Annotated in this window: 109 protein-coding genes, 2 pseudogenes and 1 other annotated feature (2 of these 112 cut by a window edge); of the genes and pseudogenes, 50 read left to right on the top strand and 61 right to left on the bottom strand. The window is 39.8% G+C overall.

What is annotated here, in order from left to right; genetic code table 11:
• The 3 genes from ACYSNU_RS04230 to ACYSNU_RS04240 all read left to right on the top strand — a co-directional run.
• Positions 1-1,092: the 3' portion of a dihydrolipoyl dehydrogenase family protein gene (locus ACYSNU_RS04230; protein WP_461735960.1), read on the top strand. It extends 258 nt beyond the left edge of the window; only the last 1,092 of its 1,350 coding nucleotides appear in the window; the start codon falls outside the window, past its left edge; its stop codon occupies positions 1,090-1,092.
• Positions 1,093-1,133: 41 nt separating this feature from the next.
• Complete coding sequence (locus ACYSNU_RS04235) at positions 1,134-2,387, top strand: cupin domain-containing protein (RefSeq protein ID WP_461735961.1); 1,254 nt, start codon at positions 1,134-1,136, stop codon at positions 2,385-2,387.
• Between the two features lie 82 nt (positions 2,388-2,469).
• Positions 2,470-3,150 (top strand): YoaK family protein, encoded by a 681-nt coding sequence (locus ACYSNU_RS04240; RefSeq protein ID WP_461735962.1) that lies wholly within the window; start codon positions 2,470-2,472, stop codon positions 3,148-3,150.
• Between the two features lie 130 nt (positions 3,151-3,280).
• Here ACYSNU_RS04240 and ACYSNU_RS04245 read toward each other — a convergent pair whose 3' ends face one another.
• Entirely contained in the window at positions 3,281-3,823 is a 543-nt protein-coding gene (locus ACYSNU_RS04245; protein WP_461735963.1) for a hypothetical protein, read from the bottom strand.
• 357 nt (positions 3,824-4,180) lie between these two features.
• Here ACYSNU_RS04245 and ACYSNU_RS04250 point away from each other — a divergent pair, with 357 nt between their 5' ends.
• Positions 4,181-5,281 carry a threonine aldolase family protein gene (locus ACYSNU_RS04250; RefSeq protein ID WP_461735964.1) on the top strand — a complete coding sequence of 367 codons (1,101 nt, stop codon included), beginning with the start codon at positions 4,181-4,183 and terminating at the stop codon, positions 5,279-5,281.
• Positions 5,268-6,065 (top strand): alpha/beta fold hydrolase, encoded by a 798-nt coding sequence (locus ACYSNU_RS04255; protein WP_461735965.1) that lies wholly within the window; start codon positions 5,268-5,270, stop codon positions 6,063-6,065. The genes ACYSNU_RS04250 and ACYSNU_RS04255 overlap by 14 nt, the downstream gene beginning before the upstream one ends.
• A 75-nt stretch (positions 6,066-6,140) precedes the next feature.
• On the opposite strand, the gene cshA is transcribed toward ACYSNU_RS04255, so the two are convergent.
• The 9 genes from cshA to ACYSNU_RS04300 form a co-directional block, all read right to left on the bottom strand.
• On the bottom strand, positions 6,141-7,703 hold the full coding sequence (gene cshA, locus ACYSNU_RS04260; RefSeq protein ID WP_461735966.1) for a degradosome RNA helicase CshA: 1,563 nt from the start codon (positions 7,701-7,703) through the stop codon (positions 6,141-6,143).
• 394 nt (positions 7,704-8,097) lie between these two features.
• On the bottom strand, positions 8,098-9,474 hold the full coding sequence (locus tag ACYSNU_RS04265) for a UDP-N-acetylmuramoyl-tripeptide--D-alanyl-D-alanine ligase (protein WP_461735967.1): 1,377 nt from the start codon (positions 9,472-9,474) through the stop codon (positions 8,098-8,100).
• A gap of 562 nt (positions 9,475-10,036) precedes the next feature.
• The gene (locus ACYSNU_RS04270; protein ID WP_461735968.1) at positions 10,037-11,080 is read right to left on the bottom strand and encodes a D-alanine--D-alanine ligase; all 1,044 of its coding nucleotides are present in this window, start codon (positions 11,078-11,080) and stop codon (positions 10,037-10,039) included.
• Positions 11,081-11,175: 95 nt separating this feature from the next.
• Positions 11,176-11,622, bottom strand: coding sequence for a YaiI/YqxD family protein (locus tag ACYSNU_RS04275; RefSeq protein WP_461735969.1), 447 nt, complete (start codon positions 11,620-11,622; stop codon positions 11,176-11,178).
• A gap of 527 nt (positions 11,623-12,149) precedes the next feature.
• Positions 12,150-12,644: a GNAT family N-acetyltransferase gene (locus tag ACYSNU_RS04280; protein ID WP_461735970.1), complete on the bottom strand. Its 495-nt coding sequence runs from the start codon at positions 12,642-12,644 to the stop codon at positions 12,150-12,152.
• 11 nt (positions 12,645-12,655) lie between these two features.
• A complete protein-coding gene (locus tag ACYSNU_RS04285; protein WP_461735971.1) occupies positions 12,656-13,612 on the bottom strand; it encodes a Gfo/Idh/MocA family protein in 957 nt (318 codons plus the stop codon).
• Positions 13,613-14,260 carry a uridine kinase gene (udk, locus tag ACYSNU_RS04290; RefSeq protein ID WP_461735972.1) on the bottom strand — a complete coding sequence of 216 codons (648 nt, stop codon included), beginning with the start codon at positions 14,258-14,260 and terminating at the stop codon, positions 13,613-13,615.
• Positions 14,261-14,340: 80 nt separating this feature from the next.
• Positions 14,341-15,027: a YjjG family noncanonical pyrimidine nucleotidase gene (locus tag ACYSNU_RS04295; protein ID WP_461735973.1), complete on the bottom strand. Its 687-nt coding sequence runs from the start codon at positions 15,025-15,027 to the stop codon at positions 14,341-14,343.
• 31 nt (positions 15,028-15,058) lie between these two features.
• Entirely contained in the window at positions 15,059-15,772 is a 714-nt protein-coding gene (locus tag ACYSNU_RS04300) for a 16S rRNA pseudouridine(516) synthase (protein ID WP_461735974.1), read from the bottom strand.
• A gap of 296 nt (positions 15,773-16,068) precedes the next feature.
• Here ACYSNU_RS04300 and ACYSNU_RS04305 point away from each other — a divergent pair, with 296 nt between their 5' ends.
• The 3 genes from ACYSNU_RS04305 to ACYSNU_RS04315 all read left to right on the top strand — a co-directional run bounded on the left by ACYSNU_RS04305 (position 16,069) and on the right by ACYSNU_RS04315 (position 18,780).
• Positions 16,069-16,683 carry a 50S ribosomal protein L25/general stress protein Ctc gene (locus tag ACYSNU_RS04305; RefSeq protein ID WP_461735975.1) on the top strand — a complete coding sequence of 205 codons (615 nt, stop codon included), beginning with the start codon at positions 16,069-16,071 and terminating at the stop codon, positions 16,681-16,683.
• Between the two features lie 176 nt (positions 16,684-16,859).
• Positions 16,860-17,183 (top strand): DUF960 domain-containing protein, encoded by a 324-nt coding sequence (locus ACYSNU_RS04310; RefSeq protein ID WP_265459344.1) that lies wholly within the window; start codon positions 16,860-16,862, stop codon positions 17,181-17,183.
• A 229-nt stretch (positions 17,184-17,412) separates the two neighbouring features.
• The gene (locus tag ACYSNU_RS04315; protein ID WP_461735976.1) at positions 17,413-18,780 is read left to right on the top strand and encodes an MATE family efflux transporter; all 1,368 of its coding nucleotides are present in this window, start codon (positions 17,413-17,415) and stop codon (positions 18,778-18,780) included.
• Positions 18,781-18,863: 83 nt separating this feature from the next.
• Here ACYSNU_RS04315 and ACYSNU_RS04320 read toward each other — a convergent pair whose 3' ends face one another.
• The 3 genes from ACYSNU_RS04320 to ACYSNU_RS04330 form a co-directional block, all read right to left on the bottom strand.
• Complete coding sequence (locus tag ACYSNU_RS04320) at positions 18,864-20,822, bottom strand: KUP/HAK/KT family potassium transporter (protein ID WP_461736166.1); 1,959 nt, start codon at positions 20,820-20,822, stop codon at positions 18,864-18,866.
• Positions 20,823-21,162: 340 nt separating this feature from the next.
• Positions 21,163-22,404, bottom strand: coding sequence for a hypothetical protein (locus ACYSNU_RS04325; protein WP_461735977.1), 1,242 nt, complete (start codon positions 22,402-22,404; stop codon positions 21,163-21,165).
• Between the two features lie 237 nt (positions 22,405-22,641).
• Positions 22,642-23,370 (bottom strand): pseudouridine synthase, encoded by a 729-nt coding sequence (locus tag ACYSNU_RS04330; RefSeq protein WP_461735978.1) that lies wholly within the window; start codon positions 23,368-23,370, stop codon positions 22,642-22,644.
• 214 nt (positions 23,371-23,584) lie between these two features.
• Between ACYSNU_RS04330 and ACYSNU_RS04335 the strand changes: the two genes are divergently transcribed.
• Together ACYSNU_RS04335 and ACYSNU_RS04340 are read left to right on the top strand one after the other, a co-directional pair.
• Positions 23,585-23,794: a GNAT family N-acetyltransferase gene (locus tag ACYSNU_RS04335; protein WP_461735979.1), complete on the top strand. Its 210-nt coding sequence runs from the start codon at positions 23,585-23,587 to the stop codon at positions 23,792-23,794.
• The gene (locus ACYSNU_RS04340; protein WP_461735980.1) at positions 23,779-24,165 is read left to right on the top strand and encodes a GNAT family N-acetyltransferase; all 387 of its coding nucleotides are present in this window, start codon (positions 23,779-23,781) and stop codon (positions 24,163-24,165) included. The genes ACYSNU_RS04335 and ACYSNU_RS04340 overlap by 16 nt, the downstream gene beginning before the upstream one ends.
• Before the next feature lie 110 nt (positions 24,166-24,275).
• On the opposite strand, the gene ACYSNU_RS04345 is transcribed toward ACYSNU_RS04340, so the two are convergent.
• Positions 24,276-24,494 carry a hypothetical protein gene (locus ACYSNU_RS04345; protein WP_461735981.1) on the bottom strand — a complete coding sequence of 73 codons (219 nt, stop codon included), beginning with the start codon at positions 24,492-24,494 and terminating at the stop codon, positions 24,276-24,278.
• Between the two features lie 167 nt (positions 24,495-24,661).
• Positions 24,662-26,299: a putative polysaccharide biosynthesis protein gene (locus ACYSNU_RS04350; RefSeq protein WP_461735982.1), complete on the bottom strand. Its 1,638-nt coding sequence runs from the start codon at positions 26,297-26,299 to the stop codon at positions 24,662-24,664.
• Positions 26,300-26,674: 375 nt separating this feature from the next.
• Between ACYSNU_RS04350 and ACYSNU_RS04355 the strand changes: the two genes are divergently transcribed.
• Complete coding sequence (locus ACYSNU_RS04355) at positions 26,675-27,628, top strand: hypothetical protein (protein WP_461735983.1); 954 nt, start codon at positions 26,675-26,677, stop codon at positions 27,626-27,628.
• A 111-nt stretch (positions 27,629-27,739) separates the two neighbouring features.
• On the opposite strand, the gene leuS is transcribed toward ACYSNU_RS04355, so the two are convergent.
• Both leuS and ACYSNU_RS04365 read right to left on the bottom strand, forming a co-directional pair.
• The gene (gene leuS, locus ACYSNU_RS04360; protein WP_461735984.1) at positions 27,740-30,253 is read right to left on the bottom strand and encodes a leucine--tRNA ligase; all 2,514 of its coding nucleotides are present in this window, start codon (positions 30,251-30,253) and stop codon (positions 27,740-27,742) included.
• Between the two features lie 466 nt (positions 30,254-30,719).
• Positions 30,720-30,935 (bottom strand) — a binding site (T-box leader).
• 54 nt (positions 30,936-30,989) lie between these two features.
• On the bottom strand, positions 30,990-32,978 hold the full coding sequence (locus ACYSNU_RS04365) for a LysM peptidoglycan-binding domain-containing protein (RefSeq protein ID WP_461735985.1): 1,989 nt from the start codon (positions 32,976-32,978) through the stop codon (positions 30,990-30,992).
• A gap of 205 nt (positions 32,979-33,183) precedes the next feature.
• Between ACYSNU_RS04365 and ACYSNU_RS04370 the strand changes: the two genes are divergently transcribed.
• The 4 genes from ACYSNU_RS04370 (at position 33,184) to ACYSNU_RS04385 (ending at position 36,989) form a co-directional block, all read left to right on the top strand.
• Positions 33,184-33,834, top strand: a complete 651-nt coding sequence (locus ACYSNU_RS04370; RefSeq protein WP_461735986.1) for a phosphatase PAP2 family protein — start codon at positions 33,184-33,186, stop codon at positions 33,832-33,834.
• A 12-nt stretch (positions 33,835-33,846) separates the two neighbouring features.
• On the top strand, positions 33,847-34,788 hold the full coding sequence (gene mnmL, locus ACYSNU_RS04375; RefSeq protein WP_461735987.1) for a tRNA modification radical SAM protein MnmL/YtqA: 942 nt from the start codon (positions 33,847-33,849) through the stop codon (positions 34,786-34,788).
• A gap of 13 nt (positions 34,789-34,801) precedes the next feature.
• Positions 34,802-35,365, top strand: coding sequence for a tRNA 5-(aminomethyl)-2-thiouridylate-methyltransferase MnmM (mnmM, locus tag ACYSNU_RS04380; protein ID WP_461735988.1), 564 nt, complete (start codon positions 34,802-34,804; stop codon positions 35,363-35,365).
• A gap of 307 nt (positions 35,366-35,672) precedes the next feature.
• Positions 35,673-36,989: a CitMHS family transporter gene (locus ACYSNU_RS04385; protein ID WP_461735989.1), complete on the top strand. Its 1,317-nt coding sequence runs from the start codon at positions 35,673-35,675 to the stop codon at positions 36,987-36,989.
• Positions 36,990-37,075: 86 nt separating this feature from the next.
• On the opposite strand, the gene icd is transcribed toward ACYSNU_RS04385, so the two are convergent.
• Together icd and ACYSNU_RS04395 are read right to left on the bottom strand one after the other, a co-directional pair.
• The gene (gene icd / locus ACYSNU_RS04390) at positions 37,076-38,344 is read right to left on the bottom strand and encodes an NADP-dependent isocitrate dehydrogenase (protein WP_461735990.1); all 1,269 of its coding nucleotides are present in this window, start codon (positions 38,342-38,344) and stop codon (positions 37,076-37,078) included.
• 223 nt (positions 38,345-38,567) lie between these two features.
• Entirely contained in the window at positions 38,568-39,563 is a 996-nt protein-coding gene (locus ACYSNU_RS04395; RefSeq protein ID WP_461735991.1) for a zinc-dependent alcohol dehydrogenase family protein, read from the bottom strand.
• A 256-nt stretch (positions 39,564-39,819) separates the two neighbouring features.
• Between ACYSNU_RS04395 and ACYSNU_RS04400 the strand changes: the two genes are divergently transcribed.
• Positions 39,820-40,260: a hypothetical protein gene (locus ACYSNU_RS04400; RefSeq protein WP_461735992.1), complete on the top strand. Its 441-nt coding sequence runs from the start codon at positions 39,820-39,822 to the stop codon at positions 40,258-40,260.
• Positions 40,261-40,360: 100 nt separating this feature from the next.
• Here the strand turns inward: ACYSNU_RS04400 and ACYSNU_RS04405 are convergent, their stop codons facing one another.
• The gene (locus ACYSNU_RS04405; RefSeq protein WP_461735993.1) at positions 40,361-41,248 is read right to left on the bottom strand and encodes a hypothetical protein; all 888 of its coding nucleotides are present in this window, start codon (positions 41,246-41,248) and stop codon (positions 40,361-40,363) included.
• Between the two features lie 260 nt (positions 41,249-41,508).
• Here ACYSNU_RS04405 and ACYSNU_RS04410 point away from each other — a divergent pair, with 260 nt between their 5' ends.
• Positions 41,509-42,081, top strand: coding sequence for a dTDP-4-dehydrorhamnose 3,5-epimerase family protein (locus tag ACYSNU_RS04410; protein WP_461735994.1), 573 nt, complete (start codon positions 41,509-41,511; stop codon positions 42,079-42,081).
• Positions 42,082-42,452: 371 nt separating this feature from the next.
• On the opposite strand, the gene ACYSNU_RS04415 is transcribed toward ACYSNU_RS04410, so the two are convergent.
• The gene (locus tag ACYSNU_RS04415; protein WP_461735995.1) at positions 42,453-42,872 is read right to left on the bottom strand and encodes a GNAT family N-acetyltransferase; all 420 of its coding nucleotides are present in this window, start codon (positions 42,870-42,872) and stop codon (positions 42,453-42,455) included.
• Positions 42,873-43,226: 354 nt separating this feature from the next.
• Here ACYSNU_RS04415 and ACYSNU_RS04420 point away from each other — a divergent pair, with 354 nt between their 5' ends.
• Both ACYSNU_RS04420 and ACYSNU_RS04425 read left to right on the top strand, forming a co-directional pair.
• The gene (locus ACYSNU_RS04420; RefSeq protein ID WP_461735996.1) at positions 43,227-44,531 is read left to right on the top strand and encodes an MATE family efflux transporter; all 1,305 of its coding nucleotides are present in this window, start codon (positions 43,227-43,229) and stop codon (positions 44,529-44,531) included.
• Between the two features lie 17 nt (positions 44,532-44,548).
• The gene (locus tag ACYSNU_RS04425; RefSeq protein WP_461735997.1) at positions 44,549-44,869 is read left to right on the top strand and encodes a GrpB family protein; all 321 of its coding nucleotides are present in this window, start codon (positions 44,549-44,551) and stop codon (positions 44,867-44,869) included.
• A gap of 87 nt (positions 44,870-44,956) precedes the next feature.
• Here ACYSNU_RS04425 and ACYSNU_RS04430 read toward each other — a convergent pair whose 3' ends face one another.
• The gene (locus ACYSNU_RS04430) at positions 44,957-45,799 is read right to left on the bottom strand and encodes an aldo/keto reductase (protein ID WP_461735998.1); all 843 of its coding nucleotides are present in this window, start codon (positions 45,797-45,799) and stop codon (positions 44,957-44,959) included.
• 87 nt (positions 45,800-45,886) lie between these two features.
• Here ACYSNU_RS04430 and ACYSNU_RS04435 point away from each other — a divergent pair, with 87 nt between their 5' ends.
• Positions 45,887-46,288, top strand: coding sequence for a MerR family transcriptional regulator (locus ACYSNU_RS04435; RefSeq protein ID WP_461735999.1), 402 nt, complete (start codon positions 45,887-45,889; stop codon positions 46,286-46,288).
• A 76-nt stretch (positions 46,289-46,364) separates the two neighbouring features.
• Here the strand turns inward: ACYSNU_RS04435 and ACYSNU_RS04440 are convergent, their stop codons facing one another.
• Positions 46,365-47,213, bottom strand: a complete 849-nt coding sequence (locus ACYSNU_RS04440; protein WP_461736000.1) for an aldo/keto reductase — start codon at positions 47,211-47,213, stop codon at positions 46,365-46,367.
• 229 nt (positions 47,214-47,442) lie between these two features.
• Between ACYSNU_RS04440 and ACYSNU_RS04445 the strand changes: the two genes are divergently transcribed.
• The 3 genes from ACYSNU_RS04445 (at position 47,443) to ACYSNU_RS04455 (ending at position 48,377) form a co-directional block, all read left to right on the top strand.
• Positions 47,443-47,703 carry a heavy metal-binding domain-containing protein gene (locus tag ACYSNU_RS04445; protein ID WP_265459368.1) on the top strand — a complete coding sequence of 87 codons (261 nt, stop codon included), beginning with the start codon at positions 47,443-47,445 and terminating at the stop codon, positions 47,701-47,703.
• A 135-nt stretch (positions 47,704-47,838) separates the two neighbouring features.
• On the top strand, positions 47,839-48,171 hold the full coding sequence (locus ACYSNU_RS04450) for a DUF6442 family protein (RefSeq protein WP_461736001.1): 333 nt from the start codon (positions 47,839-47,841) through the stop codon (positions 48,169-48,171).
• Positions 48,168-48,377, top strand: a complete 210-nt coding sequence (locus ACYSNU_RS04455; protein WP_265459370.1) for a helix-turn-helix transcriptional regulator — start codon at positions 48,168-48,170, stop codon at positions 48,375-48,377. The genes ACYSNU_RS04450 and ACYSNU_RS04455 overlap by 4 nt, the downstream gene beginning before the upstream one ends.
• Before the next feature lie 82 nt (positions 48,378-48,459).
• On the opposite strand, the pseudogene ACYSNU_RS04460 reads toward ACYSNU_RS04455, so the two are convergent.
• The 4 genes and pseudogenes from ACYSNU_RS04460 to ACYSNU_RS04475 all read right to left on the bottom strand — a co-directional run.
• Positions 48,460-48,561: pseudogene (locus ACYSNU_RS04460) on the bottom strand (rhodanese-like domain-containing protein); the annotation flags it as partial.
• 141 nt (positions 48,562-48,702) lie between these two features.
• A complete protein-coding gene (gene fosX / locus ACYSNU_RS04465; RefSeq protein ID WP_461736002.1) occupies positions 48,703-49,122 on the bottom strand; it encodes a FosX/FosE/FosI family fosfomycin resistance hydrolase in 420 nt (139 codons plus the stop codon).
• Positions 49,123-49,191: 69 nt separating this feature from the next.
• Positions 49,192-49,668 (bottom strand): hypothetical protein, encoded by a 477-nt coding sequence (locus ACYSNU_RS04470; RefSeq protein ID WP_461736003.1) that lies wholly within the window; start codon positions 49,666-49,668, stop codon positions 49,192-49,194.
• A gap of 106 nt (positions 49,669-49,774) precedes the next feature.
• Positions 49,775-50,197: a hypothetical protein gene (locus tag ACYSNU_RS04475; RefSeq protein WP_461736004.1), complete on the bottom strand. Its 423-nt coding sequence runs from the start codon at positions 50,195-50,197 to the stop codon at positions 49,775-49,777.
• A 212-nt stretch (positions 50,198-50,409) separates the two neighbouring features.
• Between ACYSNU_RS04475 and ACYSNU_RS04480 the strand changes: the two genes are divergently transcribed.
• Both ACYSNU_RS04480 and ACYSNU_RS04485 read left to right on the top strand, forming a co-directional pair.
• Positions 50,410-50,559, top strand: coding sequence for a hypothetical protein (locus tag ACYSNU_RS04480; protein ID WP_461736005.1), 150 nt, complete (start codon positions 50,410-50,412; stop codon positions 50,557-50,559).
• A 348-nt stretch (positions 50,560-50,907) separates the two neighbouring features.
• Entirely contained in the window at positions 50,908-51,132 is a 225-nt protein-coding gene (locus ACYSNU_RS04485) for a hypothetical protein (RefSeq protein ID WP_461736006.1), read from the top strand.
• 432 nt (positions 51,133-51,564) lie between these two features.
• Here the strand turns inward: ACYSNU_RS04485 and ACYSNU_RS04490 are convergent, their stop codons facing one another.
• Positions 51,565-52,572 carry a serine hydrolase domain-containing protein gene (locus tag ACYSNU_RS04490; protein WP_461736007.1) on the bottom strand — a complete coding sequence of 336 codons (1,008 nt, stop codon included), beginning with the start codon at positions 52,570-52,572 and terminating at the stop codon, positions 51,565-51,567.
• 677 nt (positions 52,573-53,249) lie between these two features.
• Entirely contained in the window at positions 53,250-53,720 is a 471-nt protein-coding gene (locus tag ACYSNU_RS04495) for a GNAT family N-acetyltransferase (RefSeq protein WP_461736008.1), read from the bottom strand.
• A 593-nt stretch (positions 53,721-54,313) separates the two neighbouring features.
• Between ACYSNU_RS04495 and ACYSNU_RS04500 the strand changes: the two genes are divergently transcribed.
• On the top strand, positions 54,314-54,538 hold the full coding sequence (locus ACYSNU_RS04500) for a hypothetical protein (protein ID WP_461736009.1): 225 nt from the start codon (positions 54,314-54,316) through the stop codon (positions 54,536-54,538).
• A gap of 76 nt (positions 54,539-54,614) precedes the next feature.
• Here ACYSNU_RS04500 and ACYSNU_RS04505 read toward each other — a convergent pair whose 3' ends face one another.
• On the bottom strand, positions 54,615-55,517 hold the full coding sequence (locus ACYSNU_RS04505) for a prenyltransferase/squalene oxidase repeat-containing protein (protein WP_461736010.1): 903 nt from the start codon (positions 55,515-55,517) through the stop codon (positions 54,615-54,617).
• A gap of 297 nt (positions 55,518-55,814) precedes the next feature.
• Here ACYSNU_RS04505 and ACYSNU_RS04510 point away from each other — a divergent pair, with 297 nt between their 5' ends.
• Positions 55,815-56,438 (top strand): alpha/beta fold hydrolase, encoded by a 624-nt coding sequence (locus tag ACYSNU_RS04510; RefSeq protein WP_461736011.1) that lies wholly within the window; start codon positions 55,815-55,817, stop codon positions 56,436-56,438.
• A gap of 21 nt (positions 56,439-56,459) precedes the next feature.
• Positions 56,460-56,705 carry a CPBP family glutamic-type intramembrane protease gene (locus ACYSNU_RS04515; protein ID WP_461736012.1) on the top strand — a complete coding sequence of 82 codons (246 nt, stop codon included), beginning with the start codon at positions 56,460-56,462 and terminating at the stop codon, positions 56,703-56,705.
• Between the two features lie 215 nt (positions 56,706-56,920).
• Here the strand turns inward: ACYSNU_RS04515 and ACYSNU_RS04520 are convergent, their stop codons facing one another.
• Positions 56,921-57,337, bottom strand: a complete 417-nt coding sequence (locus ACYSNU_RS04520) for a MarR family winged helix-turn-helix transcriptional regulator (RefSeq protein ID WP_461736013.1) — start codon at positions 57,335-57,337, stop codon at positions 56,921-56,923.
• A gap of 69 nt (positions 57,338-57,406) precedes the next feature.
• Between ACYSNU_RS04520 and ACYSNU_RS04525 the strand changes: the two genes are divergently transcribed.
• Positions 57,407-57,859: a GNAT family N-acetyltransferase gene (locus tag ACYSNU_RS04525; protein ID WP_461736014.1), complete on the top strand. Its 453-nt coding sequence runs from the start codon at positions 57,407-57,409 to the stop codon at positions 57,857-57,859.
• 109 nt (positions 57,860-57,968) lie between these two features.
• Here ACYSNU_RS04525 and ACYSNU_RS04530 read toward each other — a convergent pair whose 3' ends face one another.
• The 7 genes from ACYSNU_RS04530 to ACYSNU_RS04560 all read right to left on the bottom strand — a co-directional run bounded on the left by ACYSNU_RS04530 (position 57,969) and on the right by ACYSNU_RS04560 (position 66,470).
• Positions 57,969-59,237 (bottom strand): ABC transporter permease, encoded by a 1,269-nt coding sequence (locus ACYSNU_RS04530; protein WP_461736015.1) that lies wholly within the window; start codon positions 59,235-59,237, stop codon positions 57,969-57,971.
• A gap of 1 nt (position 59,238) precedes the next feature.
• Positions 59,239-59,916, bottom strand: coding sequence for an ABC transporter ATP-binding protein (locus ACYSNU_RS04535; protein WP_265459392.1), 678 nt, complete (start codon positions 59,914-59,916; stop codon positions 59,239-59,241).
• Between the two features lie 406 nt (positions 59,917-60,322).
• Positions 60,323-60,811, bottom strand: coding sequence for a DUF4362 domain-containing protein (locus ACYSNU_RS04540; RefSeq protein ID WP_461736016.1), 489 nt, complete (start codon positions 60,809-60,811; stop codon positions 60,323-60,325).
• Positions 60,812-61,818: 1,007 nt separating this feature from the next.
• A complete protein-coding gene (locus ACYSNU_RS04545) occupies positions 61,819-64,071 on the bottom strand; it encodes an ATP-binding cassette domain-containing protein (protein WP_461736017.1) in 2,253 nt (750 codons plus the stop codon).
• On the bottom strand, positions 64,064-64,495 hold the full coding sequence (locus tag ACYSNU_RS04550) for a MarR family winged helix-turn-helix transcriptional regulator (protein WP_461736018.1): 432 nt from the start codon (positions 64,493-64,495) through the stop codon (positions 64,064-64,066). Before ACYSNU_RS04550 ends, ACYSNU_RS04545 begins: the two co-directional genes overlap by 8 nt.
• A 633-nt stretch (positions 64,496-65,128) precedes the next feature.
• A complete protein-coding gene (locus ACYSNU_RS04555; protein ID WP_461736019.1) occupies positions 65,129-65,698 on the bottom strand; it encodes a helix-turn-helix domain-containing protein in 570 nt (189 codons plus the stop codon).
• Between the two features lie 211 nt (positions 65,699-65,909).
• Entirely contained in the window at positions 65,910-66,470 is a 561-nt protein-coding gene (locus ACYSNU_RS04560) for an LOG family protein (RefSeq protein ID WP_461736020.1), read from the bottom strand.
• Positions 66,471-66,541: 71 nt separating this feature from the next.
• Here ACYSNU_RS04560 and ACYSNU_RS04565 point away from each other — a divergent pair, with 71 nt between their 5' ends.
• Positions 66,542-66,856 (top strand): MazG nucleotide pyrophosphohydrolase domain-containing protein, encoded by a 315-nt coding sequence (locus ACYSNU_RS04565; RefSeq protein WP_461736021.1) that lies wholly within the window; start codon positions 66,542-66,544, stop codon positions 66,854-66,856.
• A gap of 253 nt (positions 66,857-67,109) precedes the next feature.
• Here the strand turns inward: ACYSNU_RS04565 and ACYSNU_RS04570 are convergent, their stop codons facing one another.
• The 3 genes from ACYSNU_RS04570 to ACYSNU_RS04580 form a co-directional block, all read right to left on the bottom strand.
• Positions 67,110-68,711, bottom strand: a complete 1,602-nt coding sequence (locus tag ACYSNU_RS04570) for a hypothetical protein (RefSeq protein WP_461736022.1) — start codon at positions 68,709-68,711, stop codon at positions 67,110-67,112.
• A gap of 214 nt (positions 68,712-68,925) precedes the next feature.
• Positions 68,926-70,281 (bottom strand): dihydrolipoyl dehydrogenase family protein, encoded by a 1,356-nt coding sequence (locus ACYSNU_RS04575; RefSeq protein WP_461736023.1) that lies wholly within the window; start codon positions 70,279-70,281, stop codon positions 68,926-68,928.
• A gap of 141 nt (positions 70,282-70,422) precedes the next feature.
• Complete coding sequence (locus tag ACYSNU_RS04580) at positions 70,423-71,145, bottom strand: hypothetical protein (RefSeq protein WP_461736024.1); 723 nt, start codon at positions 71,143-71,145, stop codon at positions 70,423-70,425.
• A gap of 608 nt (positions 71,146-71,753) precedes the next feature.
• Here ACYSNU_RS04580 and ACYSNU_RS04585 point away from each other — a divergent pair.
• A complete protein-coding gene (locus ACYSNU_RS04585) occupies positions 71,754-73,121 on the top strand; it encodes a glycoside hydrolase family 1 protein (protein WP_461736025.1) in 1,368 nt (455 codons plus the stop codon).
• 72 nt (positions 73,122-73,193) lie between these two features.
• Here ACYSNU_RS04585 and ACYSNU_RS04590 read toward each other — a convergent pair whose 3' ends face one another.
• Positions 73,194-73,784 carry a TMEM175 family protein gene (locus ACYSNU_RS04590; RefSeq protein WP_461736026.1) on the bottom strand — a complete coding sequence of 197 codons (591 nt, stop codon included), beginning with the start codon at positions 73,782-73,784 and terminating at the stop codon, positions 73,194-73,196.
• Positions 73,785-73,966: 182 nt separating this feature from the next.
• Between ACYSNU_RS04590 and ACYSNU_RS04595 the strand changes: the two genes are divergently transcribed.
• The 6 genes from ACYSNU_RS04595 to ACYSNU_RS04620 all read left to right on the top strand — a co-directional run bounded on the left by ACYSNU_RS04595 (position 73,967) and on the right by ACYSNU_RS04620 (position 79,614).
• Complete coding sequence (locus ACYSNU_RS04595; protein ID WP_265459409.1) at positions 73,967-74,167, top strand: hypothetical protein; 201 nt, start codon at positions 73,967-73,969, stop codon at positions 74,165-74,167.
• Between the two features lie 335 nt (positions 74,168-74,502).
• Entirely contained in the window at positions 74,503-76,365 is a 1,863-nt protein-coding gene (locus ACYSNU_RS04600; RefSeq protein WP_461736027.1) for a beta-glucoside-specific PTS transporter subunit IIABC, read from the top strand.
• A gap of 41 nt (positions 76,366-76,406) precedes the next feature.
• Positions 76,407-77,870: a glycoside hydrolase family 1 protein gene (locus ACYSNU_RS04605; RefSeq protein WP_461736028.1), complete on the top strand. Its 1,464-nt coding sequence runs from the start codon at positions 76,407-76,409 to the stop codon at positions 77,868-77,870.
• 21 nt (positions 77,871-77,891) lie between these two features.
• Positions 77,892-78,731: a PRD domain-containing protein gene (locus ACYSNU_RS04610; RefSeq protein ID WP_461736029.1), complete on the top strand. Its 840-nt coding sequence runs from the start codon at positions 77,892-77,894 to the stop codon at positions 78,729-78,731.
• Positions 78,732-79,129: 398 nt separating this feature from the next.
• Complete coding sequence (gene relB, locus ACYSNU_RS04615) at positions 79,130-79,342, top strand: type II toxin-antitoxin system RelB family antitoxin (protein ID WP_461736030.1); 213 nt, start codon at positions 79,130-79,132, stop codon at positions 79,340-79,342.
• Positions 79,342-79,614 carry a type II toxin-antitoxin system RelE family toxin gene (locus tag ACYSNU_RS04620; protein WP_461736031.1) on the top strand — a complete coding sequence of 91 codons (273 nt, stop codon included), beginning with the start codon at positions 79,342-79,344 and terminating at the stop codon, positions 79,612-79,614. Before relB ends, ACYSNU_RS04620 begins: the two co-directional genes overlap by 1 nt.
• Before the next feature lie 333 nt (positions 79,615-79,947).
• Here the strand turns inward: ACYSNU_RS04620 and ACYSNU_RS04625 are convergent, their stop codons facing one another.
• Positions 79,948-80,748: a TraX family protein gene (locus tag ACYSNU_RS04625; RefSeq protein ID WP_461736032.1), complete on the bottom strand. Its 801-nt coding sequence runs from the start codon at positions 80,746-80,748 to the stop codon at positions 79,948-79,950.
• A 205-nt stretch (positions 80,749-80,953) separates the two neighbouring features.
• Positions 80,954-81,772, bottom strand: coding sequence for a ZIP family metal transporter (locus ACYSNU_RS04630; protein ID WP_461736033.1), 819 nt, complete (start codon positions 81,770-81,772; stop codon positions 80,954-80,956).
• Positions 81,773-81,962: 190 nt separating this feature from the next.
• Between ACYSNU_RS04630 and spxB the strand changes: the two genes are divergently transcribed.
• Positions 81,963-83,687 carry a pyruvate oxidase gene (spxB, locus tag ACYSNU_RS04635; RefSeq protein ID WP_461736034.1) on the top strand — a complete coding sequence of 575 codons (1,725 nt, stop codon included), beginning with the start codon at positions 81,963-81,965 and terminating at the stop codon, positions 83,685-83,687.
• 54 nt (positions 83,688-83,741) lie between these two features.
• On the opposite strand, the gene ACYSNU_RS04640 is transcribed toward spxB, so the two are convergent.
• Both ACYSNU_RS04640 and ACYSNU_RS04645 read right to left on the bottom strand, forming a co-directional pair.
• Entirely contained in the window at positions 83,742-83,909 is a 168-nt protein-coding gene (locus ACYSNU_RS04640) for a Dabb family protein (RefSeq protein ID WP_461736035.1), read from the bottom strand.
• Positions 83,910-84,075: 166 nt separating this feature from the next.
• Entirely contained in the window at positions 84,076-84,822 is a 747-nt protein-coding gene (locus ACYSNU_RS04645) for a hypothetical protein (RefSeq protein ID WP_461736036.1), read from the bottom strand.
• Positions 84,823-85,072: 250 nt separating this feature from the next.
• Here ACYSNU_RS04645 and ACYSNU_RS04650 point away from each other — a divergent pair, with 250 nt between their 5' ends.
• From ACYSNU_RS04650 to ACYSNU_RS04685, 8 genes and pseudogenes are all read left to right on the top strand, one after another.
• Entirely contained in the window at positions 85,073-85,549 is a 477-nt protein-coding gene (locus ACYSNU_RS04650; protein WP_461736037.1) for a PTS system mannose/fructose/N-acetylgalactosamine-transporter subunit IIB, read from the top strand.
• Between the two features lie 20 nt (positions 85,550-85,569).
• Positions 85,570-86,370, top strand: coding sequence for a PTS mannose/fructose/sorbose/N-acetylgalactosamine transporter subunit IIC (locus ACYSNU_RS04655; RefSeq protein WP_461736038.1), 801 nt, complete (start codon positions 85,570-85,572; stop codon positions 86,368-86,370).
• Positions 86,363-87,172, top strand: a pseudogene (locus ACYSNU_RS04660) (PTS system mannose/fructose/sorbose family transporter subunit IID). Before ACYSNU_RS04655 ends, ACYSNU_RS04660 begins: the two are co-directional and overlap by 8 nt.
• A gap of 231 nt (positions 87,173-87,403) precedes the next feature.
• Positions 87,404-87,823 carry a PTS sugar transporter subunit IIA gene (locus ACYSNU_RS04665; RefSeq protein ID WP_461736039.1) on the top strand — a complete coding sequence of 140 codons (420 nt, stop codon included), beginning with the start codon at positions 87,404-87,406 and terminating at the stop codon, positions 87,821-87,823.
• Positions 87,823-89,499: a glycoside hydrolase family 13 protein gene (locus ACYSNU_RS04670; RefSeq protein WP_461736040.1), complete on the top strand. Its 1,677-nt coding sequence runs from the start codon at positions 87,823-87,825 to the stop codon at positions 89,497-89,499. The genes ACYSNU_RS04665 and ACYSNU_RS04670 overlap by 1 nt, the downstream gene beginning before the upstream one ends.
• Positions 89,500-89,580: 81 nt before the next feature.
• Positions 89,581-90,336: a MurR/RpiR family transcriptional regulator gene (locus ACYSNU_RS04675; RefSeq protein WP_461736041.1), complete on the top strand. Its 756-nt coding sequence runs from the start codon at positions 89,581-89,583 to the stop codon at positions 90,334-90,336.
• 229 nt (positions 90,337-90,565) lie between these two features.
• Positions 90,566-90,805 carry a DUF2922 domain-containing protein gene (locus ACYSNU_RS04680; protein WP_461736042.1) on the top strand — a complete coding sequence of 80 codons (240 nt, stop codon included), beginning with the start codon at positions 90,566-90,568 and terminating at the stop codon, positions 90,803-90,805.
• An 89-nt stretch (positions 90,806-90,894) separates the two neighbouring features.
• Positions 90,895-92,514 (top strand): ABC-F family ATP-binding cassette domain-containing protein, encoded by a 1,620-nt coding sequence (locus ACYSNU_RS04685; RefSeq protein WP_461736167.1) that lies wholly within the window; start codon positions 90,895-90,897, stop codon positions 92,512-92,514.
• A gap of 59 nt (positions 92,515-92,573) precedes the next feature.
• Here ACYSNU_RS04685 and ACYSNU_RS04690 read toward each other — a convergent pair whose 3' ends face one another.
• Together ACYSNU_RS04690 and ACYSNU_RS04695 are read right to left on the bottom strand one after the other, a co-directional pair.
• Positions 92,574-93,443 (bottom strand): DegV family protein, encoded by an 870-nt coding sequence (locus tag ACYSNU_RS04690; RefSeq protein ID WP_461736043.1) that lies wholly within the window; start codon positions 93,441-93,443, stop codon positions 92,574-92,576.
• 159 nt (positions 93,444-93,602) lie between these two features.
• Complete coding sequence (locus ACYSNU_RS04695; protein WP_461736044.1) at positions 93,603-94,895, bottom strand: adenylosuccinate synthase; 1,293 nt, start codon at positions 94,893-94,895, stop codon at positions 93,603-93,605.
• A gap of 282 nt (positions 94,896-95,177) precedes the next feature.
• Between ACYSNU_RS04695 and ACYSNU_RS04700 the strand changes: the two genes are divergently transcribed.
• The gene (locus ACYSNU_RS04700) at positions 95,178-95,927 is read left to right on the top strand and encodes a class A sortase (protein ID WP_461736045.1); all 750 of its coding nucleotides are present in this window, start codon (positions 95,178-95,180) and stop codon (positions 95,925-95,927) included.
• Positions 95,928-95,997: 70 nt separating this feature from the next.
• Here the strand turns inward: ACYSNU_RS04700 and dnaB are convergent, their stop codons facing one another.
• The 12 genes from dnaB to dnaA all read right to left on the bottom strand — a co-directional run bounded on the left by dnaB (position 95,998) and on the right by dnaA (position 111,584).
• Positions 95,998-97,371, bottom strand: a complete 1,374-nt coding sequence (gene dnaB, locus ACYSNU_RS04705; protein WP_461736046.1) for a replicative DNA helicase — start codon at positions 97,369-97,371, stop codon at positions 95,998-96,000.
• 115 nt (positions 97,372-97,486) lie between these two features.
• Positions 97,487-97,939 (bottom strand): 50S ribosomal protein L9, encoded by a 453-nt coding sequence (gene rplI, locus ACYSNU_RS04710; RefSeq protein ID WP_265459425.1) that lies wholly within the window; start codon positions 97,937-97,939, stop codon positions 97,487-97,489.
• Positions 97,940-97,945: 6 nt separating this feature from the next.
• Positions 97,946-99,922 (bottom strand): DHH family phosphoesterase, encoded by a 1,977-nt coding sequence (locus ACYSNU_RS04715; RefSeq protein WP_461736047.1) that lies wholly within the window; start codon positions 99,920-99,922, stop codon positions 97,946-97,948.
• Between the two features lie 1,206 nt (positions 99,923-101,128).
• Positions 101,129-101,365 (bottom strand): 30S ribosomal protein S18, encoded by a 237-nt coding sequence (rpsR, locus tag ACYSNU_RS04720; protein ID WP_265459427.1) that lies wholly within the window; start codon positions 101,363-101,365, stop codon positions 101,129-101,131.
• Positions 101,366-101,390: 25 nt separating this feature from the next.
• Entirely contained in the window at positions 101,391-101,945 is a 555-nt protein-coding gene (gene ssb / locus ACYSNU_RS04725; protein WP_461736048.1) for a single-stranded DNA-binding protein, read from the bottom strand.
• A gap of 45 nt (positions 101,946-101,990) precedes the next feature.
• Positions 101,991-102,293 carry a 30S ribosomal protein S6 gene (gene rpsF / locus ACYSNU_RS04730; protein ID WP_265459429.1) on the bottom strand — a complete coding sequence of 101 codons (303 nt, stop codon included), beginning with the start codon at positions 102,291-102,293 and terminating at the stop codon, positions 101,991-101,993.
• A gap of 335 nt (positions 102,294-102,628) precedes the next feature.
• Positions 102,629-105,139, bottom strand: a complete 2,511-nt coding sequence (gyrA, locus tag ACYSNU_RS04735) for a DNA gyrase subunit A (RefSeq protein WP_461736049.1) — start codon at positions 105,137-105,139, stop codon at positions 102,629-102,631.
• A 183-nt stretch (positions 105,140-105,322) separates the two neighbouring features.
• Positions 105,323-107,272 (bottom strand): DNA topoisomerase (ATP-hydrolyzing) subunit B, encoded by a 1,950-nt coding sequence (gyrB, locus tag ACYSNU_RS04740; RefSeq protein WP_461736050.1) that lies wholly within the window; start codon positions 107,270-107,272, stop codon positions 105,323-105,325.
• Positions 107,269-108,393 (bottom strand): DNA replication/repair protein RecF, encoded by a 1,125-nt coding sequence (gene recF, locus ACYSNU_RS04745; protein ID WP_461736051.1) that lies wholly within the window; start codon positions 108,391-108,393, stop codon positions 107,269-107,271. Before recF ends, gyrB begins: the two co-directional genes overlap by 4 nt.
• Positions 108,380-108,622 carry a S4 domain-containing protein YaaA gene (yaaA, locus tag ACYSNU_RS04750; RefSeq protein WP_265459433.1) on the bottom strand — a complete coding sequence of 81 codons (243 nt, stop codon included), beginning with the start codon at positions 108,620-108,622 and terminating at the stop codon, positions 108,380-108,382. Before yaaA ends, recF begins: the two co-directional genes overlap by 14 nt.
• A gap of 180 nt (positions 108,623-108,802) precedes the next feature.
• Positions 108,803-109,930 (bottom strand): DNA polymerase III subunit beta, encoded by a 1,128-nt coding sequence (gene dnaN, locus ACYSNU_RS04755; protein ID WP_461736052.1) that lies wholly within the window; start codon positions 109,928-109,930, stop codon positions 108,803-108,805.
• 319 nt (positions 109,931-110,249) lie between these two features.
• On the bottom strand, positions 110,250-111,584 hold the full coding sequence (dnaA, locus tag ACYSNU_RS04760) for a chromosomal replication initiator protein DnaA (protein WP_461736053.1): 1,335 nt from the start codon (positions 111,582-111,584) through the stop codon (positions 110,250-110,252).
• 549 nt (positions 111,585-112,133) lie between these two features.
• Between dnaA and rpmH the strand changes: the two genes are divergently transcribed.
• Entirely contained in the window at positions 112,134-112,268 is a 135-nt protein-coding gene (gene rpmH, locus ACYSNU_RS04765; RefSeq protein WP_006703104.1) for a 50S ribosomal protein L34, read from the top strand.
• Between the two features lie 101 nt (positions 112,269-112,369).
• Here rpmH and ACYSNU_RS04770 read toward each other — a convergent pair whose 3' ends face one another.
• Complete coding sequence (locus ACYSNU_RS04770) at positions 112,370-113,206, bottom strand: MurR/RpiR family transcriptional regulator (RefSeq protein ID WP_461736054.1); 837 nt, start codon at positions 113,204-113,206, stop codon at positions 112,370-112,372.
• 121 nt (positions 113,207-113,327) lie between these two features.
• Here ACYSNU_RS04770 and murQ point away from each other — a divergent pair, with 121 nt between their 5' ends.
• Both murQ and anmK read left to right on the top strand, forming a co-directional pair.
• On the top strand, positions 113,328-114,227 hold the full coding sequence (gene murQ / locus ACYSNU_RS04775) for an N-acetylmuramic acid 6-phosphate etherase (protein WP_461736055.1): 900 nt from the start codon (positions 113,328-113,330) through the stop codon (positions 114,225-114,227).
• A gap of 19 nt (positions 114,228-114,246) precedes the next feature.
• Positions 114,247-115,343, top strand: partial view of an anhydro-N-acetylmuramic acid kinase AnmK gene (gene anmK / locus ACYSNU_RS04780; protein WP_461736056.1) — the 5' portion only. 49 nt of this gene lie beyond the right edge of the window; 1,097 of the gene's 1,146 nt are visible here — the first part of the coding sequence; the start codon lies at positions 114,247-114,249; its stop codon lies off the right edge, out of view.

The raw sequence follows: 115,343 nt of genomic DNA on the forward strand, positions 1-115,343 counted from the left end.
AACAAACAAATTGCCGCAACCTCAACTGTTTTACAGGCCAGCTTAGAAGACGCTGGCATCACCACTATTTTCGGTTCCGCAAAATTTAAAAATTCCCATATCCTAACTGTCGATGGCGTTGACTACCAAGGTAAAAAAATTATTTTGGCAACAGGAGCCAGACCCCGGGTATTGGATTTTGAAGGAAACGAGCATGTCCATTACAGTTCGCATTTTCTCAATGCCGAAAGTTTACCCCCATCTATCACCATTATCGGCGCAGGTATCATCGCCTTTGCGATTACCAATATCGCCAGTGCCATCGGCGATCACGTTCATGTTTTACAACATAATCAGCGGGCTTTAGGAGCTTTTGATCCTGAATTAGTCGGCGATTTAGTCGCTTTATTAAAGGAACGGGGCGTTGACTACCATTTTGATAATACTGTTGCAAAAATTATTCAACTGAAAGCTGATTTGTATCAAGTTACGACGGAAGAAGGCCTCGTTTTTGAAACAAATGTCGTTTATTCGGTAGCTGGCCGCATTCCCAATGTTGAAAATTTGGGCTTGGAAGAGGCGGGTATCACCTTTTCAAGTAAAGGTGTGGCAGTCAATGCCTATCTGCAAACTAGCAATGCCGATATTTATGCCATTGGTGATTGCAATGATGCGCCAGCACCAAAATTAACTAACTACGCAGAGTTTCAAGCAAATTATCTGGCGGATTTTTTAACCGCAGCAACTTTAAAGCCCATCGACTATCCGATTCCTTCGATGTCAGTCTTTAGCAATCCGAAAATTGCTCAGACGGGAATCTTTGTCAATGACGCCGTTAAGCAGCCAGAACTTTATGAAATTATTGAAATCGACATGGCCCATTGGCTGAATTATCATCGGGGCAATGAACCAATTGCCCGCACAAAATTAGTAATTCGTAAAGCCGACCAGCAAATCGTCGGCATCACCAGTCTCAGCAATGAAGCCGATTTATTAATTAATTATTTTACGCTTCTATTAAAGATGAAGATTACACTCACGCAATTGCGGGAAATGGTTTTCGCTTATCCTTCCCTCGCTAGTGATTTTTCAAAATTTTTTGATGTTCATTAATTTGGTACCAAATCTAACCTATGGAAAAGGAGATTTTTAATATGAATCATGAAGAAAAAGAACCACAACCCATTCGCAAATCTGACGGCAAAGGCTATTACAACCGAGGTCCTCATGATACGTTAAGAGATATTGAAGGTCCCGATTTTTTAGTTCCGCCCGCAACTGACCACGGTACTTTACCAAACATGCGTTTCAGCTATGATGACGTCCGCAATCGTTTAGAAGAAGGCGGCTGGGCTCGGGAAGTTACCAACCGAGAAATTCCGGCTTCTGACCAAGTCGCTGGTGTCGACATGAACTTAGGACCTGGCGTGTATCGGGAAATGCATTGGCACAAAGAAGCTGAGTGGGGCTTGATGCTTTACGGCAACGCCCGTGTTACAGCGATTGATGAAAATGGCAAATCTTTTATCGATGATGTCAAAGCCGGAGATATTTGGAATTTTGAAGCAGGTGTCGCCCACTCCATCCAAGGCTTAGATCAAGGCTGTGAATTTTTACTTATCTTCAGCGAACCTGATTTCTCTGAAAATAATACTATGTTGATTACTGATTGGCTGGCCCATACACCACCAGAAATCGTGGCTGCCAACTTTAAAAAGAAAGTTTCTGAGCTGCAAAGTTTACCAACTAAAGAAAAATACATTTTTAAAGCGGCTGTGCCAGAAGCCATCGATGTGGTCAAACGCCCTAACAGTAATGGCGAAACTCCACTACCTTTGACCTTCCACATGGATTCTTTAAAACCAATTGAGTCTGAAGCTGGTCGTGTTTGGATTATTGATCAAAAAGTTTTCCCAGCTGCTAAGACGATTTCAGCAGCCATTGTTGAAGTTGAGCCCGGCGGTATGCGGGAATTGCATTGGCATCCAAAAGGCGCTGAATGGCAATATTACATTCAAGGCCAAGCCCGCATGACTGTTTTTAACTCGAATGGTTTAGCTAGAACTTTTGATTATCGTGCAGGAGATGTCGGTTATGTGCCAACAGTTGCTGGTCATTATGTCCAAAATACTGGTACGGAAAAATTAATTTTTGTCGAAGTCTTCAAAAATCCTGATTACTCAGATATTTCTTTGAACAAATGGATGGCAACCACACCGTCACAAATTGTTGCTGACCATTTGAATTTAACCAAAGAATTTGTTGAAAGCCTGCCACAAGAAGAAGCGGCTTCACCAGTTATTTGGTTTGACCAAGATAAAATCAATCAAGCTGCTGCCAAACACATTAGCATCAATCCCTTCGACCAAGAAGAAAGCGATGGCTTGAACGTCAAGGATGTTTTTTAATTAAATAAACAGCTGCAGAGGTGCAAACTTTAGGAATCTGCCTAAATTTTAACCTCTGTTTTTGCTAGAAAAGAGGAAGCCTATGGAACAGGCCAAACAAAAAATCAATTCCCTCAGCTCCTTGACCGTCTTAACCTTATTTGCAACTTTTTTGATGGGCTTCATTGACGCTTATACCTTTATGGAAAAGGGCGGCGTCTTTGTCAGCGCCCAAACTGGCAACATGGTGGCCTTCAGCAGTAAATTATTTACCGGCCAATTCAGTCAAGCCTTCGGTCATATAGCCGTCTTTGCTGGTTTTGCCTTAGGAGCTTTTGGTGGAGAGTGGCTGGTGGAAAAAGTCAGCGGCACCACCCGCAAAAAATATCAAATCATGCTTTTATTACAAAGTCTGGTACTCTTAGTATTTGCTTTATTCCAACAACAAATTTTTGATGCGCTTATGGTCTTTTTACTAGGTGGTCTAGCTGGCTTTGAGCTGACCATTTTTAGAAAGGTCGGCATCGCCACTGTTAATGATGGCATTATGACCGGCAATACTAAAAACCTGATGAACAATCTTTATAAATGGCTGATTGATAAAGATCAAACCGCCCGTAAAGAATTCTCCGAAATCGGTTTTGCCATTTTAATTTTTATTCTCGGCGTCGGTGCCGGCAGTTTAATTAATTTACTGCAGGCTTCACTGACACTGTGGCTCAGCTTTATTTTGACATTACTCTTTTTTATCTGGATTACCATTACCAAAGTCGAAATGGATTGAAACTAAAACAATCGCTGAAATTCCCTTGCAGCAGAAACTGTGAAGCTAGTCTTTGAACTAGGTTTCAGAGTTTGCATCATCTGCAGGAATCTCAGCGATTGTTTTTATATTTTCTAATCTTCTCTGTCGCTTAATCATCATAACCAAAAATATCTTTGCTGATAATCATGCCATCTTCTTCAAGATAGGTGATATCAATCGAGATATATTCATTGCCAGAACTATATTCCCAAGTGGCCGTGATGGTATCAAAGCCTGTCCAATCGTCCCGATAGGTGGAGCGGGGGCGACCGACTTGCTCTTCTAATGTTTCAAAGTCATCACCACCGTAATAACTCTCTACTTCATAATCCACATCGTATCTGGTAGTTGCAATTTCAACGTCATCATAAATTTCCCGTGTCCAATTTCCGACTGAATCGATATTTTCCAAAGCAAATGCTTCATAGTCATAATCATAGTCTTCATCATAATCATAGTCGTCTGAGTAGTAGCCACTATCGCCGGCTAAAGCCGTGAAAACATTATGGTTCCAGCCGTATCCCGGATAAATTAACCAGACAAAGGTTAACAAGACCAAGGCGACCAACCAGCCAACCTGCGCCTTATTCAATGGCAGGAAATGTTTATCTGGCAATTCTTCTTGTGGCTCACGTTTTTTTCCTTTTTTCATCCTCACTCCCCCTTTAGCTAATCCCAACCTAATTATAGCAAATTCCCAAGTATTTTAGCTGAGAATCAGCAAATTTTAAACTATTTCAATAATATTAGCGAAAAGCTTAAGGTGCTGGTACGCTAACCTTCTGCTGAAAACCGGTCATGTCTAAACAAACTTTTCATTATTTCCATTGGGAAGTCTTTTTAAGGCACTACATTATTTTGCGGTTACCTTTATAATTTAAAAATAGTTGCTATAATATTTTTAAGCGAAATTTTCTATGCTTACTAGAATCCAATTAAGTATCCATATTTTTGTCAGCCACTTTACGATAAATAACATAAGTTTTTATAACAAGGAAGGAAGAATTAAATGACATCTACTTTATCTGAAAGCTATCAACAAACCGCCTATAAAATTCGCGGCAGCGGTGAGCGAACGGTCGGCTTATTGAAGGAGGCATTAGCCAAAATTCCTGATGATACTCCCAGTGATATTTATGGCACAGGAGCAGTTATCGAAGATTTTCAAACAAAAATGGCCCAAGTCTTAGGCAAGCCTGCTGCGGTATTCTTTCCTAGCGGCACGATGGCCCAGCAGATCGGCCTGCGCTATTGGAGTGATCAAAAGCAAATTAAAAAAGTTGCTTATCATCCACTAGCTCATTTAGAAATCCATGAGCAAGATGGCATTAAAGAGCTGATGGGAATTGAAACAATTCTATTAGGGGAAAAAGATCGACTCTTTACGCTATCTGATTTAAAGGCGCTTAATCAAGAATTTGCTTGTCTCTTGATTGAATTGCCCCAAAGAGAAATTGGCGGTCAATTACCAAGTTTTTCTCAGCTTAAGGAAATCACCGATTACTGTCATGAAAATGGCATCTATGTTCACTTAGATGGCGCTCGTTTATGGGAATGCCTACCCTATTATCAAAAAACAGCTGCTGAAATTTGCGTTTTATTTGACAGTGTCTATGTCTCTTTTTATAAAGGATTAAACGGGATTGCCGGCGCAATTTTAGCGGGACCGACAGAACTGACAGAGGCCAGCAAAATTTGGAAGCGCCGCTACGGCGGAGATTTAATCAGTCTCTATCCCTATATTCTTTCAGCCGATTATTTTTATGAGAAACATATACAGCGCATGCCCCATTACTATCAGCAGGCCAAGCTTTTAGCAGAAAAATTTAATGCCACAGCTAAAATTTCCACCCTACCGCAAGTCCCAGTGACCAATATGTTCCATCTGCATTTTGCAAAAAACTCTGATGAAACAGCAGCTTTTCTGGCAAAATTGCAAAATGAAACTGGCATTGGCATCACTGGAAATTTGACAGTTATCAGCGAAAGCGAATGCGCCTGTGAAATTTCAATTGGCGAAGCTTTGGACTTGATTCCGGCGGCGACCTTAGCAGAAATGTTTAAGCTATTACAGGACTTTACAGGAGATCAAACAAATGCCAAAATTTGAAAATTTTCTGCATTATGAAATCATCGGCAGTGGTCCGACCATTTATTTTCTTCACGGCTTAGGTGTCGACTTAACTAGCATGAAGGTGATTTATGAGCCTTTTTTCAAGGGGCGGACCTTTCGGCGGGTGTACCTGGATTTACCGGGCATGGGCCAATCTGAAATGCCAGCCGACCTTGAATCCTCTGATGATGTGTTGGCCATACTATTGGCCTTTATTAAACAAGACAGTTCACAGGAAAAATTTCAGCTCTGCGGCCATTCTTATGGCGGCTATCTCTGTTTGGCAGTTGCCCAAGTAATGTCACAACAGGTTGATCAGCTTTTCTTGACGGCACCAGTTGTTGTCGCTAATAATCACAACAGACAGACAACACCAATCAAAACGATTTTATTGGACAATTATATTGATCCCCATCCAGCTTGGGAAAACTTTGCGACAATGAATGTTAACATCAGCCAGCAGCATTGGCTCACCTATCAACGGGCAATTTTACCGGGAGTCAGCCGCTTTAAAAGTGCGGCCTGGCATCAGATTCAATTTTCGCCGGAAAACAAATACACTTTAAGCATTGAAGCAGCCATCCAAAAAAAATCGCAAGATTACCGTGGCACAATCCTCTTAGGGAAAAATGATGACGTCGTCGGTTTTCAACAGCAGCTGGCTTTAATCACTCCTACTAATCAATTGGAGGTTGCTGTTCTCAATGACACCGGCCATAATGTTTTTATTGATAGCCCTGAAATGACTGCCTTTTATTTTGAACGATTTTTAACGCTGTGAAAATAAAAAAAGCTCTAGCAAGCTCTTGACTTCAGTAATGAAATCTAAGCTTGCTGGAGCTTTTTATCTTGTTAATTAATCGTTGTTTTTACGAATGGTAAAACTGGAATTTTTCTTTTCGCCACGGGGAGCATTACTACGGCGTTGTCCGCCCTTGTAATTATCCTTGTTGCCTTTGTAGCCATCTTTGCTCTTGCCGCCGCCACGATAATTATTTTCCCGACGATCGCCGCCACCACCGCTGCGACGATTGCGATTGTTTTTGCCGCCATAATTGCCGGAGCGTTTACCACCTCCGCCGCCACCACGTTTTTGTGAAGGTAATGGCCGTTCTGGAGTAATTTTAACCGGTACAGCGTCACTTGGATCCTTCGCTAAGGTTTTAATCAGCAAAGCTGCCAAGTCTTGGGCAGAATATTTTTCTAACAAACTATCAGCCGCTGGCAAGTAACGATCCAATCCGTTTTCGTCAAGCTTGGTTTCAATCGTCTCTAAGGCATTGCCTAATTGACCTTTGAAGGCTTCTTTTTCGGTTGGCGGACGCATTGGTGACATCCGTTTTTTCGTTAATTCTTCAATCACATGCAAGTAGCCCATTTCGTTTGGTGTCACAAACGTCACGGAGATACCATCTTTACCGGCACGACCTGTCCGACCAATCCGGTGAACATAGCTTTCAGGGTCTTGAGGAATATCATAGTTATACACATGAGTTACGCCAGAAATATCCAAACCACGAGCTGCCACATCTGTTGCAACTAAGATATCTAAATTACCACTCTTAAATGAACGCAACACGCTCATCCGTTTTTGTTGTGACAAGTCGCCGTGAATTCCTTCGGCTTTAAAGCCTCGTGCTTCTAAACCACGAGCTAACTCGTCCACCCGACGTTTTGTCCGACCAAAGACAATTGTTAACTCAGGTGATTGGATATCCAACAAGCGAGTCATAATATCAAATTTTTCATAATCTTTAGCCCGCACATAGTATTGGTCAATCAAATCAGCAGTCATTTCTTTGGCTTTGATTTGAACGTGCTCAGGGTTTTTCATGAATTTAACGCCGATGTTTTTGATTGCTGGCGGCATTGTTGCTGAGAACAGCAATGTTTGGCGCTCAGTCGGTACTTTTGAGATAATTTTTTCAATATCTTCTAAAAAGCCCATGTTCAACATTTCATCTGCTTCATCTAAAACTAAGGTTTGGACAGTATCCAATTTTAAAGTGTGACGGTTGATGTGATCCAACATCCGGCCAGGTGTTCCCACAACGATATGTGGACGATCCTTCAAGCCGCGGATTTGGCGACCGATATCAGCCCCACCATAAACTGCTTGAACGCGAATTTTTTTATCCCGGCCTAAGCGGAACAATTCTTCTTGGGTTTGAATCGCTAACTCACGAGTTGGTGCAATCACTAAACCTTGTAAGATTTGATTTTTGGCATCGATTTTTTCTAACATTGGCAAACCAAATGCGGCAGTTTTACCAGTACCTGTTTGGGCTTGACCGATAACGTCTTTACCTTCTAATGCTAAGGGAATTGTTGCTTCTTGGATGGGGGTTGCTTCTTCAAAGCCTGAGCGTTCTACTGCGGTTAATAGTTCTGGGGATAAATTTAAATCTTTGAATTTCAAATATAAAGCCTCCTAGTTTTTCTTTGTTCATGGAAATTAAGGCCAACGAAAGCTCGTCTCCACCCCTTAGCTGCTGCTAAGTCAGGCGCCTCTTTTCATGATGAATTTTTTCCAGAAAAAGATATAAACAAAGGAAAGGACCTGGAACAAAAGCCAAGGGCCGTTGCATCAGGTCTCTCTTCCGAACAAAGGATGAGCTTAAAAGTAGTTTATGGCAAGAACAGCATCATCTGTCCTCTGTCTCAACTAGCAAATCGACTACTTCGAGCTGTTTGAAGCTTGAGCATGGACTGCTTATCTCAACCTATCATTTATCATTTATCAAAAAGATTTAAACTTTTGCTATCATTTCTTTTTCTGCAATGCCACATTATAACACAGGAAAGCTTGTTTTTCAATCTATTTCCTTTTTATTTTCAGAAACTTTCAATGCATCAACGACTTGATTCAAGTGCATGCCATTGCTAGCCTTCAATAACAGGCTGTCCGTTGGCTGCAAATTCTCCTGCAGCACTTGAATTAATTGCGCCATATCTTCCGCAATATACGTCAGCGCTAAATTAGGATAGACAGCGGTCAATTTTTCCGCCAAGACCTGCATTTCAGGACCAAATAAAAAGACTTCTTGAATTTTTTCTGGGTTAATATGCTCTGCCATTGCTGCATGCATCGCCGGCGAATCTTTGCCTAAAGACAGCATGTCCCCCAACAAAACTTTTTTGGCACCTGCTTGAGGTAACTCAGCAAAAGTATCTAAGACTAAGGCCATCGCCGTTGGATTGGCATTGTAGACATCGCTCAATAAATCCGCACCATTTTCCGCCTTCAGCCACTGCGTGCGATTTTGCGTCAATTGAAAGTCAGCTAAACCTTGGCGGATTTCTTCATCACTTAAACCAAACCACTGCCCGATGCCATAAGCAATCAGTGCATTGGTGACATTGTAAGCTCCCAGAACAGGTATTTCAAAAATTTCTTCATTGATACTAAAAATTGTTTTATGGGCCTGCTCCGCTAAAATTTTACCGGCAATCACCCCTTCTTCAATTCCAAAAGTGGTGACCGTCTGCATAATTTTACGAGTCAAAGGCGTCAACAGCGGTTCATTGAATGGAATCAACAGCAAACCATCTTCAGTTAAATTCTCAGCAATTTCCATTTTCGCTTGAGCGATACCCTCCCGGGAGCCGAGATTTTCAATGTGAGCTTCCCCAATCATGGTGATTGCCGCCACATCTGGCTCAGCAATTTCGGAAAGCAAAGCAATTTCACCTGCATGATCCATGCCCATTTCCAAAATAATTTTTTCCGTTATTTCCGGCATTTGTAAAATCGTGTAAGGCAGCCCAATATTATTATTATAATTTCCTTGGGTTTTATAGGTTTGATATTTTTTAGCCAGAACAGCTTCAGTCATATCCTTGGTGGTGGTTTTGCCGTTGCTGCCGGTAATGGCAATCACGTCAGGATTAATCACCGCTAAATAATAAGTCGCCAAAATTTGCAGTGCTTGGAGAACGTCCGCAACTTGAATAATCGCTAATCCGCTAGGAGCCTCCGTGAGCTCACGACTCCAAAAAGTTGCGGTTGCACCATTTGCTTTGGCCATCTCAACAAATTCATGACCGTCCCGTTGACCAGCCAACGGGACAAACAGTCCCCCTGGTTTAATTTTGCGACTGTCAAATTCAAGACTAGTTACGGTAGCTGTTTCCTCATTCACCGCAACGCCATTCACCGCCTGGGCAATTTCCTGAACTGTAAATTTCATGTAACTCGCTCCTTACTCGTATTAAGGTAATAATTTTCTTTCCGAAAATTAGTTTGATGCTCGTGCCGTATATGATTCCGTTAAACTATGGTCCTTGTTGCCTTGTATAAAAGACAAAAGATGATTTCTATTTGCTGAAAAACTGCTAAAAACGGAACTCGCATCCTTACTCGTATTAAGGTAATAATTTTCGTGCCGAAAATTATTTTGATGCTCCTGCTCATTCCGCATACGATGCACTAGTTGGTATTCGTCTTAGAAGAACTTTAAACGGCAATTTTAATTTCATATGAGAGCAACCGTAACCGATTCCTCTGTATTTTGTCAAAGTGTTGGTCCGCTTAACTTAGTTGAAAAATTTCAGCTAACTTAACCCGCCATCAGTTGAACAAAAGACAAGGTTTGTAGCATAAGCCCAGGGCCTTATGTCACAAACCTTGATTGCATCTGAATTGAAAAATTCAGTTACGGTTGGCATTAAAGCTCAAGAAAACATTACAGCTCTTTACTTATAAATGCAAATTTGCTGAGATATTTTTTGTCTTTCGCACTTTCCCGTTACTTATTCAAAGAAATTCTGGCGCTGTTTAAAACGATTTAAGCCTAATTGAATCAGCTCTTCAATTAAATCGCTGTATTTGATTCCCATATTTTCCCACAGCAAAGGATACATGCTGAATTGGGTGAAGCCGGGCATCGTATTTAATTCATTTAAAAATAATTCGTTTTGAGCCGTCAAGAAAAAGTCGCAGCGGCTTAAACCAGCGCCACCTAGCATCACATAAGCTTTTTCAGCATATGAGCGGGCTTTAGCAGCAACCTCCGGCGGCACCTGAGCGGGAATCGCCATCTCAATTTTATTATCGATGTATTTTGAATCATAATCATAAAAGGCTACATCTTTTACAATTTCCCCCGGCAAAGTGGTGCGCACATCTTCATTACCTAAAATAGCCACTTCAATTTCACGGGCTTCAATCCCCTGCTCGACGATAACGCGGGAATCGTATCGATAAGCCTCCAATAAACCTTTTTGCAATTCTTGACGATTTTCCGCCTTTGAAATGCCGACGCTAGAGCCTAGATTGGCTGGCTTAATAAACATTGGGTACAACAAAGCCCCTTCACATTCATCAAAAACCTGCTTAGGATTTTCCTTCCATTGAGAGGCCAACACTGAGACATAAGGAACTTGAGGAATTCCCGCTGCCTGCAGAACATATTTGGTCATAATTTTATCCATCGCTGTGGCGCTCGTCATCACACCGGCGCCAATATACGGCATGTTCAAGGTTTCCAAAAAGCCTTGAATCGTTCCGTCTTCGCCGTTTGGACCGTGAAGAACTGGAAAAACAATTCCATTCTCATCTTTAATCATTCCAGGATTTATTTCTTCGCCGTTATTCAATGCAACCAAGTCCAATTCAGCTGCCGTTTCAGGTGCTTCTGTTAATAAAGGGCCCTTCAACCATTGGCCCTGCTTGGTAATCATCACCAGTTGCACTTGATAATAATTGAAATAAATTGCATTGAGTACTGAAAAAGCGGACATGATTGAGACATCATGCTCGGCACTTTTGCCTCCATATAATAAATAAATTTTCAAAACGAGATTTCCTCCAGTCTCGATTCAATTTTTAACTTTGAATCTGCTTAAGTTCACCATATTCTACCATAAAAGTTTTTCTGCTTCAGAGAAATTTATTGCTCTGAGAGTAAAATATTTGACAGAGCTTGGCGGAAGTGTTGGCGGTCTTCTTTACTGTAAGGCTTGGAGCCTTTTGTGCGACCGCCTGCTTGACGGACCTTTGCACCATAATAGCGGGCCTCTAACATATTCTCAATATTTTGCTGGGTGAATTCCAAACCGGTTTGGTGTAAGACACGAACTCCTTTACCTAAAACTAACGAAGCCAAGCCATAATCTTGAGTGATTAAGAGATCGCCTTTTTGAATCAAGCCGACAATTTTGAAATCCGCTGAATCCAAACCTTTGTCAACATAGACGAGCGAGACAAAAGTCGGATATTTTTTTTCAGTATAGTGATCAACGCTGGTGACAATCGTCACTAAAAAGCCTGACTGCCCCGCCAGCTCAATCGCATCATCTTTGACCGGCGATCCATCGCCATCGATAAAAATTTGCATATGTCACCTCTTATAAGTAGTAATTTTCTCAAATAAAAAACATAGCTATAATAAATTAAATAACACACAATAATTATTTTTAATTTTGATACTCAATTTTTTCAATTGAATTTTGAATATTTTTGATAATCTAAAAACTGATGATTCAAGTAAATTTCATTTTTGGGAGATAAAAAAAGTGCTAAACAAAAATCACTTTCTGTAAAAAATCATAAAAAATCGACAGACCCATCAAAAATTTTTGCAGTCAATAATTTAGCTGAAACAAAAAAACACAACCACCGAAAAAGGCAGTTGTGTTCCCGCAATAAAATTTTCCTGAAATTAATCAGCAAAACTTTAGACAGTTCTTTCTCCACAAAATTCCCTGTCCAGTACGGCTGCAATCCGACAGCTGTCAAAAGACTTGTACTCCTGCTGTCAATTCGCTATTTTGGGACAAATTAAACAAGACTAATGTCTTACAAAAATTTGCCATAGCTTACTCGACTCGTCGCATAAGATAGACTGTAACACAAATAGCCCTACTAATCTAGGTTTTTTTCGAAAATATAATCTTCCATTACAAAACCGGCGCCAATTTCATCCACCTGCGTCTTGATTAATTGAAAACCTTTATGCTGATAGACCGCAACAGCTTGCTGGTTGTGCTGGTTGACCCGCAAGTATAATTTTTTAATACCGGCTTTTCTGGCCACCTCTTCATACCATGCGAATAATTCAGAGGATAAGCCTTGTCCCCGAGAAGCCGCCTTCAAATAAATCTTGCTGAGATACAATTGCTCCCCTTGAAAATCAAAAGCTGTGTAGCCAACGACTTGTTCTTGGTTGAATAATAAGTAATATTCAACACCTCTGGCAATTTCAGCTAAAATATTTTCTTTGGACTGATAAGTTTGCAACATATAAGTTACCTGCTCAGCTCCGATAATCGGCGTAAAGACTTCTTGCCAAATTTCCTGCAATTCCGGCAGCAACTGCGCTACCTCCGCCGGCGTTTGAATTCTTTTTTTCACTAGCATAATCCTGCCTCCTACTTAGATAACCACTGATGGTACAAGCTTTCCACCATTTTAACTGTCGTTAAGGTGATGTCTTTGGTCATCAGTGGGCTCGTCAAATAACCTTCTGTCAAACAGTGGTTGACATGGGCCACTTCAAAGGCAAATTCGCTGGTGAAGTCACTGGTGAGCAGTGCTGTCTCGCCAGAATTATAAATTATTTTCGCCGTTTTCGTTTTCCAAAAATCACTTATTTCTATCCGGCCTAAATCGCCGTGAATGACCATTTGATTATCTGTCGCAAAATCGACTGTGATAAAAATATTTGCCAGCAGCTGCTCGCCAAAGGTCAGCGTCAAATTAAACTGGCTGTCAGATTGCTCTTTAGGGAAAACGGCGTTGCCGCTAAAGGCCGTAATCGGCTGGTCCAAAATATATTGCAGATACTCCAATGGATAAAAACCCGCACCGTGTAAGGCTCCACCACCGGCTGCCAACGAACGAAACCAGCTGACATGGTCGATATTAGGATAGGCGGTTTTGGATTGAATCCAGTGCAGCCTTCCTAATTTTCCAGAGGCGATAAATTCTTTGATTAATTTTGCGGTCGGCAAAAAGACCGCCTTCTGGGCTTCCATTAAAAATAAGTTTTTTTCTTCAGCCAAAGCAAAGAGTTCCTCTGCTTCAGCACTTGTCAAAGTAAAAGGCTTCTCTAATAAAACCGGCTTATTATTTTCTAAAGCCAGTTTTGCTGCGGGATAATGCCCTTGATTGTAAGTAGCGATGTAAACGATATCGACTTGCTCGTCTTGGCAAAGAGCTTGATAGCTGCCATAGGCGTGGGGAATCTCTAATTCCTGGGCCATTTTTTCAGCTGGCGCCAAGCTTCTTGAGGCGATGGCGTAGACCTCGCAATCCGGCACCTCTTTGACCCCCGCCACAAAGCGTGGAACCACTTGAGCAGTGCTTAAAATGCCGTAGCGAATCATTTATTTCGCTCCTTCCCGGAGATGTTCATTTAAAACTTTTTCTACTTTGGTATTGATTAAATCAATCGCCACCGCATTTTCGCCGCCTTCGGGCACAATCACGTCGGCGTAGCGTTTGGTTGGCTCAATAAACATGTGATACATCGGCTTCACAACGGAGAGATATTGCTCGATAACCGAGTCTAACGTCCGGCCCCGCTCATCCATATCTCGTTTAATCCGGCGAATAATCCGAATGTCATCGTCCGTGTCCACGTATAATTTAATATCCATCAAATCCCGCAGGCGTTCATCTTCTAAAATTAAAATACCTTCTAAAATAATAACTTCCTTCGGCTCTTGAATAATTACCTCGTGACTGCGGGTGTGGTTCACATAGTCATAGACCGGCTTTTCAATCGTTTGATAGTTTAGCAGTTTGCTTAAATGCTCAATTAATAAATCTGTATCAAAGGCAAAAGGATGGTCGTAATTGGTTTTCAAACGTTCCTCAAACGCCAAGTGACTCTGATCTTTATAATAGGAATCCTGCTCCAACATCATAATCGAATGGTCGGGAAAATTATTATAAATCGAGCGGCTGACGCTGGTTTTGCCGCTACCTGAGCCGCCGGTGACGCCAATAATAATCGGTTTGGACTTTGCCATTTATTTCAATACCTCTTTCGCTGAATTTTTCGCTAGATTTATTATAGCGAAAATCTTCAGAAATACTACTTGCTATAGCATTAATTTTCTAAAATTCGGTAAATACTTTCAAGCTGGTTAATCGTGTAGGTTGGGTGAATTTCATTGCCGGCCTGTTCGGATTTGCTGTTGAGCCAAATCGTGTCAATGCCCGCCACAATGCCCCCTTTGATATCAGAACTCAAGGAGTCGCCGATAATCACGGTGTCGCTTTTATCTAAATTAGGAATTCTGGCAAAGACGTAATCAAAGTATTCCTTCATGGGTTTTTGATAGCCTGTATCCTCTGAAACAAAAATCTCTTTAAAAAATGGTAATAATTTCGCATCGGTTAAGCGGCGGTACTGGGTTTGTGACACGCCGTTAGTCACCACATAAAGGTCCGCTTTTGTACTTAAATCCGCCACAATTTGATAGCTGTTGCCTAATAAATCATGACCTTCTTCTAAAAATTTTCGGTAACGATTTTCTAAATCAATGCTGTCGACTCTTACCCCTAAGGCTTCAAAAAAGATGCCGAAGCGTTGATTAACGACTTCATCACGAGTCTTTTCACCCCGTTCAAAGGCCGCCCACAATCCGTGGTTCATAGTTTTATATTGTTCTTCTAAATCCGGAGACAAGGTCAGTCCCTCGGTTGCAAATAATTTTGTCAGTGCTTGCTTTTCAGTTGCTTGGAAATCTAATAAAGTATCATCTACGTCGAATAGTAATGTATTATAGCGCATATTTGGTGGTCTCCTTTAGGAATTCGTAAGTTTAAAAGAAAGACCGCAAATGTTGTAATTCTAGTAAGGTTAGGCTGCGATATTCGCCTGGCGCTAAATTGTTATCTAAGAGTAAAGGGCCTAGTTGAAGCCGCTTCAAATAAGTGACTTTTTTGCCACGGGCTAAAAACATTTTCTTTACTTGATGGTACTTGCCTTCATCAATGGTTAAGCGAATTCGGCTTTCCCCCAAGGCTGCACTTAAAATTTCTAATTGGGCAGGACGACATCTGGTGCCGTCTAAAAAAATAATCCCTTCAAAAAAGGCGGTGACATCTGCCTGTGTCACTTCTTCGTTTATTACAGCTTCATAGACTTTAGCTACTTGAAATTTTGCTTGAGCTAAAGCATAGCCTAAAGGACCGTTGTCGGTTAAAAAAACCAATCCTTCAGTATCACGATCTAAGCGTCCTACTGGGAAAATCTCCCGTCGATAATCATCTGGCGCAAGCAAATCTATGACCGTTTTTTTATTTATATCAGAAACTGCCGTGACAATCCCGGCAGGCTTATTCATTAAATAGTAAACATGATTGGTCCACACAGGTTTCCCCGCCACTTCAATTCGATGAAGTTGGCTATCAACATTGCGGTTGCCATTTAGTTCAGGCTTCCCATCGATTAACACCTGACGACTTTTTAGCAGTCGTTTAATCTCGGTGCGGGAAGCTCTCTCAACTATCTCAATTAATTTATCTAAACGCATTAGTAAAACCTATTTCTTTTGAAAATCTTTAATAATTAGCGTATCCCTTGACTGTTTGCTAAATAAGGGGTACGGTTAAATACGTAAAGTGAATATAGTTTCTCAACACAGCGTAATGACCTGGTGGAGAAAAGTTGAACTCAAACTTTCAAGGGGCAGTTGTGTATTTTACACAATTGCCTCTTTGCGTAATTGTACGCCAACCACACTTCACGTGCAAGAGAATAACTGAAACAATTCACTTAAATAAAATCTGTCAAAAACTAGACAGTCAATTTTTAAGGAGGAAGTAAGTTATGTCAGTATCATTGGAAGTTCAAGAAAGAGCAGTTCGTCCCCGTTCAGAAAGAAACAGATTACGTCATGAAGGCCGCATTCCTGCAGTTGTTTATGGCTATCAAATCGAAAGCACACCTATCTCTGTTGACTCAGCAAACTTAGAAAAATTGTTGCGTCAAAATGGTGCTAATGCCGTTTTTGAAATGAATGTCAAAGGTCAAAAAGTTAATTCACTCGTTCACAGCACACAATTAGATACCTTCAACGGCAAAATCAAACACATTGAATTTTTAGCCGTAAACATGAAAGAAGAAACAGAAGTTGAAGCTGAAGTTTCCTTAGTCGGCGAAGCAGCTGGTGTGAAAGCTGGCGGTACTTTAGCTCAAAACTTATACACTGTTGTCGTTTCTGCAACTCCGGATAAATTACCTGAACGTGTTGAAGTCGATGTCACTGCTTTAGAAATCGGCGACTCTATCTCAGTAGCTGATCTACCTAAACATGCTGACTACACTGTTGTCACTCCTGCTGAAGAACAAATTGCAGCAGTCGTGGAAACAATTGTCAACGACGAACCAGAAACAACTGAAGCAGCCGCTGAACCAGAAGTAATTGGTGAAGATGCTGAATAATTTTTAAAGACTAAACAACTTTGCGAAAATGCAAAGTTGTTTTTTTTTGAAATAATTATTTTTGTCAGCGGTTTCGCCAAAGCGCTTTGATTGCAATTTCAAAGGCCATTGATTATGATTAACACATCTAATTGAGGAACCTTCTCAATACTTTTCAAACGAGGGAGGAATTGACTATGTTTGAAGCCTTTGACAATAACCGCAGCCGCTATGCCTCTGTTGGAGTTGTCTCTAGTATGCCCGGAGAACTGATTGATAGTGTCTGGTATATTATTGATTTTAATTTAAAAGGAGTTTTTCCTTTAAACAACTTATTATCCTTTACCATTATGGACAATAAAGGCTCGGTGACAATGGGTTACACCGAAGCAGAAACTGATGTAGATATGACTGTCGACTTACCTTTTAGATATGTAGATGGTTTGCCTTCAGAAGTGCAGGCCTATGACGATGGCACTCGGGAAACAATTCTGCTGCCAAGAGAAATTAAACAGCGCTAAATCAAAACTAAATAGCAACTGATAAACCAATGAGCGGCGGAAAATATTTCCCCGCTTTTTTTGGTTTTTCCCAACATTTTTATTTTGCTGGGAATTTTTGACAATATTTCTAAAAAAATTTTTTGGTTATTTTTTGAAAATTCTTTCAAAAAGTTTGGATTACTGTCTTGAAATGTTTAGCTATTATGCTAGTATTCTAGTTGCAAAAATAAAAATTACGGGGAAAAAGATGCGGGACTTAACGACGGGAACACCGATTAAATTAATTTTTCTATTTACGATTCCTTTATTGATTGGAAATATTTTTCAGCAATTTTACAATATGGTGGACATGATTATCGTGGGCCAGACTTTGGGAACCAATTCTTTAGCTGCTGTTGGGGCCACCGGCAGTATCAGTTTTCTGATTATCGGCTTTGCCCAAGGGATGACTTCTGGGCTAGCGATTATTACGGCCCAGCGATACGGCGCCCAAGATTTGCGGGGGGTGAAGCGCAGCTTTGCCACTAGCATTATCATCAGCTTAATTGTTACGATAATTTTGACCGCTTTAAGTCTGATTTTTCTCAGGCCATTATTAATTTTGATGCAAACACCAGCGGAAATTATCGACCAGTCGCAAGAATTTATTCAAGTGATTCTCGGCGGAATTTTTGCAGCGATGGCCTACAATCTACTATCAAATATGCTGCGGGCTTTAGGCGACAGCCGCACGCCCCTGGTTTTCTTGATTGTGGCGGTGATTATCAACGTCGTGTTGGACATCGTCTTTATCACGACTTTTCACATGGGGGTTGCCGGTGCCGGTTACGCGACGGTGATTGCACAGCTAGCCGCTAGTCTCGGCTGTTTGATTTATATCAAACGAAAAATTCCTAACCTGCAATTGCGACGTAAAGATTTTCAGTTGAGCAAACAGGATTTCCGGGAACACTTAAATGTCGCTTTGCCGATGGGCTTTCAGTCTTCAATTATTGCCATTGGCGCAGTAATTTTGCAAAGTGCGCTTAATAGTTTAGGCACTAAAGAAGTAGCGGCTCAAGCGGCCGCTAGTCGAATTGATCAAATTTCGATGCAACCGATGATGTCCTTCGGGGTAGCCATGGCAACTTTCACTGCCCAAAATTATGGTGCCAAAAAATACGGCCGCATCTTAACCGGCGCCAAACAAACGTTAATTCTCAGCGGCAGTTTCAGCATTTTAGCTGGTGCTTTGATTATTATTTTCGGACGAACCTTAGTCGGACTCTTTGTTCCTCAAACAGATACCGAAGTGTTTGATTTAGCGCAAATTTATTTTATCATCAACGGTTCACTGTATTGGGTATTGGCAACTTTATTTATTGTCCGTTACACGCTACAAGGCTTAGGTCAAAGTGTTGTGCCAACGATTGCCGGCATTATGGAGTTGATTATGCGCTCTTTGGCAGCCTTGGTACTAACTTCTCTCTTTGGTTACGCCGGAGCAGCTGCGGCCTCCCCATTAGCTTGGATTGGCTCCGTAGTCATTTTGCTCTTCTCCTTCTTCAAAGCAATTAAGAAGCTGCGACAATTGGATGCTCAGCAGCAATTGTCATTAGAACAAGAAATAAAATAAAAAAAGGCGCCTCTACCGCTAAACTGACTACTCAGTTTAGCGGCAGAGGCGCCTTTTAGTTTTAAAAAATTGGTGCGAGCAAATTATTCTTTTTCAGATTTGCCATCCTTCCGCTCCAATAAAATCGAACGGCGGGTGGTGCCGATGGACAGCGGCACTGTTTCATAAGTTACATCGGAATAAACTAAACCAAACCAGCTCTCCGGTGTCATCGTGTGGCGCTTGATAAAGAGTTTTGCTTGGATAATTTGGCGGGACCAAGTGTCGATATTGGTCATGTTGGAGAGTTCCTCTGTAATTAAAATAAAACGGAAATCTCCGACGATGCGTCCTGGCGTTATCGTATATTTTTGCGGCTGCATCGGCAGACGTCCTTGAGCCATTAATTCTGTGATAACTTGTCGTAGATAGAGATTAATATTTTGCGAAATGCGGAAGCCCAGATAGAGTTTCAATTTAACAATATAATCTGTCCCCATCATATCTACAGAATATTCCTTCGTATAAGGCTCGTCTGTTACCTCGACATTCACAAACCAATATACCTTCGCTCGTTTTGGCCGTTTATCTAAAATCGAATACATGTAGCGCTTGTCGATATTATCGCCCTCCAACTGCGGCACTAAAAAGACAACATTGGTTTGATATAAATCTAAATCATGGTCTTCCCGCAAACTTTTAATCTGCGGCAAATAATCTTTAATATCGACTTCATCAACTGCATTCTGCTGAATAATATTACTGCGTTCCCAAATAAACATGATCGAAAGAATCACCAAAGCCATCGCCACCGCCACATAACCACCGTGGAAAAATTTCGTTACACTGGAAATGAAAAAAACACTCTCAATCAAGCCGAAGAACAAGGTCACCAAATGGGCAAAAATCGGATTGGTGCCCTTTTGAATCAAGTAGAAATACAAGAGAATCGTCGTCATTAACATCGTCACGGTAATCGATAGTCCATATGCCGCTTCCATATGGGTCGAGGTTCTAAAGGTAATGACAATTAGCGAACAGGCTACCCATAAAATTAAATTGACCGCAGGAATATACATTTGACCGATGCTATTGCCGGGATATAAAATTTTCAAGCGGGGCAATAATTTTAATTTAATTGCCTCAGAAACCAATGTAAAGGAACCGGAAATCAGTGCTTGTGATGCGATGATGGCAGCGATTGTCGCAAAGACCACCCCGACGACCCGCAAAGCTCCGGGCATCATTTGGAAAAAAGGATTCAAGCTTTCAATACTTTGTAGGCTGGTATCATTTTGCATATTAATCAGCCACGCCGCTTGCCCAAAATAACTCAACAGCAGACAAATTTTTACATAGGGCCAGCTGATGCGGATATTGGTTTTACCAACATGCCCCAAATCAGAATAGAGCGCCTCCGCTCCGGTTGTTGCCAAGAACACATTGCCGAGAATAAAAATCCCCATTTTATTTTCCGGACTAAAGAGCAAACGAAAGGCGTAATAAGGATTTAGCGCCCGAATCAAGGTAAAGTCTTGGCTGAAATACATCAGCCCCACCACACCGATAAAGGTAAACCACAAAAACATTATCGGCCCAAACGCCTTGCCGACAAATTCTGTCCCGAAACGCTGAATTGAAAATAAAATCAAAATAATAACTAGGGTAATAATCACAATAATATTTTGGTCATAACCAAATTTATCTAGAAATGGCTGCAAACCCCGCAGCCCTTCAATCGCTGTGGTAATCGTTACGGCCGGTGTCAACACACCGTCAGCCAGCAGGGCAGCGCCACCAATCATCGCAGGTATAATTAAATATTTGCTTTTTTTCCGCACCAAGGTATACAGGGAAAAAATCCCACCCTCGCCATGATTATCCGCATTTAAGGCAATCATCACATATTTGACGGTAGTCAGCAGGGTCAGTGTCCAAAAAACCAACGACACGCAACCGATAATATAATCGGAATCAATATTGGCAATGCCGCCATTGTCCTCTACCAACGCCTTCATTACATAGAGGGGACTGGTTCCGATATCGCCATAAACAACCCCCATCGCCACCAACAAACCGGCCAGCGATAATTTCTTTTTCACAGTAGACAAGATGTCAACCTCCTAAAATAACTCCTTTTATGTAAGTGTAGCAAATTCTTCCACGTTATTGGAAATAATATCCTATTCGCTGCAGAAAAACAAAAAAACCTAAGTCGAATCAAATCGGTGATTAGACCTAGGTCTGTTCATTCAGCTTTGGCTATCAAAATTTCCAATCAACTCAAACTACAAAATGACTTTCTAAACGATGCATTCATTATAGCGAAGGCACATTGAAAGTCAATCAAATCAAAAAATTTTGCGGCTTTTATAAAGGCCATTCAATCACAGCAACTTACTATTAAAACATTCTTGAAAGCAACCGGATAATAATCACAGCCAAAACAATCCCCCAGGTCCAATTACTTTTATTTGATGAAGTTTCCGCTGCATTATTGGTATTTGCTACAGCATTTTTCGTAGCAACTGGCTTAATAAATTCCCGCTCCCGTGGATTTAAACATAAGCGGTAGGTATTTTCATAGGCGTACCAGCATTTGCGGGCTGCTTCATGATTAGAGAGCAGAAAAGCCACGTAGCCACTCGTTAAGCGATAAACTGCTAACGGTACTTCCTTTGGCGGTGTTTGATAAAAAAAGTCGGCTTTTTCTAAAAGACTGGCTCGGGCTGCTGTTCCCTGCGCGCGGGCTTCCATCACAAAGAGCAAATAATCTTTCAAATAACGCCACTGATGGTCGTCATTACCTTTAGAAAGCAATAATTGCAGCTGATTTAAGTTTGCGCCATTTTGCAGGCGGAAATCATCCAGCACAAAAAGATAAGCAGCTAAAAGATACACCAGCGAGTCACCTTCATAAATATCTAGACAGGACTGAACCCGGGCTGACAAAGCCGCCAGCGGCACTTTAGAAGAGATCAATTGAAAAACTTGATCCCGTTGAGAGAAATAAGTTTCTCGATACTCTGGCGCAATCTCCTGCCAAAAATCAAAACCAAAATCTGGATAGTCTTTGATGAAGGTCAGCATCCCTTGAGGAATCGTTGACAGGCTATTTTGATCCTCCGCTTGACAATAATCAATCAGATAAAGCCGAATCTCATGGGACAGCAGCATAAAATTTTGACCCAAAAAATTTAATAGCATTTCCTGCTTGGCCATCATGTCTTCAATGGTGGCCGCATCGTTTATCTCTAACAACTCTCTCCAAGCAGCTAAATCTGCAAAATAGGCTTTTTGATTTAACAAAGCTAAAAAGCGCTGGGAAAACGGCGGATGTAATTCTGACTTTTCGCCATAACTCTCATGAGAAATTTCAGGCTCCTCTGCCTCGCCAGTGGTCTCAGAAATCACCAAGTCGTCAAAAAAATTTTCCGCCGTTGATTCCGTTACTTCATCGTCACTAGCGACTGCCTTTGCCAAGACAAGAGCTTCATCTAACGCTCTTTTTAATTTCTGAAACTCGCTAACCTGACTTTCCAAATCAAGACTTTTTAATAATTTAGCATAAGCTTTTTTTATTGCCCGCTGATTGCTTGTTTCACTGATTCCCAAAACTTCCCAACAACTTACTTCACCACTCATCACGCCACCCCTTTTTTAACTTTTCTTCAGAATTTTTCATTAAATTAATGATAACATAATTTGAAATTCGGAAAAATAGTCCCGTAAGAGAAACAAAATTTTATATTTAGGATTGTCATTGCTGGATACACGTTTTAAGAAAATTATCGAAAAAAGTAGCTAATGGTAACGGCTCTTTTACCAAAAATCACCACTAGCCAAATAGAATTTTTCCATCTGCTTGGTTCTCAATAAAACCTAGTTTGACCCTTTAGTAAAGTTTTGTAGCTCTGCTAATTCTTTGTCCGTTAATTCACGAAATTCGCCGAGAGCTAGGCTTGGGTCCAAAACCAAACAGCCCATTCTGGTTCTCTGTAAATAAGTCACTTCTTTGCCAACAGCGTGAACCATCCGTTTGACCTGATGAAATTTCCCCTCATGAATGACCAAAGAAATTTCGGAAGTGTCCGCCTTTTGATTGACAGCCAAGATTTTTAAATCCGCCGGCTGCAGCTGTCCTTCATTTTTCAGAGTAATTCCCGCTTGAAAACTTGCAACATCCGCCGCTGTCATCTGACCGGCTACCTTAGCAAAATATTCTTTCTCCACATGTTTTTTCGGTGACAAAAGCTCGTGGCTCAGTTGACCATCATTGGTAATCAGCAACAGCCCCTCGGTGTCTTTGTCCAGACGCCCAACCGGAAATAAATCTTTGCGCCGCTGACTGCCTAATAAATCCAAAACCGTTTTATGGATCGGGTCCTCCGTGGCCGAAATTACGCCGGCAGGTTTATTCAATAGATAATAATAATATTCTTGGTAATGGACCGATTCGCCGGAAACAGTAATTTGATTTTCCTCAGAGACCTGTAGCTTGTCGCTGGTCACTACTTTGCCGTCAACAGCTACCTGCTTTTGTTTTATCAGCTGCTTGACTTCTTTGCGGCTGCCAAAATTCGCCGCAGCCAAAAATTTATCTAAACGCATCCATCTAAATCCTTTCTTGCTGTGTTTCAGCAGCCAGCATTTACCGGCAAAAGAAACTGTCTGTATAAATTTGCAGTATACCACAATTTAATCTGCTGAAACTTTTTATTCCGCCTCAATTGTTTTCACGTGAAACATTTTGCAAAAAAACAACCGTCAACACAAGGTTTTTTTGGTAAACTAAAGGAAATTATTTTGAAACGAGGACCAGATTATGTTGGAAACTGAAAGATTAATTCTCCGCAATTTTTCTGCTGACCCGACCGATTTACAGGCTTTATTACAAATCATGGAAGATCCGGTAGTGAATCGTTTTCTCCCTTGGTTTCCTTTGCAGGATTTGACGGAAGCAGAAAATTTTTATCAAGAAAAAATTTTGCCCCAGATGCAACAGCCTATGGGAATTTATTGGCAATTTGCTTGAAGGAGAACAATTTGCCTATCGGTTATCTCACTTTGAGTGCTGAGGACGCCCACGATTTTGGTTACGGATTACGCCGTGAGTTTTGGAATCAAGGAATCGTCACTGAGGCTGCGCAAAAGGCTGTCGCTTATCTTCAAGAAAGTAAGCTTCCGTTTATTACTGCGACTCATGATGTTGAAAATCCCGCCAGCGGCAAAGTTATGCAAAAGCTGGGGATGAGCTATCAATATTCCTATCAAGAACTGTGTCAGCCTAAAAATACTTTAGTGATATTTCGTCTGTATCAATTGAATTTTTCAGATAGCAGCCAAACCTATCAAGGCTATTGGGAGAAGTACCCCACTCATTTTATTGAAGACTTATCGGAATAAATAAAAAAATCGTGGAGCAATTGGCTGATTCCAGTGCCTTGCAAAAGTTAGATTTTCGTCTAATTTTGCAAGGCGCTTTAACTTTCGCCAGATTACCCCACGAGTTTTAATTAATTTTCTTGAACCTTAGCCTTTGGTAGTTGACCACTGACCATTTTAAATTGAATCATCGCTAAGCCGGATACAATGAGAAATAGAAAGGCTAAAGCAATTTCCGTCATCGCTACATTCCCTAAGTTTTGTAAAATCCGCCAAAACAATAAAATTGTAAAACCGCCGCAACCAATCCCCGCAATAAAATAAAAACTCATAATCCCTTTTGTATTCATAACTTTCTTCCTCCATTTTTTAGCTCCCTTAACCAATTCAAAGGAAACAACTTTTCTTTGTTACAAGAAATAGTATGACAAAGAAAACTGTTGCAGAAAAAAAGCGAAACTATTTGTTCCTTTTTCCGTGAAAAAACCAGCCTTAAATTCAAGGCTGGTTCAAACATTTATTTAATGTGCAGGCGTCGTTTCAAACCAGAAACGGTGTTGCGGCCTAATAATTTTTCTGCTAAACCGCTGGCGAGAGCCATATAACCATATAGGGCGGCACCAACCGCTGCTACGATTAAAATAATGACTAAGCTTTGCATCTTGCTGCTTGGGTCGAGCACCAAATACGTCAGGTGCTTAACAATCATCACGGCAATTGTCATGATAGCAGTGAAAATCGTAATCAAGGTCATCCGCCGGAGCGTCAGTAGGCGATTGAAGCGGGTCACTTCATGAATTTTTTTAACAATAAAGTAACAGGTGACAGCAAAGCCGGCAAACGTCGCAATTAGCGGACCGTAAACTTCAAAGAGCCAAATCATTGGGATTTGTAAAATCACTTTGACCAGCAAACCATAGAGTAAATATTTAACCGTCAATTTGTTTTCATACAAACCCTGGAGCATTGAAGAAACCATCGTGTACAAACCTAAAACCAAGCCGACGATGCTGGCTTCAATTAAAACATTGCTGCCTAACGGGTCTGGTGAATAAAATAATGTATTTAACGGATATGCTAGGGCAATCATTCCTAATGTTGAAGGGAACATCACAAAGGCAAAGAGCTGGAAATTATTACTCACTAATTTGGCCAACTCATGATGACTTTTTAAAGTAAAGGATTCGGTAATCAGTGGCAGGCTCGCTAAAGCCAGCGAAGTCGCCAAAGCAATTACCACCATCGTCAGCTTATCAGGATTGGCACTGAAGATAGAAAAAAGACTAATTAATTCCTTTTGGCTGTAATCTGTTAGCATCCCCATAAAACGAATAAAGGTCCCTTGGTCCACCAATTTAAAAATTGTAATCCCAGAACCGGCGACAATAAACGGCACCGCCTGTTTAATTGTTTGCACCAACAGTGAGTTCTCAGAAATTGAAAGCTGATTTTCACTGTGTTCAACGTAAACATCCAAAGTAATTTTTTGCCGTTGTAAAAAATACAACAGCACAGCAAAGCTCCCAATCATGCCGACAAAAGCGGCAAAGGTTGATTGCGTCACCGCATCTAAATAATTACCATTCATCACCTGCATAATGATGAATGTTGCCAGCAGCATGTAAAACACGCGGGCAATTTGTTCAACAATTTGCGAAAGGGCGAAAGGAAACATATCTTGATTTCCTTGGAAAAAGCCCCGGATAACCGCCATCACCGGAAAAATAATCACAGCTGCACTTAAGGAATGCAGCGCCGGAATTAATTCCTCACCGCCGCCTGATAAATCGGCTAACAAAGGAGAGGCCAGATACATCAAGCCACCAGCAACGACTCCGAAAATCGCCATCACCTTCAAGGCTTTATAAAAAAGCCGGCGACTGACTCCGTATTCATTTAGGGAATTATAATGGGCGGTCTGCTTGGCAATCGCCGAAGGAATCCCCGCTGAAGAAATCATTAAAAATAAAGCGTAAAAATTATAGCCCATATTGAAAAGGCCATTGGCAGCATTGCCATTTTCCCCCATCATGGCAATCCAAGGGATAATATAAATGGCGCCTAGCAACCGCGAAGTAATATTACTAATGGTCATCCAGGCAGAGCCGCGGGCCATCTTCTCCTGGTTAGTTAGGGGTCGGTTTGAAGTTTCCATAGATTCAGGTACCAACTTTCTTGATTAACTGCAGCATTCGTGTAAAAACTCACACGCTTATCAAGTCTCTACTATACTAAAAATAAAGGAAAAATAAAAGACTTCCTCAACTTTGTTAAAAGTCTTTTATAAAAGCTAGCTTGACCGTTTTATAAAGTAGATTCTCTCCATGAAAACGATAAACAGGCTGTTTCATTCTAGCAAAATAAGATTTTAATCCGGATTTTAACTTTATATCAAGCTTATTTTCAGATGTGATTTTCACAATCAGTAAAAAAATAATTCAAATTCACAAAAAACTTATTACAATTACCTTGCATAAGGATTTTACTTCCGCTAACATTTTAGGCAAAGAATGAAAAAGGGGCGTTTAAAATGAAAAAAAGAGTCATGGTATCAGCAATCGGTTTGTTAGCGGTGGGGGTCTTGACTGCTTGCGAGACGACATCAACGGCTGAAACAACTTCAAAAATCAGTGAGGAGCCATCAACTGTTTTGATTCCCTCAACTGACGAGGGAGGCTTAAACAGTTTTGACAGCACTGGACGGCTGCAATTGGAGTCCTATCAGAAAGCACAAAGAACTAGTGAGTCCGGCGAGCCGGCTCATTTTGGCGAAGTCATTCGCATTGATTTAAAAGATTCGCAAGCAAAAGGCGCAATTGCTTTTCGGGAGGATTATTTAGGAGATGACCTGTCGCCACGGACAACTTTTTGGATGGTCAGTCACGGGGAGGCTAATGACAGCACTGAGGAAAATCCTTCTTGGCACAACCATACTTCCTTTGAAATTCCTGATGAAACTGGTCAGCTGCAAACTGTTTTAGAAATGCCTTACGGAACCTTTAATGAACCGAATGCTTACGGTGTTCCGCTAGACGAAATGTATGTCCGCACAACTGAAAAATTTGTCGCCTCCAACAAAGGCATTTATGTCGAAGGCGAAACTGGCAGCGACCGGACCGTCAAATTCAGCTCTGGAACCCATTCAACAAATGCTGACCGCAGATTTGCGGTGGGCATTGACGGCAGTGAGGAGACCGGTAATGATGCCGGTTCAAATTTCCGGGTAATTAATTATACAGATGCTGGGGAATATAAAAGTACGCCGCTATTCGCAGAGCGTTCGACTAGCAATGTCGGCATCAACACTTCTTCCCCGACGAGCCCGTTGCACGTCGAAGGCGATACTATTCGTTTGGCCGAAAAAAGAACCATTGCTTCCTCAACAGAAGCTGGTCAACAGGGGGAATTTTGTTGGGATGACAATTATTGGTATGTCTGTATCGCTGAAAATACTTGGAAAAAATTCCCGCTAGAAAGCTGGTAAACTTTTTAAAAATAAATAAAAATACCCATGCTATCCACAATCTGAACTGCTGCATTTAAAACACAGCGGCTTTCAGATTTCCTCGGATAGCTGGGTATTTTTTAATTTACACTAGTTAGCTACAATATTAACCAATTTATTTGGCACGACAATAATTTTACGCACTGTTTTACCTTCAATATATTCTTGAATCACAGCATCTGCCAAAGCAATTTCTTCAAGGGCCGCCTGCTCCATGTCTCGGGAAACTTCAGCTTTTGAACGAACTTTACCGTTGACTTGGAAGACAACTTCAACTTGGTCTTCAACCAGTTCAGCGGGATTATAAGTTGGCCACGGCACATAAGAAATGCCTTCTGTATTGCCTAAGATGGCCCACAATTCTTCACTGATGTGGGGAGCAATCGGCGCTAATAATTGAACAAAGCCTTCGACATATTCAAAAGGCAAGACATCCGTTTTATAGGCTTCATTTACAAAAACCATCAATTGTGAAATCGCAGTGTTAAAATGCAGATTTTCAAAATCTTCAGTAACTTTTTTTACCGTTTGATGATAGACCTTTGTTAATTTTCCATCATTAAAGGTGGTGATGCGGTCCCGCATTTTATTGTTTTCATCGACTAATAAACGCCAAATTCGGTCCAAGAATTTGCGGCTGCCTTCTAAACCATTTTCACTCCAAGCAATTGAAGCATCCAAAGGTCCCATGAACATTTCGTACATTCGCAAAGTATCGGCGCCGTATGTTTCAATCACATCATCAGGATTGACAACATTCTTCAATGATTTACTCATTTTAGCAGGCGCTTCCTCCAATGCTTCACCGGTTTCAATATTAACCCAGTCATTGCCGCGTTTTTCCACCATATTGGTTGGCACTAGCGCCCCACGGCTATCACGGAAACTTTGACCGAGAATCATTCCTTGATTGTATAATTTTTGGAAGGGCTCGTTCGTTGGCACTACACCGATATCATATAAGAATTTATGCCAGAAGCGCACATACAGCAAATGCAAAACAGCATGTTCAGCCCCGCCGATATAAATATCGACTGGCAACCAGCGTTCTAATTTATCATAATCAGCCAAAACATATTTATTATGGGGATCGATAAAGCGCAGGTAATACCACGAGCTGCCCGCCCATTGCGGCATCGTGTTAGTTTCCCGGCGACCTTTTTTACCAGTTTCCGGATCAACTACATTAATCCATTCGCTAATATTAGCTAACGGTGATTCACCTGTACCGCTGGGTTGAATATTATCAGTCTTTGGTAATTTCAACGGCAATTCTTCTTCCGGTAAAGCAGTAGTCGTGCCGTCTTCCCAATGAATAATCGGAATTGGTTCACCCCAATAGCGTTGGCGGGAGAACAACCAGTCCCGCAGACGGTAACTGATTTCTTTTTTGCCGACATTTCTTTCTTCCAGCCATTGATTAATTGTTTCAATGGCATCTTCTTTATTTAAGCCATCTAGAAAATCAGAATTAATATGCGGGCCATCGCCGACAAAGGCTTCCTTCGTTACATCGCCGCCTTCAAGCACTGGCACAATATCCAAACCAAATTCTTTGGCGAATTCATAATCTCGTTCGTCATGGGCAGGTACCGCCATAATGGCCCCTGTTCCATAAGAAGCCAACACATAATCCGCAATCCAAATTGGAATTTCTTTGCCGTTAACTGGATTGATGGCATAAGCTCCCGTGAAGACACCAGTTTTTTCTTTAGCCAAATCAGTACGATTTAAATCTGATTTTTTTGAAGCTTCATCAATATATGCATCGACAGCCGCTTTTTGTTCTGGCGTGGTAATTTCTTGCACCAAGCTCAGCTCAGGCGCTAACACAGCATAAGTGGCACCAAATAAAGTATCCGGTCTTGTAGTGAACACCGTAAAGTCATGCTCGCTGTTAGCAACTTTAAAAGTCATATTGGCGCCGACTGAACGGCCAATCCAGTTGCGTTGCATTTCTTTAATACTTTCTGGCCAGTCAACTGTTTCTAAATCATCTAGTAAACGGTCCGCATAAGCCGTAATTTTCAGCATCCATTGACGCATTGGTTTGCGGATAACATCGTAGCCGCCCCGCTCACTTTTGCCATCAATCACTTCTTCATTGGCAATCACGGTACCTAATTCCGGCACCCAGTTCACCGCAACTTCAGCTTCATAGGCTAAGCCTTTTTCATACATTTTGGTAAAAATCCATTGGGTCCATTTATAATATTCTGGATCAGTGGTGTTAATTTCCCGATTCCAATCATAGCTAAAGCCTAAGGAATTAATTTGACGACGGAAGGTTTCAATATTTTTTTTCGTAAATTCAGCGGGATCATTACCAGTATCTAGCGCATATTGCTCCGCTGGCAGACCAAAAGCATCCCACCCCATTGGATGTAAAACACTATATCCTTGAGCCCGTTTCATCCGTGACAAAATATCTGTCGCTGTGTAGCCCTCTGGATGCCCAACGTGTAACCCTTGCCCAGATGGATAAGGAAACATATCCAATGCATAAAACTTCGGCATATCGCTCTCGTCGTGGGTGTTAAAAACATTGTGCTTCGCCCAATATTTTTGCCATTTCTTTTCAATCTGCTTGTGATCGTAACTCATGAAACTTCCTCCTAGTTCGTTTTGATGTAATAAATTTCTTTACAGAAATTTAGTCTTATTTTCATGCGTATATCATTCTGCTATACTGCTAGCAGTTAAATTCTGCAAAAAGCAGAACTGACATCCTAATTCGTTTTAATGTAATAAATTTCTTTACAGAAATTTAGTTTGATTTTCGAATTCGACTTCACCAAATAATTCCGATTAGTCGAATCGTATGCGTGCTGACAATCTGAGATTTCAAACAAAGACCACCAAGGAAATCTTTCCTTAATTTTGTCAGTAGCCTCATACGTATATCATTCTGCTATACAGCTAGCAGTTAAATTCTGCAAAAAGCAGAACTGACATCCTAGCTCATTAAAAAAACATACTCCAGCTACCTTAAAATTAAATGAAACGATGTCTAAGCCCAATTCCCAGCGCAAAATAAAAAAAATCCTATAAAAAGAGCCACTGACTCTTTTTATAGGACGTAATAGTTTACGTGGTACCACCTAATTTTGATTGAGATTGCTCTCAATTCTCGATGGCATAACGGACCAGACCGTTTTTTCTTACTGAAGAGCTTCAGAAAAAATGCTAAAAGGTGAGTTCAAAAATTCCGTCTGTGCATTTTCACCAGCCATGCACTCTCTAAAAAGTCCGAGATTTTTTACTAATCCTTCATAGATGCGTATCAATTAATTGATAGTATCTTATCAAATAAATTTCTACTTGGCAATTGAAAAATAGTTTAAGCAATTTTCAAAACTTGTCCCACTGTAATGTTCTCGTTGGACAAATTATTCAGCTCTTGTAATTCTGCAACTGATAAATTATTGTTTTTGGCGATGGAATACATCGTGTCGCCAGCTTTAACTGTATAAGTTTCAGCTACAATTAAAGTTTGACCAACAGTGATTGCTTCGCTGCTCAAGTCATTTAACTCCATCAGTTTAGCAACGGTTGTTTTATTGCTCAATGCAATCCGGTATAGATTGTCACCAGCTTTAACTGTGTAAGTTGTATCTGTCTTGGTATCATCAGTGCTTGTACTAGCCGCTGCTGTGCTGGAAGCTGTTGCTGCCGTTGTCGCACTTGCACTAGCTGCTGCTGTGCCGGAAACTTTTAGGACCTGACCAACGTAAATATTATCGCTAGTTAAGTTGTTCAAGCTCTTCAAATTCGCCACCGTCGTGCCGTTGTTTAATGCAATCCGGTATAAATTGTCGCCAGCTTTGACTGTATAAGAACCAGTTGCCGCAGCGCTGCCGGAATTGGCTGTACTGGAGCTGCTATTGCTAGAAGAAGCAGAACTTGAATTTGAAGTGGAGCCTGAGCTGTTTGTTGACCCGGAACCACTAGTTGAAACAACTAAACTTTGGCCAACGTAAATCATATCGCTGGTTAAATTATTCCAGCTCTTTAAATTCGCTACCGTCGTATTATTGCTTAAGGCAATCCGATATAAATTATCACCGGATTTTACTGTGTAGGTCGTGCCGGAAACTGTCGAGCTGCCGCCCGTTGACGGTGTGCTTGAAGATGAACCATTTGTCGAGCCAGTTGAACCGCTCGAATTATTTGAACTGCCGGAGCTGGTTGTCGAAACAATCAAACTTTGACCGACATAAATCATGTCGCTCGTTAAATTATTCCAGCTCTTCAGATTTGCTACTGTCGTATTATTATTTAAAGCAATGCGGTATAAAGTATCACCGGATTTTACAGAGTAGCTAGTTCCTGTAACTGTCGAACCGCCACTGTTATTATCCGTTTCAGTGCCGATAGCAGAACTATAATCTGAGTTGTTCGAGCTTGAAGAACCATTGTTTGAAGATGATTCGTTAGACGAGCCCGTATTGCCGACAACTAAACTTTGACCGACGTAAATCATATCGCTGCTTAGATTATTCCAACTCTTTAAGTTGGTTACTGTTGTGCCGTAACTCAAAGCGATGCGGTATAAAGTATCGCCAGATTTTACTATATAAGTCGGGCCAGTAACAGTTGAGCCTGATGAAGAACCTGAACCAGAAGAACTTGAACCGCCGGAGCTAGCGCCGCCTCCTAATGAGCCGCCGGTGCTGCCACCAGAACCGCCCGTATCATATTGAGTTAGATTGTATAACTCAATCAAACGATTTAATTTGCTGGCATAAGTTGGATCAGTTGCGTAACGTCCAGTCAAATAAGCCGTCGCTTCTTGATAAGAAGAAGTATTGCTCTTCCAAGCTCCCGAATAGAAATAAACGCCGGAAGTAAAAGATGTATTCTTCAAGACATAGGCATTGTCTTGGAAAGATTCTGCATAGGATGGATAACGACGGAATTGTGCGTTAATCGTCACCCAAGTATTATTCAAATATTCTGATGTCGACATGGTCACGCTTTGACCATTATAGGAACCTTTGATCCCAAATAAATTGTAATTCGGCGCGCTCGCTAAAGCGCTATTACCCCAACTGCTCTCCAAAATTGCTTGCGCCATCATAACAGACGCATATAAATCATTCGCCGCGGCAACTGATTTCGCATGAGGTGCGATTGAGTTGATAAAATTTGTTGTGCTAGAAGTTGCTGTAACCCCAGTAGCTTCTGCTGTTTCCGCTGGCATTACTAGCGGTACTGCAACCGAGCAAGAAATGACAGCCGTTCCTAAAATGGCGGCACTTCTTTTAACTGGGCCGAAGCCTTTTTTCTTCGTTGCTACAGATAATGATTTTCTAGATATGTAAGCCAATGTGTCAAACCCCCTTTTAAGTTATATGAATTAAAGTGCTTATAAATAATAAACAGTCTCCATATTCATTATATAAAATTTAGAAATCTTCTAAAACAGTTAGTCGACGAGTAATACAAGTTTAATCTAGGCGTAACATTTGTCATTTTATTTTGAAATCGTCGAGCTGTGCTATAATGATGCGGTAGAAAAGCGAGGGAAAGAAATGAAAAATAAAATGTATTACCAACTGGCAGGCAGTTTTGCGCTGCTGATTTTCGCCTTTTTAGGCTATGTTGTTCGATTTTACCCCACTTGGCTGACTGGCTTTGACGATGCGGTGACGGCCATCGTTCGCAGCAACTATCCCAATCTGAATTCCTTTTTTCTATGGATAACCCAATTTGGAAACGCCATTACCGTCATCATTTTAGCATTGGCAATTGTTTTTGTCCTTGTTCGTGGAAAAAAATATATGCAGACGCTTTGGCTGGCCGCCAATCTCATTTTAATTTCCGGCATCGCCAACCCGCTGCTGAAATTATTTTTTAACCGCCAACGCCCAACCCTAGAGCATTTGGTAACTGAAAACAGCTTAAGCTTTCCCAGCGGCCATGCTGTAACGAGCGTTATTCTTTATGGCACCATAATTTTCATTTTGCCGACCATTCTTGAAGGAAAAAAAATCACTCGCCTATTGCAGATTCTTTTAGGCATTCTAATTTTGCTAATTGGCGCTAGTCGGATTTATTTAGGGGTTCATTTCCCGAGCGATATTCTTGGTGGTTACACGCTAGGTTTAGCTTGGCTCTTTTTCACCTATCCCCTGTATGATCATCAGCGTTTTGTCTGGCAATTTTCAGGCAAACAAAAGTAAGGAAGGATACTCATGAAGACTGCTAATTTTGTAGAAAACAAACGTTACTACACTTGGAATCATGCTTTGCATCAAGAATTCGGTGGAAAAATTTTTAAAGTCCCTATCGACGCTGGTTTTGATTGTCCGAATCGAGACGGCACCGTAGCTCACGGCGGCTGCACCTTTTGCAGTGTCTCAGGCTCCGGTGATATGATTGTCGCACCGGAAGCACCATTGCCGCTGCAATTTGAAAAAGAAGTGGCACAGATGCATCTAAAATGGCCGGAGGTACAACAGTATATCGTTTATTTTCAAAATTTTACGAACACCCATGCGCCAGTCGCCGTCTTGCGGGAACGCTTTGAACAAGTCGTAAATTTGCCGGGGGTTGTCGGGATTGCCATCGGTACCCGACCTGATTGTCTGCCTGAAGAAACCGTCGAATACTTGGCGGAATTAAATCAACGCCTTTATCTGTGGGTGGAGCTAGGCCTGCAAACCACTTTTGAACACACCAGCACTTTGATTAATCGGGCCCATGATTACCAAACTTATTTAGATGGTGTCGCTCGTCTGCGGCAACACAACATCCGAGTTTGCACTCATTTAATTAATGGCTTGCCCGGCGAAACTAAAGAAATGATGGTTGAAAATCTCAAGCGGACTATTTTAGATTCTGATATTCAAGGAATTAAACTGCACTTGATGCATCTAATGAAAAAGACCCGCATGATTCGTGATTATCATGAAGGCCGGCTGCAATTAATGTCAAAGGCCGAATATGTTGAAGTTATTTGCGATCAGCTGGAACTGATTCCCCAAGACATTATCATTCACCGTTTGACCGGTGATGCTCCGTGGGATTCAATCATTGGACCGATGTGGAGTTTAAAAAAATGGGAAGTCCTCAACGCAATTGATGATGAGCTGGAGCGCAGAGATTCTTATCAAGGAAAATTTGCCCTGCGCTAATGGGAGTGAAAAAATGTTATTAACTGCAATGCGTTACAGCCACCTTTTATTGAAGGAAATTTTACAACCGGGCGATTCAGCCTTAGATGCCACGATGGGAAACGGCAATGATACTGCTTTATTGGCTGAATTAGTCGGCGCAAGTGGTCACGTATACGGCTTTGACCTGCAGGCTCTGGCTGTCGAAAATACTAAAAAACGTTTGGCAGAAAAAGAGCTGTTGCCTCAAAGTCAATTATATTTAAAAGGTCATGAAACGATTGACCAAACTTTAGCGGAGGATGTTCAACTGACTGCCGCAATTTTTAACCTCGGCTACTTACCTAAGAGCGATAAAAACATTATCACCCTGCCAGAGACTACTGAAATTGCGTTAACCAGTTGTCTCCGGCGTTTAAAAAGCAAGGGTCGTCTAATTATTGTCGCCTATTACGGACATCCCGGTGGACCAGAGGAATTAGCCACCGTTGAAAATTTCTGCGAAAATCTGCCGCAGGAACAATTCAATGTTTTAAAATACCAGTTTATCAATCAAAAAAATTCGCCACCGATTTTGTTTTGTGTGGAAAAAAAATAAAAAGTCAGCTGCGGCTGGCTTTTTTTCTGCCCTCAAAAAACTGGCAGACAAACTGATGGACTACCTTGAAAAAATTTAGCTTAGTAAGCTAAACATTTTAACAATTTTAATAAGATTAACTTAATAAGCAAAATTAGTAATTTTCCATTCCAACTGCCAAAATTCTTGCTGAAAGCCACTCCTGACATCCTTTGTTAAAAACGAAAAAATATTTTTCTGGCCCTTCCTTTTGCCATTTACCCTCCAATACTTATCATGCTATAATTTTTCTAATTCTTTTCTAATAAAACAAAAAGGAGTGTTGCTAATGGTCGCTTTGATGGCCTACGCCCTAGTGGCGGTTTTTTTAATTTTAATTATGACGAAAAAGTTAAGTCCCTTTGCGGCTCTTGCGGTCGTTCCCATCGTTTTTGGCGTGATTGGGCAACTGGTCGGACTGTGGGATGTTAATTTAGGAGAGGCGGCCTTGGAAGGCTTGCAGACAACTAGCACGACTGCCATAATGCTGTTGTTTGCGGTCTTGTTTTTCACGCTGATGATTGATGCGGGATTATTTGATCCTTTATCCAATGCCATGATTCGTTATGCTAAAGGCGATCCTTTAAAGGTGATGATGGCAACTGTTGCCCTTTCAGCGGGAGTTTCGTTAAACGGTGACGGCACAACCACTATGATTATTGTCTGTTCCGCCTTTGTACCCATCTATAAAAAATTAAACATGAGCATGTTGGACTTGGCCGTCTTAACCATTTTATCCCATTCCGTTTTAAATTTATTACCTTGGGGTGGACCGACTGCTCGCGTAATCACCGTTTTAAATTTAAATGAGTCTGAGGTTTTACAAGGCCTAGTCCCGATGATTATTGCGGCAACCATTTATATGCTAGTCGTAGCCTACATCATGGGGCGCAAGGAGCGCAAACGCTTAGGCATTTTAGAATTTACCGATGAGCATCTGTTTGAAATGACGACCATCACCGACCCAGAAATTTTAGCTATGCGCCGGCCGAAACTACTCTGGATTAATTTTATTTTGACAGCTCTGGTGATTATCCTATTAATTTGGGGAATCATTCCTTCGGCAATTTTATTTATTGCCGGCACCGCTCTTGGTTTGATGATTAATTATCCCGACTTAAAGGATCAGCGGGCTCGGATTGAAGCCAATTTACCTGACGCTGGTCAAGTGGCGATGGTAGTTATTTCAGCGGGAATTTTTATGGGAATTTTATCTGGTACTGGTATGAATTCGGCGATTGCCACCAGCATGACAGCAATTATTCCAGAAAGCTTAAGCCATTATTGGGGATTAATTGTCGCCTTGTTATCTGCGCCAGGGACCTTTTTCCTATCCAACGACGCCTTTTATTACGGCGTCTTACCGGTCTTAGCAGAATCAGGGATTGAATATGGTTTTACGCCATTGCAATTAGGTTTCGCTTCTTTAATGGGCCAAGCCTTCCATTTATTAAGTCCACTCGTTCCTTTCATTTATGTACTATTGCGAATGACCAACGTTGACATGGGCCAATGGCAGCGAAAAAGCGCCGTGATTGCCATCGGAATTTTCGTCGTCTATGTCCTGATTGGCATTGTTTTCGGCTTAATGCCACTTTCTGTTTAAATGCTTCAATAAAAAAACCAAACTGCTAAGAATTTCCCTTCTTATTAGAGGGGGAATTCTCAAAAGCGGTTTGGTTTTTTATTATTTTAAGAGTCCATGGCTGCGATAATTCTTGCGCCAAACTCAGCGGTACTAACTTCATGGGCATCAACCATCAAGTCAGCAAAATCCTTCGTCACATATTTTTCAGCAATTGTTTGTTCCAGTGCCACTTCAACCAGCTGAGCTGCTTCCCGCCAGCCAATATATTCCAACAATAGAACTCCAGAAAGAATCACCGAAGATGGATTCGCTTCATTTAAGCCGGCAATATTAGGCGCCGTCCCATGGGTGGCCTCAAAGATGGCATGACCATTTTGGTAATTAATATTGCCGCCAGGGGAAATTCCGATGCCCCCTACTGTGGCAGCTAAAGCATCCGAAATATAATCGCCATTCAAATTCAAAGTGGCAACCACTTGATAATCCTGCGGTGCCAACAGCATCTGCTGTAAAAAATTATCGGTAATAATGTCATTGATTAAAATCTTGCCACTCTCTAAGGCCGCTGCTTTTTCTTTCTCAGCCTCCGCTTTGCCAGCCGCTTTTTTGATTTTTTCGTACTCCCGCATGGAAAAAGTTTTATCACCGTATTCTGCCGCAATTAATTCATAGCCCCATTTACGAAAGCCGCCTTCGGTAAACTTCATGATATTGCCTTTGTGGACGAGGGTCACCACTTTTTTATTGTGACTGACAGCATACTCCATCGCACTTCTAACTAAACGCTGCGTGCCTTCAATCGACACCGGTTTGATGCCTACTGCGCTCGTTTTAGGAAAGCGAATTTTATCGACAGCAAAACTTTCTTTTAAAAAGGCAATCAACTCATTAGCTTCTGGAGATTCAGCAGCAAATTCAATACCGGCGTAAATATCTTCCGTATTTTCCCGAAAAACCGTCACAGCAACTCGTTCTGGGTGGCGCAAAGGCGAAGGAACTCCCGGAAAATAACGGACCGGCCGCACACAGGCATATAAATCCAATGCCTGTCTCAACGCAACATTTAATGAACGAATGCCTTCACCAATCGGCGTTGCCAACGGACCCTTGATGGCCACTAAACAGTCGTCAATAATTTCAACCGTCTCTGGTGGCAGCCACTGACCGGTTTCAACAAAGGCTGCTTCTCCAGCTAATAATTTTTGCCAGCTGATTTTTCTTTCTCCTTGGTAAGCAATGGCTACCGCCTGATCTAAAACCTTTTGGGCCTGTTGCCAAATTTCCGGCCCCACACCATCACCTTCAATGTAGGGAATAATTGGTTCTTGGGGAGTCACTAGCTGACCCGCCACCATTTGAATTTTCTCTGCCATATGCCCCTCCTTGAATTTTTATAAATAAGTATACCTCGTTTAATTCTCACTGTAAATTTAATTTTCTAATTTTATTCTCATATAGAAAAATCAAACAGGCCACCTTGATTCAGGTGGCCTGGCAAATAAATTATTTTAATTGCCAACAAGGCTGTAACTGTTAGCTTAACTTGCCCTCGAAAATAGAACAAGTAAAGCAACACTCTCCATGAAGACCAGTTTTTTATAAACGGATAATCGCTTTAGTCACGCCGTACTTTCCGTAGTCCGCCAGTAAATCCGGTACTTCCGCTAGTGTCAGTTGATGAGACAGCAGCGATTTTACATCAATCGCGCCACTGTTTAATAAGTCAACTGCCTCATTCAATGTGAAAGGATTGATAAAGGAGCCGACAATTTTTAATTCTTTTTGGAAAATTGCATGGGCAGAGATTTCAATTTTTGTTCCCGGTGACGGCACGCCGAAGAATAATAATTCTGCACCTTTATTCGCCAGCTCAACAGCCTTTTCACAGGTTTGCTTTTTACCGACGCATTCGATAATCAAATCATAGCTGTCTGTAATATCCCCCAGGTCCGCAAAAATATTTTTCACGCCCATCTCAGTTAACAATTGATGCTTTTGCTGATTCGGTTCACAGGCATCCACCCAGATAGCACCTTTTTGCTGTACCATCTGTAAAAAGAGGGAGCCGATGAAGCCGGCCCCAATCACCAATACTTTTTTGTCTGCAGTGATTGGTGCAATCTGATCAAATCCATGCAGCACACAGCTTAAAGGTTCAACCATTGCCCCGATTTCAAATGGTAGTTCTTGGGAAATTTTCAAACAAGCAGTCTCCGGGACATTACAAAATTCCGCCATCCCGCCGTTTCTCGTCACGCCGACAGCCGACAAATTATCACACAATTGTACGCGGCCATCCCGACAATAACGACATTTTCCGCAATAAATATTCGGATCAACTGCCACATGGTCCCCCACTGCCAAGGTGGTAACTTCGGCCCCAACTTCAATGACTTCGCCAGAAAATTCATGTCCCAAAACAATCGGCGGTGTGACCTCAGCTGACCCCGGCTCCCCGTGGAAAATATGCACGTCCGTTCCACAGACACCACAGTATTTTACTTTTAGCAGTACCTCTTGATCAGTAATTGTTGGAGTTGGTAATTCTTGAAGGCTCATGTTTTCTTTTGCTGTTAAAACTAATGCTTTCATGCGCTAGACTCCTTTTTTCTTTTAATTATAATCAAACATCAAATAAATAGAAACGCTTTCCTGAAAAAAAGCGAAAACTTTCCAAATTCCAACTTTCTTCCTATTTTTCCTTTGCAAAATCAACAACAGCTATACCAATCTCACAGTTATGTCAGATGAATCCATCAAAGATGCAAGAAAATCGTTAGCCGAATCGATTTTATTTCTGATTAGGTCCCAGTAAACTGAAATTAAGCAATAGAAGGGAAGAAACCTGATGATAAACATTCAAATAAAACCTTCAACAAACTCTTTTGTCGCCAAAGAAATCTGCAAATTTGTTAACTGGCTAAAAGCTAATTATGATTTCCCTAGAGTGATTTATCTCAATGTGACTGGTGCAAATTTTATCAGAAACAAAGAAGACGGCACCAAAAATGCCGCAACCATCTTTCTACCATTTTCACCCTTTGAACATGCGCAAATGAACATTTCCACTGGAGATTTTTTTTCATTGGTAAAAAAGCAGGGCAAAGATAATGCAATTTACACTACTTTAGAAAGCATCAGTCATGAAGTGCAGCATTATTATCAGTGGCTAGACAACCTAAAACTTGATGAAACGGAGGCTGAGGAAGGCGCAGAAGAATTGACTTATGAATACGTCGATGAACGTGGCTTTATTTTCCCCATTAAAAAGAGATGCTGGCATAATTAAAAAAGTGCAGCTGCCTCATCAGCAACTGCACAAAATTTCCAACTTTATTCTGCCCTTTTCTGCAGCTTATTTCGGGAAAAATCACTTGAACTCAGCAATTTCATTTTTCAAACGGCTGGGCCCCTAACCAGCTTTTAAACAAATTCGTGAGCCATTCTGAATCTTTTCGTTTAGTATCAAAGGACACATAGCCTGCATAAGTATAACTATAATCAATTTTCCACCCGCCAGTTTTCGTTTGTTTTTCCATTAATAATTTTCTGACTGGCAAAACCTCAGGCCGGTGCCAACTGTTGGTTTTGCCAAGAATATAAATAATATCTGTAAATGATAGCACATAGCTTTGGGGAAACATCAAGTCTGTGATATGGCTGCTAATCGGCTTTTGATTACTTAAACGCTGAAACATGTGATGCTCCAACATGTATGCTAATCCCTGCTGAATCAATTGAGTGACCTCTGCCTCTTCTCCAGCAAAATTTTGATAAGTGATTAAGGCTCGCACAGTTTTACCGATGCCGATAAAACACGGCACCTTTTTCATGCAACCGCCATGTTTGCAAATTCCATCGTAAGGCCAAGTCGTTTTACTGCTACGGTCAAACACTTGATAGTTTTTAATCCATTGAAAAGCTGCCTGTGCTTCTTTTGTTTGAGCCAAGCCTAGACGACAATAGGCTTCAAAGAGCATCGCATTGTAACAAGGAACAATGTCAGCGACTTTTCCTGTATAGGAAAACCCCGCTTCTGTAGCTATCTGTTTATTGATAAAATGAAGCAATTCCTTCGTATAATCCAGTTCAAAGGTGCCGGGAATTTCAGCTAAACCAAGCAGCGTCCAAATGCGACTCAAAAAATTTTTCTGCTCAATGCTAGTCAACTTCGCAACTAACTTAGATTCATTTAATAAATCCATAATTTCTGATTGAGAAAAACTTTTTAAGCTGTCATTTTCTTCAGCCAAACGTAATCTCAATGCACTGTCCATCTTCAACACCTGCCTTCAAGGTTATTATAGCAGGTTTTTAGTTGCTAAAGTTTAACAAACAAAAGTGCTGGGCTGCCTCTTCAGTTATCAAAAATCTTGCAGCTGACTTTCTGACATCCCATCAAAAGAAAATTTTGGTACAATATTTTTAAGGGCCTGTCAGCTTGGCTTATAACAAGAGAATTTCCAGTCAGAATAATTCGACCAAAGCTTACAGGCTGCCCTAACGATTAATCAAAATGAAAAATAGAGGTGTCCAAATGGTATTTCACATTGACGAATTAGCAAACTCAGGTTCTCAAATCGAGGGTCTACAAATTATTAACGCAAAAATGGTGACAGATGACCGCGGTACTGTCCGAGAATTATACCGCCAAAGCAGCTACTCAGCCTTCTTACCAGATTCCGTCGCTGCTTGGAAACAAGTAAATTTAACCCGAACAAAACGTGGTGCTGTCCGCGGTCTCCACGGCGAAGCAATGGCGAAACTGGTAACTGTCGCCCACGGTTCAGCCTTTGGCGCCTATGTAGACACTCGTCCCAATAGCAAAACCCTCGGCGCTGTCGTCACCGCTCAATTAACACCCGGCCTGCAAGTTTTTGTTCCTCAAGGAGTTTGCAATGGTTTCCAAGCTCTTGATGAGGATACTGAATACTTATATTTCTTTGACAATGAATGGCAACCGGGAATGGCCGGCGTTGCCCTAACGCCGTTAGATCCAGAGCTAGGAATTGATTGGCCAATTCCCCTTGATCCAAATGATCTTAATCAAGTCTCCGAAAAAGATGGTAAAGCCCCAACACTACGTGAGATTCTTGAAGGGCTAGCTTAAAAGTTACGGAATTTTTGATATCGGTTGTCTGTAGAAAAATTTTTTCCTGAAATGGGTTGATAACAACGAGTATCAGCCAAGTTGCTAAATAAAACGACCTCCAAAAGTTAGATGTTTAGTCTAGCTCTTGGAGGTCGCTATTTTTATGGCAAAATATAATTTTGATAGTTTTTTTGATAAACGACTAGCTGGCTGCTATCAAAAAAGACAGTCAGCTTTTGTGACAATATTCATTCTGCTTTTTTAAGAATCATTTGTCTAAAAAAAACGATAGGGAGTGCTTCTAAAAACTATTACGAAATAAATGAAGCAAGATTTTAATTTAATCGTTCCTTCTGCATATCTCTCCCCAAAATTAATTTTCCCGTCAACTAACGCTTATAATACATCCCCGAACTTTGGGGCTTGGTTTCGATAAAACCGAATTGTTCATAGAGTTTGCTGGCTTTTCCATCTGCGATTAATGAAATGTAGGCTTGGACATCTGCTTCTTCTGTGATATACACCATCAGATGTTTCATGATGAGTTTCCCGAGACCCTGCTGTTGAAACAGCGGGTCGACAACAATATCGACGATTTGATAGCTGGTGCCGCCGTCTCCAATAATTCGCCCCATGCCAATCAATTTATCCGTTTCAGCCTCCCGTAAGCAGACGCTGTAAAGACTATTGGCCAGCCCGATTTCTGCCCCAGCTAGAGATCTTGCTGACAGGCCGCCGGATTTTCTTAAGGCCAAGTATTCATCCCTGTGTGGAACCTCAATTTTCAATTTAACTTTAGCATTTTCCAATTAATTCACTCCTATCATATCCAACAAACTTCGATTTGTTTTTAATTTAGCTGAACCAGTCTCCGCTACAAATTTTTACAACAATAAAAATTATCCCGTAAATCGATAATTTTTTTCAGTAGAACTTCCTGCAGTCAGCTGAATTATTTCCCTTAAACTTACATTTTTTTAATTGCCTTAAATTATATCATACTGAGAATTCGTTTTTTCCCATGTCTAGTAGCACATAAATCCCCCATCACCTCAAAGCTACTAAATACCGAACACAATTTTTTCTCAACAAACTGAAAAGAAATTCCTGTTTAAGGTATAATATTTTAAACATGATAATTTACAGAAAAAGTTGGAAGTGAAATGAAAAAGATTATTGTTGAGTTAAACAAGTTTGCCCTGCCTTTGTTGGCGGGCAATATTATGCAAGTGGTAATTGGTCAATTGGCTCTAGCTTTTGCCGGAAATCTTTCCTATGAAAATATCCCGGCAATCACAACGATGACAAATTTTTTGTTTTCAGTCACTGGAATTTTAGGGGTCATCGCCGTTGCCTTTAATATGATTAGTTCAAAAGCCTTAGGCGAGAAAAATACTGAGAAATTCCAGCACCTTGTTTCATCCATCATTTGTCTCAGTCTGCTGATTGGTGGAGCGGCTATCGGCATTCTGCTGTTGGGCAGTAGTTTTATTCTTAAAACGCTCTATCATTTTGAAGGAGAATTATTTTCAATTGCCCAAGCCTATCTCTTTAGTATGTCTCCCTATATCTTGTTAGTGTTGCTGAGTTTTGCCCTAACAAATTTGATAAAAGTGAAGCGCAAAACAAATTACATTTTAATTGTTTCCATCATTTCTTCAATTATACAAGCCTTCTTATCCTATGTCTTAATCAACGGCGCCTTCTTCTTTCCGAATCTTGGCATTGTCGGGGCGGGTTTATCAGAAATGATTGCCTTATTAATTTCAGTTATCTTGTATCTTCTTTTAGTCCGGAAAATGCTTTTTGCAGCCCTGAAAACTAAGCCGACTGAAATCAAACATATTCTTAAGCGGGCAACGCCGTTAATGTTTCAAGAAATTTTAGAAGGCGTCTTGTTCATCATCGTTTTTGAGGCGCTTATCTCAAGAATCGGCGTGTTGGCCCTCACGACTTATTCTTTGCTGATGCAAGGAATCAATTATGCAAAAATGCCGACTTTTATGTATAGTAACAGCCTGTTTGTCTTTGTCAGCGAGGCACATGGTGAGAAAAATAATAAAAAAGTACAGCAAAATATGCTTGGCGCCTTAAGTCTTTCCGTATTTTTCTATGTGCTCATAGCAGGACTGCTGATTGCCGGCTATCAACCCTTCGGCTCGTTATTTACTACAGATGCCCAAGTTGTCGAAAACTTTGGCCGCTATGTTTCCTTAGGCTGCTTGGCAATCTTTACAACCGTTTTTTACGAAAACATCAAAGCAACACTCGTGTCACTGGAAAAAGAAAAGCTCGTGCTATTGGCAACAACTATCGTAAATGGAATTGCCATCATTGCCTTAATTCTGCTGAGCTATTTGGACTTGTTGAGCTTTTCGCAGGCACTTATCATTTATGGTGTAAATTATTTTATATTAGATGGGTTGTTCCTTTTGTTTTATCGAAGGGAGATAGCAAACTATATTTAAAAACTGGAGGCTTAGATATGAGAAAAGTAGAAGTGGTTCCTTATAATAAGAATTGGCCAAATCAATTTAGACAAGAAGCCAAACTAATAAAAGAATTGACCGGAAAAAATCTGATTAATAATGAGATACAACGACATATAGCATTAAAAGAATACTTAATTCATGATAAAACCAAACGACAAGAATACTCTGAAACAAAATCTTTTCTGGCTAAAAAATTTCCCAAAGATATTGAAAATTATATTAAAGGAAAAGATGCGTTAGTCAAACGGTTAGAGCAGGAGGTGCTAATTTTTAAATGGCAGTTACTAAAGAATAGTCTCAACTGTCTAATTTGACCTCCGCCATCATATTTTCACAATACTTTATCCCCACAAAAACAAAAAAAGTCGTCCCCGCAGGAACAACTTTTTAAAACAAAATGATTACCACGTCATCGCTGCCATTACTTTTTCAGGGTCTTGCGGATTTCCAATTAAAGGGCGGTTTTTGTCGAGAGAAGCTATTAGAGTGATTTCATTTTCTGTTAAAGAGAAATCGAAAATCGCAATGTTTTCCGCCATCCGTTCTTTGTGGGTGGACTTAGGCAAAACTGAAATCCCTAGTTGAGTAAAATATCTCAGCACTACTTGTCGAGGAAATTTTTGATATTTTTCCGCAATTTCGATTAAAGCAGGTTCGTCAAACATTGAATTTTCCAAGTTTTGTCCGAAGGGAGCGTAGCCTTGGTGAGCGACTTGATATTTTTTCATCAATTGATTGGCTGCTAGTTGCTGCGAATATAAATTAGTTTCGACTTGATTTACTGCCGGCACAATTTCATTAAAATGAATCAGGTCAATCAGTTGGCTCTCTGCGTAATTAGAAACGCCAATTGCTTTGATTTTACCGGCTTGATAAAATTTTTCCAAGACGCGATATGCAGCGTAGGTATTGCCGAAGGGCCAATGCAATAACACTAAATCGAGATAATCTGTTTGCAGATTTTTTAACGATTCGTTTAATTTTTCTTCCGCGGCTGTTGTTTCATAATCTTGAAACCATAATTTCGTTGTGATAAATAGTTCCTCACGACTTACCGGACTTTTCGCTAGCGCATTGCCTACTGCGACTTCATTGCCATAAGCCTGCGCAGTATCGATTAAGCGATAACCGGTATCGATGGCGTTCAAGACAGCTGTTTCACACTCCTGAGGGTCAGTAATTTGATACGTGCCAAACCCGATAATGGGCATTGTTAAGCCATTGTTTAATTGAATAGATTGCATGTTCTTCCTCCTAAAAAATTTGGTACAATAACGGTAACATCCTCGGGTAACCCGAGGTCAAGTGATTTATTAAAGAGGGTGAAAAAAATGTATTCAATGAAAGAAGTTTGCCAATTGTTGCATGTCACAGAGTATACATTGCGCTATTATACCGATGAAGGACTGGTGCCAAGTGCCGCTCGAGATAAAAATAATCGGCGCATTTTTGATGAGGAGGCCATCGATTGGCTGCGGGGAATTATTTATTTACGAGGGCTGGATATGTCGATTGAAGCCATTAAGGAATATGTCACCTTATGTCTGATGCCCGGTAAAGAAGCCATCGAAAAACGTTTGAAAATTGTCGAGGAGCAGGAAGTCTTCGCTGAAAAAAATCTGCAAGAAGCCCAAAAACGCTTGGCCTATCTGCGACAAAAAATTGAACATGAAAAATCAATTCTAAATCATGAAATCCCGGATAATCATAATCCTCGAAAAAAACATCATTAAAAATAATGCCCCAAAGTGACCAAAATTAGTCTAAGGAACTGACTTTTATCTGGCCATCAATGGGGCATTTATTTTTTTAGATAAATTTACTTTGAATACGAATTCTGTCATCAATTTCAGCAAGGGCAGTTGTTTGGGTCTGATCTTGTTGATCCAGCTGTGCAATTGCTGACAGCTCTTCTGGATTTAATTGAAAATCCCAGACAGAAAAATTCTCTTGCATTCGTTTTGGCTGAACGGTTTTAGGGATAACGATAGTTCCTCGTTGCAGGTGCCAACGCAAGATGACCTGAGCCACTGACTTTTGATGACGGCTAGCAATAGTTACTAAGACTGGATGACTGAAAATATTATCGCGACCCACAGCAAAAGGTGACCAAGCCTCTAAAGAAATCTGCTTCTCCTGCAAAAATTTTCTTTCATACTTCCGCTGTAAAAATGGATGTGTCTGTAATTGATTAACTGCGGGAATGACTTCACTATTTACTAGCAAATCAAACAGTCGGTCGTTAGGAAAATTGGACACGCCAATCGCACGAATTCTTCCTTGCCGATACAGCTCGGTTAAAGCTTTCCAAGAACCAAAAATATCGCCGAAAGGATAATGCAGAAGATACAAATCCAAATAATCAGTCTGCAACTTGACTAGCGTTTCATCAAAAGCCTGCAAAGTCTCTTGATAACCAAAATCTTCAATCCAGAGCTTTGAGGTGAGAAAAAGTTTTTCTCGGCCTACGCCAGATTGCTTCATCGCCCGACCAACAGCAGATTCATTTTGATAGATGGCCGCCGTGTCAATCAGCCGATAGCCGGTTTCAATTGCCTTTTCAACAACTTGTTGACACTCACTTAAATCAGGAATTCGACAGACACCAAAGCCAAGCTGAGGAATCTCAAGGCCATTATTTAATTTTACAAAATCCATTTCATCACGTCCTTTCTTAAAGCATACCTGCCTCGGGTTACTGGAGGTCAAGAATTTTTTTGTTTTAGAGATGCTAAAACTGCGGGCAGGCATTTAGCCAAATATAATCAACTCTGCTCATGAATCTTTTTTAGTTCACTATGCTACAACAATTTATTTTCTTGCAGCGATACTATGACAACCTTTTTTATTTGGTATACTTGATACATCAAAGTTCACAGGAGGCTTTATGATTTCATCTACGTTAACATCCTATCCAGGAAAAAAAGTTGTCAAAGATTTGGGCATTGTTTACGGCTACGACGATAAGCTGCGGCCATTGCGGGGCATCACCGCAATTTCTGAATATCTCGATCAAGCGATTTTAGATTTAGAAAAAAACGCCGAAAAATTAGGCGCTAACGCAGTATTAGGAATTTCCTTTTCAATGATGGACAAAGCGTTGCCCGCAGTAATCGGGACAGCTGTCTATTTAGAGGATGAGGAATAAAAGCTTTACAGATCAGTCCGTCAAATTAATTTTTGGCGGCTTTTTTGTTTAGTCAAATAAATTACCAAACTATCTTTGATAAGTTTTCTTTACATTTTGTAAAACTAATTTATAATTAATTTAGAGGTGAGACGAATGGATAAAGAAAAAATTTTGAAAAAAGCACAACATGACAAACAAGACGAAAGAAAAAATCAGCTGAATGATTTTTCGATTGGAACTACCGGGGTCTTTTTACTGATTTCAATTGCTATCATAACTCTGCTCAAAATTATTTTTAACCAAAATTATTTGGATATGCTGGGACTCCTAGTCGCTGGCATAGGTGCTTATATTTTTGGCTATGCCACTTTCGGTTTTCAAAAAAGCAACTTTTTCTCTAAACAAGGAGCGCTATATATTATTTCAGGGTTCTTGATGGTGGCCGGCATCGCTTTGCTTAATGCTTATTTTCAGGGGCTCTTATGAAAAAAGATGAGCTTCTTTTACATAACCGTCTCAAGGTCGCCCGCGCAGAAAAAAACTTCAATCAATCTGACCTAGCGCAATTAGTCGGCGTCTCCCGTCAGACAATCAGCAATATTGAAAAAGAAGAATTTTATCCCTCGGCAAAACTCGCCTTACTACTATGCATTGCCTTAGATAAAAAGTTTGAAGAGCTTTTCTTTTTTTGAAATCTCGCAGTTTCTTAGCTTGAATAAGCCAAATAACCCGCCAATAAAAAATGGCGGGTTGTTTCCATAAAGAGATGCTGTTTTATTGCAGAGCTTCTATTGGTAAATTCATGCCCTTCCAGCTTTCTAATGCTCCACCAAGCTCATAGGCGTTGAAACCAGCTTTTAGAAGGATTAGTAAAGCCATCTAAAAATTTTAAAAATCCATTCAAGTTGGATTTAAACAGCCTAGTAATCTGAAGCAATCTCCAGAAGTTAGACCAAAAATCTAACTATTGGGATCACTACATTACTTAGCTGTTTTTTAATTTCTCAAATAGTGAAATTATTCTGTCTGCGGGGCTGTGGATTGATATCTTTTTAGACGTTCCTCCAAGGTGCCCGTGTGCAACTCAAACAAATGATTGTCGTAATCATAAAAATAAATAGAAGCACCCTCGCCTTTAACCCGCGAACGCCCCTGTTCAATTTTTAAGCCTGCATTTTCAATCCGTATAAGGTAGTCATCTATCTCAGAAGCCGCTATTTGAAAAGCAATATGATTGTAGCTTTTTGGCAAAGCTGCCTGGGAATCCTCCATCAATGCAATCCACAAGGAATCAATTAAGAAAAATTTTTCCGGATAAAGAGAAAACTGCTCTGGGCCGCTGTTGTAAACTTCAGTTGCCTCGAAAATGTCGCTTAACATTTTTGCAGAACGCTTTAAATCTTTAACAATAAAAGTAATGTGACTGATTGGCGCCATAATATTCTCCGTTTCTTAAATTCATTTTCAAATAATCCTTTTTGAGAAAAATAAGAATAATTTAGACGGTCAACTAATTTCTTCTTGATGGTGCCAATACTGCGAAAGGAAAAAATTTTCAATACTAAGTATGTCAATCACCGAAACATCTTTTTCAGCTATCGTGATTGGCGCATCCTTTTCTAAAGAATAATCCATTGGTTGAAGGGTTAGCTGAGATTCGCTGTGCTCGATAATTCGTCCAATAAAACTGGTATCTGTCGTGTCGGCAAGGACGGTTACAACAAGTTTTTCTTGTAAAGCAAAGTCATAAACATTGTCATACATTACCAAATTATCTACACTGCTTTTGAGTAAATATGGATCATAGACGCCATTTTTTTGGTTGAGGCGCGTCACAAAATTGAAATAATTCAGATACCTAGATTCACTGACAGTTTCTGTGATTAGACTTTTACCCACAGCTGAAATTGAATCCAATGTACCATACTCTGACACCATTTCAAAGACGATAAAATCAGGCAGCTCCAATAACTTCTTCCCCAAATTAAAAGACTCATCTGGGGAAGAGTCGTATAAATCTCAATTAAATTTTGTTTGTCCATATTGAATTCCTCCTTTTAAATTTTTACGGTTAATATAAGCTGCTTGGTTATTTTTCATAAAGATAGCCTCTAAATTCCTCATATTTTTCAGTTATCCTTAGGGCCTCAGCCAATGACTCCTGTCGATTTAATTCTTTTTCTTTAACAACTTGAAAATAATAAGCTAATTGTTGAGCGATGGATAGCATTGTTATATATACTGCGTCATCTTTTCCGTCAGACGCTACCAATGAAAAGAAATCACCCGTGGCAATGTTTATTTCTATCGGCTGCTCTTCATCATACGGAAAAAACGAGGAAGCTACAAAAATGCCGTTTGAATATCGTGTTCTTACCTGATTGGCGCCGGTAATATTAAGGTGTAGTTGTAACGGAAAGTGGTAATTATTCTCTACCCAGCGAACAAAACGACTGATTTCAATTTTGACAAATCTGTTGGTTGACGGTTGCATCTGTAATTTAAGCATCAACATTTCGCCTCCTACTGCCTTTTTCATAGACATTCATAGTTTTCTATTGCTACATTTATCTTACAAAAAATAACCTCCATACCAAATGGGTTTCCCTAACGATTCTCTTTCATTTTCGTGGGATTAATCTAACAATGACAGATTAAAAAGATTATTTACACTAGTTTGTGTCAAGAAACTTTGGTATCTTTGTAAAAAAGGAGGTAAAAGAGATGAAATTTAAACATATTGTCATTTTTTCAGTCAAAGATTTTAACGCAAACACCGAAAAAGAGGGCTATTTTCCACAAGACGGTGTCGTCATCAATGTCTTTGTCAGAAGCTCTGGAACAAACGCTGTCGCTGTTGGTTTTGCAAGATAGCCTTAATTTTTAGATATAAAGAAGCCCGCCAAATATCCCAATTGGCGGGCCGTTTTGTGTGAGTAGGTTAGTAGGAGGGGCTTTGTTGTGCGGAAGCTCTCATTTCCATAGAAAGGTTGAAACAACTTTATGCCAGTCATTCTCGATAGTTATTTAGCTTTCAGCTGGATAAAATTTTGATATCTGGCTATAAGAATCTTCTTTGGGCTGGCTTAATTTTAAGCTTTATAAAAGTTTAAGCAAATGAAATAAAAAATCTTATGGAAACTACCTTTAAAATGAGTCTATTTCATTCTTCAAATGATACACTAGAAGAAGACATACCGCATCTTAGGGAGGAAAAAAATAATGATTCTCATTACGCTTTTTTTACTGATTCTTGCCGGCTTATTTGCTTTAATCGGTTTTAAATTTAGAAATAAAAAATGGCTGAGATTGATTGCTGGTAATAACTTTAAAGAGCATACTAAAGAAGCAGCAGACATTGCTCCCTTCGTGGGGATTGTAATGTTTGTCCTTTGCGCTTTTATTTTAGCTACAGCTTTTTTTACCACATACTTGTATTTGAAATAATTTTTTCTTGTGTTTTTGCATTATAGAATTAAAACTTATTTTTTGAAATAAGCTTTGCAAATTCTTTCTAACCTCATTGATACATATTGCCCAACTAGTTTGCCACGTTGAACTGCCAATGTTTTATTGTGCTAGCATCATAATCACTTTTAAGCGTAAGTTTTTGTCTACTGTTCCAATTATAGTGACCCAATATAATTCTAGTGGCGCTAAATTATCATACTAGTTTGCCATAGGAGTTTTTACTTAACTACGAAATCTAATGGAGAGTTTATTTCAATAACTTTTTTTCAAACTTTTTCTTATTTAGGACACTGAAGCAAGAGTCTTTTTCGCAAAGAAATACCCGCCAAACGTTGAGTTGGCGGGCTAGTTTATCTAATAGATATGGTGTTTACTTGTCATTAAATGATTTTTTAGATTTTCGGGTTTTTAATCCTTCAAGATTTCAAATTTTTGCAAAATTTGTTTGTGTATTGGACCCAAAGGATAATCATTGTTGCTTATTAAAACAATGCTGACATCTTTCTCTTTGATATGAGAGGAAATAAAAAATACTCCGGGATCGACGCCAATCATGTAAGGAAACAGAGCATTTTCGCTATTGAAAATCCACAAGCCAAATCCATAAGCTTGATTTAAAGCTTTATCAAGCTGATTTATCTGCATCATATTTGCCATATCCATACTCAACAACGTTTGATTATTCAATGCCTGCCACAATTTTTGGATATCAGCAGCTGTAGAAAAAATTCCTCCTGCGCCTGTTCCCCTTGCATCTATTGAATAAATGTTTGCTGTATATTCCTCAGTGTCTTCGTTGAAAATATATCCAATACTCGTGTTCTCAGGTAATTTGTCCAACTCAAAATATCCTGTATTAGTTAAACCCACTTTATCAATAATTTCTTTTTGAATGTAGTCGTAAAAAGAAATCTCAGTAATTTTTTCAATGATTGTTGCAAGAAGCACATAGCCAAGATTATTGTAACGGAAGACTTCTCCAGCATCTTCTTCCATCATAATTTTATCAAGCAATAGATAGATATCATCATTTTTTCTGATATTGTAGTTTGGAAACTTTCTCCAAATTTCATCATATGCATTATCATTTGACTCATCAAAATAGTCTTGTACTCCAGAAGTATGGGTCAACAACATTTTTATTGTAACAGACTCATCTATATTAAAATAATCATCTTTTAATATAGATTTAACAGAGCTATCAAAATGGATTTTCTCCTGTTCAATCAGTTGCAATATTGCAATTGCAACAAAAGTTTTACCACCAGAAGCAAGATCAAACGAGGTGCTGATATTATTATCTATCTTATTGAACCAATCTCTGTATCCATAAGTTTTTTCAAAAACTGGTTTATTATTAACGTACACAGACACAATGCCTGAGAAATCCTGAGGTATTTCTAGATTAAACTCCATAGCTTCACTACCTTTTGATTAAGTTTTGTTGGAAATCAATCTATAATAAACTTTCAAACTATATCATCAAAAACACCTCCTATATGAAGTTTATCACAAACGTTAAATAATTAGATTATGCTGAGTAAATTAAGTTTGAGGTATGTATCTATTTTTACTACCTCATTTTACTTGTTACAAGTATTATATGAACCTTCAAAAATTAATCTCCCAAACAAGCGCATTTAAGATATTTAAAAAAAGGCAAGCTGGTAAATATTACTCACCTTGCCTTTGCATTACCCTCTTGCCTTGCCTAAGTAACAGCATGAAATACCAGACTTAATGTGATATAGTTTTCAAAAAAGGAGAGCTGCCTATGTCTGATGGAACCCAATACCTGATTCTTCTTTCTTTACTTATAATCCTTTTCATAGTATCTAAAATTTTCGCTAAAAGAAGCAGCCGAATTAATAAAAAGAGTGCTTACTATTTTTGGAAAATAATTGCGATAGGTTCTTTGATTTTAATAATTTTATTGTTTGTTATCCTAATTTATATCCTTTTGACATGGCGACCTGCAGCTATCAACTTATAATCAACTATGGGAGCTTCGCTTGATTAACTGTAGGAAGCTTCCATTAATTTATCCAGCGTTATCCAATTTCTGATTGGATATTTTTTTATAAAGCAAACCCCTAGCCTCCAATTTTTTTAACAAGAATTAAACATGGATTTCGTTCATCCCACAGGATAGGAAAAACTTCGAGTTTAGAAAAACCGCAGGAAAGGTAATATTGAATGGTTTTATCATATCCAGGTGTCGTGCCTTCATTCATAGTTTTAACCTGTAAATACGAGTAGTTCTCCTTGGCATAATTTTCTAATGATGAAAAAAGCATTTTTCCGATGCCTTGGCAGTGATGCTGTCTTTTGATGCCCATACAAGATATTTCAGCTGTGTCTTCGCTCGTAGCTTTTAAATCTATAAAACCGATAACTTCGCCTTCCGTTATAGCAGCCCAAAGAGGCAATTGTTCGGCTTCTTTGACATAATTAAGCAGAGCTTCCTCAATTCCAAACCATTCTGGTAAATCATTAAGTACCTCATTCACGATTTTACTTTTTAGTTTTTTATCAGTGATAAAATCAATTCTAACTTTTTCCATATCAAGCCTACTCTCTGTTAACAAAATATCCATCCTAGTTTATATTTTATCATGCGCTTCTTTTCATAGTAGACAGTGATTCACTTGTTTTGATTGTTACTCTCGCTTTCGCTTAAAATTTATAGGCTTTCTAGACAATTATTTTTATTTAGTAGATACTTAAAGTAAGTTTATGGAGGTCAGCATGTGGATATTCTGAAGTAGCAAAACTGATGAGCAGCTCCGCCATGTCATAACGACGGTATAGCGAGACACTCGGCATCATTCATCCAATTGAACGAACTTCTGGCGGTAAATAAAATTATACTGAAGAAGATTCAATTTAGATTAGGTATATTAAACATTTATTGGCAAATAATGTGTTTGTTAAAATGAGTTATGGTCCTGTTAAATTTATCGCCTGATGACCAGTGGCCTGCAGATTATTTTTTGAACTCTACAATGAGTATAAATAATACTATCTTCTAAACTAGAAACTACCTTGCTTAAATATCTTATTTTATTTCTCATTTTGATTATTCTCAAAGAAAATCTGTTTTTGTGGAATTTCTATAAATAGTTCAAATTTTAAGTTAATAAAGGGGGTAACTTACATGAAAAAGGATTTGTCTCAATATTTTCTAATGTTGGATATGGCTCTGCTGGTTATTGTAATGTTGACCAGTAGAGCTCCTATATCATTAGTATTAAATAAGGGAGTAGCAGTGACTGATCAACTGATTCAAAATTGTATCATTTTTGTAGCCGCAATTTTTTCCCTGATAATTGTTTTTTATTTAAACAAGATAACAAAATCGACTGGAGATAAATCATCTTAGTCATCTACAGGGACCGCCAAAAAATCTTTAGTGGATGCAAGATTTTCAGAGTAGGTGGAGTCTGTCATTAGCTGATTCACAATGATACTTTTTTCGTTGTAGCAAAACTTTCCCGTATAAATTCACCGTAAATAGTTAAAAAAGGATTGATCTCTTTTTTATTTGAGAAATGAATAAATTGCTGTCCACGATATTCTTTTTCAAGTTTTACGAATGGGGGAGTTTCTTTTTTTAAAAACCAATTCATCCCGTCCGTAAGTGAAGCTCTATCTGTCAAACCCAAATCTGCTGCAAATAAAAGTAGACGAAAAATGCTGTAAAAGTAACGAAATGGATAAGCTACTTTCCGGTATTCTCGATTTTCTAAAAATAGATTATTCATATAGAAATAGCTTAATCCTCTGTTAATTGCAGCTTCAATTTCCTTACGCCGATAAGGAAACTGAACATAACGACAAAATGAGGCTAACCCCTCAAGAACACAAATTGTCGAATGAGGATCGCTATTTTTTTGTTGAAGCCAAGTAAAGCCACCATCTTCTTTTTGTTTTTGCAAAACCGAATCTACTAGAAGAAACAACCTCTCATCACTGGCTATAAAGTAACTTGCATAGTTTAGAATCATACCATCAACACAGATATCACTTGGTAACTTGGATTTCGCTAAATTCAACCCACCATCTTTTAATTGGCATTCAGTGAACATTCGCTGGACCATTTCAACACAAATAGAATTGTCCTGAGGTAACCCCAATTCTTTTAACTGCAGTACCGTGTAATGAGTAGAAGTCCACTTGGGTTGATAATAATATTTTCCCCAATGACCATCGGAATTTTGTTGAGCCAACAAAAAATTTCCATACCCTTGTGTTGCTATCAAAGCTTGTTTCTCCAGATTATCATTTTTGAAAAGCATTTTTTCGTAAAGATATTGGATGGAAACATCTTGATTACTTAACCAAACAAAAAAGTCATTCATCAATAGCCCTCCTAGAAAACTTTTACCTTAATTATACTGACTGCTAGTTTTATTTGCTAGATTCCTTGAGAGTTACGAATCTACTAACCCTTGACTTAGTTAACAATCCTCCCCGCAGTCGTCCTAACACGCAATTATCCTTCAAAAAATTTTTCACTCTCTATTAGCGCTCATTTACTACGCCTCAAAAATAATATTTCAAAACTGAGCTTTCATTACTCAGCTGCCAAAATCAATTCTGCTATGATAGTATTGAGATAAACAAGATACAAGATAGAGATTATGAGGAGGCCTACATTGAAAAAAATTTTGATTCACGGCTCAGGACATCAAGCTACTAGTTGGAATGAAACAATTACATTTTTGGAAAATAAGCACGATATATTGTCCCCTAACCTATCTGAAATTCTTAATGAAAAAGAAGCAACCTATACTAACCTTTATACTGCATTTGCAAATTACTATAACGAGATGGATGAAGAACTCGATTTATGCGGTATCTCATTAGGTGGTATTTTGGCACTAAACTATGCTTTGGATTACCCGGAAAAAGTAAGAACGCTTGTGCTAATAGGTACACCACACAAAGTACCACGAGTTATGTTTAGTATTCAAAATAAGATTTTTAAGTTCTTACCAAAATCGGTATTTCAAAACATGGCGTTTAATAAAAAACAAACATTTATTTTGGGAAATTCTATGAAGGAACTGGACTTTAGCAGTGAAGTAAGAACTATTAAATGCCCAACTTTAATTATATGTGGAAAAAAAGATCGTGCTAATCTAAAATCTGCGTACTATTTCGAGGAGAATATTAATCAGGCAAAACTAGAAATCATGGAATCCGTTGGACATATTGTAAATGAAGAAAATCCAAAAGACTTGGCTAAAATATTAAACCAATATTACAAGAAGAATTAATTGTATTCGTAGTATTTGAATTTGCGGGAAAAATGTAGCCGTAAGGACAACAAAAAAGTTTACGTTGTATTCTATAATATCGTGTTTGGTCTCTTGCATGCAGCAAGTGGTATTAATCCAGAATTTCCGTTAGTTTTAGTCCTGCTGCAAATCGTTAATGCTCTTTTGTTAGGAATTATTTTGGCTCTTTTATACCTTAAGACTCAGTCCATTTACATGACGATGCTTCTCTACACATTATTTAATTTATTTGCTTCTATCAAGTAAAGAGGGCTCACTAGAACGAACTTTCCTTACGGTTGGAGTGCTACTGATTATCTACGTTGTCTTTGGCTTCTATTTAATCAAATCGAATATGAAATTTTTACAAATTTTCAATCAAGGATAGTCTGCTTACTATGCCTTATTCCACAAAGAAGATTAGTATCAACATTTGAAATTTCTTTTAGTTGCAAATGCAACCGTAATAAAGTACAATCTTGTTAGGTCATTGATGATTGAATTTTTTCAAGAATTCGATATAAATCGGCTCGATCTAATGGCGACACTTCTGAAAAAGCTTGCGCAATATAGTTTCTTTCAAGAGAAAAAATCTGATTATACAATCCTTTTGCTTTCTCTGTAGGAAAGAGTTCGTTAAATTTTTTATTTGACTGGCTAGCTTTTTTAGTAATGTACCCTTGTTTTTCTAATTTTGCTAGCGCACGGCTTAAAGTCGTTTTATCCACCTTAACTTTTTCCGCTAGTTCTTGCTGCGTGAGCCCTTCGGTTTCTATGATTCTGAGTAAATATAAAAATAGATTATTATCAAGACCTAATTGTTTCACTTTTTGATTGATTGCGGTTGTGGCTTGTCTTGATATGGCACCAATAAGACGAAAAATTTCAATTTCATTCATAAAAGCATCTCCTAATAGTTGAATTTACAACTATCATTATATCTCTTTTTTCGAAAGAAGGCATCTTAAATGTGGAAGATTAAAAAACTTGCTGATTTATCCAGCACTGAATTTTTTGAAATTATGAAGCTGAGGATTGATACCTTTGTGGTGGCGCAAGAAAGAATTTACCATGAAGCAGATATCTATGATAAATCAGCCTACCATATTTTTTATCAAGCACCGGATGAAGTGGAAGTCGCTGCCTATGCCAGAGTTTTTCTAAAACCAGACTATCTAACATTTGGTCGCTTCGTTGTTTCTGAAAATCACAGGGGACAAGGCTTAGCCAATCGCCTAATTGAACAGATTTTGCTTTTGCAAAAGCAAAAATGGCCGGAGCTCCCTATCGAGATGGAAGCTCAAATCCAAGTCGCTCCATTTTATTTACGGCATGGATTTAAAAAAATAGGCACTCAATTTATCTTTGAAGGGACGCCACATATCGAAATGAGACTGTCCGACGGAAATAAACACCTCTAAGATAACTTTTCTGATAAGTGAGCATTGTTTATTTCAACACTAGGAATTCAAAAAAGCCAGCAGAAATCATCACTGATTCTGCTGGCTTTCATTTTCATATCTATTTTATTTACTCATACCGTAATGCTTCTATCGGATCTAGACGGGCTGCGCGGTTAGCTGGGAAAGTCCCTGCTAAGAAAGCAATTAGCATAATTACCACGATAATCATCACAATTGAGGCTGGATTATACTGCAATAAAGTTAAACCATCTAAGCCTGACAAGAAGGAAGCTTGCGCCCAATTATTAATTAATCCGCTGATTCCTATGGCCCCCAAAATTCCTAACACGGAACCCCAGAAACCAATCAATAAAGCTTCCACACTAAAGGTTAAGAAAATTTTCCCATTGCTTAAGCCCATCGCCTTCATTAAACCAATTTCACGAGTCCGATCTTGAACGGACATATACAGCGTATTAATAATGCCAAAGCTGGCTGCTAACAAAGCAATGCCACCAAACATCGTCAAGACAGCCGTAATCGCGTTGATGACATTGCGAATGGAACCAATTTCTTCTTCGACGGTCATTCCCATCATGCCCGCATCAGTTAATGCTGATTCAATGTCCGCTACTTCTTCATCGCTTAGACCGTCTTTCATAGTAGCAGTAGCGCCATAATATCTACCAGTTAAAGTATTGGGTAAACCATCTTCGTTAATTGCCAATAAATCTTCCGCTAAAGACTCATTGATAATTGATTGTCCGCCATTAATCAAACTAGCTGCACGCACTCCTACAATAGTGGCTTCAACGGTTTCCTGTTCACCAGTCCCTTGATCAGTGGCCGCTAAAGTAACTGTTTTGCCAACTGCATCTTCAGCAGAGGAAAAGCCTAAGCTGTCTAAATATTCTGGTGCTAATAAAATCTGGTAAGCTGAATCATTCCTATCAATCGCCGCCCCAGCTTCTAACTCAATCGATAAATCCATATCCATCATGCTGTTAAGAACATATTTTTTATCCGTGTTTCCTTGAATGTAATCGATGCTTGGCAAAAGCATAGGCTCAACACTTTCGATATTTTTAATCTCAGCAATTTTATCCAAATCACTTTGAGTAAGATAATCCGCTTCAGCAGTTCCTTGTTCGCCTTCTTCATATTCGCTTGGGCCATCGCTGTTACCAGATTCATAAGCCGGTTGCACCATCATCTGATTTTCTCCACCAACACCGGCGACCTGCTGATCGATGTAAGTGTTCACCCCAACATTAATTCCTCTTGTTAAAGCAATCGTAAAGGCACCAATAAAAATGGCAATAATGGTTAAAATTGTCCGCCCTTTATTCCGCCATAAATTTGAACTTCCTGATTTTAAAATATCCAATAATTTCATTTTATTCTCCCTCCACAACTAAGCCGTCTTTGATATGAATTTGACGATCACATCGAGCAGCTAAATCTGGATCATGGGTGACAATAATCAAGGTGATGCCCTTTTCTTTATTCAAATTGAATAACATCTCCTCAATTTTATCTCCAGTAGTAGAATCTAAATTTCCTGTAGGCTCGTCCGCAAAAATAATTTCAGGATTATTGACAATTGCTCTCGCAATACAGACCCTTTGTTTTTGTCCACCAGATAAATCATTCGCTTTATTTTTGGCTTTATCGTCTAATTCAACGGCTTCCAAAGCCGCCAGCGCCATTTCTCTGCGTTGCTTACCAGAAATTCCAGCAATTTTTAATGGCAGCATCACATTTTCTAAGACGGTATCTTTAGTATTCATGAAAAATTGTTGAAAAACGAACCCAAATGTTTGATTCCGCAGATGATTCATTTGTTTTTTACTGGTTTTCGTCGCATCGTTTCCTAATAATAAAATTTCTCCAGAAGTGGGCTTGTCCAATAAGGCTAAAATATGCATCAAAGTGGATTTACCAGAACCACTTTTACCAACAATGGCGACAGACTCACCTTTTTCTACTGAAATATTGACTCCTCGTAAAGCTTGAAAAGCTGATTGGCCTGAGCCATAAACTTTTTTCAGCTCTGTTGCAGTTAATACTGACATCTTTTTATCTCCTTTGTCCTTTTAGTTTCTCATTACTCTTTCATTTTCCCATAATCAAAATGAAAAACTATGGTACTTTAGTCTCATTTTTCAGAAAATATTCAAAATCACAACTTTCATTTTGGGAAATTGAATTAAGATTGGTTGAGTTGGCTTTGAAGAATTAAAAAAATACAAGAATAAAAAAATTAAAGTTAGGAGGATAGAGCAAAATAAGAAATGAAATCAGTGAGTAACTCCTTAATAGCATGGAAGATTATTCATGTTAGGTGAGCTATTCATATTCAGTGTGTGGAAATTTTCTAAAAAACCGGATATAAATACCCGCTAAATAATCTTTAGCAGGCTGGATAACTTAATGCAGATTAGATAAACTGATATTTTTAACTAGAGAAATTAGACTTGCTTATTCTAAGGTGTCCGTTGTTTCTTCAGCTAATTGAATAAGCAGAAACTCTGCTTCATTATCTGTGTCTTGTAATATATACTGACCATTTCGGAAAATAATTCGATTATAGTATTTGGATGTAAGCTCAGGTTGATTTTGGTAACTATCGTAAGAATAATCTTCTATCAATTCTATTTGTGTCCCATCATAAACGAGTGTTTGAAAGATAGGCTCACCTTCAATCGTGTAACTTTCGATAATAATCTTATCCGCAGTATTTTGCTCAAAATTGTCGATAAATTGTATCAGCCGTTCTTCGTTCGTTATCACTCCCCAATCAGATATAATTTTATTATTATCAGAACTATTTGAATCAGAGTCACTAGTAGCATTGTTTATTGAGCTGTTAGTTGAAGTATCAGTATTATAGTCTGTTTGCGAACTATCAATTGACTTGCATCCTGAGAAAAGAAGCAGAGAAGCCGTTAGCAAAATAAGCTTTTTCATATAAACCCTCCCACACAAATGAGTTTAAATCAAGTATTCAACAAAAATTTAACAGATTCAAGCCACCTTCGTTTTATTTGAATATTTTTAACCAAAAAAAGAAAATTCGTTTTGAATAGTGCGTAAAAATTCATAATATGTGTTTTCGAGTTTCCCAAGAAAATGAAATATGTCCACCAATTGAAATGAGATTCTCACTACTGTCAATCTGGTATAATCAGACTGAGGTGAGCGAAAATAATTATTTTAAGAGAATCTGTCATCATTGAGTTAAAAAAATTACATGGTCAAGCGAATATGCTTCCTTGCTACGCTGAAGCAAGGGGTCTATCTGTCATCACAGAGCAAGCTGTTCTTTTGTTAAGCCCTGATCAATTGTCTATTTTATTCATCAGTAAAATATCTAATCAACTAATTCAAAAAGTAGAATTCAACTTCTCAGAGATAACAAATAGTACCTTGAAGGAAAATTTGTTTGCTTCAGCAACTTGGCAATTCAATGCCCGAGGACAGAAATGGAAATTTAGAATTCCAACAGTCCTCCCCTTAAGAAAAATGAAAAGCAACTTCATTGAAGGCCTTTACTCATACAATTATGTTTAGATTTTTAGTGGGAAATTGATAGAAACTTAGTTGAACTGTATGCGTCCGATACTCTTTAGAAAAAGTTCCTTTTTTCTGAAGACAAAAGGGAACCCGTCAGCGAGGACCGATGGGTTAGGATGCTAGTTCAACTTCCTTCATGCCTAGAGAATCTTTTGTTCACTACTAGTTGAACTGTATGCGGCCCGATACTCTTCAGAAAAAGTTCCTTTTTCTGAAGACAAAAAGGGAACCCATCGGCGGGGACCGATGGGTTTAGGAGTAAAAAATGAAAAAGTGTTTTATTTGGGTTTGTTTTATTGGGATGAGTTAATAATAACCTGTAAGTGTGAATTTTATGTGTACTTAGTTTTGTGAAATTAGGAAGTGTTTGTAGCGAATTCATGAAATTATTCGTTAGTAGGCTAGCTTCCTTCAAGATATCTTCTTAAATGTTTTGCTGTGTAGGAGTTATCTATTTTTAGTAAATCAATGGGATACCCCTCAAACAGTACGTTCCCTCCCGAGATGCCGCCACCCAGGCCCATATCAATAATCCATTGAGCTTTACTGATAATTTTTAGATTATGCTCCATCACAATAACTGTTTTTCCACTTTCCAAAAGCTTGTTAAATAAGGCAAGTAAATAGTTTATATCACTTTCGTGCAATCCGGTGGAAGGCTCATCTAATATCAGTAAATCAGAAGTACTATGGCGAATAATTTTGGCCATTTTTAATCTTTGAAGCTCACCACCGGAGTAAGTATCTAATGCCTGGCCTAATTTAATATAGCTGAGGCTAACATTGACAAGGTCTTGCATGGCAGCATGCAGAGAATAGTCTACAAAAAGATTTTTAGCTTCAGCTACTGATAATTGTAGCAAGTCGTAAATAGTTAAGCCTTGCCACATTACAGAAAGCGCCTCGTCGTTGTATCTCTTTCCATGACATTTTTCACAAATTTGATGAACGTCTCCCATATAAGCTAAATCAATTTTCAAAAAACCTTTTCCTTTACAAACAGGGCAAGCGCCTTGGCCATTGTAGCTAAATAACGACATACTTTTGCCAGAATGCTCAGCAAAAATCTGTCTGACTTTGTCAAACACATTTAGATAAGTCAGAGCATTAGAGCGCACCGTACCACTGATTGGGCTTTGGTCTAAAATACTAGCCTCAGGATACTTCTGCTTAAAAAGATACCGAATTAAAGTACTTTTGCCAGAGCCTGCCACGCCAGTCACAACTGTGAATGCATGTTTAGGGATTTTAACAGAGGCATTTTTAACATTGTACAAGCTAACATTTTCTAAAGAATAATAGGTTGAAAATTGTTTTCGCAAAAGATTTACGCTGGCAATTTCAGATAACATTTTTCCAGTGAGAGTTGCCGATTTTAACAGCTCTGGGTAAGTCCCTTCAAACGTGATTTCCCCACCTTTATTGCCGGCACCTTCGCCAATTTCGACAACATGATCGGCAATTTTTATAATATCTGGATCATGATCGACTAAAATAACCGTATTTCCTTTATTCTTTAAGCCTTGTATCAATTTGGCAATTCCTTGGATATCTTCTGGATGCAAACCGATACTTGGCTCATCAAAGATATAAACCACATCAGTCAGTGCACTATTCAAATGCTTAGTCATCTTTATTCGCTGGGATTCTCCACCAGAGAGTGTGTTTGTCGGACGATTGAGAAATAAATAGCCCAATCCAACATTTATTAAACTGTCTAATTTTTTTAGTAAGTCTGTCACAATTATCTTCACAGTTGGGGCATCAATTGCTTGAATAAATTCCATTAATTCAGGAATTGTCATTTCAACACAATCTGCTATAGATTTTCCGTTTATTTTTGCAGAACGAACACGTTTGTTTACTCTGGTACCATGACATTCGGGGCATTCAGTGACTTCAAGTATATAATCTAATTGCTGAACGTATTTACCTGCATCCTTTTCAATAAAATTTTTAGTGATTCTTGGAATAATTCCAATATAACTTGCGGTTTTAGGCCATTTTTCTGTTGGCTTAAGGGGAGAACTGCCAGAATCATTTAAAAGCAGATTTAACTCTGTTTCACTATAATCTTTAATTTTTTTGTTATTATCAAAATTTCCAGATTCAGTATATCTAGTCAATCGCCAGCCGCCGGGTTGAAAAGTTGGAAAATTAATAGCTCCTTCATTCAACGATTTATCAGCATTAATCAATTTTTTCACATCAATCTGTTTTGTTTCACCCAATCCTTTGCATTCCTCACACATCCCTTGCAGATTATTAAAAGAATAGTTCATGGAGTACCCAATAAATGGTATAGCAATTCTTGAAAAAAGTAATCTCAATCCAGCATAAATATCTGTAATCGTTCCCACAGTCGAGCGTGAGTTTCCGCCAATCTTTTTTTGACTGACAACAATAGAGACTGGTAAGTTATCTATCCTATCAACAATTGGTTGCGGAAAGTGGGGTAGAAGCTGCTGAATATAGCTAGAGTATGTTTCATTTAATAATCTTTGAGATTCAGCAGCTATTGTATCAAATACTAAGGAAGACTTACCTGATCCTGAAATACCAGTAACTACGTTTATTTTATATTTGGGAATCTTAAGAGAAACATTTTTTAAATTATTACTCCTAGCACCTGAAATAGAAATGAAATTAGTCATGTTCCTGCTTCCTTTCTAATCTCAACCCTTGAAGATATTTCTCCGCCAACTGCCTAAATATTTCTTTTTCTTCTGCATCAAAGACAACATTAGCAACTTGTTCAAGCTGTGAATGTCCTTTACCTATATCGACAAGTAATTGGTTTCCTTCCTCAGTAAGAAAGGTCACTAATTCTCTGCCGTCCTTTTCGCTTGGCTTTTGCTGCACATAGTGCATCGCCTTCAACTCTTTTAAAGCCTTAGATAATTTTGCTCTGGTAATTCCCAGTAAGATACTGATTTCAGAAGGAAGTTCCTCTTTTCCATTACTCAAAGCATTTAAAATATCGTATTGTAACCAAGTAATATTTTGAGGATTTCTGATATTTCTTTCTGCAACTAATTCACATTGCAAATTTTTTAAAGCAGATGATAAGTCATTCATAAGTACACCTCCATATAATTTCCATATGGAAATTATATCTAATAAGAAAATATTTGGCAAAAGTTTAGACAAAAAAAGGAGCTATCATTAGTAACTAAAAAGCTCCTTGATATACACTTTTTTGATGAGTGAAGCAGTTTGCAGAGTTTTTTCTGATTAGCGCTTTTCACTTATCCCCAATGTTATTTTTGATCATGACTCGCAATTTCTTTTGGCGTCTCATGATGAATGCTCTGGATTATTAGTTGGTAATAAAAAAACATTCTCTCTGACTTTAAGACCCTTTGTCTTGAACAAGTAAAAAATTATAATGTGTTTCTGTTCAAGTGAAAACAAGAGAGCACCATCTGTAAAAATGGTGGAGATTAGAAATTTTTATATTATGAAATTTAGTATACTAAACCCTGAGCTAATCTACTCCTATCGCAGACCATATTCAGCTGCATCAAGATAATTAAATTACACGTAGTTCTCTACTGAAAATTTTATTTCACTAATTGTTTCTGCTTACAAAATCAGTAATGCCAGGCATTTATTATTTAGACCAATGAATCAAACGTCATTTTCACAAGTAAAAGCCCGCCAAACGTTGGTCTGGTGGGCTACTCGTCTAATCGACATTTTATGAAAGTGTTAATTAAAAATTATAAAACTAGTAGCCATCAATACTAAAAAAATAATGATAACTAACATAACAGTCAATAAAGTTGAAATGCTCATATTGTCTAATTCTTTATTTATCACATGTTTTTCCGGTTGTTCTTTATCTCCTACGAAAGCGAGTATCTCAGAGTAAGTTTTTAAATTCTCTACCCTTTTTATTTTCTCTGTCTTTGCTCCTGATATTATTAACCAAATCGCAAAGAATAGAGGTAAATAGAGTCCTTTAATCCCCCAAAGTTTGAATACAGGCCCTATGGATAGTGGGGTTAGTAGACAGAATAGTTGCAAATTCCATGTCCAAAAGTTGAATTTTGATTTCGCTAGTTCATTTTCCATTGATTTCAAGTCTCCTTTTACTAATTCATCTAAGGAAATACCAAATAGAGCACTTAAAGCCACTAAATTATGAATATCTGGGTAACTTTTATCATTTTCCCATTTCGAAATAGTTTGACGCGTAACATATATTTTTTCAGCCAATGTTTCTTGAGAAAAATGATTTAGTTCACGATATTTTTTTAATTGTTTGCTAAAGTTCATTTTGTATCTCCTCAATGATTTCAAGTTAGCATGAGATCACTTTTTTGTCTGTCTGTTATCCGATACATAGCCGTATTTTTAAGTGTACATATTTGTTTACATACTTTCAAATCAAGGTTTTACCATGTGTAAGGATGATTATATCAGTTAAATCCTTTTTTATATTGACGGACTTAAAGCCAAAAGAATACCATTGATTTAATTCAGCAAATTAATATTTTCGAGCTTGGGGCGGCTGATAATCTTTGATAAAACGTTCAATTTCAGTCAAATCAGCAGAAAACAAAATTTTATCCCGATCGTTGGAACTTAAAAATTTTTGATTGACCATATCGTCGTACATTTTTTCTAAAGGTTGATAATAGTCGCCTTCATTAAACAAAATGCAAGGTGCATCGTTTTGCCCCACTCTTGACCAAGAAATTGCTTCGGTAATTTCTTCTAATGTGCCAGGCCCACCGGGAAGCGCAATGCAAGCATCCGCCAGTTGTATCATTTTTTTGGTTCGGGTAGCCATGTCATCAACAATTTCCAAATCCGTCAGTTTTGGATGTGCCAGCTCTCTTTCTTGTAAAAATGTTGGCATAATTCCTTTGACTTTTCCATCATTTTCTAGGACAGTATCGGCAATAATTCCCATCAAGCCGGCCTTTCCTCCACCAAAAATTAAAGTGTATTGATTTTTGGCAATCCACTTTCCCAGTCGAATTGCAGCTTCGGAATAAGTATCGGCGTTGCCAACACTAGCACCGCAATAAACAGTAATATTCATGCCCCATCCTCTTTCTTTTCTGATTTTTTTAGTATACCATTTAAAGAAATGTCATTGAAAGGAAAAACAACATGAACATTACCCAATACCAAGCATGGATTAGCGAATTTTATAAGGAACGCAATTGGTATCAATATAATCCCTTCATCCGTTCCAATTTTTTGTCGGAAGAGGTAGGCGAAATCTGCCGGGCAATTCGCACAATTGAAATTGGTCGTGATCGACCTGACGAAATAGCTACTAGTGACGAGGAAAATTTAGCAAATCTGACAGAAGAACTAGGAGACGTTTTAGATAATTTATTTATTATTGCGGACAAATATCAAATTTCCTTAGAAGAGATTATGGATAGTCATCAAAAGAAATTAAGTGCTCGCTATCAATAATCTCTATATGCCTATCGATAATTGCTCTAGATTTATTATATTAACGTTCTTAAGTCTATTGGTATAATATTTTTTTTACTATGATAAAGTAACTCACACCAACTAGCTCCAATTTCCACCACTAGTTTCATGAATGTCGTTGGATTGGTAGGGTTGTTTTATATTTCAATTCAGAATAATTTTGCACAGGTCATAATAAAAATGTTCATGTCATTCTTTTTTAACTTGGTCAAATTTCCAACTGAATCACCTACTAATAAGAGAGAATTAGCGTATTTTCTCCCAACTGACTTTTTATAATTGGATTGCCTATTTCTGTCAGCAGAGCAGCTGTCAGCTCCTGATCATTAAAGATTAATTTGGTTTGCTGATATTTTATGACAGGCACAATGACTTCCTCATCATTTGTCCCACTAGTCCATTGAACAATCAGCTGGCCGTCTTTCACCTGCTTTGAAAATTGTTTTTCATTGAACAAAATATATTCCTCATAAAGATCATAATTGTTTTTCTTCTCAATAGAATATAAAGGCAGATAATCTGGTGTTGATTTTTCAACCAAAGCCAACGACAATGACAAATCATCACGATAAAACGAATCTTTAATCTGCTGAAAATCATCTGTGGCTAAAAAAACATGCTGACCGCTGTTGATAAACGAAGCATCTTCATTGTCCCAATCTGACAAAGTCACCGTGTATAAAATCAACGAATGACTAATACATAGCCCAACCACGACAGGTGCCAGCTTTTGATATTTTTTCAACCAAGTCAGCTGGTGTTCAGAAATTGATAAGGCCAGCCCACACAACAAACAAATCGTTGCTGGCACAAAAAAACGAAAAGGAAATTGGACTGTCTGCACCATAACAAAATCCATTTCATATAAAAACTTCCACGGAAATAAATTTGATGATAAAACGGCAAAGAAAACAAACGATAGCGTAAAGAACTTATTTAACGTTGAAAAAATTTTAAACTTTTTGAAGCTAAGCAGCAGAACAAGCAGAATGATAATCGGCAAAATAAACGGATTAATCAACCAATACCAGCTGCTACTTGTGATTGTTTGGTTATAAATCCCCCGATTAATAAAGGGCTGCACAAGCTGATTTTCACTATAAATCGTCCCCAATGAGTACCAGACGTTTGCCGTCAGCAGCAAAAAAATTACTACAGAGAATAGCAGTTGGAACAGTAACCGTTGTTTATTTTCCCTTTTAGAAAAACAATATAGATAGGCAAATAAATAGAGTATCGCCAGAAAAACACTAGATAAAAAGTGCAACTGGAACATCACTGCCATTGAAAATGCGATTGGCAGCGGTCTAAATTGCTGCGCCTTGATTAAATCAATCAAAGGAATCAAGCACAGCGGCAGCAAAGCCGCTCCCCAGCTCGAATACCCTTGCCGGATAACCCAATAAGAAACTGCGTAGGTTGTCATATAAATTAAACTGAAATTCCTTGCCAGCCGTTCTCTTATTACCATTTTTCTTAATAAAAAATACAGCGACAATCCTGCCGTTAAAAAGAGCAGAAAATTGGTAATAATTTGAAACTTATACCATGACTGACACAGCAGCAAAATCAGACCAAAGAGATAAGAAAATATCTGTGAATACAAGGGCGTGACTATTCGGCCGGTCTGTTGAAAGCCGTAGACGGAAATGAAAAACTGGAAGTCCTGCTGTTCAATCTGCTGCGCCGTGTCAAAGAAGCGATTGAAATGGAAGAGGGCATCCGACCCGATAATCATCTTACCGGAAATAATTTGCGGCAACACTAAAATCAGACTAACAAGAAAAATAATCCCGATATTTTTTGACAATGACTTTTTGAAAAATTTACTCAACCCGTTTACTCCTTAAGAATCATAGTGGCTCAGTTTCTATCCTTACTTGATTTATTATACTATAAACATGGGTGGGGCTTTTTAATGCTAATATTTTTTTCATACCACACCTACCAGCTTAACCGAAATTTATTTGTCTACAAAAAAGCCCAACGACAATAGCCGCTGAGCTAAAATTTTGACTTGTTTATTAATGATAAATTTATCGAACTCCTTAGGCTAAGCTATTGTATAAGAAAAATAACATTTCGCTCGTAACTGGATGGCTGTATGTTAAATTCGTCAGTGATTCATAAGGCAAATTTTCTCTCATAGCTAAGCTGAGTAAGTTAATAACCTCTGGCGAATTTTCAATATACAGCGTTGCGCCTAGAATTTGGTGAGTCTCCTTGTCCACCACGGTTTTCATAAATCCTGTGGTATCACCGGTAATTCTTGAACGCAGTGTGCCTGATGCCGGTAAAAAGCTCGTTAAAACATTGGCTTTGTCAACTTGTTCTTCATGGACACCGATTGAAGCCACTGGTGTGTTTAAGAACAAAACTAGTGGATAGACCGCTTGTTCTTTGGAGACGGTCAGCTGTTTTTCACCGTATAAAAAGTCCGCAATAATGCGATTATCAGAAAGAGAAATATAGGTGAATTGGCCACCGCCTTTGACATCTCCTTCAACAAAGATGTGAGGAATATTAGTCTGCAAATGGTCGTTGTATTTGATACCTTTATCATCGTACTCGACACCCGCCGCTGCCAAATTTAAGCCCTCGGTTTGTGGACGCCGGCCGGTAGCAACTAAAATTGCGTCGGCTTTAATGCTTAGGGGTTCTTTTTCTCCAAGGGTAAATAATACCTCAGCATCATGGGAGCCATCAACAATTTCTTCAATCGTTGCGCCTGAGAAAATCCGAATGCCTTCTGCAGTCAAATTTGCTAAAATTGCGTCGGCAGTTTCCCGGTCATATTTCGGCAAAAAGCTTGTGTAAGTGTCTAAAACAGTGACTTGCGTACCAAAGTTATTATAAATCGTCGCCATTTCCAAACCGATGGCGCCGCCACCGATAATGGTTAAACGATCCGGCAAATCAATTAATTCCATAATACTAGTGCTATCATATGCATATTTACTGTCTTTTAATCCGTTGATTTCGGGATAAGCGGTGGTGGCGCCGGTATTAATAATAATTCGTTTTCCAAATAAGACGGTTTCGTTACCAGCCACATCCGTCACCTTTACATGATGCTCATCAACAAAAGAGCCTTTGCCATTAATAATATCTGCTCCGCCATCAGCAATCATATGGTAACCGACGGAACGTAAATTCTCAACGGTCGCCATTTTTTCTAGCACGGCTTGACGATAATTTTCTTTTTGCGAGAGTGCTTGATCAGGATGTTGTGAAGCATACAAAAGTTCCTTAGAAGGAATACAGCCTATTGTGAAACAGGTACCTCCATAGCGCTCACGACTTGCCTCAATCACAGCCACACTTTCTCCGTGGGCGGTCATGGTATTAGCTAATACTTTAGGTCCTTGGCCGAAGCCGATAATAATATTATCATATTTTTTCATGGGTCATCCTCCTGTCCTGATTCGTGTTGCCAGTATACTACCAAAATAAAAAAGAAGTAACTCATTAGCCTTAGCCAATGAGTTACAGGTGAGTTGAAAAAGGAGAATCCTCTCTCAATTTTTATTTAATAACAGGTCTGATTAGTTCAAGTCATCTTTGACTTCTGTGTAAAGGTCAGCCCGTTTACCAGAGGTTGCCAATGTAGAAAGAGCGGCAGAGGCAGTGTGGTCAAAGCTTGTTTCTTTCATATCAGTAACTTCCCAAACGCCAGAAGAGAATGGAGTTTCGTAGTCGCCGGTTGAAGTATTTTCAATGGTGATTACATACATATCATTTTCCATCGTAACAGTAGCTTTCAAGTAGTTATCAGAAGTACCATATACTAAATCGCCATCGTTAGCTGTCACAGCGGTTGAAGTCGTTGCATCAGGAGCGGCAAACAAAGCGATTTGGTCAGTGATATCCACTGTGTCAGTATCCTCAAACATTGAAGAGCTCAAAGCAATACCGTCTTCAGATTCAGGAGCAAAGTACCAACCTTTTTCACCAGAAGCTGCGTGCATAAAGGCAAAGTGTAAATATTCTTCGCTGCTAGAAACCGGCACTTCAAAAGTTACTGTATCGCCTGGTAATGTAATTTCTGTTGCAGAACCATCTGAACTTGTGTCGCTACCGATAATTTCGCCAGCTGTTGCGCCAGTAGCAGTTGCTTCACTAGAAGAGCTAGTGCTCATGGAAGAACTCATAGAAGTCGATTCACTTGTGCTGCTTGAGCTGGATGAAGTTGTGCTTGATCCACAAGCGGCTAATAAAACTGTTAAGGCTGCAAGGCTAACCCCGCTAATAATTGCTTTTTTAAACATAAATAAACATCTCCTTTATTTTTGTACGACTGAGTACGTTCATTAGTCTATTCCCCGGCTCTTTTTTCGTCAAAACCTTGACTTGCATCTGCTTTTTAGCAAATTGTTTTTTTCTTACTCCCTAGATTCAATAGCATAAAAATTATTGAAATATGAAAAAAACAAAGCGGTTTTCTTTAAAAATCTTTCAAAAAATAATAATTTAACTAAAAAACGAAACTCACTATCCGCCTCTGTCGTTTTTAGCTAAATCTATAAAAAAAGTGAACGCAGGCAACTGGATTTGTTAACATTCAAATAGAAAACGTTTTAATTACGGTCATTATTATTTATTATCCCTTGTTTAAAAGAATACTAATTTTGAATTCAGTTGATTTGATTAACTGATGAGACGATAATTTCTTTTAGCTGCTTAATACTTCATCGTAAAACCAACAGATGTACTTGATTGCAATAATCTTTTATATTCAGCCAAGTGCAGCTCATCCTGCTGACATATCGAATACAATGATTTAAATTTTCAACGTCTAGCAGAACAACCTAACTCAACACTACAAAGTAAGCGGATTCTATTTTATAATAGAGTTATCAACGAAAGGAGCGTTTGCATGAATACTTTTCCAAAGGATTTTTTATGGGGGGCGTCCACCAGTGCTTATCAAGTGGAGGGGGCTTGGAATGAAGATGGCAAGGAGCCGTCCGTTCAAGATGTCCGGCCGCCAGTTCCGGGGACCACGGATTTTAAGGTTGCCTCTGATCACTATCATCAGATGAAAGAAGATGTTCAATTATTTAAAGAATTGGGCTTGAAGGCTTATCGTTTTTCGATTGCTTGGACGCGGGTGCTGCCAAATGGCAAACTCAATCCTGCGGGGCTACAATTTTATCAGGACTTAATTGATGAGCTGCTGGCTAATGGCATCGAACCTATTCCAACGGTTTTTCATTTTGATTTGCCGGCTTCGCTACAAGCCCAAGGCGGTTGGAGTAATCGGAAAACAATTGATGCTTTTGTCGAATATTGCCAAGTGCTTTTTGATAACTTTGGTGATCGAATCAACTATTGGCAGACCATTAATGAACAAAATATGTTGGTGTTTGCCGGTGCAGCCATCGGCGGAGAGCAAGCCGATTGGAAGGATGTCTTTCAGGGCAATCACCATATGCTAGTAGCGCAAGCCAAAGTGATGAAGCTTTACCATGAGGGCCATTATCCTGGCAAAATTGGCCCAGCGCCAAACATCGCCTGTGTGTATCCCAAAACAGAAGCGCCAGAGGATATGCTGGCGGCAGAATATATGTCGGCTATTCGCAATTGGTTGTTCTTGGATGCGGCAGTTTTTGGCACCTATAATACAATGGCTTGGCATATTCTAGAAACGCTCCACGCAGCACCTGGAGTGACCGACGAAGATCGCGAAATCATGCTGGCGGGCACCGCTGATTTCATCGCTTTTAATTATTATAATTCGATGACCGTTTCCGGAGCGAATACCACAGGAGGCGGTGCTAAAGATCAGCAATCTGGTTTTTCACTACCGGGCTTTTTCCAAATGGAACAAAACGAGCATTTGAAAACCACGGCTTTTTCCAAATGGGCCATTGATCCAGTGGGCCTGAGAACTACAGCACATCAAATTTATAGCCGTTATCGGCTGCCGTTGCTAATTACGGAAAACGGCTTAGGCCAAGAGGATGTCTTGACTGAAGATGGTCAGGTGCATGATGATTACCGGATTGATTATTTGAATGACCATATCCAACAAGTCTACTTGGCGATTCAAGATGGCGTCGAATTATTCGGCTATTGCCCGTGGAGCGCCCTTGATTTGATTAGTACCCATGAAGGCTACAAAAAACGCTACGGCTTTATTTATGTCAACAGGGACGACTTTGATTTGAAGGATTTAAAACGCTATAAAAAAGATAGTTTCTATTGGTATCAAAAAGTCATTCAGAATAATGGCTTAGCTTAATTTATTAAAATAAAAACCAGCTGCCGCTGTGGAAACCTAAATTGCTTTAGGACCACAGGAGCAGCTGGCTTTTTATTTGCCGGCGTACTTATCGATATTTTCTTCAATTTTCTTTTGCGGCACCGCCCAGATAAGCAGTACCAAAGTATTGATGTCAATCACCAGAATTGGCGCCACAAAGTAGCCTAAGAGCAGGCCTAAAATATTGGCCCCAATCGAAATAAATAATTTCGTATGGTCGCTATTCAGCACACCAATCGCCGAATTTTTGCCGTTGGCCTTCACCAGAGTCGTATTTAAAATATAATAGGCCACATTAGCGCCGAGGGTGACGAATCCGTAAACAGCTTGTGGCGGCCAAGCGAAAAGGCCTTCTCCTACCCAAGCCGTCGCAAAAGGAAACAGAGACAAGGTGAAAATCAAAAAGTTGTTTGCCCATAAGACTTTACCATTGATTCGGTGAACAATTTGAAACATATGGTGGTGATTGTTCCAATAAATGGCCAAGGTGACAAAGCTGATGACATAGACCAAAATCTTATGTTCTGACTCAAAAAAAGCACTCCAAGTTGGCTCGCTGGGTGTAGCGATTTCCAACACCAGTAAAGTCATGACAATTGCAATCACCGCATCAGTAAACGCCTCAATCCGTGTTTTTGACATTTTTTATCTCCTCACATCTCTCTATTATCTAATTTAATATTTTAGGCTTTTTCAGCTTTTTTTGCGAGATTTTACTCTTTTAAGAGGTCTGAGAAGAAAATCAGTCTTTAGATGGATGTCGATAACACGCGTTCTTGTTAAAGTATATATATACTAATTCAAGAGAAATGAGGCAGATTATTATGAGAAGTTCATCCCCTATTGTCAATATATTAAAAGTTATTGGTTTGTTTATCGTGGCAGGTATTGTCTTAAATATCCTCTTTGGTTTAATCGGCGGTATTCTCTGGGTGGCTGTGAAAATTGCTCTGCCAATCGCTCTAGCTATTTGGCTGGTTCGCTGGCTGACAACACCAAAAGATTCCCGCCGCAGATATTATTAAACACTGCGAGCCCGGTTCACATAAAATTTAACTCACGTACTTCCTTCTAGCGGGAGTCCGTGAGTTTTTTTATTCGCAACAGCCTCTTTATTTCAGCGAAAAATTCCCAGATTTTGCAAACAACCTAAAATAATTTAAAAAAATGTTTGCGTTTCCAAATAATTGTGCTATGATACATACATATTAATTACAGGCATGTGACTGGTAATGCAGGCAGGACCTAAATAAGTTGTTAGTCTAATTCTCTAGGGATGGACTGTCGATTTATTTAAGTGCTGCCTTTTTTGCGTCCATTCGGCCAAGTGGATGCAGACAAATTAGAAAAGAGGGATTGTATGAACTACCAAGAAACAGCAAAAGAAATCGTTCAAGAAATTGGCGGGAAAGAAAATGTCTCCCACTTGGAGCACTGCTCCACTAGATTGCGTTTTACATTAAAAGACAGCAAGAAAGCTGATAAAGCGGCGCTGGAAAATATCGACGGCGTGATGGGTGTGCGCCAAAATGTGCAGACCCAAGTTATCATCGGCAATGAAGTTGTCGAAGTCTTTGATGAAGTCAAAAAAATAATCGGCGACACAGTAGACACTGGCGGCTCAGAAAATAATGGCCCCAAAGAAAAACAAAAAATCGGCGCCGTCGTGCTTGATTTTATTATTTCAGTTTTCCAACCTTTGATTCCAGCGATTGCCGGTGGCGGAATTTTACGTTCGCTTTTATTATTAGCTTCCCTGCTAGGCGTGATGAGCGACCAAAGCTCGACTTATCAAGTCTTGTATCAAGTCGGCGGCGCTCCCCTTTATTTCTTGCCGATTCTCGTGGCGATTACGACCGCCAAAAAATTAAAGGTCAATGAACTTGTTGCGGTCTCAGTTGTCGGCGTGATGATTTTACCAAGCTTGACGGCGATGATTTCAGAAGGAACCTCCCTGTTATCCTTTTGTATTGAAAACATTGACTATGGCTCGCAAGTATTTCCAGCCATCTTAACGGTTCTGTTTTATTCTGTTATGGAAAAATTCTTCACCAAATATTCCTTCAAGGCCATTCGGATTTTCTTTGTGCCGATGATGAGCTTGTTGATAACAGCGGCAGTTGCCCTATTGGTTTTGGGCCCACTTGGCTTTAATGTCGGAACAGCCTTTTCTAGTGTAATTGTTGCCTTGTATGAAAACTTAGGTTGGGTGGCAACTGGTTTACTGGCTGCCGTTTTACCATTGATGGTCGTAACCGGGATGCACAAAGCGATGATTCCTTATGCGGTTTCTTCTATGAGCGAGCTGGGGATGGAACTGCTTTATCTGCCGGCATCATTGGCTCATAATATTTCTGAATCTGGTGCCTGCTTTGCTGTCAGTTTGAGAACAAAGGATAAAAAATTACGGGCAACAGCCATCTCAGCCGGAATTTCTGCTTTGTTTGGTATTACTGAACCTGCTTTGTATGGGGTGACAATTCTCCATAAACGTGTGTTATACAGCGTGATGCTTTCCAGTTTAATCGGCGGCGCTGTTGCTGGGATTACAGCAATTCGAGCCTTCGCCTTAGTCGGACCTGGTTTAGCCAGTATCACGATGTACGCTGATCCAAGTAATGCGATGAATCTAGTTTGGGCTTTTGTCGTCTTCGGTCTTTCTTTTGCGCTATCCTTTGTCTTTGTCTTAGTTTCCTTTAAAGATGCCAAAGCAGCAGAAGCTACCCCGGAAGAAACAACTTTGCCGCAAAATTTAACAGCTGATTATACAGAAACATTGATGAGTCCAGTGACTGGTAAAGTCATTCCCTTGTCAGAAGTTAAAGATGATGTGTTTTCCAGCGGCATGGTCGGCGGCGGTGTCGGCATTGTTCCAGAAGAAGGAAAATTATACGCCCCAGCTGACGGTGAAGTGACGATGGTTTTTGAAACTGGTCATGCCTTGGGTTTACGTTTAGACTGCGGCGCTGAAATTTTATTCCATATCGGCCTTGATACCGTCCAAATGCAAGGTACTGGTTTTACTCCAAAAGTTCAAGCGGGTGACCGGGTGACCAAAGGCCAATTGCTGATTGAATTTGATATTCAAGCGATTCAAGCAGCCGGCTTTGATGATACAGTCATCTATGTGGTGACCAATCAAGATAAATTTACGGTTGAACCACTGCAGGAAGATACCAATGTCACCAATGAATCAAAATTATTAACGATAAGTTTAGCTTAAAAAAAGAATCTCAATAGTGTAAAATACAAAGGAGAAATATTATGACCAACAATGCATTTCCAAAAGGATTTCTATGGGGCGGCGCCATTGCCGCGAATCAAGTTGAAGGTGGCTGGGACGTTGACGGCAAAGGCATGTCTGTAGCTGATATTGCCTCTTATAAGCCCAATGTTGACAACACCAATTACGCGGCCCACTGGGAAGTGACCACTGAATCAATTGAAGCAGCGATTGCGGATAAAACCGACAAATGGTATCCCAAACGCCGAGGCATTGACTTTTATCACCGCTACCAAGAGGACTTAGCTTTGTTTGCCGAAATGGGCTTTAAAACACTGCGCTTATCAATCGCTTGGACGCGCCTGTTTCCGACTGGCGAAGAATTGGAACCAAACGAGGCCGGTGTTGCTTTTTACGAAAATGTTTTTAAGGAAATGAAACGGTTAAACATTGAACCGATTGTTACCTTGTCCCATTATGAAATGCCCGTTGCCTTGAGTTTAAATTACAACGGCTGGGTCAATCGTCGGGTGGTTGACGACTTTGTCCGCTTTGCGAATGTTTGTTTTGACCGCTTTGGAAAATATGTAAAATATTGGCTGACCTTTAATGAAATTGACAGCATCCATCGTCATCCCTTCACCACGGCTGGCATTATTCCTGACAAAAGTGCGGCTGGTCAATATGAAGCGGACATTTACCAAGCTTTGCATCATCAATTTGTAGCCAGTGCACTGGTCACCAAAGATGCCCATGCAAAAATTCCCGGCAGCCAAGTTGGTTGTATGTTGACCAAACTGATGACCTACCCATTAACCTGTGCGCCGCTGGATGTCGAGCTGACATTGAAGAAAAATTTAGAAAATGATTTCTATGCGGACGTACAAGTCTTTGGCGAATATCCAAAAATGATTTTGAAGGATTTGCAAACACGCCACGTTATGCCAGAAATGGTTGTTGGTGATTTAGAAATATTAAAAGAACACACTGTTGATTTTGTTTCCTTCAGCTATTATATGTCGATGGCTGAATCTGCTGACCCGAATGCGGAAAGAACTCCGGGCAATACAGTATTGGGCGTGAAAAATCCTTATCTGCCTTCCACTGAATGGGGCTGGCAAATTGATCCAAAAGGCTTGAAAATCTCCTTGATTGAATTATACGATCGCTATCATTTGCCGTTAATGATTGTTGAAAATGGTATGGGGGCTGTCGATAAAATTGAGGATGGTAAAGTCCATGATGACTACCGGATGGAGTATTTCACCGCCCATTTTAAACAGATGAAAGAAGCGATTGATGAAGGTGTTGATTTGGTCGGCTACACTAGCTGGGGCCCGATTGACTTAGTCAGTGCCGGTACATCGCAAATGTCCAAACGTTATGGTTTCATCTACGTCGATGCCGATGATGAGGGTAATGGTACCTATGACCGACTGCGGAAAGATTCTTTTTACTGGTACCAAAAAGTCATTGAAACAAACGGAGCTTCTTTAGCAGAATAATTTTTTAAAGGAGGTGAACTGGTGAGCGTTATCAAAAAAGTTCTCAACAGCAGTGTGGTCCTCGTCGAAAAAAACGGCCAGGAAATGATTGCGCTGGGCAAAGGCATCGGCTTTGGCAAAAAAGCCGGCGAAGAAATTTCTGATGAACAGGTGGACAAGATTTTTTTGGAGGCCGACGAACAGAAACCTTCCCAACTTGCAGAACTGGTGGGGGAAATTCCCTTTGAGTTTTTTGAATTGACCCGCGACATCATCCAAGATGCCCAAGAAAAGTTGGCAAAGGAGCTAAACAGCAATCTTTATTTAACTCTGACCGACCACCTGCATTTTGCCGTTGAACGGGGCCAAGAAAACTTGCCGATTACCAACCGCCTCCATTGGGAAATTAAAAGCTATTATCCAAAAGAGTTTGCCGTGGCTTTAACCGCCTTGGAAAAACTTAATCAGACCTATCAGATTGACTTGCCAGAAGAAGAGGCCAGCAACATCGCCTTTCATTTAATTAATGCGCAAGTCAGCCAAACTGATGCAGCTGATGGCTTTCGCTATGCCAAGATGACGGGCGAAATCGTCAACCTAGTTCGTTACTCGATTCAAAGGGAATTGGATACAAATTCTCTACATTACACGCGTTTTATCACCCATGTGCGCTTTTTCGTGGAACGTTTCTTCTCAGAGAGCCTGTTGCACGAAGGCGAAACGGCCCTCCACGACCAGATGTGGAATCTATTTCCTGAAGCGGCCGAAATTGCCATCAAGGTCCGGGACTTTTTGGAGAAGACTTACAAAAAGACGATTCCCAACGAAGAAACATTTTATCTGGCTGTCCATATCAATCGCTTGTTGAAGCATATGGGTTAGTAGCTTTGATTAAAAGTAAAAAAACTCCGCCAATTCTGAACTCTGAAGTTGCCTCTAAAACTATTTTTAGGACAGCTTCAGTAGATACAGCTGACGGAGTTTTTTTTTATTAAAGTGATGAATGCTAAACTATAAAGTAAGTATTTCTTATCTTACCTCTCTTTTGAACTACCATACTCCCTTCAACCAGATTTTCGCTAGTACACATCCTTTGAATCGTTATTTTCTGATTCCCTAGATTTTTTCTAATTGGTATACTGAAGCTCATATTTGTTCTGTGCTGGCTGTAATTCACATCTAATCTAAATCATAATAAAATTCTAAATTGACTTTTAAAATCGAATACAAACGTATTCAATCGTGCTATAATAAGGCTAAACAAAGAGGGAGTTGATTTTATGACGACGACGACTGTTCGCATGCCTGAAGAGGATTATAAAAAAGTAAAAATGATGGCTGCCTTTGAAGGAATAACTGTTTCTGAATTTATGCGTAAAACTATTCTAGAGCAAGTTGAAGATTCCCTTGATTATCAAGAAGGACTTGCAGTTTTAGCGGAAAAAAACGACCGTATTTCTAGAGAAGATGTAATAAGAGGGCTCTCAGACTGATGTATACTTGGAGTTTTGATAGAAAAGCTTATAAGGAATTTAAAAAATTAGATAAAACTATTCAAAAACGATTAGTGAAATGGTTAGACGAGCATATTCAAGGCTCCGAAAATCCGCGGCAATGGGGGAAAGCTCTCGATGGTGAGATGAAAACACTTTGGCGCTATCGTGTCGGTGGCTTTCGTCTGATTGTGGATATTATCAACAACGAATTTATCGTCCTTGTTATTAAGACTGGAAAGCGCAATGACATCTATAAGAAGCAGAACTGAAAAGTAGAAAGCTTAGTGTATTAAGCCTTCTGCTTTTTTAGCTTTTATATTACAGATTCACTACTAGCTTTTCAGTAGGATTTCCCACCATTTTTTTGATAGCTTTGGTTTATTTTAAATTAGTAATGGCTGCTTTTTATTTTAAGAAATCAATCTCTGATATTGAAAGATTGCCTAACTAAATAAAATCAGACCCATCAGCAGCAGACAAGTAAGTATGAGTACTTGCTAGTTAATAGAATAATAACAAGACCAACTAACCAGATAAGTTAAGAAAAAAAACCTCCCGAATTGCTTTCACCAACTCGGGAGGTCAACACTAGCTATATTCGATTAAGCATTGATTGCCATTAAAATATCCCGCAATACATAAATAATAATTAAGTGTAGCGGGTAAAAATAATAAAACAAATTCCTCTGCCACACAGCACCGCTGCCACCCCGCTGGCCATTGTAGAAATAAATAAATGGCAACACGGTAATCATCATAAATTCATTGTCAAAGGTGAGGACTTGATAGAGACTGCCCATATCTGGCAACGAAAGAAAATTGAAGATGCCATGGGCCAAAAGCAGTCCGCTAAATAAAGAAACGCCAATGGCAATCTTGCCGAATTGCCCTCTAAAGAAATAGAAAATCAGCGCCATCACCAGCTCATAGGGACCGCCTTCGCTAAAGAGTAAAAATGGCAGTATCAAAATTAGTACAAAACTCAGCAGAATTCTTTTCTGCCAACTGAGACCCTTTTTCAAAATGGTCTCTAAGAGCCAAATCAGTGCAAACAATAATGCCAGTGTCATAAAAATATTTTGCCCCTGAAGCAGTAGGAAAACATCAAACTCACCTGTATAGGGATTAACAAAACTGGTTTGCGTTATCAAATTGTGGGCTATATTGATGCCATACATGCCGATGCCGCCGATAAATAATCGTAGAAAATATCGCTGGCGATTACTGGTATGCTGAAAGCCCTCAACAAGCATAAACACAAACAGTGGCGCAACAAAGCGGCCTAGTAATGAAACCCAGAGTGGCCAGCCTAAAAAATTTCCTAAATAACTATTTACATGGTCAATCACCATAAAGATGATGCCAATTATTTTCAAATCAAAACCTGATAAAAACTTCTGCATAAATTCCCTCCTGCTGTTATTTAACTTTCACAGTGTAGCATGAAGTTTCCCCTGAAAAATCCTTTTCTCGGCTGATTTTTAAATCAGCCTTAAGATGGAGCTAGCGGAAACACTTTGCTTCAAAGCAAGCGCTGAAAAATCGGCCAAGACAAAAAAAGTCTGGTGAAATGTTGCTATCATTTCACCAGACTTTCTTATTCATTTTTTACCCTAAAGCTACATCCAAAATCATCATAATCAAAAAACCGACCATCACACCAAAGACCGCAAAATGGCGGCGGCTGGTGATGCTTTGTTGGGCTTCGGGAATTAATTCCTCCACCACTACATAAATCATTGCGCCGGCTGCAAAGGCTAAAGCATACGGCAGCAAAACCGTTACCCGGCTGACTAATAAAGCACCGATGACACCGGCAATTGGTTCAACAATGCCTGAAGCCTGACCGTAAAGAAATGATTTCCAACGGCTGAGGCCTTCTTGCCGTAAGGGAATCGAGACGGCGGCACCCTCAGGAAAGTTTTGAATCCCAATCCCTAGGGCTACCGAGATGGCGGCTAGAACAGCTGCGTTTGGATTATCCGCAGAGGCTGCTGCTCCAAAGGCCACTCCAACGGCCAGCCCTTCAGGAATATTGTGGAGTGTAATCGAAAAAACCAATAAAATGGTTCGTTTTAAATGGGTCGGAATCCCCTCAGTTTCATGATTGGGTCCAAAGTGCATATGGGGAATCGTCTTATCTGAAATATAAAGAAATAATCCGCCAAAACCAAAGCCGATTGCCACCACTAACCAAGCGATATCGCCATTTTCCTCCGCCCGAGCAATGGCCGGATCAAGAAGTGACCAAAAACTGGCCGCAATCATCACACCTGAAGCAAAGCCCAGCATAAAATTCAAGACTTCCTTTTTGATATTTTTAAAAAAGAAGACCAGCCCCGCTCCAAAAGCGGTCATTAAATAAGTGAAACCTGTCCCCACCAGCGCCTGTTGCCAAGGACTTAACGCAAATAACCACGCTAACATAATTTCCCCTCCTTTTTCATTTTCAATTCTTAAAAATAAAAAGTCAAAATAATCGCTAACCCAAGAGTACCATATTAGAAAACGAATTTCTAGGCTCGCCTAAACTATTCAAGAGCATTTGTTTTCTTTTAAAAATTATCCGCGTTATAATGACCTCAGAAATCCTAAAAAAGATATTGGAGTGATAGAAATGGCAAACAAAATTAATGCCGGTGTCGCAATGATTAAAGTCTTCGAATCTTGGGGAATTGACCATATCTACGGAATCCCTGGTGGTTCATTTAATTCAACGATGGATGCTTTATACAAAGAACGGGAATCAGTTAAATACATTCAAGTACGTCATGAAGAAGTTGGGGCTCTTGCCGCTGCTGCTGATGCCAAATTAACTGGCAAAGTTGGTGCTGTCTTTGGTTCAGCTGGCCCGGGCGCTACGCATTTAATCAACGGCCTATACGATGCCCAAATGGATCATGTACCAGTCGTTGCCCTATTAGGTCAAGTTGCTTCAACAGCGATGAATTATAATTCCTTCCAAGAATTAAATGAAAATCCAATGTTCGCTGACGTCAGTGTTTACAACCGCACTGTCATGACGCCAGAAAGTCTGCCCCACGTTGTCGATGAAGCCATTAAAGCAGCTTATAAATACAACGGCGTTGCAGTCGTGACCATCCCTGTTGATTACGGCTATGCAGAAATTGATGACTTAGAAATTTCAACTGCTAAAAATCATAAAAAAGGCGTGATTCAACCAGATGAAGCTGATTTGAAAGCTGTCTTGCCTTTGATTGAAGCAGCTGAAAAACCAGTCTTGTATGTGGGTCAAGGTGTCCGCGGCGGAGCAGATGCCGTGCAAGCCTTCTCTGAACATTTTTCAATGCCGGTGGCTGCCGCTGTTTTAGCCAAAGGAATTATTCCTGACAGCTATCACAACTTTTTAGGCTTTGCGGCTCGGGTCGCAACCAAACCCGCCAACGAAGCGTTAGCCGATGCTGATTTTATTTTATTTGTCGGCAGTGATTTCCCATTTGCTGCTTACTTCTTTAACCCAGCTGCCAAATTTGTTCAAATTGATATTGATGCTTCCAAATTTGGTCGTCGCCATAAAACTGATTTAACTGTACTTGGCGATGGCGCAACGGCTTTACGTAAATTAGTAGAATTTGGTAAAGCTCGACCAGCGGATGCTTGGTTAGCTGCCAATCAACAAAATATTGTCAATTGGCGGGCTTGGTTACAAAGCCGCGCAGATGTGACTGAAGGTGAATTATCACCAGAACCAGTTTACAAACAAGTCAAACGCATCGCTGAAGACAATGCTGTCTTTGTCACAGATGTTGGTAATTCAACTATTCAATCGATTCGCAATTTAGATTTAAACGGCCAACAATTACACACGACTTCTGGTTGGTTTGCAACTATGGGAAATGGAGTACCTGGCGGGATTGCCGCTCAATTAAGTTTCCCTGACCGCCAAGTCTTTACCTTTAGTGGTGACGGTGGTTTTGCCATGGTGATGCAAGACATCATCACCCAAGCCAAATACAAATTGCCAATCATCAACATCGTCTTCTCGAATAATTCCTTTGGCTTTATTGAAGCCGAACAAGAAGACAGTGGCCAAAAAGAATTTGGGGTCTTCCTAGAAGGCGCTGACTTTGGTAAGGCCGGCGAAGCCCTTGGCGCAAAAGGCTTCACCATTACCGAAATTTCTCAATTGCCAGCCGCCTTTGATGCAGCTAAAAACAGTGATGGCCCAGTCGTAATTGATGTTAAAATCAAAAACGATCGCCCATTACCGGTGGAAGATTTGCATTTAGACCCTGACAAATTCCCAGCAGACGAAATTGCCGCCTTCAAAGAACGTTATGGCGTGCATGACCTGCCAACATTAAATGAATTGTTAAAATAATATTCTGAAAATAAAAACAAAGCACAGCGGGTAAAATCGCTGTGCTTTGTTTTTCTATTCTTCAAAATCAAGGCAAACCCGATTTTCCACTACACTACTGGCCCAATTACTCACCGGCACATGCTCCGGATGAATTTGGTAGGCTGCCAATGCCTCAGCACTTTCAAATAAGCTGTAGACTGCCACATCATGATTACTAGTTGGCAATAAATCCAGCACCACCTCAAAGGAAATGAATCAAGGAATAATCGCCTTTAACCCTTCTAAATTCCGCTTCAACTGCTCTGCATTCTGGCGTTTTTCAGCAGCCGAAAATTTCTGTTTTAAATTCCAGCTGATGATGTGTCTGATCATCTGTCAACCTCCTTTATTTTATATTTTTAATAACTTAGTTTTCTTGAGTATATTCCAGCATAATCTTAGTCTCTTCAGCAGTTAAAACATTCCTAGCGAAATTTTTTGTAGCTAAAGAAACTGTCCCTTGATTATTATAAAATAGATAGTATACTTCGCCTTCCAAATCATTATAAGAATTGATACTTCCATCCTCCGTATCTTCTTCTTGATAATATTTCGTCAACTCAATTTCCGTATTTACTTTTACAATGCGTACTGCTCCATCCGTCCCAATTCCGCCAAAAATTTCGATTTCTTTAGTGGGAACATCTTTAAAACTTATCACGTAAACAATCCCATTCTCCTGAGAGTCCGTAGCATCATATGGATATATGGTCAAGCACAATCCTAGAGCATAGTATGGTCCTTCACCCAAAGTTATTTTATTCGGATTGTTAACGCCACTGGCAACGAAAACAGCTTCATCAGATATCGGATGAGCTCCGCCTTCATCCCGAAAGTTAATTAATTTTTCTATATCTACGGCATAAGGAAATTCACTGGATTCTGTCTGATCTGCAGTATTCTCGAAGACTTTTTCTGTATTTTCCGTTGTACTTGCCAGCGTACTTTCAGTAGTCGATATTGATACTTGAGTGTCACCAGTCTGTTCTGTGTTTCTACCCTTTTGGATGATGGCAGCTATCAATACTAGAACCAAAGCCGTAAAAAAAATTAAAGCTGCAATCATCCATTTATTTTTTTCCTTTTTAGTAGCTTGAAATTCTTTTCTTCCCATAAAAACACCCCTTACGCATAAATTTTTTCTCATTTTAATATAGCATATTCCTCTTTTTAAAAATTCTTTCTCAGGGAATTTTCCCGCCCAAATGACACTTATACCAAGAAAAACAGTCGTTTCCCAGAAAGGAGGAAAACTATTGTTTCTGCCCTTTTTTGGCTCTATACTGCAAATTGTAAACGATCACAAAATAAAAAATCTGTTAACCAAAAATAGAAACAGATTTAAATCAAAGGGGAAATATAATATGGGACTAGTATTAGCAAGAATCGATCAGCGTTTAATTCACGGAATTGTTGTTACCCAGTGGGCCGGTGCTACTAAAGCAAAACGTTTAATGGTGGTGGATGATGAAGTCAGCAAAGATGAAGTCCAAAAGGCAGCCATGCGCATGAGTAAACCAGCTGGCACTGGCATGTCAATCATTGATGTTGAGACTGCGATTACGAATTTTAATAGCGGTAAATATGATAGCCACAATGTCTTTATGATTGTTAGGGAACCGGAAACTTTAATTCACTTGGCTGAAGGCGGTGTCAAAATTCCTAAAGTCAATATCGGGATTATCTTTGACGGCGAAGGTAAAGAAACCGTGAAAAAAATGGTTTCTGTGGATGAAAAAGAAGTTGCTGATTTGAAAAAATTAGAAGCAATGGGTATTCCTGTGACCTTCCATTTTGTACCGGGTGATGCAGAAGAAAGTTTAGCAACATATATTAAATAAAAAAGTAAGGTGGCCTTCCCATGGAAATTATACAAGGACTATTAATTATCGCATTATCAATTTGGATGGTCTGGGACCAACAGGGCTTAGTTGTAACAACTTGGTTCCCAATTATGGTAGCACTCTTTGCCGGCATTATTATGGGGGACATGACAACGGCTATGGTCATCGGCGGAACTTTCCAGCTAATGGCATTAGGCGTGGCAAATATCGGCGGCTCCTCCGTCCCTAACTGGGGCTTAGCAGCTTTAGTCGGCATTTACGTTGCCATCCGAACAACAAATAATATTGAAGAAGCTAAGGCTGTTGCATTAGCAGTTGGCGTACCGGTTGGGATGTTGGGAATTCAATTAGATGTTTTAGCCAAAATTTTAAATACCTATGTAACCCACGCGGCTCAAACTGCTGCCAATCAAATGAATTTCAAAAAAATGAATCGTATTTTATGGTTGGGCCCCGTTATCTTCGGTTTAACAACCGCTGTACCGACCGCTCTCTGTGTGTTATTCGGCGACCGGATTGTCAATTTGATTTTGAACTTCGTACCAGAATGGTTTACTAACGGTCTGTCAATTGCCGGCAGTATGCTCCCAGTTGTCGGGATTGCATTATTGCTCCAAGTAATGCCAGTCAAAAAATATCTGACGATGCTTTTATTGGGCTTCGTTTTAGCGGCTTACCTGAATCTGCCAATTCTTGGTGTTTCAATTGTCGGTTTCGCTTTGGCCTATTACTTCTTCACGACTGAAATGAAGAAGAGCAGCCCAGAAGCAGCCACAGAAGTCGGCACAGTTGATGAAGGAGATGACTTTGATGAATAATCCCGAAACAAAATTAACCAAAAAAGATATCAATCAAGCCGCTTTTCGCTATATGTTTATGGCTTGCAACATTTTTAATTACGAAAATCAACAAGGTCCGGCTGTTGTTTACGGCTTGGAAAAAGCGTTGCGGAAGATTCATCCTAATGATGAGGATTATGTCGCTTCAATCAACAATCAGTTTAAGTATTTCAACACAACCACTTGGATGGCCAACCTATTATTAGGGGCCAGTCTGGCAATGGAGGAAAAAGACGGTGTCGATTCATTGGAGGCCGTGCAAAACTTTAAAACCGGCATGATGGGACCATTAGCCGGCGTCGGTGATACCTTGGTTTTGGTCTTGTATCCAACAATCATGGGTTCAATTGCTGCTTACATGGGGCTTGAAGGTAATCCAACAGGAGCGATTATCTGGCTGCTGCTAAACATCTTCTTCTTATTTTTCCGCTTCAAATTATTTTCTATCGGCTATACATCCGGTATCAAATTGGTAACAGCTTTAGGCGCAAAAATTTCAGTCTTCACCGAAGCGGCATCTATTATGGGGCTGACAGTAGTGGGAGCATTAATTCCCTCAGTTGTTAAAATCAATGTCGGCCTAGTCTTTCAATCTGGTGAAGTCGAATTACCGATTCAATCGTAAATTTTAGACAGCATTATGCCAGCTTTATTGCCAGCCTTGTTAACCTTTGCCGTATACAAGCTGATTGCCACCAAAAAAATGAGTGTCATTCAAATCATTTTCGCCGTGATTATTTTAGCTTTAATTCTGTCGTTCTTCGGTGTCTTAACCGTTTAAAAAAATTTAGGAGCCTGTGACATTAGTTTTTTAACAGTTAACATCCCAAACTATCTTATACATGTCTTTGTGGCCTATGACTCTGCAAGACCGAAAACACATTTGCTGATGCGGTCCCGTGGATTCGTACTGCCAATTGACCATATTTAATGGCTCTTGCCAGAGCTTGTTCATGAAGTTTGGTTCTATTTTAACTAATGGCAATGTCACTTTTCATAAAAGGAGTAGCTTATGCGAAAAATTATTTTAGCCAGCCACCATAATTTAGCGGTGGGAATGAAGGATACTTTAGAATATATTATGCCTAACGTCGGCGCCATTACGACTATCGCCGCTTACACCACTAATACGCCGGTTGATCAAGAAATTGCTGATGCATTAGCAGACATCACTGCTGCTGATGAAGCCTTAATTTTTACCGATTTACTCGGCGGGTCCGTCAATCAAAATTTCACTAAATATCTAAACCAACCCAATATCCATGTGATTGCAGGGATGAATTTACCGGTGATTATGTCCTGTTTGCTACCTCTAGGTGATAGTCCAATAGAGCCTGCTCAGTTGCGGCAAGGGGTCGCAGAAGGTCAGCAGCAAGTTATTTATGTGAATGACTACTTAGCCCAACAAACAATCGATGAGGATGATGAATAATGACAGCTGAATGGTGGAAAAATAGTGTCGTCTATCAAGTTTACCCGCAGAGTTTTAAAGACAGTAACAATGATGGCATTGGCGATTTTCAAGGCATCATCGAAAAACTGCCTTATCTAGCGCAGTTGGGGATTGATGTGATTTGGTTGAATCCGATTTTTGATTCCCCTTTAATCGACAATGGCTATGACATCGCTGACTATGAAAAAATTTTACCCCAATATGGCACAATGGCAGACTTTAAAGAATTATTAGCGAAGGCTCATGAATTAAAGATTCGTATTATTTTAGATTTAGTCGTCAATCATACGAGTGATTTACACCAATGGTTTGTTGAATCCAAAAAAGATCAAGATAATCCCTATGCCGACTACTATATTTGGAAGGATCCGCAGCCAGATGGCTCTGCCCCCAATAATTGGGGTTCAACCTTTGGTGGTCCGGCCTGGGAATATGTTGAAAGCCGCAACCAATATTATCTCCATTGCTTTGCCAAAGAACAGCCGGATTTAAATTGGGAAAATGAAACACTTCGTCAAGAAATCTATGCTATGATGCGCAAATGGTTTGCATTAGGCATTGATGGCTTCCGCATGGATGTAATCAGTTTAATCAGCAAAGATCCAGCTTATCCCGATGCTCCTGAGACTTTGGCTTACACCAAATCTTATTACGCCGGTGCTTCAAATGGTCCCCGTGTCCATGAATTTTTACATGAGATGCACCAAGAAGTCCTCAGTCATTACGATGTGATGACGGTTGGCGAAACGCCAAACACTAATAGCAGTCAAGCACAGCTTTACACCTTACCTGAACGGGAAGAATTAAACATGCTTTTCCATTTTGATCATATGCATTTAGACTATGGCAAATACGGCAAGTTTTCTGATATTCGTTTCAAATTAAGTGATTTACGGGATACTTTAAGCGAATGGCAGGAAAAATTAGCTGACGGCTGGAACTCGCTATATTGGAGTAATCACGATCAACCGCGGGCGGTCACCCGCTTTGGTGATGATGGGGAATATCGGGAAATTTCTGCTAAAATGTTAGCCACGCTACTCCATATGATGAAGGGGACCCCTTTTATTTTTCAAGGGGAGGAATTAGCGATGAAAAACGTGCCCTTCACCGATATTTCTGAGTATCAAGATATTGAAACCAAATATTTTTATCAAGAAATGACTGCCGCTGGTGAAACGCCGGCAGCTATTCAAAAGGCTATCTATCTAAAATCCCGGGACAATGCCCGCACGCCGATGCCTTGGAACGGTGAAGCCAACAGCGGCTTTTCCGACGCTAAACCGTGGATTAATTATTCCCCGGACAATCGCTGGATTAATGTTGAGGACACCTTAGCAGATGCAAATTCTGTCTTTTATTATTACCAAAAATTAATTTCCCTTAGAAAAGAATATCCCATCATTCAAATGGGTGACTATCAGCTAATTAATGACAATGATTCAGCAGTCTATAGTTATCTGCGAACCTATCAAGGGGAAACTTTGTTGGTGCTATGTTCCTTCAGCAAAGAAAAGGTCAATGTCACTGTTCCTCAAGAATTAATACTTAAAGATGCACAATTATTAATTCATAATTATTCTGACGTTGCCAAAAAGCCAACCGCTACTATGCCCCTTCGACCATATGAAGCGCTTGTTTATCTTTTAAAATAACCCCCTAAAAACCTGTGGGAAATCGGCTTGATTTCTCACAGGTTTTTTTCTAGTATGGAGGTGAGAGGAGCCTGAGCGCTGATGAATTTCGACCAACATATTAAAATAAATTACGAGAGCCTATCTGAAAATGAACAAGAAATGGTTTACTACATTCGCAACCATCGTCAAGAAGTGATTAAATTATCGATTGTTGAGCTTGGGGATGTGCTGTTATCTTCTAAAAGCTCGGTTTTACGCCTAGCCAAAAAATTAGGTTTTCGCGGCTTTTCCGAGATGAAATACTCAATTGAGCAATCGCTTTTTCAAGCGACGATTGCGCCGACTGATTTAGTTGCCTCCTTAAAAAAAGAAATTGAGCAAACCTTTCAATACGCTGAGCAAACCAATTTCCAGCCTTTATTGGATAAAATCAAACAGGCCAAGCAGCTGCATCTCTATGCGACTGGCTTCACCCAAAATAATTACACTAAAGATTTTGCCAATGATTTATTTTTATCTGGCCGGCCAAATTTTCTGATTTCTGGTGAGACAAATTTTGAAATGATTAGTCAGACGCTTACCGCAGATGACTTAGTGATTGTCACCTCTTTAAGTGGAGAAACGCCGGCCATTAAAGACACCATTCGTAATTTGCAGCTGAACAAAGTACCCATTTGCAGTATCACGGCCTTTGGCAAAAGTTTTCTCGGGGAAGCCGCTGACTTTCAACTGTATTATGAAATCACAGACCTGCCTAGTCCGGTAATCGGCGGCGGCAATTCCATGATTGGCTTAAATATTATTTTGACTATTTTAGCCCGCAAATATCGTGAATTTGTCCTATTTGATGAGTAAATGACTAACTGCCTGAACTTACAAAGAACTGCTTTGATCCTGCAAGACTCCTCTTAAAGTGAGCTTGAGAATCTGTTAGCAGAAGTTTATCTTTGTAAGTTTTTTTGCAATTTTTCTCTACTACCCCTTACATTTCTTGATTTTTCCTTAAGAAAACTTTTCCGCGTTTATTTTCTTCCGTTAAAAATTGTGTTTATTATGAAGACTAATTTTGAAAGGAATGAAGAAAATGTTAGAACTGCATTTAGAATTTGAAACAGCCAATGGAGAGTCGGAAACTTTGGTGGTGTATCAGCCAAACCCTGATTTGACGCCTAAGAAAATCATTGAGCGGATGAGGGAAATTTGCGACTGGCATGGCTTCCAGAAAAATTGCCAACCGCTTTTCATCGGCATTATCGGTGCCAAATATGTTGAGCGCAAGGAGGAACCGGTTTTCAGACTGCTAGGTAAAGATTTAGACCTGTAAGGCTAGGCGCCTTGAAAGTTTCCCTTTTCCCCGCTATAATGCTTAGAGGCCCTGTGCCCACTATGAAAAAAAGCGAGGAAAATAATTCATTGATTACTGTAACTGATGTAAGTTTACAATTTCCTGATCGTAAACTTTTTGATGATGTCACGATAAAATTTACTCCCGGCAATTGCTACGGCTTAATCGGTGCCAATGGTGCTGGTAAATCAACCTTTTTAAAAATTCTCTCCGGCGAATTACAACCGACCACCGGTAATATTTCTTTAGGACCGAATGAACGAATGGCGACATTGCGTCAGAATCATTTCGACTATGAAAATGTTCCTGTGATTGAAACGGTGATGATGGGCCACAAGCGCCTCTATGAAGTCATGAAGGAAAAAGATGCCATCTATATGAAGGAAGATTTTTCTGATGAAGACGGCATCAAAGCCGCTGAATTAGAAGGCGAATTTGCGGAATTGAATGGCTGGGAAGCTGAACCAGAAGCAGCTGTCTTGCTGCAAGGTTTGAATATTCCAGAAGACTTGCACCACCAAAACATGAGCGAGCTGACAGCTGGTCAAAAAATTAAAGTCCTGCTGGCTCAGTCGCTTTTCGGCAAACCCGATGTCCTTTTACTAGACGAGCCGACTAACGGCTTGGATATTCAGTCAATCAACTGGTTGGAAGAATTTTTAATTAATTTTGAAAATACGGTCATCGTCGTTTCCCATGACCGCCACTTTTTAAACAAAGTCTGCACCCATATGGCCGACCTTGATTTCAGCAAAATTAAACTCTATGTCGGCAACTACGACTTCTGGTTGGAATCTAGCCAACTGGCAGCGCGCCTGCAAGCTGATTCCAATGCTAAAAAAGAAGAACAGATTAAAGAATTGCAAGACTTTATCGCGCGTTTTAGCGCGAACGCTTCGAAGTCAAAACAAGCGACCTCCCGGAAAAAAATGCTGGATAAAATCACCTTGGATGATATTCAACCATCATCCCGCCGCTATCCTTTTGTCGGCTTCAAACCCGAAAGAGAAATCGGTAATGATTTATTGCAGGTGGACAATGTCAGTGTGACTATCGACGGCAAGAAAATCTTGGACAATATTTCTTTCACCTTAAACAAGGATGATAAAGTGGCCTTTGTTGCGGAAAATGATATTGTCACGACGACTTTATTTAAAGTTTTAATGGGGGAAATCACACCAGATACCGGCTCTGTCCGCTGGGGTGTTACCACCAGTCAAGCTTATTTACCGAAGGATTCGACTAGCGAGTTTAATTCTGAGATGACGATTTTAGATTGGCTGCGGCAATTTGCCTCAAAAGAAGAAGATGACAATACTTTCTTGCGCAGCTTCTTAGGTCGAATGTTATTTTCCGGCGATGAAGTCTTGAAACCAGTCAACGTTTTATCCGGTGGCGAAAAAGTTCGCTGTCTATTGTCCAAAATGATGCTGTCAAAAGCTAATGTTTTGGTATTAGATGACCCGACTAACCACTTAGACTTGGAATCAATCACTGCTTTAAATGATGGCTTAATTGCCTTCACCGGCTCACTGTTGTTTGCATCCCATGACCATCAGTTTATTCAAACTTTGGCCAATCGGATTATTGCCATCTCCGATAAAGGCGTGGTTGACCGGGCGGAAACAACCTATGATGACTTCTTAGAAAATCCTGAAGTCCAAAAACAATTAGCCACAATGAAATAAAAAATAAACGAGGAGTGAAGTTAGCCTAAAAGCTAATTTTCACTCCTCGTTTTTATTTGCTACTGTCTCACAGCGCCATAGGAAAATAATGCAATACAACCATACCCTGTATGGCTGGTAATCGTTGGGCCTAATGGATATAAATCAAGGCCTTTGACCGGTAGCTGAGCTAAGACCATCTCTTTGACCTTCTCAGCACTTTCAAGGTCACCGGCATATGCTAATAATAATTGCTGTTGTTCTGGATGTTCAATCAGTGCAGTGGTTTCTTCGACAACTTTTTGCAGAGCTTTATTGCGCCCGCGGGTTTTGCCGACATTTTGTAATTTTCCGGCAGCATCGACATTAATAATCGGTTTGACGTTCATCAAACCGCCCAGTGTTGCTGCTGTTTTAGAAATCCGGCCGCCCCGATGCAGATGGTCCAAGTCATCAACGGTCACCCAAGATTGCACCGTCATTTTAATTTTTTCAAGTTCTGCAACGATTTCCGCTAAAGTTAAGCCACTATCCCGCAGCTCGGCTGCCTTCAAAACCAACAGGCCCTGCCCTAAGCTAGCTGCTAGCGTATCTAAAACATAAACTTGCGGGTCTTTATCATATTCCTCCCGCAGCATCTCTACGGCCTGCAGAGCGCTCTGATAAGAACCGCTCAACCCGGAAGAAAAGCACAGGTATAGCACCGGAATATTTTGATCCACATAGCCTTTAAAAAATTCTAAATAGCGTCCGACATTAATTTGAGAAGTCGTCGGCTGCGAGCCCCGCTGAATCTCCGCCAAAAATTTCGAATAATCAAAGGTTTCCCCTAAGTCATCAGGATATTCATGTCCATCCATCTGCACCAGCATGGGAATAAAGGTGACCGCCTTCTCCTGCAGAATTTGATAAGGAATATCACAGCAAGAATCCGTCATAATCTGATACATGGTTTCCCCCCTAAATACTTATTTGTAAATATCATACCATTTTGCAGGTGATTTTACTTCTAAAAAGTTGTTCAACCGTTTGCAGGCAAGCTTCTTTACTAGGAAAATTTTAAAAGCTCTGAAAAGCCGTCTCACGATGACTCTTCAGAGCTTTCTGTTTTAAATCTGTGACCAAACACTTTCCAAAATATTGGTTTGGTTGCGGTCAGGTCCGACAGAGAAGGTTGAAATGCGGACGCCGACTAATTCAGAAATGCGGCGCACATAGTTGCGGGCATTTTCTGGTAATTCACCTAACGTGCGACAGCCAGTGATATCTTCAGACCAGCCAGGTAATTCTTCATAGACAGGTTTACAGCGATTCAATTCCTTCAAGCTTGCAGGGTAATGATAAATCAATTCCCCATCCAAATCATAAGCGGTACAAATTTTGACTTTGTCTAAGCCGCTCAAGACATCGATTGAATTTAAAGAGAGATTGGTAATGCCTGATACCCGTTTAGAGTGACGCATCACAACAGAATCAAACCAACCCACACGCCGCGGACGTCCCGTTGTCGTACCATATTCTTTGCCGACTTCACGAATCTGCTCGCCAGTTTCATCAAATAATTCAGTCGGAAATGGGCCATCCCCTACCCGAGAGGTATAAGCTTTACACACGCCGACCACTTTATTGATTTTCGAAGGGCCAACGCCGCTACCGATGGTTACCCCGCCAGCCACTGGATTAGAAGAAGTCACGAAGGGATAAGTCCCTTGGTCGATGTCCAACATTACGCCTTGGGCCCCTTCAAACAATACACGACGGCCTTCATCTAAAGCATCATTTAAAATCACGGAAGTATCCGTGACATATTTTTTAATTTGTTGACCGTATTCAAAGTATTCTTCAAAAATATCGTCAAAATTCATGCCTTCGCAGTCATACATTTTAGTAAACTGGCGATTTTTGTCTTCCAAATTCATCTGCAGGCGCTCTGCAAAAATTTCTTTATCTAGTAAATCAGCAATCCGAATCCCCACGCGGGCGGCTTTATCCATGTAAGCCGGTCCAATGCCTTTGATGGTGGTGCCGATTTTATTTTCACCCTTCGCATCCTCTTGCAATTGATCTAATTTGATATGATAAGGTAAAATCACATGAGCTCGATCAGAAATTCGTAAATTTTCTGTTGTCACTCCTTGTTCATGCAAATAAGCCAATTCCTTCACCAACGACTTAGGATTGACCACCACGCCATTACCAATGACACTGATTTTATCTTTGTAAAAAATCCCCGACGGAATCAAATGCAATTTGTAAGTCACGCCATCAAATTTGATAGTATGACCGGCGTTGTCTCCACCTTGATAACGGGCAATCACTTCAGCATTTTCACTAAGGAAGTCAGTAATCTTTCCTTTACCTTCATCTCCCCATTGCGTTCCAACAACTACGACTGATGACATACGAACACCTCGTTCTAATTATTTTGTCCTGCATTATTGTAACAATTCTCTATCCCATAAGCAAATAAAACTCGAAAATTATTCGGTTTTTTTTCTCCAAACAAAGGAAAACACGAACTATTTTATTCGTTTTAAAATTTTTTTAAACTTAAAGGTGAACAAGCGTCGGATTTAATAGCTTTATTTTAATAAAACGACTAACCCTTTAAAAATTTCTTTAAATCGGTTACAGTTAATGAAAGGAAAAGTTCACTTTAGTGGGCAGTTTAAAGGGGGGAAATCATGGCCAAGGGTAAAAAGAAGCCGGCAGCAAGAAAAAAAGCAACGAAGAAAAAAAGAATCATTCGCTGGGTGGCCAACATACTAGCCGTTTTACTATTATTAATTGGCTTAGCTTTGATTTTTAATGATTACATAAAAGATTGGCTGATTCAGCAAAACACGGATAAATATGCGTTAGAAACGGTCACGAGAGATGATATTTTGCGCAATCAAAATGCCGATGCGACCTTTGATTTCGATGAAGTGATTCCCATCAGTTCCGAAGCGGTCATTCGCGCGCAATTTGAAAATAATGAATTTGCGACATTGGGGGCGATTGCGATTCCTAGCGTCAACATCAATTTGCCAATTTTTAAAGGGACGAATTACGCCGCATTATTTTATGGCGCCGGTACCTTAAAGGAAGACCAAGTAATGGGGGAGCGCAATTATGCTCTGGCCAGTCATAAAGCCGTCAACAATAGTTTATTGTTTGGCCCGTTAGAAAATGCCCAACTTGGCGATTTAATTTACCTGACCGATTTAGATCGGGTCTTCACCTACGAAATTTTTTATTCTGAAATAGTATCTCCTTATTCCGGCTACTTAATCGACGACGTGCCGGATGAAACATTAGTCACTCTGGTAACCTGTAACGCCTCTGGCAGCATGCGGCTAGTGGTCCAAGGACGATTTGTGGAGGCTGTTTCAGTTGACGATGCCTCACAAGCCATGAATGACGCCTTTAGTGTTAGTTTGAACACTTATTAAATGAAAAGCGCCAGCTAGAAGTTAGTTTTTGAAGCTAACTTTCAGCTGGCGCTATTTTTATGCTTAAGTATTAAAATTCAACTCTTGGCGAGAGGGAGGAAAATTTATTATATTCCTTGATAAACAGCAATTCGACTGTTCCCCTGGCACCGCTCCGGTTTTTTTCAATGATAACCTCGACAATATTGTCATTAGCTGGTGGTTCCGGTACATTGTTGTCATCCTCGCCACCTTCACGATCATAATAGTCATCCCGATATAAAAATGCCACGATGTCCGCATCCTGTTCAATTGAACCCGATTCCCGAATATCACTCAAGACCGGCCGTTTATCCTGCCTTTGTTCCACGCCCCGAGAAAGCTGGGACAAAGCAATGATGGGCACCTTTAATTCCTTGGCGAGCTTTTTCAACTGCCGGGAAATTTCCGAGACTTCCTGTTGACGATTTTCTCGACCGGTACCTTCAATCAATTGCAGGTAGTCAATTAAAATCAAACCAAGATTGCCCCGCTCTTGAGCTAACTTGCGGCATTTCGCGCGAATCTCGGTAATTTTTATCCCAGGAGTATCATCAATGAATATATTGGCTTTTGAGAGGCTTCCCATCGCCATAATCAAATTGGACCACTCTTCCTCTGAAAGCTGTCCTGTCCGCAAATGAGCCGCTTCTATGGAGCCCTCAGCACACAACATCCGATTAACCAGTGACTCTGCTCCCATTTCCAAACTGAAAATGGCTACCGAACGATCCGTCTTCGTGCCGACATTTTGGGCAATGTTCAAGGCAAAGGCCGTTTTACCAACAGCCGGTCGGGCAGCTAAGATAATCAGCTCTTCCGCTTGTAAACCTGCTGTCATTTTATCCAATGCTTGATAGCCAGTTGGCAAGCCCGTGATTTCTTCATTATTTAAAGACAGGCGTTCAATATTTTGGACGGAGGCAGTTAAAACGTCCGCAATTTGTAAAAAGCCGCTGCGATTGCGTTTTTCGGCCACTTCTAAAATGCGGGTTTCGGCATCATCTAAAATGGATTGAACATCTTCCCCTTGCTCGAAGCCTTTGGTGACAATGGAGGTCGCTGTTTGAATTAGATTTCTTAAAAGAGATTGCTCTTCAACAATTTTGGCATAATAGCCAATGTTTGCTGCAGTCGGAACACTCATCACTAATTCCGATAAATAATCCAGTCCACCAGCATCTTCTAAAAGATTATTTTGCTCCAGCTGAGCTTTTACTGTCACAAAGTCAATAGCTTCATTGCGATCACTCAACGTGTTCATCGTTTCAAAAATAATCTGATGACTGCGGCGGTAAAAATCTTTGGCTTCAATAAATTCTAAAGCATCCGGCAAAGCATCCGCTTCTAAAAAAATGGAGCCTAAGACGGCCTGCTCTGCTTCAATATTCTGTGGCGGCATACGATCTTGCCAAACTTCTGCCATTTTAAACGCTCCTACTCAGTACCTTCAAATTGTACTGCAATCTAGTCTACCTATTGTAACGAAAAAAAAAGCAATCCGCAACGAGGCAGGATTGCCGGAATCATTAAGATTTCCTTTACTCTTCGGTCACATGAACCGTGATGGTTGCTGTGACTTGCGGATGTAATTTGACTGGGACTTTTGTATAGCCCAACGCTTTGATTGGTTCATTCATTTCCATTTTACGTTTGTCTAATTTCAGTCCAAACTGCTTATTGAAGGCATCAGCAATTTGCTTAGAGGGAATGGAGCCAAACAGACGGCCGTCTTCACCGGCCTTAGCTTTTAGTTCAACCACAGTCTCTTCTTTGTCGATTACAGCTTTTAATGCTTCTGCTTCTGCTAAAATTTCTGCTTGATGTTTTTCTTGGGCTTTCTTTTGACCGGCAACTTCGCTTAAAGCGCTGCGATTAGCTTCTTTAGCCAAATTATTTTTCAGTAAATAATTTTGTGCATAGCCAGTGGGAACCTCTTTGACTTCCCCTTTTTTCCCTTTGCCTTTTACGTCTTGCAAGAATACTACTTTCATAATCAACTACTCCTCTTCATATAATTCATTGATATTTTCATTAATCGCTTTCAGTAGAACTTCCTTGGCCTGATCAATGGTCATATCACTTAATTGGGTAGCGGCATTGTTGAAATGGCCGCCGCCGTTTAATTTCTCCATAATCATCTGCACATTAATTGTACCAGAACTGCGGGCACTTATGCCAATCAATCCGTCAGTTCGCTTAGTAATTACAAAAGCCGCATTGATTCCGTACATTGAAAGCAATGTATCTGCGGTCTTAGCAGCCGTCACACTGTCGTATTTGGACGTTTCAGCCCCATTTGCGACAACGATATCAGATGTGACAAACTCGCTCTTAGCAATCAATGAGCTGATTTCTAAATAGTTGCTTAAATCAGTTGAAATCAAATAGCGAATCATCGGAGCATCTGCACCTACACTGCGTAGATAACTGGCAACATCAAACGTTCGCGCGCTAGTCCGCACTTCAAAACTCTTCGTATCAACCACCATTCCAGCTAACAATAAAGTTGCTTCCATCTTGTCAAGGTAATTTACTTGACTGCTTTGTTGTTGAACCAGTTCAGCAACTAATTCAGAAGCTGACGAAGCCGAAGATTCGATATATGTCAACAAAGGATTTTCAGGAAACTCCTCGCCTCTGCGGTGGTGATCAATGATGACGATGTTTTGAAATTTCTCATAGAGCTTCTCGGAGATGGATAGTGATGGCTTATGGTAATCAACCATCACTAGCAATGAATTCTCCTTAACATTTTTCATCGCATCCTCTGGCGAAACCAGACGCTGCTCCAATTCAGGGACCTTATGGATTTCCTGCAAACAACGTTGTACATCAGGAATAATTTCCGTTTGATCTAAAACAATCCAGGCTTCCTTCTTTGAAAATTCAGCTAGCGCATAAACGCCATACGCCGAGCCCAAGGCATCCATATCTGGATAACGATGCCCCATGATGTAAATATCTGTTGCCTGTGAAAAGATCCGTTGCAAAGCGGTGCTAATTGCCCGACTACGAACACGCGTTCTTTTCGTCTTAGCTGAAGACTTCCCACCAAAATACATTGGCTTCGCATTATCAGCTACATCTTTAATCACAACCTGGTCACCGCCTCGTATTAAAGCCATATCCAAGTTATTTTGGGCAACATCGCCAATTTTGTCCAAGCTGCCTTCCCCATAGGAAATCCCGATACTGATAGTTATTGGAAAATTTTGATTCTCAGCTTCTTTTCGCAAGATATCCAGCAAATCAAACTTTTTCTCTTTCATCTTAGTCAAATCTTCATAGCGGCTGATAAAAAAATACTTTTCTGCATTCAGCCTTTTGACATAAACACCGAAGTCCTCCATCCAATCAGAAACCAGCGTGGTCAAAAAGGAATTAAAATAAGAAATTTCTTTATCATCCATTTTATCTACAGCATCATCATAATTATCAAAGGATAGCACTCCAACAACTGGCTGGCTGTCATAAATCCGCGCCTTTATAGTTTCTTCCTCAGTAATGTCAAAAAAATAAGCCAATTGCTTTTCTGCGTCAAAACTTACTCGATAAGTATTGCGACCTAACTTGAAGGTGTCTTTATTGGATTTCAATAACTCAATCATGGTTGTTGCAAATTCTTTCCCGTCGATACTTTTTTCAGTAAACATTCGATCCGCATAAGAATTTAACCAATCAATTTCTCGTTTATCATTCCAAACAACAATTCCCATCGGCATTTTGGAAGAAACATAGGAAATCGTATCTACCGCCTGTCGATTGGCCTCTTTAATCTTTTCATCATCCTTCAATTGTATTGAACGCGTGACAAAAAAATAAATGACCAGCATCAATATATCTAGCAAGAAGAGAATGCTGGTGATTAAAACCTGATAATTCACAAAGAAAACGTTGACTAAAACCAACTGGAGAATGCATAAGCAAGCCAACAGGATTAAACTATTCTTGATTCTCTTTTTTATTTTATTCATGGCCTCGCCTCTCAAAATATATGCTATATTTTATCACAAAACCTTATCTCTGACGAACTTTACTCTTCAAATGTTTCACGTGAAACATTTGAAGAGTAAAGAGTGGAATTATTTGATTTTGTGTTTCATGTTGGAACGTATGTGTTTTATAGTTGGGATTAGGTGGTTTGGCAAAATGGGAATAGCTTGTGTTGTTGAGTTTATCTTTTAAATTAAGTCAAGTATGCTTAATTTTTTTGTGGAATTCAAATGCTAATCTTGTTGTCTTTTGTTGAACATTTTAGAAGTCGGATTTATTTTAAAACGTGTTAGAAAGTAAAACTCTTAGTGAAACTAATTTTAAATCGGTCATCCATTTATCAATCTATTTATTTACACTTTCATTTGAAGGGAATTTTTGCTGTGTAATTTTTATGTAACATCGATCATATATAATGAGATTTCCAATATAATTCCAAGTTATGCTAAAAATAATATACACTAGATAACCTGAAATTAGCTAATACTTGCTTCATGTGTTAGTTTGTCTTTTACAGATAATAAAAAAGATTTCCTAGTATCATGTAGTTAAAATGAAATGTTTTAATACTATTTATTTGATTTATATCTTAATGATAATTCTATGACGTTAAAATACATTATTTTCCAACTACCAGAGTTATCGCTTAAATCCTCATATACTTTTAAAGCTTGTAACAAGTAAGATTGTTTTATACCTCAAGCCTATATTACTTATCATATAATACTACAATGCAATGCTACACTGTACAATTTTCAAGAAAATGAACTTTTGTATTCTTTTCAAATTGTGTCAAATGATCTTTTTCGACTCATTTCCACAAATCAGTTAAGCCTTTAATAGTTAATTCGACATTTTTTTCCATAAATTGTCGTTACTAGTAACTCTATAAAATCAAAAAGCTTCTGTATGATGCAATTTATCAATAATATCCCGATTTCCTATACCGTCAGTTTCTGCCTATAACGAAGCTATTCTTTCCTATAAATAATATTTCAAAAATATTCTTCCAAAGAAAAAGGTGTCTAATGTATAAAACAGTTCCATGAACACATATACTATTTTTAATTTTTCCAGCGCTGCACCATTCAATTCCTTACAAATAAAATAATCTTCATGACACAAAAAAAAGAACAGAAATTAATTTCTGTTCTAGAAGTATCTTATATTGTTAGAAAAATGAACTATTATTCTTCCCCTACGAAAGGTAAAAGACCCATGATTCTTGCTCTTTTAATTGCAACAGTTAATTTTCGTTGGTTTTTAGCGCCAGTACCTGTTACACGACGTGGTAAAATTTTGCCACGTTCAGAGATAAATCTTTTTAATAATTCAGTATCTTTATAATCGATGTATTCAATGTGATTAGCTGCGATATAATCTACTTTACGACGTTTACGTCCGCCTCTTCTTTGTTGTGCCATCCTATTTCCCTCCTATCAAAAATTTTTAGAATGGTAAATCATCATCAGAAATATCAATGCTTGAATTATTTTCAAATGGATCAGCATCGCGGCTGAAGTCCGGCATTGTATTTTGTGGTGATGATCCTTGAGATGTTTGATTAAAACTATTTCCGCTATTGTTAAATTGATTGTTTTGATTACCACCAAAATTAGCATTGCTGCTATTGTTGTTGTAACCGCCACCTGCTGAGCCTGAGCCTTGACGCTGCTCAGAAGCATTACGAGATTCTAACAATTGGAAATTGTCTGCGACAACTTCAGTTACATAAACTCTCTGACCTTGTTGATTTTCATAATTGCGGGTTTGAATGCGTCCGGTCACTCCTAAAAGAGTTCCCTTACGGGCATAATTAGCCATTGTTTCCGCAGGCTTACGCCAAATCACACAGTTAATAAAATCTGCTTCACGATTTCCATCTTGGTTTGTAAAATTGCGATTTACTGCTAGAGTAAAAGTCGCAACAGCCGCACCATTTGATGTGTAACGCAAATCAGGGTCTTTGGTGAGTCTACCAACTAGTACAACGTTATTAATCAACTAGTTCATCTCCTTCTCGTAAAAATGAATGTTTCACGTGAAACATTACGCTTCGATTTTAACAATCATATGACGAATGATATCTTCATTGATTTTTGCAAGACGATCAAATTCATTGATTGCATTTGCATCTGAAGCAGCAGAAACGTTCACGATGTGATAGATACCTTCACGGTGACCATCCATTTCATACGCAAGACGACGTTTTTCCCAATCTTTAGATTCTAGAACTTCTGCTCCATTATCTTTTAAGATAGTATCGAAACGTTCAACTAATGCAGTTTTTGCTTCTTCATCAATGTTCGGACGAATAATGTACATAATTTCATACTTCGTAACTTGGCTCATTGATTTTCACCTCCCTATGGACTTTAGGCCTTTATTCTTTGATAAAGGCAAGGAGAGTTTTCTACATTGTAGACTACTCACAATTTATCATTATACACAAAATTCTCCATCATTACAACAAATAAATTTTTTTCTCGCTTATTAATAAATTCGCAATTTGAACTATTTTTCTTGAAGAACAGCAAAAAAAGCTGTGAAATTAGTTTTGCAAAGAGAAGTAATTTTCTGAAATAATCAATCAATTAACAAGATTGCTAATCAATTTTATTTCGTAAATTTTTCTTTGCGTTTACTAATCTCACAGCTGTCTTACTTAATGAACAATAGTTGTGTTACTATTCTTCATTCGTTTCATTTGTATTTGAATCAGAATCCGTTGCTTCTGTTGACTCAGCTGCTTCTTCTGGTTCAACAACTTCAGCATCAACAATCGCCATTGTGACAACTTTGGCTTCATTTTCCATCTTCATCACCCGCACGCCTAAAGTAGCTCGTCCCGTTTGAGAAACATTGCTGACGTTAAAGCGAATAATAACACCTTTATCGGTAATCAACATGATGTCTTCATCGCCGGAAACAGTTGTTAGACCAGCTAGAGGACCATTTTTACTAGTGATATTGGCGGTTTTAATTCCTTTACCACCACGGCCTTTGACTGGATACTCACTGACAGCAGTGCGCTTGCCATAGCCATTTTCAGTGATCACTAAGACTTCTTGGTTTTCATCCATGATAGCTGCGCCGACAACAAAGTCGCCTTCCCGCAGACGAATACCACGCACACCCGAAGCGGTCCGACCCATATCACGGGCTGCCGTTTCTGCAAAGGTCACAGAATAGCCTAAGTGAGTCCCGATGATAATATTTTTCTCACCGTTCGTCTGGATAACATTTACCAGCTCGTCATCGTCCTTCAGACCAATAGCAATTAAACCATTGCTACGGACATTTGCGAAGGCTGTCACACTCGTGCGTTTCACGGTTCCTAATTTAGTAGTAAAGAATAGGTAGTTGCCTTCTTTAGCTTCTCCTGTAACCGCAATGATTGCCTGAATGCTTTCGTTGGAATCAATTCCCAGTAAATTAATAACTGGAATTCCTTTGGCAGTCCGACCGTATTCAGGGATTTCATACCCCTTCGCCCGATAAACTTTCCCAGTGTTGGTGAAGAATAGCAATGTATCATGGGTAGAACAGCTAATCAGATTTTTAACAAAATCATCATCGTGAACGCCCATCCCTTGAACTCCACGACCACCGCGTTTTTGCGCTCTGAATTCAGAGTTCGCTAAACGTTTGATGTAGCCGTTATTAGTTAAGGTAATCACGATATCTTCTTCTTCGATTAAGTCTTCATCTTCTAGACTCAAGACCTCTCCGACTAATAATTCCGTGCGGCGGGCATCGCCGTACTTGCTATTGATTTCGCCTAATTCTGTTTGAATAATTTCAACAACCCGTTGCGGATTGTCCAAAATATCTTTCATGTCGGCAATGAAGGCCAATAATTCTTGGTATTCATTTTCGATTTTTTCCCGTTCCAAGCCGGTTAAACGACGTAAACGCATATCCAAAATGGCTTGCGCTTGCCGATCAGAAAACTCGAAACGCTCAATCATGGTTGATTTAGCTTCATCATCAGAATTTGAACCGCGAATGATTGCGATAATTTCATCGATGTGGTCTAGAGCAATTCTTAAACCTTCTAAAATATGTGCTCTAGCTTCCGCTTTTTGCTTATCAAATTCAGTCCGGCGAACAATAACTTCTTTTTGGTGTTCGATGTAATTTTCTAAAATCTGTTTCAAATTTAGAATTTTCGGCACGCCTTTTTCAATGGCTAACATATTGAAGCCAAATGAAGTTTGCAGTGAAGTCATTTTATATAAATTATTCAAGATAACAGAGGCGCTGACATCCCGACGTACATCAATAACAATCCGCATTCCTTCCCGGGAGGATTCATCCCGTAAATCGGTAATGCCTTCAATTCGTTTATCCCGGTGCAGCTCAGAAATCCGTTCAATCAGCCGGGCCTTGTTGACCATGTAAGGCAGTTCCGTCACCAGAATCCGTTCCTTACCGTTAGGCATCTCTGTGACCTCAACACGAGCTCTCAGGGTAATGGAACCTTTACCTGTTTCATAAGCTCGGCGGATACCCGATTTACCCATAACTAAACCAGCTGTTGGAAAATCTGGCCCAGGTAAAACTTCCATCAGTTCAGCAATTGTCGTTTCCGGATTTTCCATTAACAAATCAATAGCGCTGACTACTTCTGATAAATTGTGGGGCGGAATATTGGTGGCCATCCCTACGGCAATCCCGGTAGTTCCATTGACCAAAAGATTTGGGAAACGTGCCGGTAAAACATCCGGCTCCCGCTCAGTATCGTCGTAGTTGCCGTGGAAATCAACGGTATTTTTATTGATATCCCGCAGCATTTCCATCGCAATTTTACTCATGCGGGCTTCGGTATACCGCATTGCTGCCGCACCGTCGCCATCGACTGAACCAAAGTTACCGTGACCGTCAACTAATAGATAACGATAGCTAAAGGTTTGCGCCATCCGTACCATGGATTCATAAATGGCACTGTCGCCGTGGGGGTGATATTTACCCATAACATCCCCGACAATTCTGGCAGATTTTTTATGGGGTTTATCAGGGGTTACACCTAATTCATTCATTCCGTATAAAATCCGGCGGTGGACCGGTTTCAGACCATCCCGCACATCCGGCAAAGCCCGAGCAACAATGACGCTCATGGCATAATCAATGAAGGATTCCCGCATTTCACTGGTTAAATTGACGTCATGAATATTCTCTTTAAACTCTTCACTCACGAAATTCTTCCTCCTATTTCGTTCGCACAATTTGTGATTGTAATTACTGGAAAAAATTATCCAATTAAAACTTGGAACTGCTCCTTGAAATAACCAGAGCAATTTTTTTGTTAAAATTTTTAAACTTTTTTCCAGCATTGCCAATCACATTTTGCGCAAATTTAAACTTAGACTCTGTCCAAATTAAATATCCAGATTTTTCACGTAGTGGGCATTTTCTTCGATGAAGGCCCGTCGTGGTTCTACCCGATCACCCATCAGCATTTCAAAGACTTGGTCGGCTTCAATCGCATCATCGACACTGACCCGCAGCATCATGCGGTTTTCTGGGTCCATCGTGGTTTCCCATAATTGATGGTCATCCATTTCCCCAAGACCTTTATAACGCTGTACGTTGGGTTTTGGCGAGGCTGGTAAAGCTTCAATTGTCTGCTGTAAAATTTCCTCAGCCTTTTTCCCTGGTTGTATGTAGGTAATTTTCTTCCCTTGTTTCACGCCATATAAAGGTGGTTGAGCAATGTAAACATAACCGGCTTCCACGATTGGCCGCATATAACGGTAGAATAATGTCAACAGTAAGGTCCGAATGTGGGCGCCATCGACGTCGGCATCGGTCATGATAACTAATTTATGGTAGCGGGCTTTTGCCACATCGAAATCAGCGCCAAAACCAGTACCCATAGCGGTGAACAGTGAACGAATTTCTTCGTTAGCCAAAATTTTATCCATGCTAGCTTTTTCAACGTTTAAAATTTTACCGCGAATCGGCAAAATCGCTTGGAATTCCCGGTTACGCCCCTGCTTAGCAGAACCGCCGGCGGAATCTCCTTCGACGATAAACAATTCGCATTTTTCCGGATCGTTTGACGAGCAATCTGCTAATTTACCTGGTAGATTGCTGATTTCTAAAGCCCCTTTGCGGCGGGTTACTTCCCGCGCCCGTTTAGCTGCTAAGCGGGCTTTTGAAGCTAAAATCCCTTTTTCCACGACTTTGCGGCCAATGGTTGGATTTTCAAATAAAAATTTTGAAAAATATTCAGAGAATAAACGATCGGTCACTGTCCGAACTTCTGAGTTGCCTAACTTAGTCTTGGTTTGCCCTTCAAACTGTGGCTCTGGATGTTTGATGGAAATAACTGCCGTCAAACCTTCCCGAACATCTTCGCCGGAAAGATTTTCATCGTTGTCCTTCATGATTTTTTGCTTGCGGGCGTAATCATTAATCACCCGCGTCAAGGCTGTCTTAAAACCAAATTCATGGGTTCCGCCTTCATAGGTATGGATATTGTTGGCAAAACTCATTAAATTGGTGTGGTAGCCATCGGTATATTGCATGGAAACTTCCACGATAATATCTTGAGATTCCCCTTCAATAAAGATGGGTTCTTCAAACAAAACGTTTTTATTTTGATTTAAAAATTCAACGTAGCTCTTGATTCCGCCTTCGTAATGGTATTCTTTGAATTTTGGTTCAGCTTCCCGTTTGTCGGTAATCGAGATTTTCAAGCCTTTATTTAAAAAGGCTAATTCTCTGACACGGGTTGCAAGTTTATCAAAATTAAACTCAACACCCTCTTTGAAGATTTCGGGATCTGGTACAAAGTGGACCGTTGTTCCGTGACGGTCAGTTTCGCCAATCATTTTTAAATCGGCTACAACTGCGCCTCGTTTGAATTCTTGGTAATAAACTTTGCCTTCTTTATAGACTTTGACGTCTAAATGAGTGGACAGAGCATTTACCACGGAAGCCCCAACACCATGCAGACCACCGGAAACTTTATAGCCGCCACCGCCGAATTTCCCACCGGCGTGCAATACGGTAAAGACGGTTTCCACTGCAGGACGACCCGTTTTCGCTTGGATATCAATCGGAATCCCCCGACCATCATCGATAACGGTAATACTGTTGTCTTCTTCAATTACTAAATCAATTGTTTTAGCAAAACCAGCGAGGGCTTCATCGATACCATTGTCGACAATTTCCCAAACTAGGTGGTGCAGGCCTTCTGTGCTGGTGGAACCGATATACATACCAGGACGTTTGCGCACGGCCTCCAAGCCTTCTAAAACTTGGATTTGACTGGCGTCATATTCTTTTGCTTTATCTAATAAACTTTTTTCTTCTTCTGTCATTCAGACTCTTCCCTTTCTATGCTGCCTTGGGTCACATAAAAAATTTCCGGTGTGACCGCCATCTTCCCTTTAATGTGTTCCAGGGTGGTGGTGGTTAAAAATGTTTGAACCTTCCCTTCGATCGTCTCCAGCAATTGCATCTGACGCTGATCATCCAGTTCACTCATCACATCATCTAATAATAAAATCGGGTATTCTCCCGTTTGGGCCTTCATTAAATCAATTTCGGCTAATTTGACGCTGAGAGCAGTCGTTCGTTGTTGGCCTTGAGAACCATAGGCCTGCACATCCTCCTCATTGACGCGAAAAATCAAATCATCTCGGTGGGGACCCACCGAAGTGGCGGTTTTAAAGAGTTCCCGTTGCCGATTTTTCGTTAGCGTGGCAAAAAAAATTTCACGAATCTCTTCGGTGCTCTGTCCTTTGGTAATTCCTAGCGAGCTGAGATACTCAATTTTTAAGGTTTCCCTTTGATTGCTGATTTTTTGATGAATTTGGTTCGCCCAAAATTCCAGCTCCTCGATAAATTTTAGCCGCTGAAAAAGAACCTTGCTGCCAAAATCCGCCAGCTGTTCCGACAAAATATCTAAATACAATAAATCCTTTTGCTTTTTATCAGCAAGTTGTTTGAGATATTGATTGCGTTGCTTGAGAATTCCCTGATATTGCACCAAATCATAGAGATATAATGGATTGATTTGACCCAGTTCCATATCGAGGAATTTGCGGCGTAATGCGGGGCTGCCCTTGACTAATGAGAGGTCTTCGGGGGCGAATAAAATCACATTCATCTGGCCAATATAATCGCTTAATTTTTTCTGCTCTAAATAATTGACCTTTGTTTTGCGACCTTTTTTGGATAATTGAATTTCTAAAGGGATTTTGCTGGTTTTCTTTTCGATAACGCCTTTGACGGTGGCTAAATCAGCGCCCCAACGAATAATCTCCTGCTCGTGACTCGTGCGGTGACTGCGGGTCATGGCTAAAAAATAAATGCTCTCCAATAAATTGGTCTTGCCTTGAGCATTTTCCCCTAAAAAAATAGTGAGGGAACGCTGAAACGTCAGGTCGACTGTCTGATAATTGCGATAATTTTTTAAAGACAGTTCAGTCAGCTTCATTCTCAGCCTGTTCCTTTTTTACCATAAAAAAAGTACCTATTTCAGGTATCTCCACCATCATATTTGGATAAAGTTTGCGGCCCCGGCGATTTTCCGGTTCGCCGTCGACAAAGACAGCTTTCTCCGCTAAAAACCATTTCGCTTGACCGCCGCTGGAAATCACACTGATTTCCTTTAAGAGTTGGCCTAACGTCATGTACTCAGATTCGAGATAGACATTACTTTTCACAAGCATCCCTCATTTTCATAAATCTTACATATATTATACCATTTTACAGAGAGAAAACCAAATTATCCCGCCATAAAATTGCCTATGAGCAGATTTAATTCATTTAAATAGTTTTTAACCCAAAATAAAAAAAAGGCTTAAAATTGAATTTAAGCCTTTTTAAACGATTTTATTAAAATATCAGCTAGTTCTAACAGGTGTAATCAGCTGTGTAAATTGCTGACTGTCTTCTGTCGGTGTTAACGTGAAGGGACGAATTGGTGAAATAAAATTGACGGTGATATTCATATCGCCAAAGGCCCGCAACGCATCCTTCATATAATCAGGATTGAAGGAAATTTCCAGTGGATCTCCCGTGACTGCTTCATAGTTTAAAGCTTCTTCGACTTTCCCGATTTCCGGACTATTTCCCGATAAGACCACCGCTTCAGAAGTAATCGATAATTTCACGATGTTATTGCGGCTTTCATGGGATAGTAACGACGCCCGTTCAATGGCCGACAATAAACTTGGAACGGAAAATTCGATGGTCGTATTGAAGCTAGTCGGAATCAATCGATTGGTGTCAGGATAATTCCCTTCTAATAAACGAGAGTAGAAGGATAGGGTCTGGGTTTTAAAGAGCACTTGATTTTCCATGATGGAAATTTCAACCATTTCCTCATCGTTTGCTAAAGAGCGGGATAATTCCGTTAAACTTTTGCCGGGAATCACGATATTAAAATCTTCCCCTTGGTGAATCGGAATAATCCGTTGGCTCATCCGATGGGAATCTGTAGCGACAGCCAATAAAGAATTATCCGCTAAAACAAAATGAACCCCAGTTAAAATTGGCCGGCTTTCATGCTGTGAAACAGAAAAAACTGTTTCGCTGATTAATTTATTTAAGACATGGACCGGCAATTGCATTTGGTTGGTTGTACTAACCACTGGTAAATGCGGGTAATTGTCAGAGTCCAAGCCGTTAATGGTGAAATTCGCTTTACCGGAAGTAATCGCAACTTGGCGACTTTCCAAAACTTCTAAAGTAAATCGATCCTCTGGCAGCTTGCGGATAATTTCTCCGAAGAAGCGGGACATTAAGACGATTGCGCCAGTCGATTCAATCGTTAAATCAGCTTTTTCAGTTTCAACACTGAGAAAGGTTTCAATGGAAATATCGGCATTGCTCCCGGTTAACGTCAGGCCCTCCGAATCTAAACTAATTTTAACCCCAGTTAAAATCGGAATTGTAGTTTTACTGGAAATTGCCCGTTGAACAGTTTGCAATTCAGCGAGGAAAACATTGCGGGACATAGTAAATTTCATTTTCGACACTCCTTGTTGTAATAAATTCATGATGCAATTAAAGCCACGCTCTGTTAAATGGAACATAGCAGATTTATTGATAGCTTTTTTATTATAAAGAATTTTTCAAGATTAAGCGAATCAAGTTGGTCTGTTTTTTAGGTTTCAACATCCTGCTGAGAAGCAGTCTGTTTAGTTAATTAGTATATAAAATAAATAAAAGTAGTAGTAGGCCCTGTTTATATTGTGGAAAACTCTGGAAAGCCTAAGCAGAATAAGATTTATCCGCTGTGGAAAACCTGTGGATAAGATTCAGAAGTTTTCGTTACTTTTCCACAGACTAATTGATAAGCAGATTTTTGATTTCGCTGATTTCCCGTTGAATCGCAGGATCTTTGTTTAAGAGCTGTTGAATTTTTTCGTGGGCGTGAATCACAGTTGTGTGATCTTTGCCGCCAAATTCAGCGCCGATTTTCGGCAGCGAATTATCCGTTAGCTCACGGGATAAATACATGGCAATCTGGCGAGGCACTACGATACTTTTGACTCGTTTCTTGCCTTTTAAATCTTTGACTTGCACATGGTAGTATTTAGCGACCTCTTCTTGAATATTTTGAATCGTCAGCTGGGCCGAAGTTGTAGTGTTCAATAAGGTTTTCAAAGCTTCAGCTGCTAAACTCGTGGTGATGTCAGAGCTTTTAATAGTAGCATAGGCCTGAACCCGCACCAAAGCCCCCTCCAATTCACGAATATTGGAATCGATTTGACCCGCGATATAACTCAAGGTATCTTCGGGAATTTCTAAACGTTCCCCTTCGGCTTTTTTCCGCAAAATCGCAATCCGCGTTTCTAAATCCGGCGGCGTAATGTCAACGGACAATCCTTGGGCGAAACGGGAGACCAGCCGATCCTGCAATTTAGGAATTTCATTTGGTAGGCGATCGCTACTTAAAACGATTTGCTTTCGTTCATTATGCAAAGCGTTAAAGGTGTGGAAAAATTCCTCCTGCGTCCCTTCTTTATCCGCAAAAAATTGAATATCATCGACTAATAGCAAGTCGACATAGCGATATTCTTGGCGAAATTCCTCAGACTTCCCATTTTTAATTGAATTGATGTAGTCATTGGTGAAGGTTTCACTGCTGACATATTTTACTTTGGCATTAGGATTATTAGCCAACATCTGATGGCCAATGGCGTGCATCAAATGGGTTTTCCCTAAACCAACGCCGCCATAAAAGAAAAGAGGATTGTAATCAGAGGCCGGATCTTCCGCAACGACTAAAGCAGCTGCATGGGCAAACTGATTCCCTTTTCCGATGACAAAGGTGTCAAAGGTATATTTGGGATTGAGGAGGGCTTTATGGGCCGAATTATTGAGGACGTCCTCTGCCACTGGCATTTCAGCAGCCTGTTGTTCCATTAAAGCATCCGGCGTCACAAATTGCGGAATAATTTCCTGACCAGAAAGACTAAAACCGACTTCAATTACTTTTGAAGCCAGTTTGGTTTCCCAATAATTTTTATGTACTTCACTTGGTACTTCAATTGTTAATTGATTATTTTTTAATTCTAAAGGCGTAGCCGACTGAATCCACGTGTCATAGCTGGCAGCATTCATTTTTTGCTGATATTCAGCCTTGAGCCGTTCCCATAATTCATCTAAAGTAACCATTCTTTTCTCCTAATTAAAAAGTGTCGCAAACAGATATGTTTAATTTAGCACGTTTAGCAAAAGTTTTCCACAGAAATCAATTAAAAAAATCAAGACTCTAAAAAGATATCCACAAGGGGGAAAAAGTTAAAAAAGACTGTTCACAACTGTGGCAAAAAAATTATCCACAAAGCAACTTTTCGTGTGCATAATTCGCATTTTACACAAGTCTATCTCAGTCGCGTGTGGATAAGTATCCCTGATGCAACAAGCTTTTTTAGAGTTTTTAACACCCTTTTGAAAACCTGTGGAAAACTTATAAAGAGTCTTTTTACATGTGGATATCTTTTTGGTTAACTAAAATAAAACTTTTTCCACAGAAATTTTTTTCACAGATATCCCCAAGCAATTTTTTCAATCTGTGGATAAACTTTGAAAAAATTTTTTACTTGGAATCAGAAAAGTTGGGGATTTCTAACAAAATTTGATTGACAAAGAACTTTTCTACCTTGTATAATGTCAAGGTATGTCTGTATAGATAGATAGTAGGTATAGTGGAGGTGGATTACAGTGAAAAGAACATACCAACCAAACAAACGTAAACGTCAAAAAGTTCACGGTTTCCGTAAACGTATGAGCACTAAAAACGGCCGTCGCGTCTTAGCAAGCCGTCGTCGTAAGGGCAGAAAAGTTCTTGCAGCCTAAGTCACTGATTATAGTGACTTTTTTTTATGCGCTTTTTTCTCTATTAATAAGCAAAAAAGGAATTTCGATGACAGCATCGAAATTCCTTTTTTTGGTTTAATCTAGCGGCCGTACTTTTTAATCAGGCCGCGGGAAGCATAAATCTGTTGAGCGTAGCTGGGATTTTTACTGATATAGCTGTAAAACAAAATATCCACCAGAAATAATTGCGTGAAAAGTGAATTGGTGGCGGCACTGCGAAAGGCGGTTTCCTTTGGAACAGAGGTGGCCAGCTGGAGGTCACTTAATTTCGCCAGTGAATTAGTGCCAATCTGAGTCAGCGAGATGACGGGTACATGGACTTCTCTAGCAGTCTTAGCTAAATGCAAAATATCCTTGGTTTCGCCAGAATTTGACACCAGCCAAAGAGCAATATTTTTGCGATTGATTAATTGCGGTAACAGGACATGAACGTCCCGCTCAAAAATCATGCTCTTGCCGATGCGAGTCCACTTTTGCTTAATGTCTTCGGCGATGATGCTGGAGGCCCCGACACCAAAAACAAAACAGGTGTCCACCTCCTCTAATTGTTGAACAATAGCCATGATTTTTTTCTCGTCTTGCAGATCATTGGATTCATCAAGGGCCAGCTTGGCATTGTTGAGCATTTTTTTGCTCATTAAATGAAAGGGCTCGCCAAAGGCAATGTCGTCGTAGCCACTGCTAGTTTCAGCGGATTCTTCTGCTAAAATTGCCAATTTAAAATCCGGCAGGCCGTGATAGCCGATTTTTTTGATAAAGCGAATGACTGTGGCGGCACTGACTTCAGCAGCATCGCCAATTTCACTGGCGGTCATTTTAGGAATTTCAAAAATATTCTCGGTCAAAAAGTCAGCAATCTTTTTTTCTACCTTCGTATACTGCTCCTTCATCACATCAATTCGAGCGATTATTTTCATAAAAATCCTTCTTTCTTGAAATGCCATTTCATAAATTTAATTAAATTATTGATTTTTTATTTCTTTTCAATTATTATTATAGCAAATGAAAACACATTCAAAAAGAGGAGAGGCCAGAAAGATGCAAGAAAATTTGAGTCAGCTCTCGACGGAAAAAAGCAATCCCGAAAGCGCAGCTCTTGATTCCTTAACCGTGGAGCAGGCATTGGCGCTGATGAATCACGAGGATCAAAAAGTTGCGCCGGTTATTCAAAAACATTTAGCAGAAATTACACCATTAGTTGAAAAAGTGATTGCGACTTTTAAAGCTGGCGGCCGTTTAATTTATATGGGGGCTGGTACCAGCGGCCGTTTAGGTGTTTTGGACGCAGCCGAATGCGTCCCGACCTTTGGCGTTGAGCCGACGATGGTTGTCGGCTTGTTAGCCGGTGGAGAAAAAGCGATGATTACCGCCGTCGAAGGCGCTGAGGATTCCCCTGAACAAGGTGCAGCAGATTTAAAAAACATTCAACTTAAGAAAAATGATTTTGTTTTAGGAATTGCTGCCAGTGGCCGTACGCCTTACGTGATTGGCGGCCTGCAATATGCCAAAGAAATTGGTGCTGCTACCGGCAGCTTGGCTTGCAATTTGCAGGCCAAAATCAGTGAGGCTGCCGATTTTCCCATTGAAGTGGACTTTGGTCCTGAGGTGTTGACCGGCTCTACTCGCTTAAAAGCCGCCACCGGTCAAAAATTGATTTTAAATATGATTTCAACGATTAGCATGGTGGGCATCGGCAAGGTTTATAAAAATTTGATGGTGGATGTTAAACCCACCAATGAAAAATTAAAAAATCGGGCCCGCCGCATTATTATGGCGGCTACGGATGTCGATTTTGAAACAGCAGATCAAGCTTATCTAGCAGCAAATCGCAATGTTAAAGTCGCGATTATTACCTTATTAACTGGTTTAGACGTGGCAACCGCCGCCGCTCATTTAAAAACGGCTGACGGCTATGTCAAGGAAGCTTTAAAACTGTAAAAAAGAGGAGGGGGGACCTATGCTAGCCATTGGTTTAATGTCCGGCACTAGCTTAGATGGTGTTGATGCTGCATTGGTGGAAATTCACGGTGCTGGTCTGACAACGAAAGTCCAGCTGCTTGATTTTTTGACGCTGCCACTGACGGAAGTAGCAAAAGCGCAAATTAAACTAGCCTGCGACCCACTTGCTTCGACAACACCTCTAGTCAGCCAGCTAAATTTTAAATTAGGGGAGATTTTTCTAGAGGCCTGTCAAAAACTGATTGAAAAAAATCAGCTCAGCAATCAAGCTATTGATTTTGTCGCCAGTCATGGGCAGACGATTTGGCATCAGCCGCAAAAAACGGTGGGCAATACCCCCAACACATTGCAAATCGGTGAAGCTTCCGTGATTGCTTATGGCTTGCAGACGACGGTTGTTTCAGATTTTCGGGTGATGGATGTGGCGGCTGGTGGAGAAGGGGCGCCATTAGTTCCTTATTCTGAGTATTTGCTGTATCACAATACCCAGCAAACCCGCCTGCTGCAAAATATCGGCGGCATCGGCAATGTCACCGTCATTCCCAAGGAAAATGATTTTTCAAAAATTAGCGCCTTTGACACCGGCCCGGGCAATATGATGATTGATGAGGCGATGGGGCAATTATTTCAAAAGGCCTTTGATGAATCAGGCCAGACAGCCGCTAGCGGTGAAATAATTCCTGCCTTGCAAAAGGAATTACGCAATCATCCTTATCTTAACGAGCTACCCCCCAAAACTACTGGGCGGGAGGTCTTTGGCAAATTTTTTGTCGAGGAACTTTTAGGCCGCTATGTAGCAGAAAAACCAGCCGACATTATTAGAACGTTGACGGACTTCACGGCCTTTTCCATTGCGGATAGTTATCAAAAATTTATTCTGCCGCAAACGGGTCCAGATGTTGAAGTGATTATCGGTGGCGGTGGCGCCTACAACCAATTTTTATTGGCTTGTCTGCAGACTTATCTGCCAGATATTTCTGTTAAAACCCAAGAATCACTAGGCTTTTCCAGTGAAGCTAAAGAAGCGATTGCCTTTGCAGTTTTAGGCAATGAAACGTTGCAGGGCAATCCTAGCAACGTGCCTTCAGCGACCAA

It is taken from the genome of Enterococcus sp. LJL120 (genome assembly GCF_054871765.1).

What these genes read in the sequence shown, in the direction of transcription:
- ACYSNU_RS04325 (WP_461735977.1), bottom strand. Translation starts at nt 22,404, where the DNA reads ATGAGTGGTGAAGTAAGTTGTTGGGAAGTTTTGGGAATCAGTGAAACA.
- ACYSNU_RS04715 (WP_461736047.1), bottom strand. Translation starts at nt 99,922, where the DNA reads ATGAATAAAATAAAAAAGAGAATCAAGAATAGTTTAATCCTGTTGGCT.
- ACYSNU_RS04440 (WP_461736000.1), bottom strand. Translation starts at nt 47,213, where the DNA reads ATGGATTTTGTAAAATTAAATAATGGCCTTGAGATTCCTCAGCTTGGC.
- ACYSNU_RS04505 (WP_461736010.1), bottom strand. Translation starts at nt 55,517, where the DNA reads ATGAATGACTTTTTTGTTTGGTTAAGTAATCAAGATGTTTCCATCCAA.
- recF (WP_461736051.1), bottom strand. Translation starts at nt 108,393, where the DNA reads ATGAAGCTGACTGAACTGTCTTTAAAAAATTATCGCAATTATCAGACA.
- ACYSNU_RS04620 (WP_461736031.1), top strand. Translation starts at nt 79,342, where the DNA reads ATGTATACTTGGAGTTTTGATAGAAAAGCTTATAAGGAATTTAAAAAA.
- rpsF (WP_265459429.1), bottom strand. Translation starts at nt 102,293, where the DNA reads ATGAGCCAAGTTACGAAGTATGAAATTATGTACATTATTCGTCCGAAC.
- ACYSNU_RS04235 (WP_461735961.1), top strand. Translation starts at nt 1,134, where the DNA reads ATGAATCATGAAGAAAAAGAACCACAACCCATTCGCAAATCTGACGGC.
- ACYSNU_RS04345 (WP_461735981.1), bottom strand. Translation starts at nt 24,494, where the DNA reads ATGAATACAAAAGGGATTATGAGTTTTTATTTTATTGCGGGGATTGGT.
- mnmM (WP_461735988.1), top strand. Translation starts at nt 34,802, where the DNA reads ATGTTATTAACTGCAATGCGTTACAGCCACCTTTTATTGAAGGAAATT.
- ACYSNU_RS04565 (WP_461736021.1), top strand. Translation starts at nt 66,542, where the DNA reads ATGAACATTACCCAATACCAAGCATGGATTAGCGAATTTTATAAGGAA.
- ACYSNU_RS04700 (WP_461736045.1), top strand. Translation starts at nt 95,178, where the DNA reads ATGGCCAAGGGTAAAAAGAAGCCGGCAGCAAGAAAAAAAGCAACGAAG.
- spxB (WP_461736034.1), top strand. Translation starts at nt 81,963, where the DNA reads ATGGCAAACAAAATTAATGCCGGTGTCGCAATGATTAAAGTCTTCGAA.
- ACYSNU_RS04385 (WP_461735989.1), top strand. Translation starts at nt 35,673, where the DNA reads ATGGTCGCTTTGATGGCCTACGCCCTAGTGGCGGTTTTTTTAATTTTA.
- ACYSNU_RS04665 (WP_461736039.1), top strand. Translation starts at nt 87,404, where the DNA reads ATGCGAAAAATTATTTTAGCCAGCCACCATAATTTAGCGGTGGGAATG.
- ACYSNU_RS04675 (WP_461736041.1), top strand. Translation starts at nt 89,581, where the DNA reads ATGAATTTCGACCAACATATTAAAATAAATTACGAGAGCCTATCTGAA.
- mnmL (WP_461735987.1), top strand. Translation starts at nt 33,847, where the DNA reads ATGAAGACTGCTAATTTTGTAGAAAACAAACGTTACTACACTTGGAAT.
- ACYSNU_RS04400 (WP_461735992.1), top strand. Translation starts at nt 39,820, where the DNA reads ATGATAAACATTCAAATAAAACCTTCAACAAACTCTTTTGTCGCCAAA.
- ACYSNU_RS04480 (WP_461736005.1), top strand. Translation starts at nt 50,410, where the DNA reads ATGAAATTTAAACATATTGTCATTTTTTCAGTCAAAGATTTTAACGCA.
- ACYSNU_RS04445 (WP_265459368.1), top strand. Translation starts at nt 47,443, where the DNA reads ATGATTTCATCTACGTTAACATCCTATCCAGGAAAAAAAGTTGTCAAA.
- ACYSNU_RS04435 (WP_461735999.1), top strand. Translation starts at nt 45,887, where the DNA reads ATGTATTCAATGAAAGAAGTTTGCCAATTGTTGCATGTCACAGAGTAT.
- ACYSNU_RS04425 (WP_461735997.1), top strand. Translation starts at nt 44,549, where the DNA reads ATGAGAAAAGTAGAAGTGGTTCCTTATAATAAGAATTGGCCAAATCAA.
- ACYSNU_RS04585 (WP_461736025.1), top strand. Translation starts at nt 71,754, where the DNA reads ATGAATACTTTTCCAAAGGATTTTTTATGGGGGGCGTCCACCAGTGCT.
- ACYSNU_RS04580 (WP_461736024.1), bottom strand. Translation starts at nt 71,145, where the DNA reads ATGTTTAAAAAAGCAATTATTAGCGGGGTTAGCCTTGCAGCCTTAACA.
- ACYSNU_RS04695 (WP_461736044.1), bottom strand. Translation starts at nt 94,895, where the DNA reads ATGTCATCAGTCGTAGTTGTTGGAACGCAATGGGGAGATGAAGGTAAA.
- ACYSNU_RS04335 (WP_461735979.1), top strand. Translation starts at nt 23,585, where the DNA reads ATGTTGGAAACTGAAAGATTAATTCTCCGCAATTTTTCTGCTGACCCG.
- ACYSNU_RS04450 (WP_461736001.1), top strand. Translation starts at nt 47,839, where the DNA reads ATGGATAAAGAAAAAATTTTGAAAAAAGCACAACATGACAAACAAGAC.
- rplI (WP_265459425.1), bottom strand. Translation starts at nt 97,939, where the DNA reads ATGAAAGTAGTATTCTTGCAAGACGTAAAAGGCAAAGGGAAAAAAGGG.
- ACYSNU_RS04490 (WP_461736007.1), bottom strand. Translation starts at nt 52,572, where the DNA reads ATGGAGTTTAATCTAGAAATACCTCAGGATTTCTCAGGCATTGTGTCT.
- ACYSNU_RS04300 (WP_461735974.1), bottom strand. Translation starts at nt 15,772, where the DNA reads ATGCGTTTAGATAAATTAATTGAGATAGTTGAGAGAGCTTCCCGCACC.
- ACYSNU_RS04245 (WP_461735963.1), bottom strand. Translation starts at nt 3,823, where the DNA reads ATGAAAAAAGGAAAAAAACGTGAGCCACAAGAAGAATTGCCAGATAAA.
- ACYSNU_RS04525 (WP_461736014.1), top strand. Translation starts at nt 57,407, where the DNA reads ATGTGGAAGATTAAAAAACTTGCTGATTTATCCAGCACTGAATTTTTT.
- ACYSNU_RS04420 (WP_461735996.1), top strand. Translation starts at nt 43,227, where the DNA reads ATGAAAAAGATTATTGTTGAGTTAAACAAGTTTGCCCTGCCTTTGTTG.
- ACYSNU_RS04355 (WP_461735983.1), top strand. Translation starts at nt 26,675, where the DNA reads ATGAAAAAAAGAGTCATGGTATCAGCAATCGGTTTGTTAGCGGTGGGG.
- leuS (WP_461735984.1), bottom strand. Translation starts at nt 30,253, where the DNA reads ATGAGTTACGATCACAAGCAGATTGAAAAGAAATGGCAAAAATATTGG.
- rpsR (WP_265459427.1), bottom strand. Translation starts at nt 101,365, where the DNA reads ATGGCACAACAAAGAAGAGGCGGACGTAAACGTCGTAAAGTAGATTAT.
- ACYSNU_RS04655 (WP_461736038.1), top strand. Translation starts at nt 85,570, where the DNA reads ATGGAAATTATACAAGGACTATTAATTATCGCATTATCAATTTGGATG.
- icd (WP_461735990.1), bottom strand. Translation starts at nt 38,344, where the DNA reads ATGGCAGAGAAAATTCAAATGGTGGCGGGTCAGCTAGTGACTCCCCAA.
- ACYSNU_RS04310 (WP_265459344.1), top strand. Translation starts at nt 16,860, where the DNA reads ATGTTTGAAGCCTTTGACAATAACCGCAGCCGCTATGCCTCTGTTGGA.
- ACYSNU_RS04595 (WP_265459409.1), top strand. Translation starts at nt 73,967, where the DNA reads ATGAGAAGTTCATCCCCTATTGTCAATATATTAAAAGTTATTGGTTTG.
- ACYSNU_RS04285 (WP_461735971.1), bottom strand. Translation starts at nt 13,612, where the DNA reads ATGATTCGCTACGGCATTTTAAGCACTGCTCAAGTGGTTCCACGCTTT.
- ACYSNU_RS04535 (WP_265459392.1), bottom strand. Translation starts at nt 59,916, where the DNA reads ATGTCAGTATTAACTGCAACAGAGCTGAAAAAAGTTTATGGCTCAGGC.
- murQ (WP_461736055.1), top strand. Translation starts at nt 113,328, where the DNA reads ATGCAAGAAAATTTGAGTCAGCTCTCGACGGAAAAAAGCAATCCCGAA.
- ACYSNU_RS04540 (WP_461736016.1), bottom strand. Translation starts at nt 60,811, where the DNA reads ATGAAAAAGCTTATTTTGCTAACGGCTTCTCTGCTTCTTTTCTCAGGA.
- ACYSNU_RS04530 (WP_461736015.1), bottom strand. Translation starts at nt 59,237, where the DNA reads ATGAAATTATTGGATATTTTAAAATCAGGAAGTTCAAATTTATGGCGG.
- udk (WP_461735972.1), bottom strand. Translation starts at nt 14,260, where the DNA reads ATGGCAAAGTCCAAACCGATTATTATTGGCGTCACCGGCGGCTCAGGT.
- ACYSNU_RS04500 (WP_461736009.1), top strand. Translation starts at nt 54,314, where the DNA reads ATGAAAAAGGATTTGTCTCAATATTTTCTAATGTTGGATATGGCTCTG.
- ACYSNU_RS04575 (WP_461736023.1), bottom strand. Translation starts at nt 70,281, where the DNA reads ATGAAAAAATATGATAATATTATTATCGGCTTCGGCCAAGGACCTAAA.
- ACYSNU_RS04545 (WP_461736017.1), bottom strand. Translation starts at nt 64,071, where the DNA reads ATGACTAATTTCATTTCTATTTCAGGTGCTAGGAGTAATAATTTAAAA.
- dnaN (WP_461736052.1), bottom strand. Translation starts at nt 109,930, where the DNA reads ATGAAATTTACTATGTCCCGCAATGTTTTCCTCGCTGAATTGCAAACT.
- ACYSNU_RS04305 (WP_461735975.1), top strand. Translation starts at nt 16,069, where the DNA reads ATGTCAGTATCATTGGAAGTTCAAGAAAGAGCAGTTCGTCCCCGTTCA.
- ACYSNU_RS04495 (WP_461736008.1), bottom strand. Translation starts at nt 53,720, where the DNA reads ATGGAAAAAGTTAGAATTGATTTTATCACTGATAAAAAACTAAAAAGT.
- ACYSNU_RS04395 (WP_461735991.1), bottom strand. Translation starts at nt 39,563, where the DNA reads ATGAAAGCATTAGTTTTAACAGCAAAAGAAAACATGAGCCTTCAAGAA.
- ACYSNU_RS04550 (WP_461736018.1), bottom strand. Translation starts at nt 64,495, where the DNA reads ATGAATGACTTATCATCTGCTTTAAAAAATTTGCAATGTGAATTAGTT.
- ACYSNU_RS04645 (WP_461736036.1), bottom strand. Translation starts at nt 84,822, where the DNA reads ATGGGAAGAAAAGAATTTCAAGCTACTAAAAAGGAAAAAAATAAATGG.
- ACYSNU_RS04370 (WP_461735986.1), top strand. Translation starts at nt 33,184, where the DNA reads ATGAAAAATAAAATGTATTACCAACTGGCAGGCAGTTTTGCGCTGCTG.
- ACYSNU_RS04265 (WP_461735967.1), bottom strand. Translation starts at nt 9,474, where the DNA reads ATGAAATTTACAGTTCAGGAAATTGCCCAGGCGGTGAATGGCGTTGCG.
- fosX (WP_461736002.1), bottom strand. Translation starts at nt 49,122, where the DNA reads ATGGCGCCAATCAGTCACATTACTTTTATTGTTAAAGATTTAAAGCGT.
- ACYSNU_RS04690 (WP_461736043.1), bottom strand. Translation starts at nt 93,443, where the DNA reads ATGTATCAGATTATGACGGATTCTTGCTGTGATATTCCTTATCAAATT.
- ACYSNU_RS04650 (WP_461736037.1), top strand. Translation starts at nt 85,073, where the DNA reads ATGGGACTAGTATTAGCAAGAATCGATCAGCGTTTAATTCACGGAATT.
- ACYSNU_RS04680 (WP_461736042.1), top strand. Translation starts at nt 90,566, where the DNA reads ATGTTAGAACTGCATTTAGAATTTGAAACAGCCAATGGAGAGTCGGAA.
- ACYSNU_RS04280 (WP_461735970.1), bottom strand. Translation starts at nt 12,644, where the DNA reads ATGCTAGTGAAAAAAAGAATTCAAACGCCGGCGGAGGTAGCGCAGTTG.
- ACYSNU_RS04250 (WP_461735964.1), top strand. Translation starts at nt 4,181, where the DNA reads ATGACATCTACTTTATCTGAAAGCTATCAACAAACCGCCTATAAAATT.
- ACYSNU_RS04405 (WP_461735993.1), bottom strand. Translation starts at nt 41,248, where the DNA reads ATGGACAGTGCATTGAGATTACGTTTGGCTGAAGAAAATGACAGCTTA.
- ACYSNU_RS04485 (WP_461736006.1), top strand. Translation starts at nt 50,908, where the DNA reads ATGATTCTCATTACGCTTTTTTTACTGATTCTTGCCGGCTTATTTGCT.
- ACYSNU_RS04295 (WP_461735973.1), bottom strand. Translation starts at nt 15,027, where the DNA reads ATGCGCTATAATACATTACTATTCGACGTAGATGATACTTTATTAGAT.
- ACYSNU_RS04590 (WP_461736026.1), bottom strand. Translation starts at nt 73,784, where the DNA reads ATGTCAAAAACACGGATTGAGGCGTTTACTGATGCGGTGATTGCAATT.
- ACYSNU_RS04670 (WP_461736040.1), top strand. Translation starts at nt 87,823, where the DNA reads ATGACAGCTGAATGGTGGAAAAATAGTGTCGTCTATCAAGTTTACCCG.
- ACYSNU_RS04600 (WP_461736027.1), top strand. Translation starts at nt 74,503, where the DNA reads ATGAACTACCAAGAAACAGCAAAAGAAATCGTTCAAGAAATTGGCGGG.
- ACYSNU_RS04555 (WP_461736019.1), bottom strand. Translation starts at nt 65,698, where the DNA reads ATGAACTTTAGCAAACAATTAAAAAAATATCGTGAACTAAATCATTTT.
- ACYSNU_RS04605 (WP_461736028.1), top strand. Translation starts at nt 76,407, where the DNA reads ATGACCAACAATGCATTTCCAAAAGGATTTCTATGGGGCGGCGCCATT.
- ACYSNU_RS04520 (WP_461736013.1), bottom strand. Translation starts at nt 57,337, where the DNA reads ATGAATGAAATTGAAATTTTTCGTCTTATTGGTGCCATATCAAGACAA.
- ACYSNU_RS04770 (WP_461736054.1), bottom strand. Translation starts at nt 113,206, where the DNA reads ATGAAAATAATCGCTCGAATTGATGTGATGAAGGAGCAGTATACGAAG.
- ACYSNU_RS04320 (WP_461736166.1), bottom strand. Translation starts at nt 20,822, where the DNA reads ATGGGGGTTGTTTATGGCGATATCGGAACCAGTCCCCTCTATGTAATG.
- ACYSNU_RS04350 (WP_461735982.1), bottom strand. Translation starts at nt 26,299, where the DNA reads ATGGAAACTTCAAACCGACCCCTAACTAACCAGGAGAAGATGGCCCGC.
- ACYSNU_RS04625 (WP_461736032.1), bottom strand. Translation starts at nt 80,748, where the DNA reads ATGCAGAAGTTTTTATCAGGTTTTGATTTGAAAATAATTGGCATCATC.
- ACYSNU_RS04430 (WP_461735998.1), bottom strand. Translation starts at nt 45,799, where the DNA reads ATGCAATCTATTCAATTAAACAATGGCTTAACAATGCCCATTATCGGG.
- relB (WP_461736030.1), top strand. Translation starts at nt 79,130, where the DNA reads ATGACGACGACGACTGTTCGCATGCCTGAAGAGGATTATAAAAAAGTA.
- ACYSNU_RS04410 (WP_461735994.1), top strand. Translation starts at nt 41,509, where the DNA reads ATGGTATTTCACATTGACGAATTAGCAAACTCAGGTTCTCAAATCGAG.
- ACYSNU_RS04630 (WP_461736033.1), bottom strand. Translation starts at nt 81,772, where the DNA reads ATGTTAGCGTGGTTATTTGCGTTAAGTCCTTGGCAACAGGCGCTGGTG.
- ACYSNU_RS04330 (WP_461735978.1), bottom strand. Translation starts at nt 23,370, where the DNA reads ATGCGTTTAGATAAATTTTTGGCTGCGGCGAATTTTGGCAGCCGCAAA.
- ACYSNU_RS04560 (WP_461736020.1), bottom strand. Translation starts at nt 66,470, where the DNA reads ATGAATATTACTGTTTATTGCGGTGCTAGTGTTGGCAACGCCGATACT.
- gyrB (WP_461736050.1), bottom strand. Translation starts at nt 107,272, where the DNA reads ATGACAGAAGAAGAAAAAAGTTTATTAGATAAAGCAAAAGAATATGAC.
- ACYSNU_RS04315 (WP_461735976.1), top strand. Translation starts at nt 17,413, where the DNA reads ATGCGGGACTTAACGACGGGAACACCGATTAAATTAATTTTTCTATTT.
- ACYSNU_RS04255 (WP_461735965.1), top strand. Translation starts at nt 5,268, where the DNA reads ATGCCAAAATTTGAAAATTTTCTGCATTATGAAATCATCGGCAGTGGT.
- ACYSNU_RS04240 (WP_461735962.1), top strand. Translation starts at nt 2,470, where the DNA reads ATGGAACAGGCCAAACAAAAAATCAATTCCCTCAGCTCCTTGACCGTC.
- ACYSNU_RS04455 (WP_265459370.1), top strand. Translation starts at nt 48,168, where the DNA reads ATGAAAAAAGATGAGCTTCTTTTACATAACCGTCTCAAGGTCGCCCGC.
- dnaA (WP_461736053.1), bottom strand. Translation starts at nt 111,584, where the DNA reads ATGGTTACTTTAGATGAATTATGGGAACGGCTCAAGGCTGAATATCAG.
- dnaB (WP_461736046.1), bottom strand. Translation starts at nt 97,371, where the DNA reads ATGGCAGAAGTTTGGCAAGATCGTATGCCGCCACAGAATATTGAAGCA.
- ACYSNU_RS04275 (WP_461735969.1), bottom strand. Translation starts at nt 11,622, where the DNA reads ATGCAAATTTTTATCGATGGCGATGGATCGCCGGTCAAAGATGATGCG.